111 protein-coding genes, 4 tRNA genes and 1 pseudogene (1 of these 116 only partly in view) are annotated in these 112,366 nt (G+C 71.2%); 86 read left to right on the top strand and 30 right to left on the bottom strand.

From position 1 onward, the window contains the following. Positions 1–1,655: the 3' portion of an NADH-quinone oxidoreductase subunit NuoN gene (gene nuoN, locus AC0VX6_RS02875; RefSeq protein ID WP_475467336.1), read on the top strand. 7 nt of this gene lie to the left of the window's left edge; 1,655 of the gene's 1,662 nt are visible here — the last part of the coding sequence; its start codon lies off the left edge, out of view; the stop codon is at positions 1,653–1,655. 267 nt (positions 1,656–1,922) lie between these two features. Continuing rightward, positions 1,923–2,927, top strand: coding sequence for a polyprenyl synthetase family protein (locus AC0VX6_RS02880; RefSeq protein WP_274976097.1), 1,005 nt, complete (start codon positions 1,923–1,925; stop codon positions 2,925–2,927). A 161-nt stretch (positions 2,928–3,088) separates the two neighbouring features. Here the strand turns inward: AC0VX6_RS02880 and AC0VX6_RS02885 are convergent, their stop codons facing one another. From AC0VX6_RS02885 to rarD, 4 genes are all read right to left on the bottom strand, one after another. Next, positions 3,089–4,006 carry a phosphotransferase gene (locus AC0VX6_RS02885; protein ID WP_274976098.1) on the bottom strand — a complete coding sequence of 306 codons (918 nt, stop codon included), beginning with the start codon at positions 4,004–4,006 and terminating at the stop codon, positions 3,089–3,091. Positions 4,007–4,299: 293 nt separating this feature from the next. Continuing rightward, the gene (locus AC0VX6_RS02890; RefSeq protein WP_475467337.1) at positions 4,300–5,628 is read right to left on the bottom strand and encodes a hypothetical protein; all 1,329 of its coding nucleotides are present in this window, start codon (positions 5,626–5,628) and stop codon (positions 4,300–4,302) included. A gap of 209 nt (positions 5,629–5,837) precedes the next feature. Further along, positions 5,838–6,827 (bottom strand): flagellar associated protein, encoded by a 990-nt coding sequence (locus AC0VX6_RS02895; RefSeq protein WP_475467338.1) that lies wholly within the window; start codon positions 6,825–6,827, stop codon positions 5,838–5,840. A 120-nt stretch (positions 6,828–6,947) separates the two neighbouring features. Beyond that, on the bottom strand, positions 6,948–8,009 hold the full coding sequence (gene rarD, locus AC0VX6_RS02900) for an EamA family transporter RarD (protein ID WP_475467339.1): 1,062 nt from the start codon (positions 8,007–8,009) through the stop codon (positions 6,948–6,950). A 262-nt stretch (positions 8,010–8,271) separates the two neighbouring features. On the opposite strand from rarD, the gene msrA reads away from it, so the two are divergent. Further along, on the top strand, positions 8,272–8,934 hold the full coding sequence (msrA, locus tag AC0VX6_RS02905) for a peptide-methionine (S)-S-oxide reductase MsrA (protein WP_274976102.1): 663 nt from the start codon (positions 8,272–8,274) through the stop codon (positions 8,932–8,934). Positions 8,935–9,077: 143 nt separating this feature from the next. On the opposite strand, the gene AC0VX6_RS02910 is transcribed toward msrA, so the two are convergent. From AC0VX6_RS02910 to AC0VX6_RS02925, 4 genes are all read right to left on the bottom strand, one after another. Next, a complete protein-coding gene (locus AC0VX6_RS02910; RefSeq protein ID WP_248773408.1) occupies positions 9,078–9,917 on the bottom strand; it encodes a carbohydrate ABC transporter permease in 840 nt (279 codons plus the stop codon). Continuing rightward, positions 9,910–10,902 carry a carbohydrate ABC transporter permease gene (locus AC0VX6_RS02915; RefSeq protein ID WP_274976103.1) on the bottom strand — a complete coding sequence of 331 codons (993 nt, stop codon included), beginning with the start codon at positions 10,900–10,902 and terminating at the stop codon, positions 9,910–9,912. Before AC0VX6_RS02915 ends, AC0VX6_RS02910 begins: the two co-directional genes overlap by 8 nt. A 60-nt stretch (positions 10,903–10,962) precedes the next feature. Further along, positions 10,963–12,279 carry an extracellular solute-binding protein gene (locus AC0VX6_RS02920; RefSeq protein WP_475467340.1) on the bottom strand — a complete coding sequence of 439 codons (1,317 nt, stop codon included), beginning with the start codon at positions 12,277–12,279 and terminating at the stop codon, positions 10,963–10,965. A gap of 216 nt (positions 12,280–12,495) precedes the next feature. Continuing rightward, on the bottom strand, positions 12,496–13,548 hold the full coding sequence (locus AC0VX6_RS02925; protein ID WP_274976105.1) for a LacI family DNA-binding transcriptional regulator: 1,053 nt from the start codon (positions 13,546–13,548) through the stop codon (positions 12,496–12,498). A 209-nt stretch (positions 13,549–13,757) separates the two neighbouring features. On the opposite strand from AC0VX6_RS02925, the gene AC0VX6_RS02930 reads away from it, so the two are divergent. The 3 genes from AC0VX6_RS02930 (at position 13,758) to AC0VX6_RS02940 (ending at position 17,192) form a co-directional block, all read left to right on the top strand. After that, the gene (locus AC0VX6_RS02930) at positions 13,758–14,630 is read left to right on the top strand and encodes a phosphorothioated DNA-binding restriction endonuclease (RefSeq protein WP_274976106.1); all 873 of its coding nucleotides are present in this window, start codon (positions 13,758–13,760) and stop codon (positions 14,628–14,630) included. A gap of 202 nt (positions 14,631–14,832) precedes the next feature. After that, a complete protein-coding gene (locus AC0VX6_RS02935) occupies positions 14,833–16,509 on the top strand; it encodes an ATP-binding protein (protein ID WP_274976107.1) in 1,677 nt (558 codons plus the stop codon). Beyond that, a complete protein-coding gene (locus tag AC0VX6_RS02940; protein WP_274976108.1) occupies positions 16,506–17,192 on the top strand; it encodes a response regulator in 687 nt (228 codons plus the stop codon). Before AC0VX6_RS02935 ends, AC0VX6_RS02940 begins: the two co-directional genes overlap by 4 nt. On the opposite strand, the gene AC0VX6_RS02945 is transcribed toward AC0VX6_RS02940, so the two are convergent. After that, positions 17,174–17,620 carry a Uma2 family endonuclease gene (locus AC0VX6_RS02945; RefSeq protein WP_368045813.1) on the bottom strand — a complete coding sequence of 149 codons (447 nt, stop codon included), beginning with the start codon at positions 17,618–17,620 and terminating at the stop codon, positions 17,174–17,176. The genes AC0VX6_RS02940 and AC0VX6_RS02945 overlap by 19 nt on opposite strands. 314 nt (positions 17,621–17,934) lie before the next feature. Here AC0VX6_RS02945 and AC0VX6_RS02950 point away from each other — a divergent pair, with 314 nt between their 5' ends. Next, positions 17,935–18,303, top strand: a complete 369-nt coding sequence (locus AC0VX6_RS02950; RefSeq protein ID WP_274976109.1) for a VOC family protein — start codon at positions 17,935–17,937, stop codon at positions 18,301–18,303. 178 nt (positions 18,304–18,481) lie between these two features. Here the strand turns inward: AC0VX6_RS02950 and AC0VX6_RS02955 are convergent, their stop codons facing one another. After that, on the bottom strand, positions 18,482–19,627 hold the full coding sequence (locus tag AC0VX6_RS02955; protein WP_475467341.1) for an FAD-dependent oxidoreductase: 1,146 nt from the start codon (positions 19,625–19,627) through the stop codon (positions 18,482–18,484). Positions 19,628–19,631: 4 nt separating this feature from the next. Beyond that, positions 19,632–20,537: an RNA polymerase sigma factor SigJ gene (gene sigJ, locus AC0VX6_RS02960; RefSeq protein ID WP_274976111.1), complete on the bottom strand. Its 906-nt coding sequence runs from the start codon at positions 20,535–20,537 to the stop codon at positions 19,632–19,634. Positions 20,538–20,726: 189 nt separating this feature from the next. Here sigJ and AC0VX6_RS02965 point away from each other — a divergent pair, with 189 nt between their 5' ends. Continuing rightward, positions 20,727–21,263: a GNAT family N-acetyltransferase gene (locus AC0VX6_RS02965; RefSeq protein WP_475467342.1), complete on the top strand. Its 537-nt coding sequence runs from the start codon at positions 20,727–20,729 to the stop codon at positions 21,261–21,263. A gap of 110 nt (positions 21,264–21,373) precedes the next feature. On the opposite strand, the gene AC0VX6_RS02970 is transcribed toward AC0VX6_RS02965, so the two are convergent. From AC0VX6_RS02970 to AC0VX6_RS02995, 6 genes are all read right to left on the bottom strand, one after another. Further along, complete coding sequence (locus AC0VX6_RS02970; protein ID WP_274976113.1) at positions 21,374–21,589, bottom strand: hypothetical protein; 216 nt, start codon at positions 21,587–21,589, stop codon at positions 21,374–21,376. Positions 21,590–21,683: 94 nt separating this feature from the next. Continuing rightward, on the bottom strand, positions 21,684–21,896 hold the full coding sequence (locus tag AC0VX6_RS02975) for a hypothetical protein (protein ID WP_274976114.1): 213 nt from the start codon (positions 21,894–21,896) through the stop codon (positions 21,684–21,686). Between the two features lie 301 nt (positions 21,897–22,197). Beyond that, positions 22,198–22,716: a hypothetical protein gene (locus AC0VX6_RS02980; RefSeq protein ID WP_274976115.1), complete on the bottom strand. Its 519-nt coding sequence runs from the start codon at positions 22,714–22,716 to the stop codon at positions 22,198–22,200. A 154-nt stretch (positions 22,717–22,870) separates the two neighbouring features. After that, positions 22,871–23,539 (bottom strand): SDR family oxidoreductase, encoded by a 669-nt coding sequence (locus AC0VX6_RS02985; protein ID WP_475467343.1) that lies wholly within the window; start codon positions 23,537–23,539, stop codon positions 22,871–22,873. Positions 23,540–23,655: 116 nt separating this feature from the next. Beyond that, positions 23,656–24,747, bottom strand: coding sequence for a 2-oxoacid:ferredoxin oxidoreductase subunit beta (locus AC0VX6_RS02990; protein ID WP_274976117.1), 1,092 nt, complete (start codon positions 24,745–24,747; stop codon positions 23,656–23,658). Then, positions 24,740–26,590 (bottom strand): 2-oxoacid:acceptor oxidoreductase subunit alpha, encoded by a 1,851-nt coding sequence (locus AC0VX6_RS02995; RefSeq protein ID WP_274976118.1) that lies wholly within the window; start codon positions 26,588–26,590, stop codon positions 24,740–24,742. The genes AC0VX6_RS02990 and AC0VX6_RS02995 overlap by 8 nt, the downstream gene beginning before the upstream one ends. 526 nt (positions 26,591–27,116) lie before the next feature. On the opposite strand from AC0VX6_RS02995, the gene AC0VX6_RS03000 reads away from it, so the two are divergent. Then, entirely contained in the window at positions 27,117–27,980 is an 864-nt protein-coding gene (locus AC0VX6_RS03000) for a M48 family metalloprotease (protein ID WP_274976119.1), read from the top strand. A gap of 131 nt (positions 27,981–28,111) precedes the next feature. Here AC0VX6_RS03000 and AC0VX6_RS03005 read toward each other — a convergent pair whose 3' ends face one another. After that, the gene (locus tag AC0VX6_RS03005; RefSeq protein WP_475467344.1) at positions 28,112–28,609 is read right to left on the bottom strand and encodes a YajQ family cyclic di-GMP-binding protein; all 498 of its coding nucleotides are present in this window, start codon (positions 28,607–28,609) and stop codon (positions 28,112–28,114) included. 231 nt (positions 28,610–28,840) lie between these two features. On the opposite strand from AC0VX6_RS03005, the gene AC0VX6_RS03010 reads away from it, so the two are divergent. The 17 genes from AC0VX6_RS03010 to AC0VX6_RS03090 all read left to right on the top strand — a co-directional run bounded on the left by AC0VX6_RS03010 (position 28,841) and on the right by AC0VX6_RS03090 (position 45,513). Beyond that, positions 28,841–28,922 (top strand) — tRNA-Tyr (locus AC0VX6_RS03010). 804 nt (positions 28,923–29,726) lie between these two features. Beyond that, positions 29,727–29,978: a hypothetical protein gene (locus AC0VX6_RS03015; protein WP_047870990.1), complete on the top strand. Its 252-nt coding sequence runs from the start codon at positions 29,727–29,729 to the stop codon at positions 29,976–29,978. 56 nt (positions 29,979–30,034) lie between these two features. Then, positions 30,035–30,286: a hypothetical protein gene (locus AC0VX6_RS03020; protein ID WP_274976121.1), complete on the top strand. Its 252-nt coding sequence runs from the start codon at positions 30,035–30,037 to the stop codon at positions 30,284–30,286. An 11-nt stretch (positions 30,287–30,297) separates the two neighbouring features. Then, positions 30,298–30,561 carry a hypothetical protein gene (locus AC0VX6_RS03025; RefSeq protein ID WP_274976122.1) on the top strand — a complete coding sequence of 88 codons (264 nt, stop codon included), beginning with the start codon at positions 30,298–30,300 and terminating at the stop codon, positions 30,559–30,561. A 10-nt stretch (positions 30,562–30,571) separates the two neighbouring features. Continuing rightward, positions 30,572–30,898: a hypothetical protein gene (locus tag AC0VX6_RS03030; RefSeq protein WP_274976123.1), complete on the top strand. Its 327-nt coding sequence runs from the start codon at positions 30,572–30,574 to the stop codon at positions 30,896–30,898. Between the two features lie 137 nt (positions 30,899–31,035). Continuing rightward, entirely contained in the window at positions 31,036–31,590 is a 555-nt protein-coding gene (locus AC0VX6_RS03035; protein ID WP_475467345.1) for a hypothetical protein, read from the top strand. A gap of 191 nt (positions 31,591–31,781) precedes the next feature. Next, on the top strand, positions 31,782–33,593 hold the full coding sequence (locus tag AC0VX6_RS03040) for a DUF2397 family protein (protein ID WP_475467346.1): 1,812 nt from the start codon (positions 31,782–31,784) through the stop codon (positions 33,591–33,593). Then, positions 33,593–34,993 (top strand): TIGR02678 family protein, encoded by a 1,401-nt coding sequence (locus AC0VX6_RS03045; RefSeq protein WP_475469247.1) that lies wholly within the window; start codon positions 33,593–33,595, stop codon positions 34,991–34,993. The genes AC0VX6_RS03040 and AC0VX6_RS03045 overlap by 1 nt, the downstream gene beginning before the upstream one ends. Beyond that, positions 34,938–39,692 (top strand): TIGR02680 family protein, encoded by a 4,755-nt coding sequence (locus AC0VX6_RS03050; RefSeq protein ID WP_475467347.1) that lies wholly within the window; start codon positions 34,938–34,940, stop codon positions 39,690–39,692. The genes AC0VX6_RS03045 and AC0VX6_RS03050 overlap by 56 nt, the downstream gene beginning before the upstream one ends. A 127-nt stretch (positions 39,693–39,819) precedes the next feature. After that, positions 39,820–41,850 carry an AAA family ATPase gene (locus tag AC0VX6_RS03055; protein WP_274976127.1) on the top strand — a complete coding sequence of 677 codons (2,031 nt, stop codon included), beginning with the start codon at positions 39,820–39,822 and terminating at the stop codon, positions 41,848–41,850. Positions 41,851–42,012: 162 nt separating this feature from the next. Beyond that, a tRNA-Thr gene (locus tag AC0VX6_RS03060) sits at positions 42,013–42,088 on the top strand. 102 nt (positions 42,089–42,190) lie between these two features. Next, positions 42,191–42,266, top strand: a tRNA-Met gene (locus AC0VX6_RS03065). A gap of 79 nt (positions 42,267–42,345) precedes the next feature. Further along, a complete protein-coding gene (gene rpmG / locus AC0VX6_RS03070; protein WP_013156089.1) occupies positions 42,346–42,510 on the top strand; it encodes a 50S ribosomal protein L33 in 165 nt (54 codons plus the stop codon). Between the two features lie 140 nt (positions 42,511–42,650). Continuing rightward, a complete protein-coding gene (locus AC0VX6_RS03075) occupies positions 42,651–43,100 on the top strand; it encodes a MaoC family dehydratase N-terminal domain-containing protein (protein WP_274976128.1) in 450 nt (149 codons plus the stop codon). Beyond that, on the top strand, positions 43,097–43,525 hold the full coding sequence (locus tag AC0VX6_RS03080; RefSeq protein WP_097636072.1) for a MaoC family dehydratase: 429 nt from the start codon (positions 43,097–43,099) through the stop codon (positions 43,523–43,525). Before AC0VX6_RS03075 ends, AC0VX6_RS03080 begins: the two co-directional genes overlap by 4 nt. Positions 43,526–43,527: 2 nt before the next feature. Next, positions 43,528–44,592 carry a UDP-N-acetylmuramate dehydrogenase gene (locus AC0VX6_RS03085; RefSeq protein ID WP_274976129.1) on the top strand — a complete coding sequence of 355 codons (1,065 nt, stop codon included), beginning with the start codon at positions 43,528–43,530 and terminating at the stop codon, positions 44,590–44,592. Positions 44,593–44,919: 327 nt separating this feature from the next. Then, positions 44,920–45,513 carry a TMEM165/GDT1 family protein gene (locus AC0VX6_RS03090; RefSeq protein ID WP_212641604.1) on the top strand — a complete coding sequence of 198 codons (594 nt, stop codon included), beginning with the start codon at positions 44,920–44,922 and terminating at the stop codon, positions 45,511–45,513. 75 nt (positions 45,514–45,588) lie between these two features. On the opposite strand, the gene AC0VX6_RS03095 is transcribed toward AC0VX6_RS03090, so the two are convergent. Beyond that, entirely contained in the window at positions 45,589–46,638 is a 1,050-nt protein-coding gene (locus tag AC0VX6_RS03095) for an adenosine deaminase (RefSeq protein WP_274976130.1), read from the bottom strand. Between the two features lie 161 nt (positions 46,639–46,799). Then, on the bottom strand, positions 46,800–48,008 hold the full coding sequence (locus AC0VX6_RS03100; protein WP_174547194.1) for a pyridoxal phosphate-dependent aminotransferase: 1,209 nt from the start codon (positions 48,006–48,008) through the stop codon (positions 46,800–46,802). A gap of 222 nt (positions 48,009–48,230) precedes the next feature. Between AC0VX6_RS03100 and AC0VX6_RS03105 the strand changes: the two genes are divergently transcribed. The 5 genes from AC0VX6_RS03105 (at position 48,231) to rplA (ending at position 51,198) form a co-directional block, all read left to right on the top strand. Then, positions 48,231–48,303, top strand: a tRNA-Trp gene (locus tag AC0VX6_RS03105). A 100-nt stretch (positions 48,304–48,403) separates the two neighbouring features. Further along, the gene (gene secE / locus AC0VX6_RS03110; RefSeq protein WP_013156096.1) at positions 48,404–48,658 is read left to right on the top strand and encodes a preprotein translocase subunit SecE; all 255 of its coding nucleotides are present in this window, start codon (positions 48,404–48,406) and stop codon (positions 48,656–48,658) included. A gap of 171 nt (positions 48,659–48,829) precedes the next feature. After that, a complete protein-coding gene (gene nusG, locus AC0VX6_RS03115) occupies positions 48,830–49,675 on the top strand; it encodes a transcription termination/antitermination protein NusG (protein ID WP_274976131.1) in 846 nt (281 codons plus the stop codon). Between the two features lie 295 nt (positions 49,676–49,970). Beyond that, positions 49,971–50,399 carry a 50S ribosomal protein L11 gene (gene rplK / locus AC0VX6_RS03120; RefSeq protein ID WP_013156098.1) on the top strand — a complete coding sequence of 143 codons (429 nt, stop codon included), beginning with the start codon at positions 49,971–49,973 and terminating at the stop codon, positions 50,397–50,399. A gap of 121 nt (positions 50,400–50,520) precedes the next feature. Continuing rightward, the gene (gene rplA, locus AC0VX6_RS03125) at positions 50,521–51,198 is read left to right on the top strand and encodes a 50S ribosomal protein L1 (RefSeq protein WP_274976132.1); all 678 of its coding nucleotides are present in this window, start codon (positions 50,521–50,523) and stop codon (positions 51,196–51,198) included. Between the two features lie 136 nt (positions 51,199–51,334). Here rplA and AC0VX6_RS03130 read toward each other — a convergent pair whose 3' ends face one another. After that, complete coding sequence (locus AC0VX6_RS03130; RefSeq protein WP_274976133.1) at positions 51,335–52,189, bottom strand: SCO4651 family lipoprotein; 855 nt, start codon at positions 52,187–52,189, stop codon at positions 51,335–51,337. Positions 52,190–52,654: 465 nt separating this feature from the next. On the opposite strand from AC0VX6_RS03130, the gene rplJ reads away from it, so the two are divergent. The 41 genes from rplJ (at position 52,655) to truA (ending at position 87,885) form a co-directional block, all read left to right on the top strand. After that, entirely contained in the window at positions 52,655–53,182 is a 528-nt protein-coding gene (gene rplJ / locus AC0VX6_RS03135; protein WP_013156102.1) for a 50S ribosomal protein L10, read from the top strand. Between the two features lie 97 nt (positions 53,183–53,279). Next, positions 53,280–53,666, top strand: a complete 387-nt coding sequence (rplL, locus tag AC0VX6_RS03140; RefSeq protein WP_274976134.1) for a 50S ribosomal protein L7/L12 — start codon at positions 53,280–53,282, stop codon at positions 53,664–53,666. An 891-nt stretch (positions 53,667–54,557) separates the two neighbouring features. After that, on the top strand, positions 54,558–58,025 hold the full coding sequence (rpoB, locus tag AC0VX6_RS03145; RefSeq protein ID WP_212641600.1) for a DNA-directed RNA polymerase subunit beta: 3,468 nt from the start codon (positions 54,558–54,560) through the stop codon (positions 58,023–58,025). Positions 58,026–58,059: 34 nt separating this feature from the next. After that, the gene (locus AC0VX6_RS03150; RefSeq protein WP_274976135.1) at positions 58,060–61,938 is read left to right on the top strand and encodes a DNA-directed RNA polymerase subunit beta'; all 3,879 of its coding nucleotides are present in this window, start codon (positions 58,060–58,062) and stop codon (positions 61,936–61,938) included. A gap of 129 nt (positions 61,939–62,067) precedes the next feature. Further along, positions 62,068–65,010: a hypothetical protein gene (locus AC0VX6_RS03155; RefSeq protein WP_475483711.1), complete on the top strand. Its 2,943-nt coding sequence runs from the start codon at positions 62,068–62,070 to the stop codon at positions 65,008–65,010. A 458-nt stretch (positions 65,011–65,468) separates the two neighbouring features. Continuing rightward, positions 65,469–65,840: a 30S ribosomal protein S12 gene (rpsL, locus tag AC0VX6_RS03160; protein ID WP_013156106.1), complete on the top strand. Its 372-nt coding sequence runs from the start codon at positions 65,469–65,471 to the stop codon at positions 65,838–65,840. Between the two features lie 2 nt (positions 65,841–65,842). Continuing rightward, the gene (gene rpsG, locus AC0VX6_RS03165) at positions 65,843–66,313 is read left to right on the top strand and encodes a 30S ribosomal protein S7 (protein WP_013156107.1); all 471 of its coding nucleotides are present in this window, start codon (positions 65,843–65,845) and stop codon (positions 66,311–66,313) included. Positions 66,314–66,353: 40 nt separating this feature from the next. Beyond that, a complete protein-coding gene (gene fusA / locus AC0VX6_RS03170; RefSeq protein WP_274976137.1) occupies positions 66,354–68,468 on the top strand; it encodes an elongation factor G in 2,115 nt (704 codons plus the stop codon). A gap of 80 nt (positions 68,469–68,548) precedes the next feature. Beyond that, complete coding sequence (gene tuf / locus AC0VX6_RS03175) at positions 68,549–69,742, top strand: elongation factor Tu (protein ID WP_212641596.1); 1,194 nt, start codon at positions 68,549–68,551, stop codon at positions 69,740–69,742. A 252-nt stretch (positions 69,743–69,994) separates the two neighbouring features. Then, positions 69,995–70,303, top strand: coding sequence for a 30S ribosomal protein S10 (rpsJ, locus tag AC0VX6_RS03180; protein WP_013156110.1), 309 nt, complete (start codon positions 69,995–69,997; stop codon positions 70,301–70,303). A gap of 12 nt (positions 70,304–70,315) precedes the next feature. After that, entirely contained in the window at positions 70,316–70,966 is a 651-nt protein-coding gene (rplC, locus tag AC0VX6_RS03185) for a 50S ribosomal protein L3 (protein WP_019610094.1), read from the top strand. A gap of 3 nt (positions 70,967–70,969) precedes the next feature. Beyond that, positions 70,970–71,641 (top strand): 50S ribosomal protein L4, encoded by a 672-nt coding sequence (rplD, locus tag AC0VX6_RS03190; protein WP_047869959.1) that lies wholly within the window; start codon positions 70,970–70,972, stop codon positions 71,639–71,641. Then, on the top strand, positions 71,638–71,928 hold the full coding sequence (gene rplW / locus AC0VX6_RS03195; protein ID WP_013156113.1) for a 50S ribosomal protein L23: 291 nt from the start codon (positions 71,638–71,640) through the stop codon (positions 71,926–71,928). The genes rplD and rplW overlap by 4 nt, the downstream gene beginning before the upstream one ends. A 58-nt stretch (positions 71,929–71,986) precedes the next feature. Continuing rightward, entirely contained in the window at positions 71,987–72,826 is an 840-nt protein-coding gene (gene rplB, locus AC0VX6_RS03200) for a 50S ribosomal protein L2 (RefSeq protein ID WP_013156114.1), read from the top strand. Positions 72,827–72,838: 12 nt separating this feature from the next. Beyond that, positions 72,839–73,117 carry a 30S ribosomal protein S19 gene (gene rpsS, locus AC0VX6_RS03205; RefSeq protein ID WP_013156115.1) on the top strand — a complete coding sequence of 93 codons (279 nt, stop codon included), beginning with the start codon at positions 72,839–72,841 and terminating at the stop codon, positions 73,115–73,117. Between the two features lie 72 nt (positions 73,118–73,189). Further along, a complete protein-coding gene (gene rplV, locus AC0VX6_RS03210; protein WP_017567302.1) occupies positions 73,190–73,558 on the top strand; it encodes a 50S ribosomal protein L22 in 369 nt (122 codons plus the stop codon). Continuing rightward, positions 73,558–74,361 (top strand): 30S ribosomal protein S3, encoded by an 804-nt coding sequence (gene rpsC, locus AC0VX6_RS03215; RefSeq protein WP_047869961.1) that lies wholly within the window; start codon positions 73,558–73,560, stop codon positions 74,359–74,361. The genes rplV and rpsC overlap by 1 nt, the downstream gene beginning before the upstream one ends. A 3-nt stretch (positions 74,362–74,364) precedes the next feature. Beyond that, positions 74,365–74,778, top strand: coding sequence for a 50S ribosomal protein L16 (rplP, locus tag AC0VX6_RS03220; RefSeq protein ID WP_013156118.1), 414 nt, complete (start codon positions 74,365–74,367; stop codon positions 74,776–74,778). Next, the gene (gene rpmC, locus AC0VX6_RS03225; protein WP_013156119.1) at positions 74,778–75,029 is read left to right on the top strand and encodes a 50S ribosomal protein L29; all 252 of its coding nucleotides are present in this window, start codon (positions 74,778–74,780) and stop codon (positions 75,027–75,029) included. Before rplP ends, rpmC begins: the two co-directional genes overlap by 1 nt. After that, entirely contained in the window at positions 75,026–75,298 is a 273-nt protein-coding gene (gene rpsQ / locus AC0VX6_RS03230) for a 30S ribosomal protein S17 (protein WP_013156120.1), read from the top strand. The genes rpmC and rpsQ overlap by 4 nt, the downstream gene beginning before the upstream one ends. A 103-nt stretch (positions 75,299–75,401) precedes the next feature. After that, on the top strand, positions 75,402–75,770 hold the full coding sequence (gene rplN / locus AC0VX6_RS03235) for a 50S ribosomal protein L14 (RefSeq protein ID WP_013156121.1): 369 nt from the start codon (positions 75,402–75,404) through the stop codon (positions 75,768–75,770). Between the two features lie 3 nt (positions 75,771–75,773). Continuing rightward, positions 75,774–76,079 (top strand): 50S ribosomal protein L24, encoded by a 306-nt coding sequence (gene rplX / locus AC0VX6_RS03240; RefSeq protein WP_013156122.1) that lies wholly within the window; start codon positions 75,774–75,776, stop codon positions 76,077–76,079. After that, the gene (rplE, locus tag AC0VX6_RS03245; protein WP_047869962.1) at positions 76,079–76,654 is read left to right on the top strand and encodes a 50S ribosomal protein L5; all 576 of its coding nucleotides are present in this window, start codon (positions 76,079–76,081) and stop codon (positions 76,652–76,654) included. The genes rplX and rplE overlap by 1 nt, the downstream gene beginning before the upstream one ends. Before the next feature lie 13 nt (positions 76,655–76,667). Next, positions 76,668–76,853 (top strand): type Z 30S ribosomal protein S14, encoded by a 186-nt coding sequence (locus AC0VX6_RS03250; RefSeq protein ID WP_013156124.1) that lies wholly within the window; start codon positions 76,668–76,670, stop codon positions 76,851–76,853. 270 nt (positions 76,854–77,123) lie between these two features. After that, entirely contained in the window at positions 77,124–77,522 is a 399-nt protein-coding gene (gene rpsH / locus AC0VX6_RS03255) for a 30S ribosomal protein S8 (protein ID WP_013156125.1), read from the top strand. A gap of 17 nt (positions 77,523–77,539) precedes the next feature. After that, the gene (gene rplF, locus AC0VX6_RS03260) at positions 77,540–78,076 is read left to right on the top strand and encodes a 50S ribosomal protein L6 (protein ID WP_274976138.1); all 537 of its coding nucleotides are present in this window, start codon (positions 77,540–77,542) and stop codon (positions 78,074–78,076) included. Between the two features lie 2 nt (positions 78,077–78,078). Continuing rightward, the gene (gene rplR / locus AC0VX6_RS03265) at positions 78,079–78,459 is read left to right on the top strand and encodes a 50S ribosomal protein L18 (RefSeq protein WP_047869964.1); all 381 of its coding nucleotides are present in this window, start codon (positions 78,079–78,081) and stop codon (positions 78,457–78,459) included. 49 nt (positions 78,460–78,508) lie between these two features. Beyond that, positions 78,509–79,111, top strand: coding sequence for a 30S ribosomal protein S5 (rpsE, locus tag AC0VX6_RS03270; RefSeq protein ID WP_013156128.1), 603 nt, complete (start codon positions 78,509–78,511; stop codon positions 79,109–79,111). A 2-nt stretch (positions 79,112–79,113) separates the two neighbouring features. Next, entirely contained in the window at positions 79,114–79,299 is a 186-nt protein-coding gene (gene rpmD, locus AC0VX6_RS03275; RefSeq protein ID WP_013156129.1) for a 50S ribosomal protein L30, read from the top strand. Continuing rightward, on the top strand, positions 79,296–79,760 hold the full coding sequence (rplO, locus tag AC0VX6_RS03280; RefSeq protein WP_274976139.1) for a 50S ribosomal protein L15: 465 nt from the start codon (positions 79,296–79,298) through the stop codon (positions 79,758–79,760). Before rpmD ends, rplO begins: the two co-directional genes overlap by 4 nt. A gap of 279 nt (positions 79,761–80,039) precedes the next feature. Beyond that, on the top strand, positions 80,040–81,353 hold the full coding sequence (gene secY / locus AC0VX6_RS03285) for a preprotein translocase subunit SecY (protein WP_013156131.1): 1,314 nt from the start codon (positions 80,040–80,042) through the stop codon (positions 81,351–81,353). After that, complete coding sequence (locus tag AC0VX6_RS03290) at positions 81,354–82,013, top strand: adenylate kinase (protein WP_475467349.1); 660 nt, start codon at positions 81,354–81,356, stop codon at positions 82,011–82,013. Next, on the top strand, positions 82,013–82,837 hold the full coding sequence (gene map / locus AC0VX6_RS03295) for a type I methionyl aminopeptidase (protein ID WP_274976141.1): 825 nt from the start codon (positions 82,013–82,015) through the stop codon (positions 82,835–82,837). Before AC0VX6_RS03290 ends, map begins: the two co-directional genes overlap by 1 nt. 60 nt (positions 82,838–82,897) lie before the next feature. Further along, on the top strand, positions 82,898–83,362 hold the full coding sequence (locus tag AC0VX6_RS03300) for a DUF1707 domain-containing protein (RefSeq protein WP_274976142.1): 465 nt from the start codon (positions 82,898–82,900) through the stop codon (positions 83,360–83,362). Positions 83,363–83,662: 300 nt separating this feature from the next. Continuing rightward, positions 83,663–83,884 (top strand): translation initiation factor IF-1, encoded by a 222-nt coding sequence (gene infA / locus AC0VX6_RS03305; RefSeq protein WP_013156135.1) that lies wholly within the window; start codon positions 83,663–83,665, stop codon positions 83,882–83,884. 47 nt (positions 83,885–83,931) lie between these two features. Beyond that, positions 83,932–84,045 carry a 50S ribosomal protein L36 gene (gene rpmJ / locus AC0VX6_RS03310; RefSeq protein ID WP_013156136.1) on the top strand — a complete coding sequence of 38 codons (114 nt, stop codon included), beginning with the start codon at positions 83,932–83,934 and terminating at the stop codon, positions 84,043–84,045. Positions 84,046–84,265: 220 nt separating this feature from the next. Next, positions 84,266–84,646, top strand: a complete 381-nt coding sequence (gene rpsM / locus AC0VX6_RS03315) for a 30S ribosomal protein S13 (RefSeq protein ID WP_013156137.1) — start codon at positions 84,266–84,268, stop codon at positions 84,644–84,646. Positions 84,647–84,717: 71 nt separating this feature from the next. Continuing rightward, positions 84,718–85,122, top strand: coding sequence for a 30S ribosomal protein S11 (rpsK, locus tag AC0VX6_RS03320; RefSeq protein WP_013156138.1), 405 nt, complete (start codon positions 84,718–84,720; stop codon positions 85,120–85,122). Between the two features lie 173 nt (positions 85,123–85,295). Beyond that, a complete protein-coding gene (locus tag AC0VX6_RS03325) occupies positions 85,296–86,318 on the top strand; it encodes a DNA-directed RNA polymerase subunit alpha (RefSeq protein ID WP_013156139.1) in 1,023 nt (340 codons plus the stop codon). 70 nt (positions 86,319–86,388) lie between these two features. Beyond that, complete coding sequence (gene rplQ, locus AC0VX6_RS03330; RefSeq protein ID WP_274976143.1) at positions 86,389–86,931, top strand: 50S ribosomal protein L17; 543 nt, start codon at positions 86,389–86,391, stop codon at positions 86,929–86,931. Positions 86,932–87,045: 114 nt separating this feature from the next. Next, complete coding sequence (gene truA / locus AC0VX6_RS03335; protein ID WP_475467350.1) at positions 87,046–87,885, top strand: tRNA pseudouridine(38-40) synthase TruA; 840 nt, start codon at positions 87,046–87,048, stop codon at positions 87,883–87,885. Positions 87,886–88,051: 166 nt separating this feature from the next. Here the strand turns inward: truA and AC0VX6_RS03340 are convergent, their stop codons facing one another. Continuing rightward, positions 88,052–88,750, bottom strand: a complete 699-nt coding sequence (locus AC0VX6_RS03340; protein WP_475467351.1) for an NUDIX hydrolase N-terminal domain-containing protein — start codon at positions 88,748–88,750, stop codon at positions 88,052–88,054. A gap of 136 nt (positions 88,751–88,886) precedes the next feature. Beyond that, complete coding sequence (locus AC0VX6_RS03345) at positions 88,887–89,843, bottom strand: hypothetical protein (protein WP_475467352.1); 957 nt, start codon at positions 89,841–89,843, stop codon at positions 88,887–88,889. A 357-nt stretch (positions 89,844–90,200) separates the two neighbouring features. Here AC0VX6_RS03345 and AC0VX6_RS03350 point away from each other — a divergent pair, with 357 nt between their 5' ends. The 5 genes from AC0VX6_RS03350 (at position 90,201) to AC0VX6_RS03370 (ending at position 94,921) form a co-directional block, all read left to right on the top strand. Further along, on the top strand, positions 90,201–90,644 hold the full coding sequence (locus AC0VX6_RS03350) for a hypothetical protein (protein ID WP_475467353.1): 444 nt from the start codon (positions 90,201–90,203) through the stop codon (positions 90,642–90,644). Between the two features lie 636 nt (positions 90,645–91,280). Beyond that, the gene (gene rplM, locus AC0VX6_RS03355; protein WP_019610106.1) at positions 91,281–91,730 is read left to right on the top strand and encodes a 50S ribosomal protein L13; all 450 of its coding nucleotides are present in this window, start codon (positions 91,281–91,283) and stop codon (positions 91,728–91,730) included. 37 nt (positions 91,731–91,767) lie between these two features. Beyond that, complete coding sequence (gene rpsI / locus AC0VX6_RS03360) at positions 91,768–92,277, top strand: 30S ribosomal protein S9 (protein WP_017567323.1); 510 nt, start codon at positions 91,768–91,770, stop codon at positions 92,275–92,277. A 164-nt stretch (positions 92,278–92,441) separates the two neighbouring features. Beyond that, positions 92,442–93,779, top strand: a complete 1,338-nt coding sequence (gene glmM / locus AC0VX6_RS03365; protein ID WP_013156147.1) for a phosphoglucosamine mutase — start codon at positions 92,442–92,444, stop codon at positions 93,777–93,779. 107 nt (positions 93,780–93,886) lie between these two features. Continuing rightward, positions 93,887–94,921, top strand: a complete 1,035-nt coding sequence (locus AC0VX6_RS03370) for an ROK family glucokinase (protein ID WP_475467354.1) — start codon at positions 93,887–93,889, stop codon at positions 94,919–94,921. A 62-nt stretch (positions 94,922–94,983) separates the two neighbouring features. Here the strand turns inward: AC0VX6_RS03370 and AC0VX6_RS03375 are convergent, their stop codons facing one another. Continuing rightward, on the bottom strand, positions 94,984–95,568 hold the full coding sequence (locus AC0VX6_RS03375) for a Uma2 family endonuclease (protein WP_475467355.1): 585 nt from the start codon (positions 95,566–95,568) through the stop codon (positions 94,984–94,986). Between the two features lie 202 nt (positions 95,569–95,770). Between AC0VX6_RS03375 and AC0VX6_RS03380 the strand changes: the two genes are divergently transcribed. From AC0VX6_RS03380 to AC0VX6_RS03400, 5 genes are all read left to right on the top strand, one after another. After that, complete coding sequence (locus AC0VX6_RS03380; protein ID WP_274976149.1) at positions 95,771–96,544, top strand: SDR family NAD(P)-dependent oxidoreductase; 774 nt, start codon at positions 95,771–95,773, stop codon at positions 96,542–96,544. Positions 96,545–96,554: 10 nt separating this feature from the next. Beyond that, positions 96,555–97,319 (top strand): crotonase/enoyl-CoA hydratase family protein, encoded by a 765-nt coding sequence (locus AC0VX6_RS03385; RefSeq protein ID WP_475467356.1) that lies wholly within the window; start codon positions 96,555–96,557, stop codon positions 97,317–97,319. Positions 97,320–97,921: 602 nt separating this feature from the next. Further along, positions 97,922–101,416, top strand: a complete 3,495-nt coding sequence (locus AC0VX6_RS03390) for a bifunctional glycosyltransferase/CDP-glycerol:glycerophosphate glycerophosphotransferase (protein ID WP_475467357.1) — start codon at positions 97,922–97,924, stop codon at positions 101,414–101,416. 74 nt (positions 101,417–101,490) lie between these two features. Then, complete coding sequence (gene galE, locus AC0VX6_RS03395) at positions 101,491–102,501, top strand: UDP-glucose 4-epimerase GalE (RefSeq protein WP_274976152.1); 1,011 nt, start codon at positions 101,491–101,493, stop codon at positions 102,499–102,501. A 127-nt stretch (positions 102,502–102,628) separates the two neighbouring features. Continuing rightward, entirely contained in the window at positions 102,629–102,766 is a 138-nt protein-coding gene (locus AC0VX6_RS03400) for a hypothetical protein (RefSeq protein WP_274976153.1), read from the top strand. Positions 102,767–102,794: 28 nt separating this feature from the next. On the opposite strand, the gene AC0VX6_RS03405 is transcribed toward AC0VX6_RS03400, so the two are convergent. The 5 genes from AC0VX6_RS03405 to AC0VX6_RS03425 all read right to left on the bottom strand — a co-directional run bounded on the left by AC0VX6_RS03405 (position 102,795) and on the right by AC0VX6_RS03425 (position 108,700). Continuing rightward, positions 102,795–104,369 (bottom strand): NCS1 family nucleobase:cation symporter-1, encoded by a 1,575-nt coding sequence (locus AC0VX6_RS03405; RefSeq protein ID WP_475467358.1) that lies wholly within the window; start codon positions 104,367–104,369, stop codon positions 102,795–102,797. A gap of 371 nt (positions 104,370–104,740) precedes the next feature. Further along, positions 104,741–105,751, bottom strand: a complete 1,011-nt coding sequence (locus AC0VX6_RS03410; protein WP_274976155.1) for a TIGR03842 family LLM class F420-dependent oxidoreductase — start codon at positions 105,749–105,751, stop codon at positions 104,741–104,743. Positions 105,752–105,766: 15 nt separating this feature from the next. Next, the gene (gene hydA / locus AC0VX6_RS03415) at positions 105,767–107,176 is read right to left on the bottom strand and encodes a dihydropyrimidinase (protein WP_274976156.1); all 1,410 of its coding nucleotides are present in this window, start codon (positions 107,174–107,176) and stop codon (positions 105,767–105,769) included. 11 nt (positions 107,177–107,187) lie between these two features. After that, positions 107,188–108,030, bottom strand: coding sequence for a nitrilase-related carbon-nitrogen hydrolase (locus AC0VX6_RS03420; RefSeq protein ID WP_274976157.1), 843 nt, complete (start codon positions 108,028–108,030; stop codon positions 107,188–107,190). A 316-nt stretch (positions 108,031–108,346) separates the two neighbouring features. Further along, on the bottom strand, positions 108,347–108,700 hold the full coding sequence (locus AC0VX6_RS03425) for a hypothetical protein (RefSeq protein ID WP_274976158.1): 354 nt from the start codon (positions 108,698–108,700) through the stop codon (positions 108,347–108,349). A gap of 104 nt (positions 108,701–108,804) precedes the next feature. Here AC0VX6_RS03425 and AC0VX6_RS03430 point away from each other — a divergent pair, with 104 nt between their 5' ends. The 3 genes and pseudogenes from AC0VX6_RS03430 to AC0VX6_RS03440 form a co-directional block, all read left to right on the top strand. Continuing rightward, on the top strand, positions 108,805–109,263 hold the full coding sequence (locus tag AC0VX6_RS03430; protein ID WP_274976159.1) for a flavodoxin family protein: 459 nt from the start codon (positions 108,805–108,807) through the stop codon (positions 109,261–109,263). 271 nt (positions 109,264–109,534) lie between these two features. After that, positions 109,535–110,065 (top strand): PH domain-containing protein, encoded by a 531-nt coding sequence (locus tag AC0VX6_RS03435; RefSeq protein WP_475467359.1) that lies wholly within the window; start codon positions 109,535–109,537, stop codon positions 110,063–110,065. 67 nt (positions 110,066–110,132) lie between these two features. Beyond that, positions 110,133–110,228: pseudogene (locus tag AC0VX6_RS03440) on the top strand (flavodoxin); the annotation flags it as partial. A gap of 60 nt (positions 110,229–110,288) precedes the next feature. On the opposite strand, the gene AC0VX6_RS03445 reads toward AC0VX6_RS03440, so the two are convergent. Further along, positions 110,289–111,104 (bottom strand): GntR family transcriptional regulator, encoded by an 816-nt coding sequence (locus AC0VX6_RS03445; RefSeq protein ID WP_475467360.1) that lies wholly within the window; start codon positions 111,102–111,104, stop codon positions 110,289–110,291. Between the two features lie 649 nt (positions 111,105–111,753). Here AC0VX6_RS03445 and AC0VX6_RS03450 point away from each other — a divergent pair. Further along, on the top strand, positions 111,754–111,993 hold the full coding sequence (locus AC0VX6_RS03450) for a hypothetical protein (protein WP_274976163.1): 240 nt from the start codon (positions 111,754–111,756) through the stop codon (positions 111,991–111,993). Positions 111,994–112,366 lie beyond the last annotated feature (373 nt).

Raw genomic sequence — 112,366 nt, forward strand, 5'->3', positions numbered from 1 at the left:
CCCACATGGACCTTCCCGTCATCACCGAGGCGGCGCCGCAGATGGACTGGTGGCTGCTCGCGCCGCTGCTCACGGTGTTCGCCGCCGGTGTGCTGGGCGTGCTGTTCGAGGCGTTCGTCCCCCAGGGGCGGCGCCGCGCCGTCCAGATCGGGCTCGCGGCGCTCGCGCTGCTGGCCGCGTTCGTCCTGCTGGTGCTCCAGGTGGGCTCGCTGCCCGATGACGCGCCGGGGGTGACGGTCGGCGCCGGGGCGCTGGCGGTGGACCGGACGGTGATCTTCTTCCAGGGCACCATCACCGTGCTCGCGCTGGTGAGCCTGCTGCTGATCTCCGAGCGCCGGGACGGGCGCGACGCGTTCGCCGCGCAGGCGGCGACGGTGCCCGGGAGCGAGGAGGAGCGCGCGCACATCCTGGCGGGCTCCCAGCACACCGAGGTGTACCCGCTGGTGATGTTCGCGGTGCTGGGGATGCTGATGTTCCCGGCCTCGAACGACTTCCTGACGATGTTCATCGCGCTGGAGGTCATGAGCCTTCCGCTGTACCTGCTGTGCGGGCTGGCCCGGCGCCGCCGACTGTTCTCGCAGGAGGCCGCGGTCAAGTACTTCCTGCTGGGCGCGTTCTCGTCGGCGTTCTTCCTGTTCGGCGCCGCCATGGTCTACGGCTACGCGGGCTCGGTGAACTTCGGCGAGATCCGCGTGGCCGTCGAGGCGGGCGGCGCGGACGTCTTCCAGGGCGGAGACGGCGAGCCGCTGCTGCTCATGGGCATCGGCCTGGTGGCGGTCGGCCTGCTGTTCAAGGTCGGCGCGGTGCCCTTCCACAACTGGAAGCCGGACGTGTACCAGGGCGCGCCGACCCCGATCACGGCGCTGATGGCCTCCTGCACGCTGGTCGCCGCGTTCGGCGCCCTGCTGCGGGTGTTCTTCGTGCCCTTCGGGGGCTCGGCCCAGAGCTGGGAGCCGATGCTGTGGGCGGTGGCCGTCCTGACGATGGTCGTGGCCGCGGTCATCGCGGTGACCCAGCGCGACGTCAAGCGGCTGCTGGCCTACTCGTCGGTCGTGCACGCCGGGTTCATCCTGACCGCGGTCGTGGCGGGCAGCACGGACGGGCTCGCGGGAGCCATGTTCTACCTGGCGGCCTACGGGTTCACCACGCTGGGCGCGTTCGCCGTGGTGACGCTGGTGCGGACCAAGGACGGCGGCCAGGAGCTGGGCGACCTGGACCGGTGGGCGGGGCTGGGCCGCCGCTCGCCCGCGCTGGCCGGGGCGCTGGCGCTGTTCCTGCTGGCGTTCGCCGGGATCCCGCTCACGAGCGGCTTCATCGGCAAGTTCGCGGTGTTCGAGGCCGCGGTGGCGGCCGGGGCCGTCCCGCTGGTCGTGGTGGGTGTGCTGAGCAGCGCGGTGACCGCGTTCTTCTACGTGCGGATCATCGTGGTGATGTTCTTCCGGGACCCGGAGGGCGAGGGCCCCACGGTGGTGCGCGCCGGAGCGGCCACGGGCGGGGTCATCGCGATCGGGGTGGCGGCGACGCTGCTGCTCGGCGTGTACCCGGGAGCGGTGCTCGACAACCTGCTGCCCCCGTCCGACGCCGACCAGGCCCCGACCTCGGTGATGGTCGAGCAGGCGTCGACGCAGGCCGGAAGCGCCGGAGGCACGGAGTGACCGGCGGCCGTGAACGCACGGTGACCGGCGGGTACGGGCTCCGGGTTCCGGTCGGACGCGAGCGCTGACCGCGGGTGACCGGCAGAGTGACCAATTACCAGGTCTGACCTGGGATTCGTCACCTGCCGGTTCCGTACCCGGGTGTGGCTTTGGCTGTTCATTCCGGGTCGGATACCGTGGCAAGTCGGATCATGTTCATGTGCTGAGCACGCGGTGGCCCCCTCACCCGGGGTCACCTCCGTGCCGTTCGACAGGTGGAGCTGTACGGTGAGCGGTGCTGTCCCGAGCGGGTTTCTCGCTCTGCCGAGAGTCGACGATGCCCTTGCCCGGGAGGTCCAGGACAACCTGGAGAAGGTCGAGGACCTGCTGCGGGAGTCGGTCGCGTCGAGCGACCCCCTGCTGACCGAGGCGGCGTCCCACCTGCTGGCCGCCGGGGGCAAGCGCTTCCGCGCGACCCTGGTCCTGCTGGCCGCCCACTTCGGCGACCCGACCGTGCCCGACCTCATCCCGGCCGCGGCCGTGGTGGAGCTCACCCACGTGGCCACCCTCTACCACGACGACGTCATGGACGAGGCGGAGCTGCGGCGCGGCGAGCCCAGCGCCAACCAGCGCTGGGGCAACAGCGTCGCGATCCTGACCGGCGACTACGTGTTCGCCCGCGCCTCGGAGATGCTCGCAGACCTGGGCACCGAGGCGGTCCGGCTCCAGGCGACCACGTTCGGGCGCCTGGTGCAGGGGCAGATCCTGGAGACCTCCGGCCCGCAGGAGGGCACCGACCCGCTGGACCACTACCTGCGGGTGATCAGCGACAAGACGGCGTCCCTCATCGCGTCGTCGGCGGAGTTCGGCGGCATGTTCGGCAAGGTCGACCCCGAGACGATCGGGACGGTCACGCGGGCGTGCGACGCGCTGGGGATGGCCTTCCAGCTCGCCGACGACCTGCTGGACGTGGCGAGCGAGAGCACGGACTCGGGCAAGACCCCGGGGACCGACCTGCGCGAGGGCGTGCTGACCCTGCCGATGTTCTACGCGCTGCGCTCCCGGGACGCGGCGGACGAGCGGCTCAAGTCGCTGCTGGGCCGCCCGCTGGACGACGAGGAGGCCGAGGAGGCGCTGGCGCTGCTGCGGGTGCACCCGGCGATGGCCGAGGCCGAGGCCACGCTGCGCGGCTGGTCCGACAAGGCGCGCGCGGAGCTGGCGACCCTGCCCGAGAGCCCGGCCAGGGGCGCCTTCGAGGCGCTGTGCGACTACGTGGTCGAGCGCTCGGGCTGACCTTCGGCGGGTGTCCGTGAGGACGCCCGCGGCGGCCGAGGGGACCGAAGACGGCGCCGTCCGGTGGGGCGGCGCCGTTTCGCTGTCCTCGGGGACGGTCACCGACCACCCGGCTTATCCGGCGTATCCGGCGGAACGCGCGGGCTGAGCGCGCCGACGACCTACCCGTGGAACCGGGCCGGACGCCCGTCCAGGACCCGGTCGAGCGCCGCCCGCCCCGCCGGGCCCCACGCCGGCTTGCCGCCGGGCAGGCCGCGGTCCCCGTTCTGGCCCATCAGCATCAGGAAGAGGCTCTTCAGCGCGGCCAGCCCGCGGGCGCGCCGGACCGTCGCCTCGTCGGCCTCCGCGTACGCGGCGAAGAAGCGTGCCGCCGCGCCCGTCGGCAGCAGCACCCAGGCGGCCGCCAGGTCCGCCGCCGGGTCTCCGGCGGACAGGTCGCCGAAGTCGACGACGCCCGCCAGCGTCCCGTCCGCGACCACGACGTTCGCGGGGTGCAGGTCGCCGTGCACCCACACCGGCGGGCCCTCCCACGCGGGGGCCGCGACGGCGTCGTCCCACACGGCCCGGACGCCGGCGGCGTCGGCGCCGATCGCGTCGGCGTCGAGGGCACCGAGGAACCGGTCGAAGCCCTCCGTGCAGCCCCCGGGGCGGGCACCGCGGTCCGTGTCGACCGGCGCGTCGGCGGGCGCCGGCACGTGCAGGGCCCGCAGGAACGCCGCCAGGGTGTCGGCCGCGTGCCCGCCGCGGGTGATCGACCCGCGGTCCAGCGGCAGGCCCGGCACCCACGTCATGACCGTCCACATCTTGGGGAACCGCTCGCAGGGGGTACCGCCGCGTACCGGCACGGGGACGGGCAGCGGCAGGAGCGGGGCGAGCAGCGGCAGCCAGCGGCGCTCCTTGAGCTGGTCGTCGGGGTCGGTGTCCATGCGCTGGATCCGCACGGCCAGTTCGTCCCCGAGGCGCCACATCTGGTTGCCCCAGCCGCCGTCCACCTCGCGCAGGGGCAGCCCGGCCAGGTCCGGGTGCTGGTCGCGCAGCAGGTCGCGGACGAGACCCGCGGTGATCTCGATCTCGGTCATGCGGAGCACCCTACGGGGTTCGGCCACGACGGCGCCGTCATGCCCCGGGCGGTGGCCGCGCCGCGACCCCTGCGCGAACCCGGAGGCGGACGGCCTCGGCCGTCGTGCCGGTGACGTGACGACGGCGCCGCCCGGTGGGGCGGCGCCGTCGCCGTGTCTCTCAGTCCCGCCGTGCGGGGAGGCCGTGCCGGTGTCGCGGTGGGATTCCGTTCAGGTGCCCGGCGGACCGCCCCGGGACCGGCGGACGCGGCGGGGGAGAGCCGTCGCGCCCGCCGGCTGTGCGGGGTCGCGCCCTAGCTGATGACGGGCAGGGCCTCGGAACCGGGCAGGTCCATGAAGGTCGGGTGCTGCGTCATGCCCGCGGGGGTCTCCTGCGGGACGGTGCCGCCCTCGACGGACAGCAGGTCGCTGGTGTCCACGTCGTTCAGCAGGTCGGTGCCGCGGCTCAGCGCGGCCACCAGGTCCTCGGCGGTCTCGGTGTTGATGCCCTCGGCGACCCCGGGCACCCGGGCGTCGGCGAGCTGCGGCACGACGGAGTCCACCGCGTCGTCGACCACGGGCACGCCGGTGCCGGACAGGCGGGGCACCTCGGACTCGGCCAGGGGGCCCTCCACGTTCAGGGGCCGGAGCTCGGCGGCCCTGAGGTCGCCGTTCTCGGCGCCGCTCGCGAGGGCGTCGGTCAGGTCTCCCAGGCCGGGCGACGCGGGCGCCGACTGGTGGACGGTGGTGAGGGGCTGGTCGAGGTTGCGCTGGCCGATCATGCCGAGCACCCTCTCCTCGCCGAGGCTGACGTCGCTGCCCTCGGTCAGGGGGGTGGCCCCCATGAGGTCCTGCACGCTGCCCGGCGTCTCCAGACCGAAGACGTAGGCGATGTCCCACATGTTCGGGACGGGGGGCGCGGCCGCGCTCTGGCGCACGGTGGGGGAGCCGCCCAGACCCAGGGCCTCCTCCAGGACGGGCGCCTCGGCGCCGTCCAGCGACAGGCTGTTGCCGCCGGTCACCGAGGACAGGTCGGAGGTGTCGGGCAGCTGGGCGGCGTCGCGGAGCCGGGAGGTGTCCGGCAGTTGGGCGACCTGGCCGACCCGGGGCAGGTCCACCTGCTCGCGCAGCCCGTAGACCGACTCCAGGGTGTGCGGCAGCACCGTGACCGCGGTCTCCTCCACGGCCTCGCCCGCACGGTGGCCGCCGTGCTCCAGGGCGCGCCCGGCGTCGTGGCCGATGGTGTCGTAGGGGTCGCCGTCCAGGCCGGTGGCGTCCTGGACCCCGGAGACGGTGTCGGCCAGCTCGGAGGTCGGGTTGGGCACCTCGCCCAGCGGGGTCCGGATGTCCTGGCCCTCGGGCAGCGGGGCGGCCAGGTCGGGAGCGGGCTTCTCGGGGTTGTGCGCCGTCTCCTGGAGCTCGCTCAGGGCGCTGTCGGCGATCGGCCCGACACCCTCGGGCGCCACGCTGTTCACGGTGGGGGCGACGCCCTCCACCAGGGCGCGCTCGACGAGCGGCGCGATCTCGTGGACGGGCGAGGAGAGGGACTCGGCGCCGGAGACCCCGGCGCCGAGGGCGACGAAGCCCGCCGTTCCGGCGGCGAGGAGGACGGCCCTGGCTGATATGCGCTTGACCTGCGTCATGGGTTTCCCTTCGGAGGTTGTGCTCTGGATCAGTGGATACGGGGACCGAACGCGTGGGGCGCGTCCGGCCGGAGCCGGGGCGGACCACCGGCTGGCGTGAATTCCGTGAACGGGGCACGGGACTCAGGTCAGCTCCCAGAGAGCGCACAGAGGGCCTGGCTGGGACGGGTCCGTGCGCGGGTGTGCGTCCGCGCGGAAGGGGACGCGTCCTAGTCGGGGGAGACCGTGGGGTCGTCGCTGGGGCCGCCGGGCACCGTGAGCAGGGCGCGGGCGGCGAGCAGGACGGCGTCGGCGGAGGGCACGGTGACGGGCGCCGCGGTGAGGTATCCCGCGACGGCGGGAACGGGGACGCCGCCCCCGGCGGGCGCGGTCGAACCGGCGGTGAGCTGGTGGGCGGAGGAACCGTGGGCCGGGGCCGCGGTGTCCGGGCGCTCGCCCGCGTCCGCGCCGACTGAGGCCACGGCGGCGCGGATCGGGATGACGGAGCCGTGCCCGTAGACGGTGCCGTGCCCGGCCCCGGGAACGGTGTCCTCGCCCTTCGCCCGCTCGCGCGGCCCGGCCGCGGAGTCGTCGCCGTCCCGCTCCGGGGCGGGTTCGTGGACCGAGGGGGCCACGGGGGCCAGGAGCCCCGCGTCGGAGCGGCCGTCGCGGTCGAGCCCGCCGACCAGGCTCCATGCTCCCTCGCCCATCCCGGTGACCGGCCACGCGGCCTCGGGCAGGACGGCGGCGGTCTCGGCCGCGGTGCGCTCGGCCCCGTGTTCGAGGCGCTGGTGCACCGTGCCCAGGGTGGAGGCGACCGGCTCGGCCACCTTGCCTACGCCCTCGGGGACGACCTCGCCGAGGCGTCCGGAGCCCTCCAGCCCGAGGGAGGAGGCGTCCAGGGCCGTCCGGCCGGAGGAGACGCGGTCCCGGAGGCCGTGGTGCGGTGCGGTGCTCTCCGCGGAGGCGTGTTCGGGGTTCCCTGAGGTTCCGGAGAAGCCGTCCGACAGCCGGCCGCCGGTGAGCGGACCCCCGTCGAGCAGGGACCGTGAGCCGCCGACATCAGTGCCGGAGTCGGCGGCGGCCGGGGCCGCGCCGAGCAGCCACAGGCCGACCAGCAGAGCCCCGACGACCAGCGGCAGCAGGAGCAGGGAGGGCGCCTCGGGGCACACGGCCGCGACGGCGCGCGTGGCGCGTGCCGTTCGGCTGGTGCGAGGCATGGAAGGGCCCTCCGGGACGTGCGGCCTGGTCCGGGCCGGAGGCTGCCCCCGACCCGCGACCTGACGTTAGCACAGAGTCACAGAGGGTAGTTTGGGTTTTCCGAAACAGGGAAGACCGGATCACTCCGCGGACTCGGGCCGGGAGGGCCCCTCCGGGAGCGGCTTCCCGGGCTGTCCGAGTTCGCGTCTCCGCTGTTCGTCGGGGGTTCCGGCCTCTTGCCCGGCGTCTTCCCCGGCCTGCTCCCCGACCTGCGTCCCGACCCCTGCCCCGGCCTGCTCCCCGGCCCGGGCGGAGGCGCGTGACCGGGAACGGGCGTCGCGGACCTGGTCGACGACGAACGCGCACAGCGCCAGCCACACCAGCGCGAAGCCCAGCCAGCGGGCGGGCGGCATCTCCTCGCCCTGCACCAGCCAGCCGACGAAGAACATGATGACCGGGGCGATGTACTGGAGGATGCCGATGACGCTCAGGGGTACCTGGCGCGCGGCCACGCCGAACAGCAGCAGCGGCAGGGCGGTCACGAAACCGCTGCCGACCAGCAGGGCGGTGTGGCCCGGGGACACCGAGAACACGGTTCCCGCGCCGGTCGCCTCCAGGTGGACCACGAAGCCCAGCGCGGGCAGGAACATCACCATGGTCTCGACGGTCAGGCTCCGCACGCCGTCCAGGTCCACGTACTTCTTCACCGCGCCGTAGGCGGCGAAGGTGGCGGCCATGAGCAGCGCCAGCCACGGGGTCACGCCGTAGGCGACGGTCATCACGGCCACGGCCAGGACGCCCAGGCCGACCGCCACCCACTGGAGGGCCCGCAGCCGTTCGGAGAACAGCAGCACCCCCAGGCACACCGACATCAGCGGGTTGATGAAGTACGCGAGCGAGGCCTGGAGGGTCTGCTCGGTGGAGACCGCGTAGATGAACCCCCACCAGTTGACGGAGATCAGCACCGCCGCGGCGGCCACCGGCAGCAGGCGGCGGGGGCTGCGCAGCACCGAGGGGAACCAGGACCAGCCCCGGCGGGTGACGAGGATGACGACGCACATCGCGAGCAGGGCCCACACCATGCGGTGGGCGAGGATCTCGCTGGGTTCGGAGGAGGAGAGGAGCGGCCAGTACAGGGCCGCCACGCCCCACAGGAGGAAGGCGGTCGCCCCGAGGACGACACCACGCTTGGATTCCGGCACGTCAGCAATCGTAGGACGAATCGTCCGGGGTGTCCTCATTGCGCGGGCGGGCGAGCGCCGCCACGGAGGCGGGTGAGCACCGCCTCCTTGCCGCGGGCCGGAGGCGCGGAGGCGGGAGGGAGCGCGGAAGGACCGGTGAGGGGGGGGGAACGGGGGCGCGTCCCGCGTCGGCGGGCGCTCCGGCGACGGCCGCCGACCGCGTCCGTCCACAGGTTCGATCGCGTCCGTGCGCCGGACCGGGCCCGTGGATACCCTGGGAAGCATGTTCGGGAGAAAGACGACCATGGTCGATCCAGCACGCGCCCTGCCCGGTCGGGACACCCCGATGGACGTGCCCTTCGGGCACACGGTGCTGGGCACCGGCCTCACCCCGCCCTACCCCGCGGGCAGCCGGATCGCCGATGTGGCGATGGGCTGCTTCTGGGGAGCCGAGCGCATGTTCTGGCGCCTGGGCGCGGAGCGGGGGATCATCACGACCGCGGTGGGCTACGCGGGCGGCTACACGCCCAACCCGACCTACGAGGAGGTCTGCTCGGGTCTGACCGGGCACACCGAGGCGGTGCGGGTGGTGTTCGACCCCGAGCGCATCTCGTACGAGGAGATCCTCAAGGTGTTCTGGGAGGGCCACGACCCGACCCAGGGCATGCGCCAGGGCAACGACGTCGGCACCCAGTACCGGTCGGCGATCCTGTACCACGACGACGCCCAGCGGATCGCGGCCGAGACCAGCCGCGACGCGTTCCAGCCGGTGCTCACCCGCGCGGGATACGGGCCGATCACCACCGAGATCGCGCCGCTGCGGGAGTTCTACTTCGCCGAGGACTACCACCAGCAGTACCTGTCCGACGCCAAGAACCCCAACGGGTACTGCGGGATCGGCGGAACCGGTGCCAGCTGCCCGATCGGTGTGGCGCCCGCGGAGTGAGCGGGGGCCCTCTCCGGCCGGGGCCGCGTCGACCCAGGGGAGCCGTCGGGGACCTCCGGGCAGCCCGCGCGCCTGGTGGAGTGGGGCCCCGGCCGTCCCGGCCCCGCCGACAGCGGGTGCGCGGGACGGCCGGGGACCCGCCCCTACTTCACCGCGCCCGCCGACAGCCCGGACACGAGGTAGCGCTGGACCAGCATGAAGGCCACGACCACTGGCAGGGAGACGGTCACCGACGCGGCCAGCAGCTCGTTCCACAGGGTGTCGGTCTGGCTGGTGTAGAGCTCCAGCCCAATGGAGAGGGTGCGGGTCTCGGTGTCGGTGAGCACCGAGGCGAACAGCACCTCTCCCCAGGCGGTGATGAACGCGAACACCCCCACGGCGAGGATGCCCGGGCGGGCCACGGGGAGGATGACCCGCACCAGGGCGCCGATCCTGCTGGTGCCGTCGATCATCGCCGCCTCCTCCAGGCCCTCGGGGATGGCGCTGAAGTACCCGGCCAGCATCCAGATCGAGAACGGCAGGGCGAAGGTCAGGTAGGTGATGATCAGCCCGGTGTAGGAGCCGGTGAACTCGATGCCGGTGAGGTCCTCCAGCCGCACGAAGATCAGGAAGAGCGGCAGCAGGAACAGGATGCCGGGAAACATCTGCGTCGAGAGCACCGTCATGCTGAACAGCCGCCTGCCGCGGAAGCGCAGCCGTGACAGCGGATAGGCGGCCAGCACCGCCACCACCAGCGCCAGGGCCGTCGCCGTGGTCGTGACGATCAGGCTGTTGGTGAGGTAGCGGGCCAACGGGATCGTCGTCCACATGTCCACGTACGGCTGGAGGGTGACGCGGTCCGGCAGCCAGGTGAACATCCCCCGGACGTTCTCCAGCGGCTTCACCGAGGTCACCACCAGCACGTACAGGGGCAGCACCGTGAACACGGTGAGGAAGGTCAGGACGATCCGCCGGAACCAGCGGAATCCCCGTGTCTCACGCATTGTCCCTCCCCTTGGGCAGTACCAGTCGGACGTAGACCGCCGACGCGATGACCAGCGCGACGAGCAGCAGAACGCTCATCGCGGCGCCCAGGCCGAAGTTCCAGTTGACGAAGGAGTGCTCGTAGATCAGCGGTGAGATCAGCCGCGCGCTCTCGGGTGAGGTGTCGCCGAAGAGCAGGAAGGGGATGTTGAACTCGTTGAACGTCCACAAGGTCATGACGAGCAGGACGACCGCGTTCGCCGGGCGCACCATGGGCAGCGTGATGCCGGTGAACCTCCTCCAGGTCGAGGCGCCGTCGATGGCCGCGGCCTCGTACATGTCCTCGGGGACGCTCTGCAGCGCCGCCAGGAGCATCAGGAACGCGAACGGCCACAGCCGCCACACCGACACGACCACCAGCACCCAGAAGGCGTTCTCTCCGATGAGCCAGAACGGGCGCTCGTCCAGCAGCCCCAGGTCCTCCACGAGCAGCCGGTTGACCATGCCGTCGCGCTGGTTGAACATGAACGCCCAGATGATCGCGGCGACGTAGACCGGCAGGGCGTAGGGCACGAGGAACAGCGTGCGCAGCACGCCGCGTCCCCGGAACTTCGTGTTCAACGCGACCGCGGCGGCCATCCCCAGCACCCACGACACCCCCACCACCAGCACGGTGTAGACAGTGGTGCGGAACAGGCTCTCGAAGAGGGCGCTGCCCAGGGCGTTCCCGGGGTCGAGACCGCGGACGAAGTTCTCCAGGCCGACCAGCGGCGCCGTCGTCCAGCGCCGGATGGTCAGCTGCGTCAGCGAGGTGAACGCGATGTAGATCCCCAGGGCCATGGGGATGATATGGACCAGCAGCTCCAGCACCGCCGCGGGCAGCACCATGCCGTAGGGCAGGAACCACCCCGGGCGGCGCGGACGCCGCCCGCCCGGTTTCTCCGCGGGGCCGGTCCGGGGCGGGGCCTCGACGGTGCCGGGCCCCTGTTCTTCCGTAGTCGACATCTAGCGCCTCCATCAGACGGCCGCCCCGCCGCGGGGGCGGGGCGGCCAGGGACACACTCCCTAGTTCGCGGCGTCCATCTGGGTCTCGGCCGCCTCCATGGCCTGGCGGACGTCGGCTTCGGTGACCTCGCCTCCGGTCGCCACCTGGGCGAAGAGCCCGCCGATCGCCTCGCCGAGCACCGTCTCCATCTGGCCCTCCTCCGGGATCAGCGGCATCGGCGCGGAGTGCTCGGTCAGGATCGTGCGGAAGGTCTCCATGGACTCGCTCCGCAGCTCCTCGCTGTCGTAGGCCTCGGTGGCCACGGGCAGCGTCTGGAACGCCTGGGACAGGTACACCTGCTCCTCCGGGCTGGTCAGGTGCTCGACCAGCTGCAGAGCGCCCTCCTTGTCGTCGGTGTCGTTGAAGACGCTGATGTTGATCCCGGCCGCGTGGCTCTGGATGGGCTCGCCCGGCAGCGGGTCGAGCATCGGCACCTGGGCGACCTCGTAGTCCTCGAAACCGCGGGCGGCCATGCTGGTGCGGGCGCTGCCCTGCACGATGATCATGGCCGCGCGCCCGTCGACGAAGTCGCTGATGCCCTGGGTGCCGTCGCTGAACTCGGCGCTGCTGGGGTCGACGACCTCTTCCACGGCCATCAGGTCCACCCACTGCTTGACCGCGGCGACCTGCTCGTCGGAGGAGAAGGAGGGCCCGTCCCCGCCCCACAGCTGTCCGCCCTGCTGCTGGCCGAGGATGAAGGCCATGTGGGAGTTCTGCCGCTCGTTGCCGCCCTCCAGCACGAAGCCGTACTGGTCGATCTCGCCGTCGTCGTCGGTGTCCCTGGTCAGCTCGTCCGCGGTGTCGACGAACTCGTCCCAGGTCGCGGGCGGTTCCTCGATGCCCGCCTCCTCGAACATGGTGGGGTTGTAGAACAGCGCGTAGGACAGCCCGTAGAGCGGCACCGACGTCGGCGTCTGGCCCTCGGCTCCGCCGGTGGCGAAGCTGGTGCCGACGAAGCGCCCCTCGCCGCCCACCGCCTCCAGGTCCGCGCCCTCGTAGGGCACGAAGGCGCCGGTCTCCTGGAGGCTGGCCGCCCAGGTGTTGCCGATGTTCAGCACGTCGGGGCCGTCGCCGCTGCTGACCGCGGTGAGGATGCGGTTGTACAGCTCGCTCCAGGGAATGACCTCCAGCTCGACCTCCACCCCGGTCTCCTCGGTGAAGCGGTCCAGCACGGGCTGGAGGACCTCCCGGTCCTCCTCCACGCTCGCTCCCTGGTTGCTGGCCCAGTAGGTCAGCGTCTGGTCCCCGGAATCCTCGCCGGAACCGCAGCCGGTCAGCGCGGCGGCCAGTACCAGCGCCGTCGAGGCGGACAGGAGTGCTGTGGGGGGTGTCTTCACGGCCGTCTCCGTTTCTCTGTAGGCCATGTGAGCCCGTCGTCAGCGTCGGCGGTGACGGAGCGGGCGGGTCGGACGCGCCCGTCGGTCCGTGGGCAGGAGCGTCGAGAACCGTGGGCCACGCCTGTCGCTCCGCGTGACCCGATGATCAGGTAAACCGGTTTACCTCGGCAGTGTAGGCGAGATCACAGAAAGGCAGGAGGGGCAGTTGTGGAACCGTTACAAGCAGTGCGCCGGCTGTCCGGACGACTTCCTCCGGCGGAGCTCGCCGACCAGCACGGTCGACAGCGGCGGCTCCTGGCCCTTGAGCATGTCCAGCAGGATGCGGGCCCCGACACTGCCCAGCGCGCGGTGCCTGTTGCGCACGGTCGTCAGCGGCGGCGTGACGAACGAGGCCAGGGGGATGTCGTCGAAACCGGCCACCGCCACGTCGTCGGGGACGGTCAGGCCCGCCTCCCCCAGCACGGAGTAGCCGCCTATGGCCATGAGGTCGCTGCCGTAGAAGACGGCGGTGGGGCGCTCGGCGGCGGGTCTGGCGAGGATGCGCTCCGTGGCCCGGGCCCCGCCCTCGATGGTGTAGCCGCCGTGCTCCTCCACGGGCCCCGGCTCCAGCCCGAACTCGCGCACGGCCTCCTCCCAGTGGCGCCGGCGCTGGTGTGCGTGCAGCATGTGGGGGTCGCCCTGCACGTGGGCGATGCGCTCGTGCCCCGCCTCGACGAAGCAGCGGACCAGGCCGCGGATGGCCTCCCCGGAGTCGTTGGTGACGGTGGGGAAGTCGGAGGAGCCCTCGGGCGCGCCCACCACCACGGCGGGCGCGCCCAGGCGGCGCAGCATCGCGGGACGGCCGTCGTCCGTCCGCAGGTCGGTGACCAGGAAGCCGTCGACGAAGTGGTCGTTGAACAGCCGCTCGTAGGTGGCGGCCTCGGTCCGCTCGTCGGGCACGAAGCGGATGACGGTGGCGTGCTCCTCGCCGGAGAGCACCGACTCGATACCGGACAGGAACGAGGGGAAGAACGCGTCGAAGTCGAGTATCTCGGGGGAGCGGCGCACGATCAGGCCGATGGTGCCCAGCGACTTGCCGTTGAGCGCGCGCGCTGCGTAACTCGGGCTCCAGCCCAGTTCGACCGCCGCCTGGCGGATGCGTTCCCGGGTGCTGGCGCTGGTGCCGGTACCGGTGTTCAACGCCCGGGACACGGCGCCCTTGCTCACGCCCGCCCGGCGGGCGACGTCGCTGATCGTGGGGCGCTTGCGACCCGTGTTCCCGGTTGCCATGGTGAAGATGGTAGTCCGCCGGGCCCCGGGACCCGCGCCGAAAGCGCCTGCTGCCGCGGCCGTCGAGCGTCCCGGTGCCGGGGCGTGTCCCGCGGCGCGGTGCGGCTCCGCGACCGCGCCGAACGTCCCGGTCCGCCCGGCGCACGACATCCCCGGGGAGGAGCACCTCCCGGAAGCCGCCGAAAGCCCCCGTACTAGGGTGTGGCGGTATGGACTGGACCCAGCGGCTCGGATCCGTCAAACGATGGTCCCGTGCCGGGGTCCGCGCCCCCCACAAGCCCCTCCTGCTGCTGTACGCGCTCGCGCACCACCAGCGGCACGGCAACGCGCCCATCGTCTACAGCGAGGCCGAGGCCCGGCTCGCGCGGCTCCTGCGGGAGTTCGGCCCGACGAGATCCACCCACCCCGGCTACCCCTTCCACCACCTGGAGACCGACGGGTTCTGGCGGGTCACCACGGTGGACGGCGAGGGCTCTCCGGGCTCGGGGGTGACCCTGCTGCGGGAGAAGGAGGCGCGGGGCAGGCTGGCCCCCGACCTGGACGCGGCCCTGAGCGACGACCCCGGTCTGGCCGCCCGCATCGGCCGCCGCCTGCTCGATGAGAACTTCGCCCCCTCGCTGCACGAGGGCATCATCGCCCTCACCGGACTCCGCGTGGGCCAGGGGCCGGTCCCCGCGCCGGGGGAGGGCGGCGTCCGCGACCCCCGGTTCCGGGAGACCGTGCTGACCGCCTACGAGCACCGGTGCGCGTTCTGCGGTTACGAGGGGCGACTGGACGGCGTGTCGGTCGGGCTGGAGGCCGCCCACATCCGCTGGTGGTCGTACGACGGCCCCAACGACCTGGACAACGGCCTGTGCCTGTGCCCGACGCACCACCTGCTGTTCGACCGCGGCGTCCTCGGGCTCACCGGCGAACTCACCGTCGCGGTGTCCCCGCACTTCGAGGCGCGCTCCCCCGCGGCCGAGACGGTCGTGCTCTCCCTCGCCGGACGCGACCTCGTCCGCCCGGTTCCGGGCAGTCCCGCCGTCGAACCCGCCCATGTCGCCTGGCACTCCGCGCAGGTCTTCCGCGACGCCGCCTGAGGGCCGCCATCGGCGGATCCCGCCCCCCGCGGACCCCCTCTCCGGGCGCCGCCGGACAGGCTGGAACGTGACCCGGGTCACGCGCGTGTCAGGATCGTGTTAACACCCGCGTCACGTTCGGTCGTATTGTTCGTGCAACGCCCACCTGCGCGTTCGCCCGGCCGGGGCTTCCGCGTCCCCCGCCACGGCGCCTGGAGAACACATGATCACGTACCCCGCGCGCTTTCGACTATCGCTCACCGGCTCCCTGTTCATCGGCTACGTGCTCCTGCTGGCACTGGCCCTGGCCGCCGTGGGCGCGCTGTGGGCCGTCCACATGGACCGGGCCACCGACCGCCACTACGCCGAGCGGGTCCTGAGCCTGGCCCGGTCGGTGGCCGTGATGCCCGAGGTCGTCACGGGCCTCCAGGCCGCCGACCCGGCGGCCGAACTCGCACCCCTGGCCGACCGGATCGACTCCGCCACCAGCACCGAGTTCGTGGTCATCGCCTCCCCGGAGGGGATCCGCTACTCGCACCCCGACGACGAACTCATCGGCCACACCGTGTCCACCCCGCCCGGACCCGCCGCGGAGGGACGGGAGTGGACCGGCGTGCAGGAGGGGACGCGGGGACGCACCGTGCGCGCCAAGGTCCCGGTGTTCTCCGAAGGCGGCTCGGTCAACGGCGGCGACGCGCGCGGCGAGGTGGTCGGCTACGTCTCCCTGGGCATCCTCGCCTCCAGCGCCGCCACCGAGGCCAGGGAGGCGGTCCCCGCCATACTGGGCACGGTGGCCGTGGTGCTGGTCCTGGGCGTGGCCGGTGCGTGGGCCCTCTCCCGCCAGGTCCGCACCAAGACCCACGGGCTCGAACCCGCCGACATCACCTCCCTGCTGGAGAGCCGGGAGGCCCTGCTGTACGCGGTCCGCGAGGGCGTGCTCGCCGTGGACGGCTCGGGCCGCCTCGTCCTGGCCAACCCGCCCGTCCGGGAGATGCTCGGCCTGCCCGAGGACGCCGAGGGCCGGGGCCTGGACGAACTCGGCCTGTCCGAACGCGTCCGCGACATCGTCTCCGGCGACGACCCCGGCGACGACCGCCTCCTCCTGGCGGGGCACCGCATCCTGGTCGCCAACCGGATGCCGGTCCACCTGCGCGGCCAGGACGCGGGTGCGGTCGTCACCTTCCGCGACCGCACCGAGCTGGACCGGCTCACCGGCGAGCTCGACGGCGCGCGCACGGTCACCCGCGGCCTGCGCGCCCAGACCCACGAGTTCGCCAACCGGGTGCACACCATCGCCGGAATGCTCGAACTCGGCGCCCACGAGGAGGCCCGCGCCTACCTCGCCGACCTGTCCGCCACGCACAGCCGCACCAGCGCGGACATCTCCCGGCACGTCGGCGACTCCGCGCTGGCCGCGCTGACCATCGCCAAGTCCGCGCAGGCCTCCGAACTGGGTGTGGAACTGCGGCTGTCCCCCCTCACCAGCGTCCCCGCGCTGGACCGGGAGGTGCGCTCCGACGCGCTGCTCGTCCTCGGCAACCTGGTCGACAACGCGCTCGACGCGGTGGCCTCGACCCCGCACGGCTGGGTGGAGCTGATGGTGCGGCTGCACCGGGCCGAGGGCACCGACCTGCCCCACGACCTGCTGGAGATCCGGGTGACCGACTCCGGGCACGGTGTGGCCGACGACGTTGCGGAGGAGATCTTCCGGCTCGGGTTCACCACCAAGGCGTCCCGGGACGGCGGCACGCGCGGGCTGGGCCTGGCGCTGGTCAAGCAGGTCTGCGAGGGAAGAGGGGGAAGCGTGGAGATGGAGGCGCCCGACGCCGACGAGGGAGCGGTGTTCACCGCCTGCCTGCCCCTGGCGGGGGCCGAGGCGCCGCGGGGGGCGGCCCGATGATCCGCGTGCTGGTCGTGGACGACGACGTGCGGGTGGCGCGCAACCACCAGGAGCTGGTGGAGTCGCTGCCGGGGTTCACCGTGGCGGGGGTGGCGCACACGGCCGCCGCCGCCCTCACCCAGATCCGGGGGCACCAGCCCGACCTGGTGCTGCTCGACCTGCACCTGCCCGACGCCTCGGGGATCTCGGTGATGCGCGCCCTGCGCGCCGCCGCCACCAGCGCCGCGCCCCAGCGGACGGACTTCCTGATGATCACCGCCGTGCGCGACATCGGCCAGGTGCGCTCGGCCATGCACGGCGGGGCGGTCCACTACCTGCTCAAGCCGTTCCCGCTCAGCGTGCTGCGCGACCAGCTGGAGCGCTACGCCGTGGCGCGCCGGAGGATGGACGCCGACGGGGAGGCCACCCAGCAGGAGGTGGACCGGCTGTTCGGGCTGCTGCGCCCGGCCGGGGGCCGGTCGCTGCCCAAGGGGCTGACCGCGACCACGGTGGACCTGGTGGCGGGGGTGCTGCGGGAGGCGGAAGGGGACGTGTCGGCCTCGGAGGTGGCCGAGCGCGCCGGGGTGTCGCGGGTGACCGCGCGGCGCTACCTGGAGCACCTGTGCGCGGTCGGCCGGGCCGAGCTGCGCATGCGCTACGGCTCGACGGGCCGTCCCGAACACCTCTACCGCTGGACGCCCTGAGCCTCCTCGGGTCCGCCGCCGATGCGCCTCTTCCACGGGCCGCTCGCGACGAGCCAGTGCGGCACGAGCTTCACGGGGAAGGGGAGGTCGGTCTCGAAGACGTCGGTGCCGTCGACCTTGCGGACCGGTCGGTATCCGTCGTTCTCCAGGCGGAACTCGATGACGCTCGGCGCCCACCGGCAGGGAGTGACGATCCAGTACGAGGGGATGCCGAAGGCGGCGTACTCACGCAACTTGGCATGGTGGTCGCGGAGCACACTCTCCGCCGTGGTGACCTCGACCGCGAGCAGTGGAGGGTCCGTCGGGTAGTCCTCCAGCTCCTTGTCCGTGGAACGCACCGACACGTCGGGCGCCCGGAAGCACGTACGCCGCGCGTCCATGACGAACGACACCCGGGGGAGGGTCTCGTAGCCCTCGGGCTCGTTCATGGTCAGCTGGAAGCCCAACCGTGTCGCGGCGAAGAGTGCATGGCGGTACCGGCGTAGAAGACCTCCAGCCTGCCGTCGGCCAGTTCGTACCGCCGGCCGTCGTCCGGCAGGGGTTCCAGGTCCTCCACGGTCAGGGGACGGTCGGGCAGTGCCGGGAGGTCGTGTCACGGGTCGTGCATGGCAGCCAGTATTCTGACGCACGCTCGGTCACCGGCGGGTTTCGCGGAGAAAGCCTCGCAAGGGTGTCCGAAAACCGCCCGGACACCTGGTCTCTTACCCCCTGAAATGTCAGTGTCCCGTGTCACACTCGGCCCATGTTGGACCACCTCGGAATCCAGGTCAGCGACCCCGCGGCCAGCGCCGCCTTCTACGACGCCGTCCTCGCCCCGCTGGGCGCCCGCCGCATCCTCGACTACGGCGAGAACGTCGGCTACGGCACGTCCGGACCCGACTTCTGGATCGGGCCCGCGCCCGCGTCCGGCGGGGCGCGCGAGTCGCACATCGCCTTCACCGCGCCCGACCGGGCGGCGGTGGACGCCTTCTTCGCCGCGGCCGTCGAGGCGGGCGCGGAGGTGCTCCACGAGCCGAAGGTCTGGCCGGAGTACCACGAGCACTACTACGGCGCGTTCGTCCGCGACCCGGACGGCAACAACGTCGAGGCCGTCTCGCACGCGCCCGCCTGACCGGTCCGGCCCGGAACACGCCAAGGCGCGGGCGGACGCGAACCGGTTCGCGTCCGCCCGGCCGAGCACGCCGCCGGAAACCCGGGCCACGGGAACGGCGGAGGACCCCACGGGCCTTCCGCCGCCCCGGCCGCCCCATCGGACGCCCCGCGGATCGCCCCGCCCGTCCCCCGGTCGGCTAGACGGCGCGGACGACGCGCCCGCCCGTGGCCGCCTCCGCCGCCGCGACCGCGCTGTTGAGCGACACCTCGCCCAGGAGGCCGGGCGCCGCCACCGCGTCACCCGCCAGGTAGACGCCGTCGCCCCGGTCCACGGCCGGGCGGTCCCGCCACGTGTACCCCGGCAGGTCCAGCGCGCCCGTGCGCCCGCGTGCCACCTGGTCGCGCCGCCACGTCACCCGCTCCCGCCACCCCGGCAGGGACAGGTCCAGGAACCGCTCCAGCCGCTCGGTGACCCGCGCCCGGGACTCGCCCGGCCGCACCGGCAGCTGCGCCTGGACCAGCTCCTCGCCCCCGGGGGCGAGCGTGCGGTCCACCAGCGAGTAGCGCTCCAGGAAGCCGCACTCGTCGGCGTCGAAGACGATGAAGGGGTCCCGGCCGCGCCGCAGCCCCAGGTCCACCATGAGGGCGTGCCCGCTCTCCCACTCCAGCGAGTCGTCGCCGAGCAGCGCACGGGCCGAGGCCAGCGATGTCGCGACGATGACCGGGGTGCCCGGGAGCGCGTCCACCCGCTCGCCGGTCCCCACGCGCACCCCCATCTCCCGGGCCCGTCCGGCCAACTTCTCCACCAGCGAGGACCAGCCGCCGACCAGGTACTTCGGTGAGGGCCAGCCGGGGTCGGTGACCCGCAGGAACCGCTCCCAGACGAACGCGGCCGACAACCGCGACGGGTCGGAGTCGAACAGCGCCACGCCCATCATGTTCGCGGCCACGCGCGCGGGCTCCGCGCCGAGCGCCTCCCGCGCCCACGAACCGAAGTCCCGGTCGTGCGGCGCGCGCAGCCGCCGCCGCGGGGCGGCCCGGAGCAGGGAGACCGGCGGCGCTCCCACACGCCCCCGGTCGCGCACGCGCACCCGGGGCACGGCGCGCGCGGGGAAGGGCAGGTACGGCGGGAGCAGGTCGCGCCCGGCCAGCCACGCGAACAGCGGGCCGTCGCCGTAGAGCACGTGCGGCCCCTCGTTGGCGGTGTACGGCGGTTCGGTGGAGCGCGCCCGCCCGCCCAGGGTCCGGTGCGCCTCCAACAGGGTGACGTTCGCGCCCCTCTCGGCGCTGGCGACGGCCGCGGTCAGTCCGGCGAGCCCACCGCCCACAACGGTGATGTCCATACCGCTAGGACGGTTCGGGCGACCGCAGACGTGACATCTTGTCGGGGTTGGCCACCAGGTACACGTGCCGCACACGGCCCTCGGCGATGTCCAGGGACAGCAGCGCGACCACCCTGTCCCCGACGGAGACGACCGCCGCCGGACCGCCGTTGACCTCGGTGACCGCCGAACTCAGCTCCTCCGCGCCGTCCAGGCCCGCGGAGACGAGGAAGCGCTCCGCGTTGCGCGGCCGCGCCAGCACGGACAGGAACCGGCCGACCTTCGCCGCGCCCTCCAGGATCCGATGGGGCGCCCTGGTCCGGCCGCCGCTGTCGCTGACCAGCGTGACGTCGTCGGCCAGCAGACCGGTCAGCCCCTCCAGGTCGCCCTCCAGACAGGCTCCCAGGAAGCGCTCGGTGATCCGCCGCCGCACGGCCCGATCGGCCTCGAACCGGGGGCGCCTGTCGCGTACGTGGTCGCGCGCCCGCCGGGCGAGCTGGCGGGTGGCGGCCTCCTCCCGGCTGATCACCGCGCCGATCTCGGCATAGGGCATCTGGAAGGCCTCGCGCAGCACGAAGACGGCGCGCTCCAGCGGGCTGAGCGTCTCCAGGACCACCAGCAGCGCGAACTCCACCGAGTCCGCGAGTTCGGCCTGCTCGGCCCCGCCGGGGATGTCGCTGACCGGCTCGGGCAGCCAGTCGCCCACGTAGGACTCCCGCCGGGACCGGGCGCTGCGCAGCCGGTCGATGGCCAGCCGGGAGGTGACGGTGACCAGGTAGGCGCGCGGGTCCTCCACTGCGGCCGGGTCGACGGAGGACCAGCGCAGCCAGGCCTCCTGGACGGCGTCCTCCGCGTCGGAGGCGCTGCCGAGGATGCGGTAGGCGACACCGGTCAGCAGGGGGCGGTGCTCTTCGAAGACGTCGGTGGTCATGGAAGGCAGACGTACCAGCTCCGGCCGTACGTGACATCCTCCGGGCGCGGAACGGACCCTCCCTCCCGGCGGGCGCGGCGGCCGGGCCGGCGCGGGGAGGTTTCGCGGGCACACCCTCCCCGAGGGCGCGGAGGAGCGGTGGTTGTAGCGTGGCGCGGTCAGAGCGCGCAAGAGGAGGAGGCAGCGGCCGTGTACCGACTGCGTGAGTGGGAGCCGGGGGACGCCGACCGGGTGCTGGAGGCCTTCTCCGAGCCGGAGCTGGCCTGGCAGTCGCCCGAGGTCCCCCGCACCCCGGAACTGGCCGCCGCGTGGATCGACCGGCAGCGCGTCCGTGCGGAGGAGGGCGCGGCCTTCGGTTTCGCGGTCGTCGGGGACGACGGGCCGGTGCTGGGACACGTCCAGGTCACCGTGACCAGCAGAGCCCACGACACCGGCTGGGTGTCCTACTGGACCCTGGCCGAGGCGCGGGGCCGGGGCGTGGCCACGGCCGGGACGCTGCTGGTGAGCGAGTACGCCTTCGCCGAGGCGGGCCTGTTCCGGCTGGAGCTGGGGCACCGGCTGAACAACCCGGGGTCGTGCCTGGTGGCCCGCCGGTCCGGGTTCCGTCCCGAGGGGATCGAACGGGGCAAGCTGCGCTACGGCGCGGAGCGCTTCGACACTGGCGCGCACGCCCGGCTGGTCACCGATCCGGTGGAGGGCGTCGATCCGCGGCCCTGCGCTTCCTGAGCACCGCGTCCACGCCCCGGACACAGGAACGCGGGGCGCGGCGTGCGCCGTGCCCCGCGTCCACCCCCACAGAAGGTCGTACGCAAGAGGTTCGTCGGGTCGACAGGTTGTTAGTCCTCGACGGAGATGCCGGAGGTGCTGTCGCCGGAGAGCACGTTGCAGTCGCCGCCCAGCTCGACGCCGTCGAAGGCCAGCACGTCGGCGCAGATCGGCACGGTGACGTTCTGGATCTCGGCGTTGTTGTCGGCGGCGGCGGTGCCGGACATGGCGCCCAGGGCGAGGCCGGTGGCGAGGATGAGGCCGGAGACGGAGGCGAAGCGCTTCATGGTGTTGGTCCTTTTCGGTTCGTGGTGTGATCGTTGGTGCTGACGGGACCCGCAGGTTCCGCGGTGAGGAGCCGGGCGCGAGGGCGGGCCGGTCCTAGTCCTCGACCGAGATGCCGCTCGTGGAGTCCCAGTTGACGACGTTGCAGTCGCTGCCGCTGAAGCCGGAGGCCGCGAGGACGTCCAGGCAGACCGGGATCGTGATGTTCTGGATCTCGGCGTTGTTGTCCGCGGCGGCGGTCCCGGTGAAGGCACCGAACGCGAGGCCGGTGGCGAGGACGAATCCGGAAACCTTGGCAATACGGGACATGCTTCTTACCTTTCGGAAGTTCAAAACAGGGTGGCTGCATCCGCCGGAATTAACTTAGCGTAGTCACGGACGTGCTCGGAGTACTTTCAGGGAAGAATCCAGAGTTTCCCTGGAGTTTCTTCGGCTTCGGGGTAGACATGCCGGACATATCGCCGCTTCGCCAGGTGAAGGTTTTACCCAACCGAAAGCAGGGCCAGCGGCGATGTCCGTCGAATGCATCGGAACCCGTATTTGTCCGACATCGGGCGTAGGAAAAGGGTCCGCACGGCTGACCGTGCGGACCCTTTTCCCGGCTGCGGGACTACCAGCCCTGCTGCTGCCCGTAACCCGGGTACTGCTGCCCGTACCCGGGCTGCTGGCCGTACCCCGGCTGCTGCCCGTACCCGGGGTACTGCTGCTGGTCGTAGCCCGGGTACTGCTGCTGCTGGCCGTAGCCGGGCTGCTGGCCGTACCCCGCGTACGGGTCCTGCGGCTGCGCGCCCGTCGGCGGGTGCGGGTATGCGTGCTGCTGGCCCGAGGGCTCCTGATGGTGCTGCGGCTCGGCCTTGGCGGCGTCGTCCTTCTTGCCGTCGGGGTCCGGACGGAAGATGAACAGGCGGGCGGGCTTGTCACCCTCGTCGCCCGGGGTGATCAGGTCCAGCCGCCACCCGGCCTCCTCGATCCCCTCCAGGATGCGCGTCAGCCCGGGGCGCAGCTTGCTGGAGGCCTCGTCGTAGGCGTTCACCTCCAACTGGATGATGAACATCCGGCGCTTCTGCTGCGCGGCGACCTTGGCGTGCTCGACGACCGTGCTGTCCCTCACGACCTGCGTGACGCTCATGAATAACCGTACCCATCTGCTCTGCGTGGAGCTTGCCGTACTCGTCGGGCTGACACCCGGTCATCCGCGTCCACCGTGGCGGGACTCCGCCGGGCTCCGCAACCATCATGCCCCCTGGAGGAGCATCTGGCCACAGAGAGCCGGAGGCACCCCCTCAGGAGGAGGCGGCAGCGGCGCGCACGGCCTCGGCGACGGGTGTCTCCCCGTTCACCAGGTTGAGAACCCTGCCGACCGTTCCCGGTTCGTCCAGAAGGGCGACGATCACCGAGGCCACGTCGTCACGGGACACCGTGGCGCGCTCGACCTCCCCGCCCAGCTCCACCCGGCCGGTGCCCGGGTCGTCGGTCAGCCCGCCCGGGCGCAGGATCGTCCAGTCCAGCTCCAGGTCGCGCTCGCGCAGGTCGGCGTCGGCGGCCCGCTTGGCCTCCACGTACGCCGCCCACACGTCGTCCGTGCCCTCCGGCACGGGTTCGTCCACGCCGATGGCCGACACCTGGACCAGGCGGCGCGCGCCCGCCAGGGAGGCCGCGTCGGCGGTCAGCACGGCGGCCTTGTGGTCGACGGTCGCCTTGCGGGCGGCGCCGCTGCCCGGGCCCGCGCCCGCGGCGAACACGACGGCGTCCGCGTTCATGAGCTTCTCCGCCAGCTCGGTGACGGTGGCCTTCTCCAGGTCGATCACGACCGGTTCGGCACCGGCGTCGCGGACGTCCTGGGCGTGGTCGGGGTTGCGGACGAGGGAGACGGGCTCATCACCTCGGTCGGCCAGCTGCCTGGCCAGCCGCAGCGCGATCTTCCCGTGTCCTCCGGCGATGACGATACGCATGGGGCAGAGCGTACGCCCCCGCTGCGCGGTCGGCGGGCCAGCGTCCCTGTCCGCCGTGTCACACCCGGCCGCCGGATGCGCCCGGGCCCCGCACCCGGCGGGGCCCGGGCACGGCCCTACTCCACCCTCCAGGTGTCCCCGCTGGCCAGCAGGGCGGCCAGCTCGCCGTCGCCGCGCTCGGCCCGCGCGTCGGCCACCTGCTCGTTCACCAGCTCGTCGTAGGCCGGGCGGCGCACGTCCCGCAGCACCCCGATCGGCACGTGCTCGAACGCGGGCTGGTCCAGGCGCGACAGCGCGAACGCGTACCCCGGGTCCTCCCGGTGCGCGTCGTGCCGCAGCAGCCGGTCCTCTCCCACCGAGTCCACGTCCACGACCTCCAGGCCGCCGAACCCCCCGGCAACCACGCCCCGGTCCGGGCCCAGCCGCAGCGGCTCGCCGTGCTCCAGGCGCAGCAGCCGCACGTCCCGCGCCGCCGGGTCCTTCAGCGGCTCGAACGCGTCGTCGTTGAAGATCGGGCAGTTCTGGTAGATCTCCACGAACGACGCGCCGGGGTGGTCGGCCGCCGCCCGCAGCACCGACGTGAGGTGCTTGCGGTCGGAGTCGATCGTGCGGGCCACGAACGTGGCCTCCGCGCCCAGCGCCAGCGACAGCGGGTTGAACGGGTGGTCCAGCGACCCCACCGGCGAGGACTTGGTGATCTTGCCCGGCTCGGAGGTGGGGGAGTACTGGCCCTTGGTCAGCCCGTAGATCCGGTTGTTGAACAGCAGGATGTTGATGTTGACGTTGCGGCGCAGCGCGTGGACGAGGTGGTTGCCGCCGATGGACAGCCCGTCGCCGTCACCGGTCACCACCCACACCGACAGGTCCGGGCGGCTCGTGGCCAGCCCGGTCGCGATCGCCGGGGCGCGCCCGTGGATCGAGTGCATACCGTACGTGCTCAGGTAGTACGGGAACCGCGAGGAGCAGCCGATGCCCGACACCATCACCACGTTCTCGCGCGGCACGCCCAGCTCGGGCAGGAAGGACTGGAAGGCGGCCAGGATCGCGTAGTCGCCGCAGCCCGGGCACCAGCGCACCTCCTGGTCGGACTTGAAGTCCTTCATCCTGTACTCGGTGTCGGTCCTGGGCACCAGGCGCAGCCCGCCCAGGGCCTCCGGGGCCCCGTGGACGTGGCCGTTCGCGCCGGCACCCGTCACGTTCTCAGTCACGGTCGATGACCTCCTGAAGCACGCCCGCGAGCTCCTCGGCCTTGAAGGGCAGGCCGCGGACCTTGTTGTAGCCGATGACGTCGACCAGGTACCTGCCGCGCAGCAGCAGGGACAGCTGGCCCAGGTTGATCTCGGGGACCACCACCCGCTCGTACCGGTGGAGCACCGTGCCGAGGTTGGCCGGGAACGGGTTGAGGTGGCGCAGGTGCGCCTGGGCCACCCGGCCGCCCGCGCGGCGCACGCGGCGCACCGCCGCGGTGATCGACCCGTACGTGCCGCCCCAGCCCAGGACCAGCACGTCCGCCTCCCCGCCGGGGTCGTCCACCGCCAGCTCGGGGACGTCGCGGGCGATCGCGTCGATCTTGGCCTGGCGCGTGCGCACCATCAGGTCGTGGTTGGCCGGCGTGTACGAGATGTCGCCGCTCTGCGCGTGCTTCTCGATACCGCCGATCCGGTGCTCCAGCCCCGCCGTGCCCGGCACCGCCCACGGGCGGGCCAGCGTCTCCTCGTCGCGCAGGTAGGGCAGGAAGGTCCCGCCCGGCCCGTTGGGCCCGGTCGCGAACGCCGGGTCGATCCGCGGCAGCTCCGAGACCTCCGGCAGCCGCCACGGCTCCGAACCGTTGGCCAGGTACCCGTCGGAGAGCACCACCACCGGCGTGCGGTAGCGCACCGCGATCCGCACGGCCTCCAGCGCGGCGTCGAAGCAGTCCGCGGGGGAGGCGGGCGCCACCACGGGCACCGGCGACTCGCCGTTGCGCCCGTACAGCGCCATGAGCAGGTCGGTCTGCTCGGTCTTGGTGGGCATGCCGGTGCTCGGACCGGCCCGCTGCACGTCCACGATGACCAGCGGCAGCTCGGTCATCACCGCCAGCCCCACCGTCTCCTGCTTGAGCACCATGCCCGGACCCGAGGTGGTGGTCACGCCCAGGGAGCCGCCGAAGGCCGCGCCCAGGGCGGCGCCCACGCCGGAGATCTCGTCCTCGGCCTGGAACGTGCGCACCCCGAACCGCTTGTGCCGCGACAGCTCGTGCAGGATGTCCGACGCCGGGGTGATCGGGTACGAGCCCAGGAACAGGGGCAGCCCCGACCGCTCGGACCCGGCGATCAGCCCGTAGGCGGTGGCCAGGTTGCCGGTGATGTTGCGGTAGGTGCCCGCCGGGAGCCGCGCGGGCTTGATCTCGTAGGAGACCGCGAAGTCCTCGGTGGTCTCGCCGAAGTTCCACCCCGCCTGGAACGCGGTCAGGTTCGCGGCCAGGATGTCGGGCTTGGCGGCGAACTTCGACTTCAGGAACGAGGTCGTCCCCTCCGTCGGCCGGTTGTACATCCACGACAGCAGGCCCAGGGCGAACATGTTCTTGGCCCGCTGCGCGTCCTTCTTGGAGATGTCGGCGCCGGAGAGCGCCTCCACCGTCATGGAGGTCAGCGGCACCGCGCTCACCTTGAACCCGTCCAGCGTCCCGTCCGTCAGCGGGTCGGCCGTGTACCCGACCTTGGCCAGGCTGCGCTTGGTGAACTCGTCGGTGTTGACGATCACGGTGGCGCCCCGGGGCAGGTCGCCCAGGTTGGCCTTGAGGGCCGCGGGGTTCATCGCCACCAGCACGTCCGGTGCGTCCCCCGGGGTCATGATGTCGTGGTCGGCGAAGTGCAGCTGGAAGCTGGACACCCCGGGCAGGGTTCCGGCGGGAGCGCGGATCTCCGCGGGGAAGTTCGGCAGCGTGGACAGGTCGTTGCCGAACGACGCCGTCTCCTGTGTGAAGCGGTCACCGGTCAGCTGCATGCCGTCGCCGGAGTCCCCGGCGAAGCGGATGATGACGCGGTCGAGCTGTTCGATCTGTTTGGCCACTGAGATCGACGACCTCCTTGGTGAGCCGCCGGTCGTGACGGGCGGCGGCGCTCGGGTGTCGCCCCCGACCGGACCGCACCGTCGCGGGCCGGGTGCCTGGTTCGGGGACGTGGGGACAGCGTTCGCGGCCCTCGCGATCGCCGGATGCGCCAACCCGGTCTCGCGCGGTGCGGCCGCGCCGCGACGGCCGGGTCGTGAAGGGGCCAGCCTTCAACGACACGGCCGCCCGCGCGCCGGACCGAGGGGGTGGAGTCCCGACGGCCTGGTACGCGCAGTGATGAGGGCCACGTTCGCACTATAAGTCGTCGGGGGCGCCGAGACCGCGGGCGGGTGGCCATTGTCACACGGAGGGGATTCGGAGGGGTGTGGCCGTGGACGAAGGTGCGGATGGTGCGGGGGAGACAGCAGGTGAGAGGGAGATCAGTGATGCCTCGGACGTTCGTCCCGTAACGGGAACGCGAAGCGGCGACCCGCACGTTTGCCACCATGTACGCATTCATCGTCGGCTGAGCGAGGAGGTGGTGGCGTGCACGCCAGCGTGGCCCGCGCGGCCGGTCTGTTCGTCGGCGCCGCGGTGCTCGTCGTCCTCGTCGGCTGGCTGTGCGGAGCGGAGAAGGGCGTCCAGTTCTCGGTGGCCCTGGTGCTGTGCGCCGGGGTCCTGGTCTACCTCTTCGGGGAGTCCCTGGCGCTGCGCGCGATGCGTGCGCGGCCGGTGAGCGAGATCGAGCGCCCCGAGCTGTACCGGATCGTCCGCGAGCTGGCCACGGCCGCCCGGCAGCCGATGCCCCGCCTCTACCTGTCGCCGGTGCGCTCGCCCAACGCCTTCGCCACCGGCAGCAGCCCGCGCCGCGCCTCCCTGTGCTGCACCACGGGGCTGCTGCGCACGCTGGACGAGCGCGAGCTGCGCGGCGTGATCGCCCACGAGCTGGCGCACATCCGGGCCAACGACACGCTGATCAGCTCGGTGGCCGCCACCCTGACCGCGGTGATCACGGCGACGACCGCCATCGCCCTCCTGGTCCCGCTGGGGGACTCCGAGGAGAGCGACATGCCCACCCTGCTGGGCGGCCTGATGACGGTGCTGCTGGCGCCGCTCGCGGCCATGGTCGTCTACTGCGGGGTGGGGCGCCGGCGCGAGTTCCGGGCCGACGAGCAGGCCGCGCGGCTGACCGGCGACCCGCTAGCGCTGGCCGACGCCCTGCGCAAGCTGGAGGTGGGCGCGCTCCGGTACCCGCTGCCCCGGGAGCGCAGCCTGCTGGCCTCGGCGCACCTGATGACCACCAACCCGTTCCCGAACGGTGTGGGCCGCCTGTTCGCCGCGCACCCGCCGACGGCGGAGCGCGTCCGGCGCCTGCGGGAGCTGCGCCGCAGCTGGGACCTGGGCCACTGAGGCCGTCCCGGCGGACCCGCGGGGCGGCCCCGACCGCGCCGGTGCGGTGGGACGGCGACGGCCGCCCTCCCCCTCGGGGACGGGCGGCCGTCGTGTCCTCGCCGTCGGCTACGCCTGCCGGTCCGCCACCGCTAGCGGTAGTTGACGAACTGGAGCGCCAGGTCGAATTCCTTCTCCTTGATGAGGTTCTGGACGTTCTGGAGGTCGTCCTTCTTCTTGGAGCTGACGCGCAGCTCGTCGCCCTGGATCTGGGCCTTGACGCCCTTGGGGCCCTCGTCGCGGATCAGCTTGGAGATCTTCTTGGCGTCCTCGGAGGTGATGCCCTCCTTGAGGCCGACGGGAAGGCGGTACTCCTTGCCCGAGAGCCGGGGCTCGTCGGCGGGGTCCAGGATCTTCAGGGAGAGCTTGCGCTTGACCAGCTTCTCCTTGAAGACGTCCAGGGCGGCGTTGACCCGCTCCTCGGAGTTGCCCCGGACCTCGATCCCTTCCTCGCCCTGCCAGGCGATGGTGGTCCCGGTGCCCTTGAAGTCGAACCGCTGGGCCAGCTCCTTGGCGGTCTGGTTCAGCGCGTTGTCGACCTCCTGACGGTCGAGTTTGGACACGACGTCGAAACTGGATTCGGCGGCCACGTTCGCTCACACCCCGCTAGGTCTTCATGGGTCGCGGGCGCCCGTGGACGCCCGCGTGGGTTCTCGTCGGCGCGCGGTTACCCCGCGCGGACGGTCCTCAGAGCTTAGCCGCGCGCCGATCGGACGCCCGACGTGCCCGGTCGGGGCGCGCCCGAACAACCGATTTCAGGTTCGGGCGGATCATCCGCTATTCTCGGTGATGCGCCGCGACGAACACGTCGCCGCAGCCCAGGCAGGTTGCCCGAGCGGCCAATGGGAGCGGACTGTAAATCCGTCGGCTTAGCCTTCCAAGGTTCGAATCCTTGACCTGCCACACTGGGGAAACGCCCCGGTGACCAGCACGAACACTGGTCACCGGGGCGTTTCGCGTTCCCGGTCCCTCACGGCTGTTCACGGAACAGTCCCGGAACGCTCTCAGGCCGCGATTCCGGGTGTGCCGCCGCTCACCCGGGTAACCCGCTCGTCCCCGTGCCCGTCCCGACGGCCCGTGCCCGTCCCGGCACCCGCGCGGCCGTCGTCCGCCGGGGCCGTCCGGGTTCCTCGCGCGGTGCCCCTGGCGCGCCTCCGTCCCGACGCGGGCGCGTCGCCCCACAGTGGGGGAGACGCGGGTCACATTCCCGTCGCTCCTCCGGTGCTCGGAGGGTGTTCCGGGCCCCGTGCGGCGCTGTTTTCCGGATTCGGCCGATCGCGGATCCATCGCGTTCGGGACACGGGCGGATAACGCGGATGTTCGCTCTCCCGTCAGGGGCGTCGCGAGCGCGCCTCGTGCCCGGGTGGGCGCTGACCTGCGGTTTCGCTGTCGGTCTCGGAGGGCTGGCGCGGGGAACCCGTCCCGTCTGCGCGGATGGCGGGTGGTGTGTCCGCTTCGCCGGTCTGGACCCGTCTTGGCACGGCGTCGGCCCTTTGGGCGTGTCGAGCGGAAAGAAAGCCAATGCGGCCATTCGCGGTCAGTGCGAAAAGAATGGTCGCGACAATCTGGACAAAATGCTTCGCGAGTTTCGGCGTTGACAAAAACCGGGGGCCGGATGATGATTGCCCCAGTCCACCGCGACACAGGTGCAACAAGCGCCTGAGTCTTTTTCTGTCAATACCTCGTAACCGATTCTCGGGGGAAGTCATGTTCAAGAAGATGGCCGCTGCTGGCCTGGTCGCCGGTGCCGCGATGGGCGCGCTCCTCATGGGAGCCCCGGCTCACGCCAGTGGTTCGCACGGTGGTGACCAGCAGTTCAACCAGAACCTCCAGCTGGTCCCGATCCAGTCCTGCAACCTGGAGGCCAGCGTCGGCCTCGTTGCGGTGAACATCCCGATCCTGTCGCCGCAGACCACGGGCGACTGCACCAACGGCCCCGTCGGCACCAACATCAGCTAGTTCCGGCAATACGTCTGCACAAGACGCTATCTCAAACTTTCTCGAAGGGTAATTCAATGCTGCGTAAGCTCGGTATTGCCGGCCTCGTCGCTGGTGCCGCATTCGGTGTCGTCCTCGCCGGTTCCCCGGCCTCCGCCAGCGGCTCGCACGGCGGCGACCAGCAGTACAACCAGAACCTGCAGGCCATCCCGGTCTCGCTGTGCAACACCGAGGCCGTCGTCGGCCTGGTCGCGGTGAACATCCCCGTCCTGTCGCCGCAGACCACGGGTGACTGCACCAACGGTCCCGTCAGCACCAACATCGACTAGGAGGTCCCGACATGCTGCGCAAGCTCACCACGGCCACTGCCGTCGCCGGGATCGCCCTGGGCGCCATCCTGGCCGCCTCGCCCGCCTCCGCGGGTGCCGCGCACGGTTCGCACGGCGGCGACCAGCAGTACAACCAGAACCTCCAGCTGGTTCCGGTCCAGCTCTGCAACACCGAGCTGGTCGTCGGCCTCCTGGCCGGCGTCAACGTGCCGGTCCTGTCGCCGCAGACCACGGGTGACTGCATCAACGGCCCGGTCAGCACCAACATCGATTAGGGGACGGCCCATGCTGCGCAAGTTCACGGCGGCCACCGCCATCGCCGGTGTCGCCCTGGGCGCGCTGCTCGCCTCCTCGCCCGTGTTCGCCAGCTCCCACGGCGGCGGCCAGCAGTTCAACCAGAACCTCCAGTTGGTTCCGGTCCAGATCTGCAACGCCGAACTGTCCGTGGGAGTGGCCGGGGTCAACGTGCCCATCCTGTCGCCACAGACGACGGGTGACTGCATCAACGGCCCCGCCACCACCAACGTCCAGCACGACAGCTCCGAGAGCCACGACAGCGGCGACTCGGAGGGTCACAAGGACGAGGGTGAGAACGGGCGCGACGGGTACTAGCCACCTTCGGGTGGCGGGGTCCCCGATCCCGCAGTGACGGAAAACGCGAGTGGTTCGTCGAGGCCCTCCGGCAGCCTGCCGGAGGGCCTTGTCGCAGGTAGGACATCCGAGGGAACCGACGTGGGGGGAGATGCCTGATGAGGCGCACGGTCCTGACGGGAGCGGTACTGCTGTTGGCCGCCACCGGCTGCGGGGAGCAGTTGAGCGTGCCGGACCCTCCCGCGGCCACGAGTGCTCCGGAGACGGAGCAGAGCCCGCAGGGGGAGACCGCCGGACCGCAGGAGCAGGCCAGTCCGCGGGAGACGCAGCCCACTCCGCAGGAGGACAGCAACCAGAGCAGCGGGACCTTCGTCCTCAACCGGTACGGGAACGAGAACGGGTTCGACGACCAGACCCCCACCGAGTACGTGGCCACGGAGTTCACCACCTTCACCGACATGGAGTGGGGCACGTGGGCGGACGAGGTCGCGCGCGGCGAGGGAGGGGTCAAGGGGACCTGGTGCATGCAGGAGGGGTGCCAGGACGACCCCTACGAGGTCGAGGTCGAGCTGGGCGACCCGGTGGACGTCGACGGCACCATGTACTTCTCCACGTACACGATCACCGACTTCGGCGAGGAGATGTCGGAGGAGATGATCGGGAAGCTGCAGGAGGTCGACAGAGGAACCCTGACGCTGCCCGCATCCGAGTGATCCGGACCGGGCGCCGGGAACAGGCCGCCGCGTCCGGTGGAGGTGAGCTTCGCCTCCCTCCGCAGAATCATGCCAAAGTTCCTCAAAAGTACATAACTCCTGCTCAAAACGGGTGACGCGGCCCTCTTCCCGGGACCGGAGGGGGCCGAAACGGGCGTGGCGCGCCCGCGAGGTCTCTAGTCTGCTGAGTTGTGGGACTCAACCAGTGGACGGACAACCACGCGGACGACGGACGCGGCGCCGACGGGCGGCCGACGCCACGGCACGGCCGCGCCTCTCTGCTGCGCCTGGCCGCCTGGTTCGAGGAGGCCGACCCGGACCGCGCCGACGCCCTCGCCGCCGCCTCGTACGCCCTCCACCCGGCGCTCCACCTGGAGGGGAGGGTGGACGAGGGTGTCGCCGCCACCACCAGTTGGTGGCAGGCCGACGCCGACCGCAGCACCGTCACCGAGCACCCGGGCGCCCGGCCGCCCGAGCCGGTGAGCGACCACCGCGCCCAGCAGGCGCGCCTGCGCGACGCCGCCGAGTCCTCCGCCCACTGGCGCCGCGCCGGTGCCGCGCAGATCCGCTCCCTGCTCACCGAGCCCACGGGCCGCCGCGCCCGCCTGGACCTGTCCGGCGCCGGGATGGAGGTCCTGATGGAGCTCCTCACCGCGGCCCTGGGCTCCGGCGACGCCAGCAGGCGCCCCACCTCCGCCGGGGACCTGGAGTTCGCACTGCGCCTGCACGTCGTCGCCGCGCCGGGCGCCGACGTCACCATCCGGGGCGAGGGCGGGGAGCTGACCCTGGAGGGCCTGCGCCTGCTGGTGACCCCCTACGAGCAGCACGGCCCCGGTGACCTCGAACCGCTCCCCGGGGAGCCGGAGGAGGGCGGGGCGGACCCCCTCGCCGTCGGCGCCCCCGAGGGGGAGGACCCCTCCGCCGCTTCCCGGGCCCACGCTGACCCCGACGCCTCCGCGAGCCCGGGCGCTCCTGCTGCCCCTTCCACCTCTCGGCCCCCGGGCGCCTCCGAGGACTCGGAGTTCCCGGACGGCGCCGCTGACACCGAGGCATCGACGGTTCCCTCGGCCCCGACGGACACGGAGGGCCCCGAGGCCCCGGCCGCCCCGTCCGCACCCGACATCCCTGAGGCCCCCTTCGACCCTCGGCTTCCCGTCACACCCGGAAGCGCGGAGTCCCCGGACGACCCACTGGCCCCCGCCGACTCCGCCGACTCCGCCGCCACCGTGAGCCCGGACGCCCTTGGCGGCACCCAGTCCTCGGCCGCCCCGTCTGTTTCCGACGGCCCTGAGGCGCTCTTCGACCCTCGGGTTCCCGTCGCATCCGGGAGTGCCGAGTCCTCAGACGATCCGCTGGGCCCCGCCGTCTCCGGACACCCTGCCGCCCCGGACCGCTCGACCAGCCCGGAAGCTCCTGCTGGCGCCGAGGCCCCGACGGCTTCCTCCGTTCCGCCAGGTCCCGAGGGCCCCGAGGGCCCGTCCGTTTCCGACGGCCCTGAGGCGCTCTTCGACCCTCGGGTTCCCGTCGCATCCGAGAGTGCCGAGTCCTCAGACGATCCGCTGGGCCCCGCCGTCTCCGGATACCCCGCCGCCGCGGACCGCTCGGCGGGCCCGGGCACCCCGTCCGCGCCCCGCAACCCCTTCGCCCAGCCCGCCTCCGAGGACCCGAAGGCCCCACCGTCCCCGGCCGCACCCCGTACCCCCCGGACACCGGCAGGGTCGACGGAACCCCTCTCCCCCCAGTCCCCGGCGGTCCCGCCCTACTCCGCGCACCCCCGCGCCCCGTCCGTCCCGGAGATCCCCGGGACGCCCACCGCCCCGTCCTACGCGGACATCCTGGGGATTCCGGCCCCCTCAGCGCCCCCGCGGCCCTCCCCGGACCCCGACTCGGCGCCCCGCCCCGAGGACACCGAACCCACCGGTAGCCTCCCTGGACCGGACCCGCGTCCCACCGGTCCGGACGACCTGTCCGCGAACCCGCCCGAGAAGCGATCGTGGGAGTGATGGAGACGGACACCTACAGCGAGGACGCCGCGCTCATCGGCGAACGCCAGGCCGCGGCCCGCGCCCTCCTGGCCCACCCCCTGCTCACCGAGCGCACCCACCCCGCCGAGTTCGCCCTCGTGCGCTCCCACACCGAGTGGCTCGTCCAACGGTTCCAACGCGTGCTCGGCTACCGCCTGACCGTCGCCGAGGACCACGCCCGGCTGGTCAAACGCGGCCTCGTCACCGAGGTCGCGCGCCCCCTCGCACGCGGGACCGGCGCCCCCTTCACCCCGCGCACGCACACCTACCTGGCGCTGTCCCTGGCCGTCCTGGTCGAGGAGCACGGCCCCACCACCGTCCGCGGCCTGGCCGCGCGGGTCCGCTCCGCCGCGCACGAGGCCGGGGTCGACGCCGACCCCGCGCGCGGCCTCGCCGAGCGCCGCGCCTTCTGCGCCGCCCTGCTCCACCTGGTCTCGCTCGGCGCCCTCACCGAGGACTTCGGCGCCATCGCCGACCACCGTGAGGACCCCTCCGCCGACGCGGAGCTGATCCCGCACACGCAGGTCCTGCGCTCGGTCGCCGTCCACCTGCCCCGTGCCTCCGACGACCCCGACTCCTTCCTCGCCGCCGCACGCGACACCGACCCCGAGGGCGACCACCAGGGCGAGACCGCCCTGCGCAGGCTCCTCGCCGAGACCGCCGTCGTCTACCGCGAGGAGCTCCCCGACCGCCAGCGCGACCGCCTCGCCGCACACCAGTGGCGGGCCGCCGCGGCGCTCGGCAACCTCCTGGGCTGCGACACCGAGGTCCGCGCCGAGGGCGTCGCCCTCGTGATGCCCGACGAGGCGGGCGCCCGCCCGGTCTTCCCCTCCGACGACCCCGTCGGACAGGTCGCCCTGGCACTGGTCCGCCACCTCTCCGGCCGCCTGCACCCCGGCCGCCCCGCCACCTCCGCCCCGGTTCCGGAGGAGGAGATGAACACCGCGCTGGAGGCCCTCTGCGGCGACGACGCGCCCGCGCGGGCCGAGTGGGCCCGCACCGCGGGACCCGAGATCCCCGACCCCGGACGGCTCCGCGAGCGGGTCCTGGTCCTGCTGGCCGACCTCGGACTGCTGCGGGGCGCCCCCGGGCGGTGGCGGCTCACCGCCGCGGCCGCCCGCTACGGGGCCGAAACGGACATCCGCGTCCCCCCGATCCAGGACAATGACGAAGACAGCCGGACACACCCCGATCCGGTGCGCGCCCCCGGCGACGACGAGGGTGGACCCGACGCCCCCGACGCTCCCGCCGACCCCCGCGGCGACCTGGGCCGGGTGGCGTCCGTGCTGCAAGCGGTGGCGAACGAGAAGGTGAGCGCGACCAGTGGTGACTCAGGAGACCAGCCAGGCCCCGGAAGCGGCGGCGACGGGTCCGGCTGATTCCGCCGGTACCGGCGCCTCCGACGGCGTCCCCCGCTACCGGCTCGAACGCGCGGGCATCCGCAACGTCTGGCAGTACGACGACCACGTCATGGACTTCGCGGAGGGGCGGCTGCTGCTGCGCGGCCGCAACGGCGCGGGCAAGTCCAAGGCGCTGGAGATGCTGCTCCCCTTCCTGCTCGACGGCGACGTGCGCCGCCTGGACACCACGGGCACCAACCGCACCAGCCTGCGCTGGCTCATGGCCGAGGACACGCGGCCCGGCCGCCTCCACGGAGCCGGGGAGGACGGCCCCGACCTGCTCGGCGGCCCCGGCGCGGAGGGCGAACCCGCCGACGGCCCGCACGGCGCCGACGCCCCCGGCGGCCCCGCCGGGGAGGAGTCCGGCCCCGCCACCCGGCTCGGCTACCTGTGGGTGGAGTTCACCACCGAGCGCGGCGACCGCGGACTCGACGCCGCGGCCCGCTCCGGAACCGGCCGGGGGGCCTCCGCGCTGCTCTCCGGTACCGGCGCCAGCAGCGCCTCCGCCCTCCTCGCCGCCAGCGCGGCGGCCAGCGCCGCCGAGTCCGACGCGGCGGCGCGCGAACCCGAACCCGATCCCCGCGACCCCGACGCCCCGCCCAGCCACCTGACCCTGGGCGCCGCCGTCATGGCGGTCGGCGACTCCGACCCGCGGTGCGTGTTCTTCGTCACCGACCGCCGGGTCGGCCACGACCTCGAACTCGTCACCGACGGCCGCCCCAAGCCCGTCGACCGCCTCCGCTCGGAGATCGGCGCCGACAACTGCTTCACCAGCCCCGTCCCCTACCGGGCCCGCGTGATGCACGACCTGTTCGGCATCGACGACTCCGTCCGCTACCGCAACCTCATCCACCTGCTCTACCGGCTGCGCCGCCCCACCATCGGCGACCGCCTGGAGGCCGGTGAACTCGTCGGCGTCCTGTCCGAGGCGCTGCCGCCCATGGACGAGACCATCCTGGACGAGGTCGCCCGCAACATCGCCGACCTGGAGCGGGCCCGCTCCGACAAGGACGCCCTCACCGAGGCCGGGGCGGGCGTCACCGCCTTCCTGGAGGACTACCGGGGCTACCTCGTCCACACTCTGCGCGCCCGGGCCGCCGAGGTGCGCGAGCAGATCGACGCCGCCGCGGACCGCACCGAGGAGACCGAGCGGCTGCGCGCCGAACTCGACGGCCTCATCACGGCGGAGAGCCAGATCTCCGAGGAACGCGACCAGGCCCGCCGCACCCGCGACACCGCCCGGTCCGACGACACGACCCTCGCCGCCGCCCAGGGCGGCGCCGCCACCGCCACGGACGGCGAGCGCCGCGCCTACGACGCCGCCGTGGGCGCCTACATCCGCGCGGCCGAGGCCGCCTGGGTGGCCGCCGAGCACGCCGAACGGGTCGAACACCACACCGTCGAGCGCATCGGCGAGGACACCGCCACGATCGAGCGCGCGCTCGACGTCCTGCGCCAGACCCACGCCGAGGCCGCGCGCGCCGCCTCCGCAGCGGGCATGGACCCCGGAGTCCTCGGCACCGTCCCCGACCCGGTCGCCGCCGTCCACGCCCCCCGCGAGAGCACCACCCGGGTCGACCTGCGCGGACTCGAACAGGCCGTCGAACGCGAACCCGTCGAGGGCGTTGACCTGGACGGCCTTCGCGAACGCCTGGGCCGCCTCCACGACCGCCTCACCGGAGCCGCCGACCGCGCCGCCGACCGCGCCGACCTGGCCGCCCGCCTGACCGGGCTCACCGCCGCCGAGGCCGCTGCCGACCGCCGCCTCGTCGCGCTGACCAGCGAGGCCGAGTCCGCCGACGCCGTGCTCGAACGCGCCCACCAGCGCGAGCAGGACGCCGTCGGCCTCGTACGGCGCCAGAGCGCCGCCTACGCCGAGGGCGTGCGGGAGTGGTCCGCCCGGCTGCGCGACTCCAGCCACGCGCACGCCCTGGGCGGGGCCATCCACGAGCTGGAGGGCAGCGTCGAACTGCCCATCGACGACGCGCTGCGCGTCCTGGACCCCGCGGTCCCCGGCAGGGTGGCCCGCCTGGCGCACGCCGCCGTGGACCCCCTCCTGGAGGAACTGCGCGCACGCCGCGACGTGGCCGTCGGGGAGGAGGGCCAGCTCTCCGGCGAACTCGCGGAACTGGCGGACCGGCGCACCAAGAACGCCGAGCACGCCCCCGAGCGCCCCGGATGGGCCACCTACCCGCGCCCTGAGGGGGACGGCCTCCCCCTCTACCTGGCCGTCGACTTCGCGGACGGGCTCAGCACGCGCGAGCAGGCCGGCCTGGAGGCCGCCCTGGAGGCCAGCGGACTGCTGGCGGGCTGGGTCCGCGCCGACGGGGCCCTGCACGACCCGACCACGCGCGACCTCATGGTCTCCCCGGTGCCGGTCCCCGCGCTGTCGCGCCCCGTCCGCGGCCGGACGCTGCTCGACGTGCTCGTCCCGGCCGCCGGTCCCACCGCCGGCCGCGGCGTCGCCCCCGACACCCTGCGCGCCCTGCTCTCCTCCATCTCCCTGGACTCCGAGGCGGAGCGGGCCCGCGACCCCGAGGACGCCGAGGCCGAACCCCGCCACCGCAAGGACAGCCCCGGAGCCGTCGCCCTCTCCAGCGCCATGTCCCTCTCCGGCGGCTGGCGCCTGGGAGTGGCCTCCGGCGCCCACTACAAGAGCGAACCCGAGTACATCGGCGAGGCCGCCCGCAAACGGGCCCGCGACCGCACCACCGCCAACACCGACCGGCGCATGGCGATCGCCGAGGCCCTGCTCGCCGAGGCGGGCGAGCGCCGCTGGGCCGTCGAGCACTCCTACGCCGAACTCCTGGAGGTCTCCCGCGACCTGCCCGACGCCGCGCCCCTGATCCGCGCCTGGGCCGCCCTGGAGACCGCCCGGGACGACGTGGCCGCCGCGCGCCGCGCCCACGACGTGGCCCGCGACGCGGCCGAGGACTGCCGGGCCGAACTGCTCGACGTCCGCGAGAGCCTGCGCCGCGCCTCCGCGGTGGAGGGCACCCAGGAGGGCGGACCCGCCGCGGGGGAGAGGGACCTGCCCACCGCGCGCGCCGACCTGGACAGCGCCCTGCGCGCCCTGGACCACCTGCGCGTCCTCATCGCCTCCGCGCTGCGCGACCTGGACGTCCTGGCCTGGGAGCTCGCCGACCACGAGCACCACGTCGCCGCCTGGCGGGCCGTCCGGGCCGACCGGGTGCTGGCCGAGGACGCCAGAGCCGCGGCGATCGACGACATGATCACCGTCCGCCGCCAGATCGAACTCGGGGACCGGGCGCGGGGCGTGGCCGACGAACAGCTCGACGCCGCACGCGAGCAGGTCGGGGCCAGAGCCGAGGAGGCCGCCCAGCGGCTGCCCGAACTCGAACGCGACGCCCAGCGCGCCCGGGACGAACGGGTCAGCGCCGAGGCGCGCCTGGCCGCGGCCACGCGCCAGCGCGCCGAGCAGGTGAGCCGCGCGCTCGCGGCCGGGGACGGCCTGGTCGCCTCGGTCAGCGGGACCGACGAGTCCGGGGCCGAGGCACCCGACGCCGTGCTGCTGCGCGCCGCGGGACTGGGCGCGTGCGCCGAGGACGACGCACCCCTGGCCGCCTACCTGGCCGCCCGCGCCGAGACCGCGCCCCCCGGGCCCGACGCCCGCCTCGCCCTGCTGGAGGCCTTCGTCATCGCGATGGAGGAGGGCCTGGCCGCCCCGGAGGGCGACGAGGAGGCGGACGCGCCCCGGGTCGACGACAGCACGGTCCTGGCCAGCCGCGAGGACCTGGACCGGGTGCTCGCCTCGGCGGGCTGGGCGCAGGTCCGCACCGAGATGAGCGAACCCCGGGGCGTCAAGCGCCTCACGGTCCACGACGAGGACGGCGCGCACGACGTCACCGCCTACGCCGAACGGATCGCCGCCGCGGTCGCCGGGGCCGAGGAGAGCGTCGCGATCGCGGAGGAGGAGGCCTTCGAACGGCACCTGCTCGGGGAGCTGGCCGGCCACCTGGCACGCCAGGTCGAGGAGGCCAGGGCCCTCATCGCCACCATGAACCACGTCCTCAAGGACGTCACCACCTCGGCCGGTCTGGGCGTGCGCCTGGACTGGCGGCTGGCCCCCGACGCCGGCGCGGACATCGAGGCGGTCGTGCCGCTCCTGGCCACCCCGGCCCGGGAGCGGACCCGCGTGCAGACGACCCGGCTGCGCGACGCGCTCCGGCGCTGCATCGAGGCCATCCGCCGCCTGGACCCCACCGCCACGGGGGGCGCGCAGCTGCGCGCGGCCCTGGACTACCGGTCCTGGTTCACCTTCACCGTGTACGTGACCGACGGCGCGGGCGACGAGCGGCGCCTGGGGCACCGCACGGCGCTCAGCCAGGGCGAGCAGCGCGTGGTGGCCTACCTGGTGCTGTTCGCGGCCGCCGCCGCGCACTTCGACGCCCTGGCGGCCCGCGCGCCGTGGGCGCCGAGGCTGATCCTGCTCGACGACGCCTTCGCCAAGGTCGACGAGCCCACGCACGGGCGCCTGCTGGGCCTGCTGGTCGAACTGGACCTGGACTTCGTCCTGACCTCGGAACGGGTGTGGGGCTGCTTCGCCAGCGTCCCCAGCCTCAACATCTACGAGTGCCTGCGGGACCCGAACGTGCCCGGGATCGCCACCCTGCACTTCACGTGGGACGGCAGCAGGAGGCGCCTGGTGGGGGTGTAGGGGAGACCGAGGCGGGGGAGGAGGCCAGTCGGCCCCTCCCGCGACGGAGACCGGCGTTCGGCGAGTGCTTCCTCCCGTCCTGTCCTAGTCTGCTTGTGCGGAGACGACACGTGAACGGGGTGACGTAGTGACTCGGGTACCCGAGACGTTCGAGGGTGGGACGGCGCTCCTGGACGCTCTGGCGCGCTCCGGGCTGCCCCGGGAGGTCAGCTCCTGGGTCGGCGCCGCCCTGTGGGGCGAGGACGCCCTGGAGGCCCGCCTGAGGGGCGAGCGCGTCCCCGAGCCGGAGCCCGTCGCCGAGCCGCCCGCGGGCAGGGTCCGGCGGACCTACCTCACCGGGATCAGGGTCCAGGGCTTCCGGGGCATCGGCCGCCCCGCCGAGCTCGCCTTCGACGCGGGTCCCGGGCTCACCGTGATCGTCGGGCGCAACGGCTCGGGCAAGTCCAGCTTCGCCGAGGCCGCCGAGGCCGCCCTCACCGGACGCAACCCCCGGTGGGACGCCATGCCCACCGGCTGGCGCGACGGCTGGCGCAACCTCCACTACGACGAGCGCACCGAGGCGACCGTGGACGTGCGCGTCGCCGGGGACGAGGGCTCCACCCGCATCAGCCGCAGGTGGACGGGCGAGAGCGTCCGCTCCGCGCGCGGCGAGGTCGTCCGCCCCGACGGCGAGGTCTCCCCCCTCCGGACCATGGACTGGGGCGACAACCTCGTGCGCTACCGCCCCTTCCTGTCCTACGACGAACTCGGCCGCACGGTCACCGGGCGCTCGGCCGAGCTGTACGACACGCTCACCGGCCTGCTCGGGCTCAGCGGCCTGACGGAGGCCGAGCGCCGCCTGGCCAAGGTGTGCGACGGGCTCGCCAAGCGCCGCGACCGGCCCTCGCGGGAGCTGCGGTACCTGCTCGACGCGCTCCGGGCCTCCGACGACCCCAGGGCCGCCCAGGCCGTCCAGCTCCTCACCGCCTCCTACTTCGACATGGACGCCCTGCGCAGGCTCGCCTCCGACACCGGGCCCAGCGACCCCGAGCTGCACACGGTCCTGCGCCGCCTGCGGCGGCTGGCCGTGCCCGAGCGGGCGCTGATGTCCGACGTGGTCAACGAGCTGCGGGGCGCGTCCATGGAGCTGGCCATGGCCGCGGGCAGCAAGGGCGACCGCGCGCACGGGGTGGTCAGGCTCCTGGAACAGGCGCTCGAACACCACCAGCGCCACCCCTCCGAGACCGAGTGCCCCACGTGCTCCTCGCCGCTGGGCGCCGACTGGACGCGCCGGGCCAACGCCCAGCTGCGCGCCCTCAAGCCGCAGGCGGCCGTGGTCTCGGCCGCCTACGAGCGCGCCGACGCGGCCAGGGACCAGGCCCGCTTCCTGATGTCCCCGGCGCCGGGCTGGCTGCCACCGGAGAGCGAACTGGGCCAGGTGTGGTCGCTGTGGGAGTCCGGCGCGGACATCGAGGATCTGGCCGAGCTGGCCGAGCACGTCGAAGCGGTCGGCCGCAGGCTGCGGGCGGCCGCGGTGAGCGCCCGCCGGGACGCGAGCGAGCGGCTGGAGGACCCGACCGGCGGCTGGTCGGAGCTGGCCGAGCAGCTCTCGGGGTGGCTGGACGACGCCCAGGACGCCCTCACCGCGCGCGAGGTCCTCAACGGGGCCGAGGCCGCGCTGAACTGGCTGTCGGAGCAGGCGAGGATCCTGCGCGAGGAGCGGCTGGGGCCGGTCGCCGCGCAGGCCGAACAGGTCTGGTACCGGCTGCGCCAGGAGCGGCACATCGACCTCCAGGGCATGCGGCTGATCGGCCGGGGCGCCCGGCGCCGGGTCGAGGTGGACGTGTCGGTCGACGGCGTCGGGGACCAGACCAGCGCGCCCGGGCTCCTGAGCCAGGGCGAGTTCCAGGCGCTGGCGCTGTCCATCTGCCTGCCGCGCACCCTGGTGGAGGGCAACCCCTTCGGCTTCCTGGTCCTGGACGACCCGGTCCAGGCGATGGACACCGAGACCGTGGAGGGCCTGTCCGCGGTGCTGGCGGAGGTGGGCAGGCACCGGCAGCTGATCGTGTTCACCCACGACACACGCCTGTCCGACGCCCTGCGCAGACTGGGCCTGCCCGCCGACATCCGCAGGATCAACCGGGACGCGATGTCCAACGTGTGGGTCGAGGCGCTCTGAGTCACAGTCGGGGCGCCGGAACCGCTGTGAGCAGGGGTTTCGGCGCCCGGGTGCGGCCCGGAGGCGTTCGATTTGGCAGACCACCCCCGAATCCCTGTATAGTCATGACCAGCGCAAGGGGGCAACGCCCCCGGGGCGGACGAGAGAAAGCCCCACCAGCGCGCCCCTTTAGCTCAGTCGGCAGAGCGTCTCCATGGTAAGGAGAAGGTCTACGGTTCGATTCCGTAAAGGGGCTCCACCACTTGACGGGGTACGGTCCACTCAGGTGGGTGGCCGGAGGGAGCATCCGCCGGCCTGCACCGGGTCGCAGCCCTGGTAGGGTTGTGGTCCCGTTGATCGGGGCGGGGTAGCTCAGTCGGTAGAGCAAGCGGCTCATAATCGCTGTGTCGTCGGTTCAAGTCCGGCCCCCGCTACCAACCCGCTGACCCCTGAGCCCACATCTCAGGGGTCGTCGCGGGCGCTTACTACTGTTTCCAGCGAGAAAGGCACTCCGAAGTGGCTGCCACCGACGTGAGGCCGAAGATCACCCTGGCCTGCCAGGAGTGCAATCACCGGAACTACATCACCCGCAAGAACCGTCGGAACACCCCCGACCGTCTCGCGATCAAGAAGTTCTGCCCGAACTGCCGCAAGCACAACGAGCACCGCGAGACCCGTTAGGTCCCGCGCGAGCGTCCCTGTCGAGCGCGATCGTCTCCGCCGCGACGTCGCAGAGGCAGTTCTCGAAGGCTTCCAGCCCGGTGAGCGATCCGCTCACCGGGCTGTTCGCGTGTCCGGGCCCCTTCACGACAGGAGAGAGCGTGGCGATCAACCCTGACTACCTCGGCCGGGAGTACCCCGCGCCGGAGGCCTACGAGGTCACCCGGGGCAAGATCCGTGAGTTCGCCGAGGCGGTCAACGACCCCAACCCGGTCTACACCGACCAGGCCTCGGCCCGGGCGGCCGGACACCCCGACGTGGTCGCCCCGCCCACCTTCCCGGTCATCCTGGGGATGGCGGGCTCGGCCCAGGCCATCGCCGACCCCGACCTCGGCCTGGACTTCTCCCGGGTCGTGCACGGCGACCAGAGCTTCCGCTACAGCCGTCCGCTGTGCGCCGGTGACGTCCTGAGCAGCGTCACCCGCATCACGGCCATCCGGGCCCTGGGCGGCAATGAGCTGCTCACACTGGAGACCGCGGCACACGACGCCGACGGCGAGCACGTGGTCACCGCCACGATGATGCTGGTCGCGCGAGGAGGAGAGGCATGAGCAGGCTGCGCCACGCCGACGTCGAGGTCGGCACCGAGCTCCCCGAGCGCACCTTCCCGGTCCGCCGCCTGGACCTGGTCCGCTACGCGGGCGCCTCGGGCGACTTCAACCCGATCCACTGGAACGAGCGCTTCGCCAAGTCGGTGGGGCTGCCCGACGTCATCGCGCACGGCATGTTCACCATGGCCGAGGCCGCGCGGGTGCTCACCGACTGGGCGGGCGACCCCGGCTGCGTCGTCGACTACTCGGTGCGCTTCTCCGCGCCCGTGGTCGTCCCCGACGACGACGAGGGCGCCGAGATCACCGTCGGCGGCAAGGTCAAGACCAAGAACGACGACGGCACCGTCACGGTGCTGCTGACCGCGCGGTCGGGCGGCGCCAAGGTCCTGGTGCAGTCCAAGGCCACCGTGCGCCTGGCGAGGTAGACGTGACCGCACTCTCCGAGTACACCACCCTGCGCCTGGGCGGCCCGGCGCGGACCTTCCTGGTCGCGGGCACCACCGACGAGCTGGTCGCCGCCGTGGCCCGCGCCGACGCCGCCGGCGAGCCCGTCCTCGTCCTGGGCGGGGGCAGCAACCTCGTGGTCTCCGACGACGGCTTCCCCGGGACCGTGGTCCTCGTGGACTCCAGGGGAGTCTCCTTCGAGGAGGCGGGCACCGACGAGGAGGGCGAACCGGTCGTGCTGCTGCGCGCCGAGGCGGGCGTGGAGTGGGACCCGCTGGTGGAGCGCGTCGTGGCCGAGGGCCTCAGCGGGCTGGAGTTCCTGTCGGGCATCCCCGGCCGGGTCGGCTCCACGCCCATCCAGAACGTGGGCGCCTACGGCCAGGACGTCAGCCAGACCATCCGCGAGGTGCTCGTCCACGACCGGCGCACCGGTGAGCGGCGCCGGATGACCAACGCCGAGTGCGGCTTCAGCTACCGGGACAGCGTCTTCAAGGGCGACGACCGCCACGTGGTGTGCGAGGTGGTCTTCGCGCTGCGCCGCTCCGAGCTCAGCCGTCCGATCGCCTACGCCGAGGTGGCCCGCACTCTGGGTGCCGAGGCGGGCGCCCGGGTGCCGCTGGAGCGGGCGCGGGAGACCGTCCTCGGGCTGCGCAGGGGCAAGGGCATGGTCCTGGACCCCGCCGACCCCGACACCCGCAGCGCCGGGTCCTTCTTCACCAACCCGGTGGTCACCGCCGAGGAGTTCGCGGCCGTGCGCGAACGGGCGGCCGCCCGCCTGGGCGCCGACGCGCAGGTGCCCGGGCACCCCGACGCGCGGGGGGACGTCAAGCTCTCCGCGGCCTGGCTGATCGACCGCGCCGGGTTCACCAAGGGGTACGGCGACGGTCCCGCGCGCATCTCCGGCAAGCACAGCCTCGCCCTGACCAACCCCGGCGGCGCCACCACGAAGGACCTGCTGGAGCTGGCCCGCGAGGTGCGGGCGGGCGTGGAGGAGGCCTTCGGGGTCCGCCTGGTCAACGAGCCGGTGATGGTCGGCGTCTCCCTCTGAACCGGTGCCCCGCGCTCCGGTCCCAGCCGCGCCCAATTTCGGAGTTGGGCGCGGCCAACTTGTTTTTCAGGGCGGGCTGATAAAACAATTCAGTAAAGCCATGAATTGCATTACCCTTCTGTTCTGCCATAAAGTCGGAGGCGTCGAAGGGGAGTAGTCCCCAATGCGTGCGATCGACACACTGGCCGCCCCGCGGCCCGGTCGTACGAGCCCGGCCAGGCCAGACAAGCCGAGCCAGGAGCGGACGAGACCTTTGACCCGGAAAAGACCGGGTTGAAGTGGTGTCCGCCTCCTTCTGCCCAGACAACGTCGGACGGAAGGGGAGGCATGACGGGGTTCGCCGCCGGACTGGCATTCAGCGCCTTCGCCATCTTCATCGCCGAAATGGGCGACAAGACCCAACTCGTGGCCATGTCCCTGGCCACCCGCTACCGGGCCCTCACGGTCATCCTCGGCATCACCGCGGCCACCGCGGTCGTGCACGCGGGCAGCGTCCTGCTGGCCGAGGTCCTGGGCGCGACGCTGCCCACCGACTGGCTCACCCTCGCCGCCGGTGTCGCGTTCCTGTTCTTCGGCGCGTGGACCCTGCGCGGCGACGAGATGAGCGACAAGGACGAGGCCCGCGCCGCCTCCCGGCGCATCCGCTCCGCGTTCGCGACCGTCTTCGTCGTCTTCCTCGTCGCCGAACTCGGCGACAAGACCATGCTCGCCACGATCACCGTCGGCACCCAGCACCACTGGCTGCCCGTGTGGATCGGCTCCACCGTGGGCATGGTCGCGGCCGACGCCATCGCCATCGCGCTGGGCGCCGTGCTCGGCAAGAAGCTGCCCGAGCGCGCCATCCAGATCGGCGCGGCCACCCTGTTCTTCGTCGCGGGCGCCGCCATGCTGGGCCAGGGCGCCTGGATGCTCCTAGCCTGAGCCCTGAGCCCTGAGCCCTGAGCCCTGAGCCCTGAGCCCTGAGCCCTGAGCCCTGAGCCCCGAGCCGGTGGCGGCTCAGTCCCCGGCGGGTTCCGGGTCGGCGGCCAGCCACGCGTCCACCCCGGCCAGCAGCTCCTTGCGCAGCGACTCCGGCGCGCCCGAGCCGCGGACCGACATCCGCGCCAGCTCGGCCAGCTCCGGATCGGAGAACCCGAGCACCTCGCGGGCGATCCGGTACTGCTCCACCAGGCGCGGCCCGAACAGCAGCGGGTCGTCGGTGCCCAGCGCGACCGGCACCCCGGCGTCGAAGAGCGTGCGCAGCGGCAGCTGCCCCAGGTCCTCGTACACCCCCAGACCCACGTTGGAGGTCGGGCAGACCTCCAGCGTCACCCCGCGTTCGGCGATCCGCTCCACCAGCCGCGGGTCCTCCACGGCCCGCACGCCGTGCCCGATCCGGTCGGCGTCCAGCACGTCCAGGCACTCGCGCACGCTGCGGGGCCCCTGGAGCTCGCCGCCGTGCGGCGCGGAGAGCAGCCCGGCCCGCCGCGCGATCCGGAACGCCCCCTCGAACTCCAGGGCGCGGCCGCGCCGCTCGTCGTTGTTCAGGCCGAACGACACCACGCCCCTGCCCGCGTACTGGCGGGCCAGGCGGGCCAGCACCTTGGCGTCCAGCGGGTGCCTGGTGCGGTTGGCCGCCACCATCAGGCCGACGGGCACGCCGGTCTCGCGCTCGGCGGCGCGGGCCGCGTCCAGGAACAGCTCCAGGGTGGCGGTGAGCCCGTCGAAGAGCGACGCGTAACCGCTCGGGTCCACCTGGATCTCCAGCCAGCCGGACCCGGCCGCGCGCTCGTCCTCGGCCGCCTCGCGCAGCAGCCGGTAGACGTCCTCGGGTCTGCGCAGCACCGACCGGGCGATGTCGTACAGGCGCTGGAAGCGGAACCAGCCGCGCTCGTCCGTGGCGCGGAGCTTGGGCGGCCACTCCTCGACCAGGGCCTGGGGGAGGTGGATGCCGTGCTCGGCGGCCAGCTCCACCAGGGTGGGATGGCGCATCGATCCGGTGAAGTGCAGGTGCAGGTGTGCCTTGGGCAGCCGGTCCAACCGGCGGGCGCTGGTCGGTGTCTCCATGACGTAAGCCTGCCGTATGCGGGGCGCCTCCGGTGCCAGGACGCCCCATCCGGCCGCGCCGGGACCGGCCCCGTACACGCCGACGCGCCCCGGGGGACCGGTCCCCCGGGGCGCGTCGGCGTGTACGGGGCGAAGCGCGGCGGAGCCCCGAAGAGGCGCTGCTACTTGGCCTCGGCCAGCAGCTTCTGGATGCGGCTCACGCCCTCGGCGAGGTCCTCGTCGCTGAGCGCGTAGGACAGGCGCAGGTAGCCGGGGGTGCCGAAGGCCTCACCGGGCACCACGGCGACCTCGGCCTGCTCCAGGATGAGCTCGGCCAGCTCGGTGGAGGTCTGCGGCGTCCGGCCGCGGATCTCCTTGCCCAGCACGCCCTTGACCGAGGGGTAGGCGTAGAACGCGCCCTGCGGCTCGGGGCAGACCACGCCGTCGATCTCGTTGAGCATGCGCACGATCGTCTTGCGGCGGCGGTCGAAGGCCTCGCGCATCGTCGCCACGGCGTCCAAGTCGCCGGAGACCGCGGCCAGGGCGGCGGCCTGCGAGACGTTGGCGACGTTGGAGGTGGCGTGCGACTGGAGGTTGCCCGCGGCCTTGACCACGTCCTTGGGGCCGATGATCCACCCCACGCGCCAGCCGGTCATGGCGTAGGTCTTGGCCACGCCGTTGACGATGACGGTGCGGTCGGCGATCTCGGGCACCTCGACGGGCAGCGAGGAGAACTCGGCGTCCCCGTAGACCAGGTGCTCGTAGATCTCGTCGGACAGCACCCACAGGCCGTGCTCGTTCGCCCAGCGGCCGATCTCGCGGACCTGCTCGCGCGGGTACACGGCGCCGGTCGGGTTGGACGGGGAGACGAACACCAGGACCTTGGTGCGCTCGCTGCGCGCCGCCTCCAGCTGCTCCACGCTGGCCAGGTAGCCGGTGCTCTCGTCGGTGACGACGAAGACCGGGACGCCGCCCGCGAGCTTGATCGACTCGGGGTAGGTGGTCCAGTACGGGGCGATGACGATGACCTCGTCGCCCGGGTCCAGCATGGCGGCGAAGGCCTCGTAGATGGCCTGCTTGCCGCCGTTGGTCACCAGGACCTGGGCGGGGTCGACCTCGTAGCCGGAGTCGCGCAGGGTCTTCTCGGCGATCGCCTTCTTGAGCTCGGGCAGGCCGCCGGCGGGCGTGTAGCGGTGGAACCGGGGCTCACGGGCGGCCTCGACGGCGGCCTCGACGATGTAGTCGGGGGTCGGGAAGTCGGGCTCTCCCGCGCCGAAGCCGATGACGGCACGGCCCTCCGCCTTCATGGCCTTGGCCTTGGCGTCCACGGCCAGGGTGGCGGACTCGGAGATCGCGCTGATACGTGCAGAGAGACGGGGTCGATCAGTCATGTGACCCATGTTGTCATGCGCCCCTGGTCCGGGCGCGGGCGGGAAGGAGGGCGCAACCGGACGAAGGGGCCGTTCACGCCCCTCGGCGGGACGAACGGTTTGGTCACGGGGCCCCGAGCGCATACACTCTTTCCGGTCGGCCGTTCGTGGCCCAGGTGTTACCTGGCGCACGGTGTGCGTAGCGCACCGGAACCGGCTATGGTGGGATCGCAGTTTCCGCTAAGGGCAGTGGCTCAATTGGCAGAGCACCGGTCTCCAAAACCGGCGGTTGGGGGTTCGAGTCCCTCCTGCCCTGCACCTTCGCGCGTGCGGTGCGGCGCCCCTGCGGGCGTCGCGCCGCGCGGGCATCCGGAACTACGGGGACAAGTAGCAGCCCGCGACCCTAAGGACCCCAGGTGACTCAGACTGACGCCGACGCCAAGCCCGACAAGGAGCCCAAGCGTCGTACCGGTCCGGTGACGTTCACCAAGCAGGTCGCCGGAGAGCTGCGCAAGGTCCGCTGGCCCACGCGCCGCGAGCTGGTGACCTACACCATCGTGGTCCTCGTCTTCGTGCTGGTCGTCCTGGGATACGTCTCCCTCGTGGACTGGGGCTTCGGCGAGGCGGTCACCTGGCTGTACGGCACGTTCGGCACCCCGCAGGGCGTCTGACCACCCCTTCCGCGCCGCGTCCTCCGGCAGAAGCCGGGACGCGGCCTCCTCGTCCGCGCGTTGGTCCCGGTCCGCCCGGAGAGACCGTAAGCTGGCAGAACCGGGTTCGACGTACAGCGCTGCCTCGTGTGCGTCGCCCCGAGAGCGAATCCGACGAGAGAAAGAGCAGCCGTGTCCGAGTCCCCACTGACCTCTGACGACTTCCCCGAAGAGGAGCCGGTTCAGTCGTCGGCGGAAGAGACCGGCCTGGCGGGCGAGCTGCCGGAGGACGCGACCGACGCGGTCGACACCGACAGCCCGGAGCTGACCGGTGACGCCGACGCGTCCGAGGCCGCCGACGACCACGAGGGCGTCGTGGAGGAGGACGAGGAGCAGGGCGAGGCCGCCGAGGAGGAGGCCCCCCGCCTGGACCCCGTCGAGGAGTTCAAGAACGAGCTCGTCCTGCTGCCCGGCGACTGGTACGTCGTGCACACCTACGCCGGTTACGAGAAGCGGGTCAAGGCCAACGTCGAGAGCCGCACCCAGTCCCTCAACATGGAGGAGTACATCTTCCAGGTCGAGGTGCCCGAGCACGAGGTCACCGAGGTCAAGAGCGGCAAGCGCCAGCAGGTCACCGAGAAGGTCCTGCCCGGCTACGTGCTCGTCCGCATGGACCTGACCGACGAGTCCTGGTCGGCCATCCGCAACACCCCCGGCGTCACCGGCTTCGTGGGCCTCTCCAACAAGCCCGCGCCGCTGAGCCTGACCGAGGTGGCCAAGCTCCTCGCCCCCGAGCCGGAGGTGGAGCCGGAGCAGGCGCAGCAGGCCCGGAGCGCGGGCGGCGGCGTCGGAGAGGCCCGCATGGACGTGGCCTACGAGGTCGGCGAGTCCGTCACCGTCATGGAGGGCCCGTTCGCGACCCTGCCCGCGACGGTCAGCGAGATCAACCCCGACACCCAGAAGCTCAAGGTGCTGGTGTCGATCTTCGGCCGCGAGACCCCGGTCGAGCTGTCGTTCAACCAGGTCGCCAAGATCTAGCCCGTCCGCTCCCGCCGCTCGGGCCGGGGCCCTGCGATCGCGAAGCGCCTGTCAGGGCACTCAGAAGAGCGGCATAGACTTGGTGGGTCCGCCCCGTGGCGGACCCACTCGCGTGTTCCGCCCCGGCGGGACCCGCGCCCGGTCCGCCCGGTCCCGGCGGACCGGCGCCCCGCGCCCGTCGCGCGCGGGGTCCCCCGCCTCCTTCGGCAGCGGTTCCCCGGCCCCCGCGGCCGCGCGGAGCCGTCAGGGAGGCAACGGGACCAGAACACAACGCAGATCAGGCAAAGGACCCGATATGCCTCCGAAGAAGAAACTGGCCGCACTGGTCAAGGTGCAGCTCCCCGCCGGTCAGGCCACCCCGGCGCCGCCCGTCGGTACCGCGCTCGGTCCGCACGGCGTCAACATCATGGACTTCTGCAAGCAGTACAACGCTGCCACGGAGTCCCAGCGCGGCAACGTCATCCCCGTCGAGATCTCCATCTACGAGGACCGTTCCTTCAGCTTCGTCACCAAGACGCCTCCGGCGCCGAAGCTGATCCTGAAGGCCGCCGGCCTGGACAAGGCCGCCACCGACCCGGGTCGCAGCACCGCCGGTTCCATCACCGCCGAGCAGGTCCGCGAGATCGCGCAGACCAAGCTGCCCGACCTCAACACCGAGGACATCGAGGCCGCCGCCAAGATCGTCGCCGGTACCGCCCGCTCGATGGGCATCGAGGTCAAGTAGTCCCCCGCACGGTGGCGCCGGTCCGCGGAGACCGGAGCGACCGGGGACGCTCGACGTTCAAGAACCACCGTGGCAGGGCCAGGCGCTGGCCCGGTGACCACACGTTCCACAGGAGAACAGAGTGAAGCGCAGCAAGAACCACCGCAAAGCCAGCCAGCAGGTGGACCGTGACAAGCTCTACGGCCCCGCCGAGGCCGTGAAGCTCGCCAAGGAGACCTCCACCGTCAAGTTCGACGCGACCGTCGAGGTCGCCCTGCGCCTGGGCGTCGACCCGCGCAAGGCCGACCAGATGGTCCGCGGCACCGTGAACCTGCCGAACGGCACCGGCAAGACCGCTCGGGTCCTGGTCTTCGCGACCGGTGAGCGTGCCGAGCAGGCTCTCGCGGCTGGCGCCGACATCATCGGCGACGACGAGATGATCGAGAAGGTCTCGAAGGGCTTCACCGACTTCGACGCCGTCGTGGCCACCCCGGACCTCATGGGCAAGGTCGGCCGCCTCGGCCGCGTGCTCGGTCCGCGCGGCCTGATGCCGAACCCGAAGACCGGCACCGTCACGCCCGACGTCGCCAAGGCCGTCACCGACATCAAGGGCGGCAAGATCGAGTTCCGCGTGGACCGCCACGGGAACCTGCACTTCATCATCGGCAAGGCCTCCTTCGACGACCAGAAGCTCCTGGAGAACTACCAGGCAGCGATCGACGAGGTGAACCGCCTCAAGCCGTCCGCCGCCAAGGGCCGCTACATCAAGAAGGCCGTGGTCTCCACGTCCATGGGCCCGAGCATCCCGCTCGAGGCCTAGCCTTCGCGGCTGTCCAGCGCAGACGAGAGCGGCCCCCGCAGTCCGAGAGGACGGCGGGGGCCGCTCCGCTTCTCCGGGGCTTGTCCGTCCGCCGCACGGCGGACGGACAAGCCCCGGAGAGCCGTGACACGTGGACCTACATGGTGCCGATCTCGTCCTCGGCGGGGATCTCGACGGCGGTCTCGTTGAGCGCGGAGAACTCCATGGACACGTCGGACACCTCGTCCGCGAACTCCATGCGCAGCGGGAAGCCGGCGTCGTCGATCCAGACACCGATGTCGAGGGTGCCGCTGAAGTCGGAGCCGAGCACCTGGAGGAGCGCGGCCGACTGCTCCTCGGACAGGGCCTCGTACTCCTCGCTGGTCATCGTGCCCTCGATGACCGTCGTCTCCACGCCGTTGATCTCCTCGGTACCCGCCTCGGAGACGTTCTCCAGGGAGGCGATGGCGCTGGCGACCTGGGGCAGGGCCTCCACGTCGAAGACGTCCGCGGAAACGTCCCCGAGCGCCTCACCACCGGCAGTCACCCAGGGAGTGTCCCCGTACTGTCCCAGGCTGTTGGAGATCAGGGGGTCCTGGCCCTCCGGGTAGAGCATGACGCTGGTGCCGGCCTCCTCGGCGGTGAGGCCGCTCACGTCCGCGCCGGTCATCTCCATCAGGGCCAGCGTGCTCTCGCCGAGGAACGGCATGACCGCGGTGACCTGGAGGGCCGAGGGGTCGTCGCTCACCTCGTAGACGATGGACATCTCGACCTCCCCCTCGCTCAGCGGCGACTCGGTGGTGAGGATGTCCATCGTGAGGGTGTAGTTGTCGACGCTCTGGGTGCTCTCGCCGAGACCGGCGACCAGGTCCAGGACACTGCCACCACCGCCCGCCTCGGGCGACTCGGCCGCCGCCTCGGCGGGCTCCTCCTCCGCGGCGCCTCCGCCGCAGGCGGTGAGGGACAGGGCGAGGGTGCCGGCGGAGATCAGGACCGGCATACGGGTCTTCACGGGGTGTTCGCCTTCTTCTTTTGTGCGGGGGACACGGGCACGACTGGGAGCGGGGGTGCCCGGTAGCGTCATGCTGCCACGTCGGAGGGACATTCCGGTCCCTGCCGGCTCCTCCGCGCGGCCACCGATCCGACGCCCGCCACGTCGCCGCGGTTCCGTGCCCGCGCGGGAGTGAGCGCGATCACGGTTTCTGCCCCCCGGTGCGGAACGGGGGCTCCCGCGCGTGCGGTACGATGGGTTCTTGCCGAAGACCGCTGGTCGTCACCCGAACGGGTGACCTAAGGGCCCATCCGCGATGGGCGCCCGCGCAGGTGTCACAAGAGCTTCCCGTTCCACGCCGTGCTCCGCGCGGCCGCCGGAACGCGGTCATGCCCCGTGCGCCTCGCGCCCGGGGCTTTTTCTCGTGCTGACGCCGATCGCCCGGGCCCTTGGAGTCAACCAGCGTTCAATGTTGGAAGGAGTCCCATGGCGAGGCCGGACAAGGCAGCCGCGGTCGCCGAACTCACGGGCGAGTTCCGTGAGTCGAACGGCGCCGTGCTGACCGAATACCGGGGGCTCACTGTCGCGCAGATCACTGAACTGCGTCGCAGCCTCGGCCAGAGCGCGCGTTTTCGCATCGTCAAGAACACGCTGACCAAGATCGCGGTCACGGAGGCCGGTGTCGACGAGCAGGTCAAGGACCTGCTCGAGGGCCCGTCCGCCATCGCCTTCGTCCACGGTGACGTGGTCGAGGCCGCCAAGGGTCTGCGTGACTTCGCGAAGGCGAACTCGCCCCTGGTGATCAAGGGCGGTGTCATCGACGGCAAGTCGATGAGCGCCGACGACATCACCAAGCTGGCCGATCTGGAGTCCCGCGAGGTCATCCTCGCGAAGCTGGCGGGTGCGCTCAAGGCCAAGCAGGGCCAGGCCGCCGCCGTCTTCCAGGCGCTGCCCTCCAAGACTGTGCGTCTCGCGCAGGCCCTGGCGGACAAGCGCTCCCAGGAAGCCGCCTGACCTTTTTGAACCCCGCCGGGCGCCGAGGGCGCTCGGACACTGACTCGCACGCGGGCCCGACAGGACCGCGTGTCCGCAGAGAAAGAGAGATCGCACCATGGCGAAGCTCAGCAACGAGGACCTGCTTGCCGCGTTCGAGGAGATGACCCTTCTCGAGCTGGCCGACTTCGTGAAGCTCTTCGAGGACAAGTTCGACGTCACCGCCGCCGCTCCGGCCGCCGTGGCCGTCGCCGGCCCCGCCCAGGGTGGCGGCGCCGCCGAGGCCGAGGAGCAGACCGAGTTCGACGTCATCCTCGAGGGCGCTGGCGACAAGAAGATCCAGGTCATCAAGGAGGTCCGCGGCCTCACGAGCCTGGGCCTCAAGGAGGCCAAGGACCTGGTCGACAACGCTCCCAAGCCGCTGCTGGAGGGCGTCAACAAGGAGACGGCCGAGAAGGCCAAGGCCGCTCTCGAGGGCGCTGGCGCCTCCGTCACCCTCAAGTAGTCCCATGCGGGCCGCTGAGCGCCCGCTGGCCTGCTTCCGGCGGCCGTCCCTCCTTCCGGGGAGGGGCGGCCGCCTTCGTGCGTCCTGGAACCCCTCACCGCCTCCGGGCGGTCCTCCCGCGCGCCTCCCGTCCGGCCCGCGCTCCTTCGCGCTCCGGCCCGCGACCGCCGCGCCCCCGCCTCCGCGGCCCCCGCTCCTCCCGCGCCCCGGGCCGGTGTCCGCCGTGTCCCGCGCTCCGTCGAGCCCTCCGCCCCGCCGCCCGGGCCCGGGCGGCGCCTCCGGCGGCGCGCTGACCTGCGGCGGGTCAGGAGTCCTTTGCCCGCGCCCCGCCGTGTCCGTCACCGCTCGTCCCGTCCCCTGTGCGAAGCTGAGGGGGATCCGGCAGGTTCCGGAACCGGGGGCGCGTGTGCGAACTGTCCCCCGGACGCGCTAATCTCCCGTCCCGGGAAACCCGCTGAGGCCCGGAGGACGTGTTTACCCGCCTGAGGCGGGGGAATCCTTCGGATGTCGTTGGCTCCCGACCCCCGGGCCAGGGCAGGCGCACCAGTCCACCGACGAGGTCGTCGGACCGTTCCGGGCAGCCGGAATCCGGGCCCCTCCGCCGGGAGCGGGCTTGACGGATCGCCCTCCAGGGGTGATCCTGCCGGTGTCGTGAGTGGCGCTGTGGACCGTGAGTGGACAGCGGTGTGGTGTTCGGCTACACTGCTCTTTTGCGCTGCCCTTTGGTGATCCCTGTGCCGGTGAAGGCTACCGCCACTCCATTTTTCCGGACATTCCGGTGGCCCGCTCCCGCTCGATGTGACCGTCTCAACCGCGTTGCGGCGGTCCTTCTCGTGACGGATCGTCTGGCGTGCGCGCTTCAACCGCCACAAGCCTTCGGAAGGACCCCTGTTGGCAGCCTCGCGCAACGCCTCCGCTAACGCCCTTGGTCCGCACCGCGTTTCCTTCGCCCGTATCCAGGAACCACTGGAGGTCCCGAACCTCCTCGCCCTTCAGACCGAGTCGTTCGACTGGCTGCTGGGCAACGACAGGTGGAAGACCCGGGTTGAGACGGCCCGAAACGCTGGCCGCAAGGACGTTCCGGAGCAGTCCGGTCTCGAAGAGATCTTCGAGGAGATCAGCCCGATCGAGGACTTCTCGGGCACGATGTCCCTGTCGTTCCGCGACCACCGGTTCGAGCCGCCCAAGTACTCAGAGGATGAGTGCAAGGACAGGGACATGACCTACTCCGCCCCGATGTTCGTCACGGCGGAGTTCATCAACAACGACACCGGTGAGATCAAGAGCCAGACGGTGTTCATGGGCGACTTCCCGCTCATGACCGAGACCGGCACCTTCATCATCAACGGCACCGAGCGCGTCGTCGTGTCCCAGCTGGTGCGCTCCCCGGGCGTGTACTTCGACAAGTCCGTCGACAAGACCTCGGACAAGGACCTCTACGGCTGCAAGGTCATCCCGTCCCGCGGCGCCTGGCTGGAGTTCGAGGTCGACAAGCGCGACTTCGTCGGCGTCCGCATCGACCGCAAGCGCAAGCAGGGCGTCACCGTCCTGCTCAAGGCGCTGGGCTGGACCACCGACCAGATCCTGGAGCGCTTCGGCCAGTACGAGTCCATCCGCAACACGCTGGAGAAGGACCCCACCGCGGGCACCGACGACGCGCTGCTGGACATCTACCGCAAGCTGCGCCCCGGCGAGCCGCCCACGAAGGAGTCGGCCCAGGCGCTGCTGGAGAACCTGTACTTCAACCCCAAGCGCTACGACCTGGCCAAGGTCGGCCGTTACAAGATCAACAAGAAGCTCGGGCTGGACACCGACTACCGGCAGGGCACCCTCACCGAAGAGGACATCGTCGCCACGATCGACTACCTCGTCCGCCTGCACGCGGGTGAGGTCGAGAAGGAGACCGTCAACGGTCCCCGTCCGATCGAGACCGACGACATCGACCACTTCGGCAACCGCCGCCTGCGCACCGTCGGCGAGCTCATCCAGAACCAGGTCCGCCTGGGCCTGGCCCGCATGGAGCGCGTCGTCCGCGAGCGGATGACCACCCAGGACGTCGAGGCGATCACGCCGCAGACCCTGATCAACATCCGTCCGGTCGTGGCCTCCATCAAGGAGTTCTTCGGCACCTCGCAGCTGTCGCAGTTCATGGGCCAGACCAACCCGCTGGAGGGCCTGACGCACAAGCGCCGCCTCTCCGCGCTGGGCCCGGGCGGCCTGTCCCGCGAGCGCGCGGGCTTCGAGGTCCGCGACGTGCACCCCTCGCACTACGGCCGCATGTGCCCGATCGAGACGCCCGAGGGACCGAACATCGGTCTGATCGGCTCGCTCGCCGCCTACGGCCGGGTCAACTCCTTCGGCTTCGTGGAGACCCCGTACCGCCGCATCATCGACGGCAAGGTCTCCGACCAGGTCGACTACCTGACCGCGGACGAGGAGGACCTCCACGTCATCGCGCAGGCCAACACGCCGATGAACCCCGACGGCTCCTTCGCCGAGGCCGGTGTGCTCGTGCGCCGCAAGGGCGGTGAGTTCGAGCAGGTCAGCACGGACGAGGTCGACTACATGGACGTGTCGCCGCGCCAGATGGTGTCGGTCGCCACCGCCATGATCCCGTTCCTGGAGCACGACGACGCCAACCGAGCCCTCATGGGCTCGAACATGCAGCGCCAGGCCGTGCCGCTGCTGATGGCCGAGTCGCCGTTCGTCGGCACCGGCATGGAGTACCGCGCCGCCACCGACGCCGGCGAGGTCGTCCTGGCGCAGAAGGCCGGTGTCGTCGAGGACGTCACCGCCGACTACGTCACCGTCATGGCCGACGACGGCACGCGCAAGACGTACCGCATGGGCAAGTTCCAGCGCTCCAACCAGGGCACCTGCTTCAACCAGCGGCCGATCGTGGCCGAGGGCCAGCGGGTCGAGGAGCGCCAGGTCCTCGCGGACGGCCCCTCCACCGACCAGGGTGAGATGTCGCTGGGCAAGAACCTGCTCGTGGCGTACATGTCCTGGGAGGGCCACAACTACGAGGACGCGATCATCCTCTCCCAGCGCCTGGTGCAGGACGACGTCCTCTCCTCGATCCACATCGAGGAGCACGAGGTCGACGCCCGTGACACCAAGCTGGGCCCGGAGGAGATCACCCGCGAGATCCCCAACGTCAGCGAGGAGGTCCTGGCCGACCTCGACGACCGGGGCATCATCCGCATCGGCGCCGAGGTCGTGGACGGCGACATCCTCGTCGGCAAGGTCACGCCCAAGGGCGAGACCGAGCTGACCCCGGAGGAGCGCCTGCTGCGCGCGATCTTCGGCGAGAAGGCGCGCGAGGTCCGCGACACCTCGCTGAAGGTGCCGCACGGCGAGACCGGCAAGGTCATCGGCGTCCGCGTGTTCAGCCGCGAGGAGGGCGACGAGCTCGCCCCCGGCGTCAACGAGATGGTCCGCGTCTACGTGGCCCAGAAGCGCAAGATCACCGACGGTGACAAGCTCGCGGGCCGCCACGGCAACAAGGGCGTCATCTCCAAGATCCTGCCCCAGGAGGACATGCCCTTCCTGGAGGACGGGACGCCGGTCGACATCATCCTCAACCCGCTGGGCGTGCCCGGCCGCATGAACGTCGGCCAGGTCCTGGAGGTCCACCTGGGCTGGCTGGCCAAGAACGGCTGGCTGGTCGAGGGGGTCGAGGAGGAGTGGCAGAAGTCGCTGGAGGCCATCGGCGCCACCGACGTGCCGCCGGACTCCCGCGTGGCCACGCCGGTCTTCGACGGCCTGCACGGCGACGAGCTCAGCGGCCTGATCAAGTCGGTGCGCCCCAACGCGGACGGCAACCGCCTGATCAACGAGGACGGCAAGGCGCGTCTGTTCGACGGCCGCACCGGCGAGCCCTTCGCCGAGCCGATCTCCGTCGGCTACAAGTACATCCTCAAGCTCCACCACCTCGTGGACGACAAGATCCACGCGCGCTCCACCGGCCCGTACTCCATGATCACCCAGCAGCCGCTGGGCGGTAAGGCGCAGTTCGGCGGCCAGCGCTTCGGTGAGATGGAGGTGTGGGCGCTGGAGGCCTACGGCGCCGCCTACGCCCTCCAGGAGCTGCTCACCATCAAGTCCGACGACGTGGTGGGCCGGGTCAAGGTCTACGAGGCCATCGTCAAGGGCGAGAACATCCCCGAGCCGGGCATCCCTGAGTCCTTCAAGGTGCTCATCAAGGAGATGCAGTCGCTCTGTCTGAACGTGGAGGTGCTGTCCAGTGACGGTATGTCCATCGAGATGCGGGACAGCGACGAGGACGTCTTCCGCGCGGCGGAAGAACTGGGAATCGACCTGGGTCGGCGGGAGCCGAGCAGTGTCGAAGAGGTCTAACTTCCGCATTCTTCGAGAGCAGGGGACGAATTAAGTGCTCGACGTCAACTTCTTCGACGAGCTGCGCATCGGCCTGGCCACGGCCGACGACATCCGCCAGTGGTCGCACGGCGAGGTCAAGAAGCCCGAGACCATCAACTACCGCACCCTCAAGCCCGAGAAGGACGGACTCTTCTGCGAGAAGATCTTCGGTCCGACCCGCGACTGGGAGTGCTACTGCGGCAAGTACAAGCGCGTCCGCTTCAAGGGCATCATCTGTGAGCGCTGCGGCGTCGAGGTGACCCGCGCCAAGGTGCGCCGTGAGCGGATGGGCCACATCGAGCTGGCCGCTCCCGTCACGCACATCTGGTACTTCAAGGGCGTGCCCTCCCGCCTGGGCTACCTGCTGGACCTGGCGCCGAAGGATCTCGAGAAGATCATCTACTTCGCCGCCTACATGGTCACGTGGGTGGACACCGAGGCCCGTGAGCGTGACCTCCAGTCCCTGGAGGCGCGGATCTCGGTCGAGAAGCAGCACCTGGAGCAGCGCCGCGACTCCACCGTCGAGGACCGCCACCGCAAGCTGGAGGCCGACCTCGCCGAGCTGGAGGAGCAGGGGGCCAAGGGCGACGCCCGCCGCAAGGTGCGCGAGGGCGCCGAGCGCGAGATGCGCCAGCTGCGCGACCGCGCCCAGCGCGAGATCGACCGCCTCGACGAGGTCTGGAACCGGTTCAAGAACCTCAAGGTCCAGGACCTCGAGGGCGACGAGATGCTCTACCGCGAGATGCGGGACCGCTTCGGCAAGTACTTCCGCGGCGGCATGGGCGCCCAGGCCATCCAGGACCGGCTGGCCAACTTCGAGCTGGACGTGGAGGCCGAGAGGCTCCGGGAGATCATCCGCACCGGTAAGGGCCAGAAGAAGGCCCGCGCCCTGAAGCGGCTCAAGGTCGTCTCGGCGTTCCTCAACACCACCAACAGCCCCATGGGCATGGTGCTGGACTGCATCCCGGTCATCCCGCCGGACCTGCGTCCGATGGTGCAGCTGGACGGTGGCCGCTTCGCGACCTCCGACCTCAACGACCTGTACCGCCGTGTCATCAACCGCAACAACCGCCTCAAGCGGCTGCTCGACCTCGGCGCGCCCGAGATCATCGTCAACAACGAGAAGCGGATGCTCCAGGAGGCCGTCGACGCGCTGTTCGACAACGGCCGCCGTGGCCGCCCGGTCACCGGGCCGGGCAACCGTCCGCTCAAGTCGCTGTCCGACATGCTCAAGGGCAAGCAGGGCCGCTTCCGCCAGAACCTGCTGGGCAAGCGAGTCGACTACTCCGGCCGTTCGGTCATCGTCGTCGGCCCGCAGCTCAAGCTGCACCAGTGCGGCCTGCCCAAGCAGATGGCGCTGGAGCTGTTCAAGCCCTTCGTGATGAAGCGCCTGGTGGACCTGAACCACGCGCAGAACATCAAGAGCGCCAAGCGCATGGTCGAGCGGTCCCGCCCGGTCGTGTGGGACGTCCTCGAAGAGGTCATCACCGAGCACCCGGTTCTGCTCAACCGCGCCCCGACGCTGCACCGCCTGGGCATCCAGGCATTCGAGCCGCAGCTGGTCGAGGGCAAGGCCATCCAGATCCACCCGCTCGTGTGCACGGCGTTCAACGCCGACTTCGACGGCGACCAGATGGCCGTCCACCTGCCGCTGTCCGCCGAGGCCCAGGCCGAGGCGCGGCTGCTGATGCTGGCCACCAACAACATCCTCAAGCCGTCCGACGGCAAGCCCGTGACCATGCCCACCCAGGACATGATCATCGGCCTGTTCTACCTGACGACGGAGAAGGCCGGAGCCAAGGGCGAGGGGCGCTCGTTCCTCTCCCCGGCCGAGGGCATCATGGCCTACGACCTGGGGGACCTCGACCTCCAGGCCAGGATCAAGCTCCGGATCGCCGACGGCGCCCCCGGTCCCAAGGACTGGACGCCGCCGGAGGGCTGGACGCCGGGGGAGCCGTACACCCTGGAGACGACCCTGGGGCGGTACCTGTTCAACGAGACCACCCCGGTCGACTACCCGTACGTCAACTTCCAGGTGGGCAAGAAGCAGGTCTCGACGCTGGTCAACGACCTCGCCGAGAACTACCCCAAGGTCCAGGTCGCCACGACGCTGGACGCCCTCAAGGACGCCGGTTACCACTGGGCCACCCGGTCCGGTCTGACCATCGGCATCGAGGACGTCGTCGCGCCGCCGCGCAAGACCGAGATCCTGGAGGGGTACGAGCGCAAGGCGGACAAGATCCAGCGCGAGTACGACCGCGGTCTCATCACCGACGACGAGCGCCGTCAGGAGCTCACCGAGGTGTGGACGCAGGCCACCACCGAGGTCGCCCAGGACATGGAGAGCAACTTCCCCGCCGACAACCCGGTGTGGATGATGGTCCAGTCCGGCGCCCGAGGCAACCCGATGCAGGTGCGCCAGATCGCGGGTATCCGCGGCCTGGTCTCCAACACCAAGGGTGAGACGATCCCGCGTCCGATCAAGTCCTCCTACCGCGAGGGCCTGTCCGTGCTGGAGTACTTCATCTCCACGCACGGCCAGCGCAAGGGTCTGGCCGACACCGCCCTGCGTACCGCCGACTCGGGTTACCTGACCCGTCGTCTGGTGGACGTCGCGCAGGACGTCATCGTCCGCGAGATCGACTGCGGCACGGAGCGCTCGCTCTGGCACGAGATCGGCGAGAAGAACGCCGCCGGCGTCGTCGTGCGCAAGCACAACGTCGAGAACACCGGTTTCGGCCGGACCATCGCCGAGGAGGCGGTGGACGCGGAGGGCAACGTCGTCCTCCCCGCCCTGAGCGACACCTCCGAGCAGAACATCGACAAGCTCATCGAGGCCGGGATCACCCGCGTCCGCGTGCGCTCGTCGCTGGTCTGCGAGGCCAAGATCGGCGTCTGCACCACCTGCTACGGCCGCTCCATGGCGACCGGCAAGCCGGTGGACGTCGGTGAGGCGATCGGCATCATCGCGGCCCAGTCCATCGGTGAGCCCGGCACCCAGCTGACCATGCGTACCTTCCACATGGGCGGTTCGGCCGGTCAGGACATCACCCACGGTCTGCCCCGTGTCCAGGAGCTCTTCGAGGCCCGCATCCCCAAGGGTGTGGCCCCGATCTCCGAGATGGAGGGCCGGATCCGGATCGACGACACCGAGAAGAGCCGCAAGATCGTCGTCATCCCCGACGACGGCACGGACGAGATCGCCTACCCGGTCCCGATGCGCGCCCAGCTGCTCGTCACCGACGGCGACCACGTCAAGGTCGGCCAGCAGCTGATCCAGGGTGCGATCAACCCGCACGAGGTCCTGCGCATCCAGGGCCCGCGCGCGGTGCAGCAGCACCTGGTGTCCGAGGTCCAGGAGGTGTACAAGTCGCAGGGTGTGTCCATCCACGACAAGCACATCGAGATCATCGTCCGCCAGATGCTCAAGCGGGTGAACATCCTGGAGTCGGGCGACACCGAGCTGCTGCCCGGTGAGATGGTCGAGCGGCCGAAGTTCGAGCGGATCAACCGCCGCGTCGTGTCCGAGGGCGGCCAGCCCGCGGCCGGGCGCCCGGTGCTGCTGGGGATCACCAAGGCCTCGCTGGCCACGGAGTCCTGGCTGTCCGCGGCCTCCTTCCAGGAGACCACCCGGGTGCTCACCGAGAACGCGATCCACGGCAAGAGCGACCCGCTCCTCGGCCTCAAGGAGAACGTCATCATCGGTAAGCTCATCCCGGCCGGTACCGGCATTCCGCAGTACCGCAACATCCGGGTGGAGCCGACCGAGGAGGCCAAGGCCTCGATGTACTCGGTCTCCGGGTACGAGGAGCCGAGCGAGTACACCTTCGGACAGGGTTCGGGCGAGGCCGTTCCGCTGGAGGAGTACGACTTCGGACCGTACAACCGGTAGAAGCGGTTTGCTTGACTGACGGCGGCGGTATGCCACTCCTCGCGGGGGGTGGTACCGCCGCCGTTCCGCGCACAGGGTCCGCTGACGCGGACGGAAGACGGCGCTACTGCGCTGGCGGGAGAGGCACAGGTGACTGACAACGGGGGCGAACGGCGGGACTCCGACGCGGAGGACTCGTGGTTCAAGCCGAGCGAGAACCGCTATCGCACACAGTCGGACTACCAGGACCCGCTCGAATCGGAGGGGACCGCTGACACGGTCTTCCCGGACAGCGGGGGGTACGCGGGGCTGAGCTCGTCCCGCCCGGCGATGGTGGAGCCCTACCCGGAGGCGCTGGGCGGACCGCCGCCCCCCGCCTCCCACGGCATCTCCTACCCGGGCGCCGGGTCCGCGGCCTACCAGCCGCTGACCAGGGTTCCGGGAGAGGCCGAGGAGCCCTCCCTGCCGAGCGTCGCGGCCAGCGCCCAGGTGCCGCTCCCGTCGGAGCGGGACACCGACCGGCCCGAGGCATGGTCCGACGGTCCCCGGACCCAGGAGTTCCCCGCGCTGGACGACCGGGACGCCCCGGACGCCGGGCAGCTCCGGGACGAGCCCTCCTCCGCGCCCGGCTCCGCCGCCGAACAGCCGTGGGCTCCCGGCGCACCGGTGGACGAGGACCGGGGCGCGCCGTCCTGGGACGCCCCGTCCCCCGGCGCGTCCGGTCAGCCGTGGGACGAGGCACCCTCTTCCGGTGTGTCCGGTGGTCAGCCGTGGAACGAGGCTCCTTCCTCCGGCGCGTCCGGTCAGCCGTGGGACGATGCTCCCCCTTCCGCCGCGTCCGGTGGTCAGCCGTGGGAGGACGCTCCGGTCGCCGACCGGCGCGATCCGCTCGACGACGGCCTCGGCACGGCCTCGTGGGACGTCCCGGCCCCCGCCGCCCGTCCCTGGGAGGACGACACGCGCTCTCCCTCATCCTGGGACGCCGAAGTCCCCGCCGGCGGGGACGACCTCGGTGCGTCGGCCCCGTGGTCGGACTCCCCCGGAACCGGTGGTTCCGTTGAGAGCGGTTCGGCCGACGGGTCCCGGCCCTGGGACACCCCGTCCTCGTCCGCCCCCGGCCAGCCGTGGGACGACGCCCCGGCCCGTGCCCGGGACACCTCCGACGACGGCCTGGGCCCCGCGTCGTGGGAGACTCCCTCCTCCGCCGCGTCCGGTGGTCAGCCGTGGGACGAGGCGCCCTCCTCCGGTGTGTCCGGTGGTCAGCCGTGGGAGGACGCTCCGGTCGCCGACCGGCGCGATCCGCTCGACGACGGCCTCGGCACGGCCTCGTGGGACGTCCCGGCCCCCGCCGCCCGTCCCTGGGAGGACGAAACCCGTTCCCCCTCCTCCTGGGACGCCGACGCCTCCGGCAGCGGCGGTCCGGTGGAGGACGCCCGGCCCTGGGACACCGGCTCCGCCGACGCCCCCGGCGCCTGGAACGCCGACCGGGGCGCCCAGCCCTGGGAAGACGCCCCCGCGGGCGGTACGCGCGACCCGCTCGACGACGGTCTGGGCCCCGCGTCGTGGGAGTCCCCGGCTGTCGGCGCGTCCGGCCAGCCGTGGGACGACAACGCTCCGGGCCGCGGACGTGACGCGGCCGACGACGGCCTGGGCCCCGCGTCGTGGGAGACGCGGCCCTCCTCCGCCACCGACCAGCCCTGGGGCCCCGACCCCGTGGGCGGCCGGGGTCCGTGGACCGCTGACCGGGGCGGCCGGCCCTGGGAGGACGACACCCGCGCCTCCTCCGGCTGGGACGACGACGCTCCCGACCGGGAGCGCGGCCAGGCCTCCTGGACCGACGTGCCCGGACCCGACGGCGGTTCCTGGGACGACGGAGCCCCGGCGGACCGGCTCCTGGACGACCGCGCCCCCCGGCACGGGACCGGCGAGCGCGCCGCCGAAGCCTGGGACGACCGCCCCTACGGCGACGACCCCCTCGGGGGAGACCGCGCACGCGGCCGCTCCTGGGACGACGACGAACTCGGCGGCGACTTCGGGGGCGCCGACAGCGCCCCCGCGGGCGCCGACGCCCCGGACGCCTGGGCGCCCTCCGGCCGCACCGACGACCGGCCCGGCGCGGGCTCCGGCGGCTCGTGGGGCGACGGGTACGGCGACGAACTCTCGCCCTCCGGGCTGGGCAGCGGCAGCGGCAACACGTGGGCGTTCGACCGCAACGACCCCCGGCTGCCGGACGTGGTCCGCGAGGCGGAGCAGCGCCGCAGGGAGTCCTCGTCCGGACGGGCCGAGACCGTCGACTGGGGAGGGCCCGACACCGGTGAGCTCTCCGCGGCGGTCCCCGGCGCGGACGACCCGCTGGGTGCGATCGCCGACATGCAGTCGCGCGCCCGCTCCAGAGAGCAGGACCCGCTGGAGGACCCCGGCGGGGCCACCCAGATGTTCGACGCCCGCGCCCTGGCCGGAGAGGGGGGCTGGGCGGACGACGACGAGTACCGGCGCGACGACCGCCGCGGGGACGGCGAAGCGGACTACGACCGCTACGACGACGACCCCGACGGGCCGGAGTACGACCAGGAGGGGCCGGAGTACGGCCGCGACGGGGACGCGGACCTGCCGGAGCCGGAGTACGGCTACGACGACGACCCCGAGCCACACGGTGACGAGCGTCGCGACCGGGACGACTCCGAGTACGAGGACGGGTTCACCCCGGCCGACTACGGCATGCCCGCCGCCCCGGCGGGACGCAGCAGGCGCCGCAAGGACCCGATCGCCGAGGAGTTCCCCGGCTTCGGCGACCGCCCCCTGGGCGGCGAGGCCGGTGACGCCTACCCCGGCTACGACAGCATCGACTTCCTCGCCGACACCGAGCGGGGAGCGACGCTCACCCTGTGGCTGGGCGTGGCCTCGCTGCTGCCCGGCGTGGGACTGGTCACGGCCGTCCTGGCCCTGCTGGTCACCGGGCCCAAGGCCAAGAGGGCGATCCGCGGGTCCCGCGGACAGCTCGACGGCCTCGGCCTGATCACGACCGGAACGGTCTTCGCCGTCGTGGGCATCCTGGTGACGGTGATCTCCGTCGCCCTCTGGCTGGTCCTGTAGCGCGACGGCCGCCTCTCGGGGACAATCGTCCCGGGGAGGCGGCCGTCAGCCTTCGGCCGCGCTCTCGCAGAAGCGGGGCCGAGCAGCCGCAGGACCGCGTAGAATGGTGGCGACCCACGGCTGAGCGAGGATCCGTCCCGACGGTTCCCGTCATGTCGCACACCGTTTTGACCGTCCTGACGGCAAGCGGTAGCCTGTGTGATTGTGCCCGTGAGTCGACGGGTCGCACATGCGAGTGCGGCGCCCGGTTCCGCAGACGAGGACCTACGGTGCGCGGCGCATGTGAACCCCCTCCCATGATTCGGCCTCTCGGCCGGGTGTGAACTCGTTTTCGCCATGCGCGGGAACGAACGCGACACGCCCGACATCGGGGGTCGGGGAGGTTCGGGAAATCCAGCAGGTCAATAGCGATATCGGCTACGAGAACCGGCGTAGGTCACGAGGAAGACGGAGACGCGGTGCCCACCATCCAGCAGCTGGTCCGCAAGGGCCGACAGGACAAGGTCGCAAAGAACAAGACCCCGGCGCTGAAGGGGAGTCCGCAGCGTCGTGGTGTGTGCACTCGTGTCTACACCACCACGCCCAAGAAGCCGAACTCCGCTCTGCGCAAGGTCGCCCGAGTCAAGCTGAGCAGCCAGATCGAGGTCACGGCCTACATCCCCGGCATCGGCCACAACCTCCAGGAGCACAGCATCGTGCTCGTGCGCGGTGGCCGTGTGAAGGACCTGCCGGGTGTCCGTTACCGCATCGTGCGCGGCTCGCTCGACACGCAGGGTGTCCGTAACCGCAAGCAGGCGCGTAGCCGTTACGGCGCCAAGAAGGAGAAGTAAGCATGCCGCGCAAGGGCCCGGCGCCGAAGCGCCAGCTCATCACCGACCCGGTCTACGGCTCGCCGCTCGTCACCGCACTGATCAACAAGGTGCTGCTCGACGGCAAGCGCTCCATCGCCCAGAGCGTCGTCTACGACGCCCTGGAGGGCGCTCGCGAGAAGACCGGCCAGGACCCGCTCGTCGTCCTGAAGCGGGGACTGGACAACGTCAAGCCCGCGCTCGAGGTCCGCAGCCGCCGCGTCGGCGGCGCGACCTACCAGGTGCCGGTCGAGGTTCGCGCCTCCCGGTCCACCACGCTGGCCCTGCGCTGGCTGGTCTCCTACGCGCGCCAGCGCCGTGAGAAGACCATGACCGAGCGTCTGATGAACGAGCTGGTCGACGCCAGCAACGGTCTCGGCGCGGCTGTCAAGAAGCGTGAGGACACGCACAAGATGGCCGAGTCGAACAAGGCCTTCGCGCACTACCGCTGGTAATTCCGGCGGGTTCGAAACAGACCGAGGGACGACGAGCCTCATGGCTGCCAAAACTGTTCTTGACCTGGCCAAGGTCCGCAACATCGGGATCATGGCTCACATCGACGCTGGTAAGACCACGACGACTGAGCGGATCCTCTACTACACCGGTGTGACCCACAAGGTGGGCGAGGTCCACGATGGCGCTGCCACGATGGACTGGATGAAGGAGGAGCAGGAGCGGGGTATCACCATTACCTCGGCTGCTACCACCACCCACTGGGACGACCACACCATCAACATCATCGACACGCCCGGCCACGTCGACTTCACGGTCGAGGTCGAGCGGTCGCTGCGTGTGCTCGACGGTGCCGTCGCGGTCTTCGACGCCAAGGAGGGCGTTGAGCCCCAGTCGGAGCAGGTCTGGCGCCAGGCGGACCGCTACGGCGTCCCGCGTATCTGCTTCGTCAACAAGATGGACAAGATCGGCGCCGAGTTCCAGCGCTGTGTCGACATGTTCCGTGAGCGCCTCGGCGCCAACGCCATGCCGATCCAGCTCAACATCGGCGCCGAGAGCGACTTCAAGGGCGTCATCGACCTCGTCCGCATGAAGGCCTACGTCTGGAACGACGAGGCCGCGCTCGGCGAGATGTACGACACCGTCGACATCCCCGAGAGCCACGCCGACGCCGCCCGCGAGGCCCGCGACCAGTTCATCGAGACGCTGGCCGAGGCCGACGACGAGATCATGGAGATGTACCTGGAGGGCCAGGAGCCCACCGTGGAGCAGCTCGTCCCCGCGATCCGCCGCGCGACCATCGCCGGTACGGCCGTCCCGGTCGTGTGCGGCACCGCGTTCAAGAACAAGGGCGTGCAGCCCCTGCTCGACGCGGTCACCGCCTACCTCCCCTCGCCGCTGGACGTCGAGGGCGTCGAGGGCCACGACCCCAAGGACGAGACCGAGGAGACCAAGCTCGTCCGCAAGCCGAGCAACGACGAGCCGCTGTCGGCTCTGGTCTTCAAGATCATGAGCGACCCGCACCTGGGCAAGCTGACCTACGTGCGTGTCTACTCCGGCGTTCTCCAGGCGGGCACCCAGGTGCTCAACAGCCTCAAGGGCCGCAAGGAGCGCATCGGCAAGATCTACCGCATGCACTCCAACAAGCGCGAGGAGATCTCCGAGGTCGGCGCCGGCGACATCGTCGCCGTCATGGGCCTCAAGGACACCACGACCGGTGAGACCCTGTGCGACCAGGCGAACCCGATCGTCCTGGAGTCCATGACCTTCCCGGCTCCGGTCATCGAGGTGGCCATCGAGCCCAAGACCAAGAGCGACCAGGAGAAGCTGGGCATCGCGATCCAGCGCCTCGCGGACGAGGACCCCTCGTTCCAGGTCGCCACGGACGACCAGACCGGTCAGACCGTGATCTCGGGCATGGGCGAGCTGCACCTCGAGGTGCTCGTCAACCGCATGCGCGACGAGTTCAAGGTCGAGGCGAACATCGGCAAGCCGCAGGTGGCCTACCGCGAGACCATTCGCAAGAAGGTCGAGGGGCACGTCTACACCCACAAGAAGCAGACCGGTGGGTCGGGCCAGTTCGCCAAGGTCAAGATCGACGTCGAGCCCCTGGAGACCGAGAGCGGCGACGCCTCGGGCTACGAGTTCGTCAACGCCGTCACCGGTGGCCGCATCCCGAGGGAGTACATCCCCTCGGTCGACGCCGGCTGCCAGGAGGCCGCCGAGCTGGGCGTGCTCGCGCACTACCCGCTCGTCGGCGTCAAGGTGACGCTCCAGGACGGCCAGTACCACGAGGTCGACTCCTCCGAGATGGCCTTCAAGACCGCCGGTTCGATCGCCTTCAAGGAGGCGGTCAAGCTGGCCAAGCCGACTCTCCTGGAGCCGGTCATGGCTGTCGAGGTCACCACTCCCGAGGAGTACATGGGTGACGTGATCGGCGACCTGAACTCCCGCCGTGGACAGATCCAGTCCATGGACGAGCGTTCCGGTGTCCGTATCGTCAAGGCCCAGGTGCCCCTCTCCGAAATGTTCGGCTACGTGGGTGACCTGCGCAGCCGCACGCAGGGTCGAGCCAACTACTCGATGGTGTTCGACTCCTACGCGGAGGTTCCGTCCGCTGTCGCCCAAGAAATTGTGGCGAAGGTCCGCGGCGAATAGTCGCGAACACGTAACCAGCCCGCTCCCCGTCCACGCGGGGAGCGAGCACCAGACAGCTCTGTACGTCTAGGAGACATCCAGTGGCGAAAGCAAAGTTCGAGCGGACTAAGCCGCACGTCAACATCGGCACCATCGGTCACATCGACCACGGCAAGACCACGCTGACCGCGGCCATCACCAAGGTGCTGCACGACGCGTACCCGGAGCTGAACCCGTTCACTCCGTTCGAGGACATCGACAACGCTCCTGAGGAGCGCGAGCGCGGTATCACCATCTCCGTCGCCCACGTCGAGTACCAGACCGAGGCGCGTCACTACGCCCACGTCGACTGCCCCGGTCACGCGGACTACGTGAAGAACATGATCACCGGTGCGGCGCAGATGGACGGCGCCATCCTGGTCGTGGCCGCCACCGACGGCCCGATGCCGCAGACCAAGGAGCACGTGCTCCTGGCCCGCCAGGTCGGCGTGCCCTACATCGTGGTGGCCCTGAACAAGGCCGACATGGTGGACGACGAGGAGATCTTCGAGCTCGTCGAGCTCGAGGTCCGTGAGCTCCTCAGCGAGTACGAGTTCCCCGGCGACGACGTCCCCGTCACCAAGGTCTCCGCGCTCAAGGCGCTGGAGGGCGACGAGGAGTGGGGCAAGTCCGTCCTGGAGCTCATGGGCACCGTGGACCAGTTCATCCCCGAGCCCGAGCGTGACACCGACAAGCCCTTCCTCATGCCGATCGAGGACGTCTTCTCGATCACCGGTCGCGGCACCGTCGTCACCGGCCGCATCGAGCGCGGCATCGTCAACGTCAACGAGACCGTCGACATCGTCGGTATCAAGGACGAGAAGCAGACCACCACGGTCACCGGTGTCGAGATGTTCCGCAAGCTGCTCGACCAGGGCCAGGCCGGCGACAACGTCGGTCTGCTCCTGCGCGGCATCAAGCGCGAGGACGTCGAGCGCGGCCAGGTCGTCATCAAGCCCGGCACGACCACCCCGCACACCGAGTTCGAGGCCCAGGTCGTCATCCTGTCCAAGGACGAGGGTGGCCGCCACACGCCGTTCTTCAACAACTACCGCCCGCAGTTCTACTTCCGCACCACGGACGTCACCGGCGTCGTGACGCTGCCGGAGGGCACCGAGATGGTCATGCCCGGTGACAACACCGAGATGACCGTCCAGCTCATCCAGCCCGTCGCGATGGAGGACGGCCTGAAGTTCGCCATCCGCGAGGGTGGCCGGACCGTGGGCGCGGGTCGCGTCACGAAGATCCTCAAGTAGTACCCGTGCGGGGGCGGCCCCTTCGGAGCCGTCCCCGCCGTGGTGGGCGGGCCGTGGGTCCACGGCCCGCCCACCAGCACACAAGACGTCATCGGGCTCTGTGACGGTGACGCACCGCAGGGGCAAGCCCTGTTGCGGTTTCTCAAGGGAATAGGGGCTCACGGCTACAACGGCGGATCCGCCGGGCCTGGGCGTCTGTGACCGGGAACAGCTCACCGTTACGGACACTGAAGCGAAGGACGAACAGGCCACATGGCGGGACAGAAGATCCGCATTCGGCTAAAGGCCTATGACCACGAGGTCATCGACAGCTCGGCTCGCAAGATCGTCGAGACTGTGACGCGAACTGGCGCACAGGTCGCGGGCCCGGTGCCGCTGCCGACGGAGAAGAACGTTTACTGCGTCATCCGATCGCCGCACAAGTACAAGGACTCGCGCGAGCACTTCGAGATGCGCACGCACAAGCGGCTGATCGACATCATCGACCCCACGCCGAAGACGGTCGACTCGCTCATGCGACTCGACCTCCCGGCGGGCGTTGACATCGAGATCAAGCTTTAAGGACGCACAGACATGGCCACCAAGCAGATCAAGGGAGTTCTGGGCGAAAAGCTCGGCATGACCCAGGTCTTCGACGACGCGGGCAAGATGGTGCCCGTGACGGTTCTGAAGGCCGGTCCGTGCGTCGTGAGCCGCATCCGGACTCCGGACACCGATGGCTACTCCGCCATCCAGCTCGGCTACGGGCAGATCAACCCGCGCAAGGTCAACAAGCCGCTCGGCGACTACCTGCGCAGCCACGACCTGACCCCGCGCCGCCACTACGTCGAGGTCCGCACGACCGACGCCACCGAGTACACGCTCGGCCAGGAGGTCACCGCGGACAGCTTCGAGACCGGCCAGAAGGTCGACGTCACGGGCAAGAGCAAGGGCAAGGGCTTCGCGGGTGTGATGAAGCGCCACGGTTTCCGCGGCCTCTCCGCCTCGCACGGTACCCAGCGCAAGCACCGCTCGCCCGGTTCCATCGGCGGCTGCGCCACGCCCGGCCGCGTGTTCAAGGGCATGCGGATGGCCGGTCGCATGGGCAACGTGCGCAAGACCGTCCAGAACCTGACCGTTCACTCCGTCGACGCGGAGAAGGGGCTCATCCTGGTCAAGGGTGCCGTCCCCGGTCCCAACGGCGGTCTGGTGCTCGTCCGCACCGCTGTGAAGGGGGACAAGTAAGCCATGGCCCAGATCGAGGTCAAGAACCTTGAGGGCGGCGCCAAGGGCAGCGTCGAGCTGCCGGACAGCGTCTTCGCCCAGCAGGTCAGCATCCCGCTGATCCACCAGGTCGTGAACGCCCAGCTCGCCGCTGGCCGTCAGGGCACGCACGCCACCAAGACCCGCGGCGACGTCCGCGGCGGTGGCAAGAAGCCCTACCGCCAGAAGGGCACGGGCCGGGCCCGCCAGGGTTCCATCCGCGCCCCGCAGTACACCGGCGGCGGCACGGTCCACGGACCCCAGCCGCGCGACTACAGCCAGCGCACCCCCAAGAAGATGAAGGCCGCCGCCCTGCGCGGAGCCCTCTCGGACCGGGCGCGCCACGGCCGCATCCACGTCGTCAGCCAGTTCGTGGCCGAGGACCTGGAGAGCAAGTTCACCAAGACCGCTCTGAAGGCGCTGCGCCAGGTCACCGAGTCCGACAAGGTCCTGGTGGTGCTGGCCCGCGACGACGAGCACAACCGGCGCGCCCTGCGCAACGTCGAAGAGGTGCACATCCTCGACGCGGACCAGGTGAACACCTACGACGTCCTCTACTCGGACGACGTGGTCTTCACCGAGGCGGGCTACGCCGAGTTCCTGGCCCACGCGGCCGGTGCCTCCAAGGCCGCGCAGTCCGAGGAGGACGACCAGTGAGGATCGCCGACCACCGGGACATCATCGTCGAGCCGGTGATCTCCGAGAAGAGCTACGGGCTCATGGACGAGAACAAGTACACGTTCATCGTCCGCCCGGACGCCAACAAGACCCAGATCAAGATCGCGATCGAGAAGATCTTCGAGGTGAAGGTCACGAGCGTGAACACGATCAACCGCAAGGGCAAGCGCAAGCGCACCCGCTTCGGTTACGGGAAGCGTCCCGACACCAAGCGCGCGATCGTCAGTGTCGCCGAGGGCGACCGGATCGACATCTTCGGTGTCTGACCTCTCCCGGGTCTGACCGCTACACACCAAGCAACACGTAAAGGAATGCGCGAAGAAGATGGGCATTCGTAAGTACAAGCCGACGACACCGGGTCGTCGCGGCTCCAGCGTGAGCGACTTCGTCGAGATCACGCGCTCGGAGCCCGAGAAGTCCCTGGTGCGTCCGCTCCACTCCAAGGGCGGTCGCAACGGCCACGGCCGCATCACCGCCCGCCACCAGGGCGGTGGCCACAAGCGCGCCTACCGCGTGATCGACTTCCGTCGTCACGACAAGGACGGCGTGCCGGCCAAGGTCGCCCACATCGAGTACGACCCGAACCGCACCGCGCGCATCGCGCTGCTCCACTACGTGGACGGCGAGAAGCGCTACATCCTGGCTCCGGCCGGCCTCAAGCAGGGCGACCGGGTCGAGAACGGTCCGCAGTCCGACATCAAGCCCGGCAACTGCCTCCCGCTGCGCAACATCCCCACGGGTACGTTCGTGCACGCGGTCGAGCTGAAGCCGGGCGGCGGCGCCAAGCTGGGCCGCTCCGCGGGCTCGCAGATCCAGCTCCTGGCCAAGGAGGGCAAGTACGCCACGCTGCGTATGCCCTCCGGTGAGATGCGCATGGTGGAGATCACCTGCCGCGCCACCGTCGGCCAGGTGGGCAACGCCGAGCAGTCCAACATCAACTGGGGCAAGGCCGGCCGCTCCCGCTGGAAGGGCAAGCGCCCGACCGTCCGCGGTGTCGTGATGAACCCGGTCGACCACCCCCACGGTGGTGGTGAGGGCAAGACCTCCGGTGGCCGCCACCCGGTCAGCCCCTGGGGTAAGAAGGAAGGCCGGACCCGGGCCAAGAACAAGGCCAGCGACAAGCTCATCGTGCGGCGTCGGCGTAGCGGTAAGAAGAAGCGGTAAGGAGCACGTCTGATGCCACGTAGCCTTAAGAAGGGTCCCTTCGTCGACGACCACCTCATCAAGAAGGTGGAGTCGCAGAACGAGAAGGGGACCAAGAACGTCATCAAGACGTGGTCCCGGCGGTCCATGATCGTTCCGGAGATGATCGGTCACACGATCGCCGTCCACGACGGCCGCAAGCACGTCCCCGTGTTCGTGTCCGAGTCGATGGTCGGCCACAAGCTCGGTGAGTTCGCTCCCACGCGTACTTTCCGCAGCCACGTCAAGGAAGACCGCCGTAGCCGCCGTTAGCGGTTGCAGCAGCAGAAAGAACCATTTCTCCACGGTGAGTGGAGATGAATTTCCGTGAGCGAGGGAAAAGCGATGGGAACGAGGGCACAGGCACGGTTCGTCCGTGTTACGCCCCGAAAGGCCCGCCGGGTGGTGGACCTTATTCGCGGGTTGCCCGCTGACGAGGCACAGGCGGTGCTCCGGTTCGCGCCCCAGTCGGCGAGCGAGCCCGTTGGCAAGGTGCTGGCTAGCGCCATCGCCAACGCCGAGCACAACGACAAGCTGGACCGCGGGACGCTGGTGGTCGAAGGCGCGTGGGTGGACGAGGGTCCGACCCTGAAGCGCATTCGTCCGCGAGGCTTCGGCCGCGCCTTCCGGGTGACCAAGCGCACGAGCCACATCACCGTGGTCGTCGCTGAGCGCTCGGGCGCCTCGTCCAAGACGAAGGAAAGGACCCGATAGTGGGGCAGAAGGTAAACCCGCACGGGTTCCGCCTCGGAGTCACCACCGACTTCAAGAGCCGTTGGTACGCCGACAAGTCCTACAAGGACTACGTCAAGGAAGACGTCGCGATCCGTCGGATGCTGACCCGCGGCATGGAGCGCGCGGGCATCTCCAAGGTGGAGATCGAGCGCACCCGTGACCGCGTCCGCGTCGACGTCTACACCGCCCGGCCGGGCATCGTCATCGGCCGCCGCGGCGTCGAGGCCGACCGCATCCGGACCGACCTGGAGAAGCTGACCGGCAAGCAGGTCCAGCTGAACGTCTTCGAGGTCAAGAACCCCGAGATCGACGCGCAGCTCGTCGCCCAGGGCGTCGCCGAGCAGCTGAGCAGCCGCGTGGCCTTCCGCCGCGCGATGCGCAAGGCCATGCAGACCGCCATGAAGAGCGGTGCCAAGGGCATCCGCATCCAGTGCGGTGGCCGCCTGGGCGGGGCTGAGATGTCGCGCTCGGAGTTCTACCGCGAGGGCCGTGTGCCCCTGCACACCCTGCGCGCCGACATCGACTACGGCTTCTTCGAGGCCCGTACGACCTTCGGCCGCATCGGTGTGAAGGTCTGGATCTACAAGGGTGACGCGCCCGCCACCCGCGCCGAGCGCGAGGCGGCCCAGGCCGCGCAGCGCTCCGCCGGCGGCGGTGGCGGTGGCGGCGGTCAGCGCCGCGAACGCCCCCAGCGTCGTCGTCGCGGCGGTGCCGGTGGCGGCCAGCCGCAGAACGCCGAGGCCAAGGCCCCGGCCGAGTCCGCGAAGTCCGAGGGGAGCTGACCAGTGCTTATTCCTCGTAAGGTCAAGTACCGCAAGCAGCACCACCCGGATCTGCGCGGCAAGGCCAAGGGCGGCACGACGGTCACTTTCGGTGAGTTCGGCATCCAGGCCCTGGAGTCGGCCTACGTGACGAACCGTCAGATCGAGTCCGCTCGTATCGCCATGACGCGTCACATCAAGCGTGGCGGCAAGGTGTGGATCAACATCTTCCCGGACCGCCCGCTGACCAAGAAGCCCGCCGAGGTCCGCATGGGTTCCGGTAAGGGTTCCCCGGAGTGGTGGGTCGCGCCGGTCAAGCCCGGTCGCGTGATGTTCGAGCTGTCGGGCGTGCCCGAGGCCATCGCCAAGGAGGCGATGCGCCGTGCGATGCACAAGCTCCCGATGAAGTGCAAGTTCGTTACGCGGGAGGGGGAGTGATGGCCAAGTCCGTGACTGCCCATGAGCTCCGTGACCAGTCCGTCGAGGACCTGGTCGCCAAGCTCAAGGAAGCCAAGGAAGAGCTGTTCAACCTCCGCTTCCAGGCCGCCACCGGCCAGCTCGACAACCACAGCCGACTGCGTACCGTCAAGCGCGAGATCGCCCGGATCTACACGATCCTGCGTGAGCACGAGCTGGGTATCGCCCCGCTGTCTGGTGAGTCGGCGCAGGAGAAGGAAGCAGCCGAATGAGTGAGAACCAGACCGCGACCCGCAACTACCGCAAGGTGCGCGAGGGCTACGTCGTCAGCGACAAGATGGACAAGACCGTCGTCGTCGAGGTCGAGGACCGCATCACGCACGCCAGGTACGGCAAGGTCATCCGTCGCACGTCCAAGTACAAGGCGCACGACGAGGCGAACTCCTGTGGCGTGGGCGACCTGGTCCGTCTGATGGAGACCAGGCCGCTCTCCGCGACCAAGCGCTGGCGCGTCGTGGAGATCCTGGAGAAGGCTAAGTAACCCCAGCCTGTCGGCGGCCGGCACCCGTGCCGGCCGCCGATCCCGGGGGTGAGACCACCTAGCCGTGCGGCAGTGGACCGCACGCATCACATCAGGAGCAGACGTGATTCAGCAGGAGTCGCGACTCAAGGTCGCCGACAACACGGGTGCCAAGGAGATCCTTACCATCCGTGTTCTCGGTGGCTCGGGTCGGCGCTACGCCGGGATCGGCGACACCATCGTCGCCACGGTGAAGGACGCCCTGCCTGGCGCTGGAGTCAAGAAGGGCGACGTCGTCAAGGCCGTTGTCGTGCGCACCGTCAAGGAGCGCCGCCGGCCCGACGGCTCCTACATCCGCTTCGATGAGAACGCTGCCGTGCTCATCAAGGACGGTGGGGACCCGCGAGGCACCCGCATCTTCGGCCCGGTCGGCCGCGAGCTGCGTGACAAGAAGTACATGCGCATCATTTCGCTGGCGCCGGAGGTGCTCTAAGCGATGAAGATCAAATCTGGCGACGAGGTCATCGTTCTCGCCGGCAAGAACCGGGGTGCCACCGGCAAGGTCGTCAAGGCCCTGCCGAAGGAAGACCGTGTCGTTGTCGAGGGCGTCAACCTGGTCAAGAAGCACAGGAAGGCCAACCCGGCGGGCGGCCAGCAGGGCGAGGTCGTCACCAAGGAGGCCCCGATCCACGTGAGCAACGTCGCGCTCGTGGAGGACGGCAAGGCCACCCGGGTCGGCTACCGCTTCGAGGAAGACGGAACCAAGGTTCGCGTCTCCCGCCGCACCGGTAAGGACATCTGATGACGGTTACCAACGACATCACCGCCCCTCCGATGCCGCGGCTCAAGGAGAAGTACCGCAACGAGATCGTTGCCGCCCTCAAGGAGGAGCACGGCATCGGCAACATCATGCAGGTCCCCGGTCTGACGAAGATCGTGGTCAACATGGGTGTTGGCGAGGCGGCTCGTGACGCGAAGCTGATCCAGGGCGCGGTCGCCGACCTGTCGGCGATCACCGGCCAGAAGCCGCGGATCAACCGGGCCAAGAACTCCATCGCGCAGTTCAAGCTGCGCGAGGGACAGCCGATCGGCGCCAGCGTCACGCTGCGCGGCGACCGGATGTGGGAGTTCCTCGACCGGCTGCTCTCCCTGGCCCTGCCCCGTATCCGGGACTTCCGTGGCCTGTCCCCGAAGCAGTTCGACGGGAACGGCAACTACACCTTCGGGCTGACCGAGCAGGTCATGTTCCACGAGGTGGACCCGGACAAGGTCGACCGGCAGCGTGGGATGGACATCACGGTCGTCACCACCGCCACGACCGACGAACAGGGCCGCAGCCTGCTCAAGCGGCTCGGTTTCCCGTTCAAGGAAGCCTGAGGGGTAAGCACACATGGCCAAGAAGTCCCTGATCGCGAAGTCGCAGCGGAAGCCGAAGTTCGGCGTTCGCGCGTATACTCGATGCTCGCGGTGCGGCCGCCCGCGCGCCGTCTTCCGGAAGTTCGGCCTGTGCCGTATCTGCTTCCGTGAGATGGCCCACCGGGGCGAGCTGCCCGGTATCACCAAGTCGAGCTGGTAGTTTCCGGCGGGGCCGACCGTTCGCCCACCCCTGGGTGCACGGAGTCGGCCCCCCGAAGCGCCACCCTCGGCGCGAACAGCGTCCGTGACCGCACGATGCGGCACGGTCCGGCAACATCCAACCACCAGGGCACGGCAGTCCCGAAGGGGACCGCGGTGCCCACGACCACGCCGTAGGTCCGTTTGTGCACCTTCGCGGGAGTACCCGCGCAAGGGCAGGCTCTGGGAAAGCCCGCACTCGGAAACCGCGGTGAGGAAGGGCCAGTCGGCCATGACGATGACCGACCCGATCGCAGACATGCTCACGCGTCTGCGCAACGCGAATTCGGCTTACCACGACACCGTGGCGATGCCGTATTCCAAGATCAAGGCGCACATCGCCGAGATCCTCCAGCAGGAGGGCTTCATTCAGGGCTGGCGGACCGAGGAGGCCCCCGTGGGCCAGAACCTCGTCCTGGACCTGAAGTACGGCCCCACCCGGGAGCGTTCCATCGCGGGCATCCGCCGGGTCTCCAAGCCCGGTCTGCGGGTGTACGCCAAGAAGGAGAACCTGCCGCGGGTGCTGGGTGGCCTCGGCGTGGCGATCATTTCGACGTCCGGCGGCCTGATGACCGAAAAGCAGGCCAAGAAGCGTGGCGTGGGCGGCGAAGTCCTCGCCTACGTCTGGTAACAGGGAGAGATTGAAGCATGTCGCGAATCGGTCGACTGCCGCTCTCGGTCCCCAAGGGCGTCGAAGTCACGATTAACGGGCAGGACGTCACCGTCAAGGGTCCGAAGGGCGAGCTGAAGCACACCGTCGCCGAGCCGATCACCGTGTCCCTGGAGGACGGGGTCTTCACGGTGGCGCGTCCGGACGACAAGCCGGAGAACCGCTCGCTGCACGGTCTGACCCGTGCGCTCATCGCCAACCTCGTCGAGGGCGTGGCCAAGGGCTACACCAAGACGCTGGAGATCCACGGTGTGGGTTACCGCGTCCAGGCCCGCGGCTCCAACCTGGAGTTCTCGCTGGGCTACAGCCACCCCGTCGTGGTCGAGCCCCCCGCGGGCATCAGCTTCCGCGTGGAGAAGCCGACCATCCTCCACGTCGAGGGCATCGACAAGCAGCTGGTGGGCCAGGTCGCCGCGAACATCCGCGGTCTGCGCAAGCCTGACCCGTACAAGGCCAAGGGCGTGCGGTACCAGGGTGAGCACATCCGCCGCAAGGCCGGAAAGGCTGGTAAGTAGGCATGGGTAGCACCGTGAGCCGCAAGCGGACCACCAAGCGCGCCACCTCCCGTGCGCGCCGCCAGTTCCGCGTCCGCAAGAAGGTCGTGGGTACCGCCGAGCGTCCGCGCCTGGCCGTGTTCCGCTCCTCCAAGCACATCGTCGCGCAGGTCATCGACGACACCAGGGGTCACACCCTGGCCGCCGCCTCCAGCGTCGAGGCCGACCTGCGCGTTGACGAGGGCACCAAGTCCGACAAGTCCGTCAAGGTCGGTCAGCTCATCGCCGAGCGCGCCAAGGCCGCCGGTGTCTCCTCGGTCGTCTTCGACCGCGGTGGCAACCAGTACGCCGGTCGTATCGCCAAGCTCGCCGACGCGGCGCGCGAGGGCGGGCTGGAGTTCTAGCGATGACCTCTGCAACGGCCAAGATCAACCACGAGAAGAGGAACCACTGATGGCTGCAGCACCGCGGCGCGGCGCCGGTGGCGAGCGGCGTGATCGCCGTGACGATCGCCGCGGCGGCGCCGCAGACAAGGGTGTCTCCTACATCGAGAAGGTCGTGACCATCAACAGGGTCGCGAAGGTCGTCAAGGGCGGCCGTCGCTTCTCCTTCACCGCCCTGGTCGTCGTCGGCGACGGCAACGGCATGGTCGGTGTCGGTTACGGCAAGGCCAAGGAGGTCCCGGCCGCGATCGCCAAGGGTGTCGAGGAGGCGAAGAAGAACTTCTTCCGCGTCCCCCGCATCCAGGGCACGATCGTGCACCGGGTCCAGGGCGAGGACGCGGCCGGCGTCGTCCTGCTCCGTCCGGCCGCCCCGGGTACCGGCGTCATCGCCGGTGGTCCCGTGCGCGCCGTGCTGGAGTGCGCCGGCATCCACGACGTGCTGAGCAAGTCGCTCGGCTCGTCCAACCCGCTCAACATCGTGCACGCCACCGTGGCGGCTCTGAAGGGCATCAACCAGCCCGAGGAGATCGCCGCCCGCCGTGGCCTGCCGATCGAGGACGTCGCCCCGGCTGCCATGCTGCGTGCTCGCGCTGAGGCGAAGGCAGGAGCCTGACCATGGCCAAGCTCAAGATCACGCAGACCCGCTCCAAGATCGGCGGCAAGGTGAAGCAGCACGCTGCTCTCCAGTCGCTCGGTCTGGGCCGGATCGGCAAGTCCACCGTCCGTGAGGACCGCCCTGAGGTTCGCGGGCAGATCACGATCGTCGCGCACCTCGTCTCTGTCGAGGAGGTTGCCGAATGAGCGACTACAACCCCGACGAGCTGCTCAAGCTGCACCACCTGCGTCCCGCCCCGGGCTCCAACAAGGCCAAGATCCGCAAGGGTCGCGGCGAGGCGTCCAAGGGCAAGACCGCCGGTCGCGGCACCAAGGGCACGAAGGCTCGTAACACCGTCCGCCCCGGCTTCGAGGGCGGGCAGATGCCCCTCATCCGCCGGGTGCCCAAGCTCAAGGGCTTCAGCAACGCCCGGTTCAAGACGACCTACCAGGTCGTCAACCTGGACCGGCTGAGCGAGCTCTACCCCGAGGGTGGCGAGGTCACCGTCGAGAGCCTGGTCGCCAAGGGCGCGGTTCGCAAGAACCAGCCCGTCAAGGTGCTGGGCACGGGTGAGATCTCCGTCGCCGTGCAGGTGAGCGCGCACGCGTTCTCCTCCTCGGCGAAGGAGAAGATCTCCGCCGCCGGTGGCTCCACCACCGAGGTGTAGGGGTCTTCCCCGCGATGAAGCGACTGGGGGCGTCCGCCCGGCAGGTCTAGGACCGGCTGGCGGACGCCCCCGCGTGTTGTGAGCGGTGATCGTTATGACTCACGAACTCAACTGCGGAGTGATCACTGTTACAGTGCCATCTGTTTGAGTTCACCGCTTGACGTACTGTGAATACTTCCGAGCAACGGGCGACCGCCCGGAGCTGACGTTCTACGACGATTCAGGATCGGCCGCGATGTCTGGAACCCGTTCCGCCGCCGAAGCTGCGCAGGAGGAGACGTGCTAGGTGCGTTCGTTCGTGCATTCCGCACGCCCGACCTGCGCAACAAGCTGCTGTTCACACTGTTCATCCTGACGATCTTCCGTCTGGGCTCGGTGATCCCGGCGCCGGGTATCAACTCCGCGGCGATCAGGGACCAGATGGAGGCGATCACCTCCTCGGACCAGTCCGGTGTGTACGCGCTCGTCAACCTGTTCAGCGGCGGTGCCCTGCTGCAACTGGCGGTGTTCGCGCTCGGGGTCATGCCGTACATCACCGCGAGCATCATCATCAACCTGCTCACGGTGGTGATCCCCCGTCTGGAGGCCCTCAAGAAGGAGGGCCAGTCCGGGCAGAGCAAGATCACCCAGTACACCCGCTACCTGACGCTCATGCTCGGTGTCCTCCAGGCCACCAGCATCGTCGCCATGGCCCGGACGGGCGCCCTGTTCCAGGGGGCCATCCCGGTCAGCTCCTACATGCCCAACCAGGACATCCTGACCCTGGTGACCATCGTGTTCACGATGACCGCCGGTACCGCCATCATCATGTGGTTCGGCGAGCTCATCACCGAGCGCGGCGTGGGCAACGGCATGTCGCTGCTGATCTTCACCCAGGTCATCGCGATGTTCCCCTCCTCCATGGTCGCGCTGTTCCAGGAGCGCTCGATCTGGGTCTTCTCCCTCATCTGCATCGCCGGCCTGGTGCTCATCACCGCGGTGGTCTTCATGGAGCAGGCCCAGCGCCGCATCCCGGTGCAGTACGCCAAGCGCATGGTCGGCCGCCGCATGTACGGCGGCAGCTCGACCTACATCCCGCTGAAGGTGAACCAGGCGGGCATCATCCCCGTGATCTTCGCCTCCTCGCTGCTGTACCTGCCGCAGCTGCTCGTGGGCCTCATGGGACAGGACTCCACGCACCCCGTGGTGACCTTCGTGCAGGACTACTTCCTCACCGGCACCCACCCCGTGTACATGGCGACGTTCTTCGTCATGATCATCGGCTTCGCGTTCTTCTACGTGGCGATTACCTTCAACCCCGCTGAGGTCGCCGACAACATGAAGAAGTACGGTGGGTTCATCCCGGGTATCCGACCAGGGCGTCCGACCGCCGAGTACCTCGACTACGTGCTGACGAGGCTGACGACCCCCGGATCCCTGTACCTGGGTGTGATCGCTCTCCTGCCGATGGTCGCCCTCGGCGCCACCGGCGCCAGCGCGAACTTCCCCTTCGGAGGGACGAGCATCCTGATCATGGTCGGCGTCGGGCTGGACACGGTGAAGCAGATCGAGAGTCACCTCCAGCAGAGGAACTACGAAGGTTTTCTGCGATAAATGCGAGCAGTATTGGTGGGGCCGCCTGGGGCCGGCAAGGGCACCCAGGCCCAGATCCTCGCGTCCGAGCTGTCGATCCCCAAGGTGTCCACGGGTGACATCTTCCGGGCCAACGTCAGCGGCAAGACGGACCTCGGCAAGAAGGCCAAGGAGTACATGGACCGCGGTGACCTCGTCCCCGACGAGGTCACGAACGCCATGGTCAAGGACCGACTGGCGCAGGAGGACGCCGCCGAGGGGTTCCTGCTCGACGGCTTCCCGCGCAACGTCCCGCAGGCCGAGACGCTCAAGGGCATCCTCGCCGACCTCGACACCACCCTGGACGTCGTCCTGGAGCTGAGGGTCGACGAGGAGGAGGTCGTCAAACGCCTCTCGGGCCGCCGCTCGTGCCCCGAGTGCGGCCAGGTGTACCACGTGGAGTACGACGCCCCGAAGATCGCGGGCAGGTGCGACAACGAGGGCGCCGAGCTGTACCAGCGCGACGACGACCGCGAGGAGACCATCCGGCACCGCCTGGAGGTCTACCGCGAGCAGACCGCTCCGCTGGTGCAGTTCTACGAGGCGGAGGGCCTGCTGGCCACCATCGCGGCCACGGGGACCGTGGACGAGGTGACGGCCCGTGCCAAGGCCGCCATCGACAAGGTCGGGGCCGGCTCCTGATGTTCCGCAAGGCCGATCCGGACGTGCAGATCAAGACTCCGGAGCAGATCGCCATGATGAGGGCGGCGGGCCAGGTCGTGGCCCGCGCCCTGGACACGCTCCGGGCCGCGGTGCGGCCCGGAGCGTCGACCCTGGAGCTGGACTCCCTCGCGGAGAAGGTCATCCGCGACGCGGGCGCCGTCCCCTCCTTCAAGGGCTACCACGGCTTCACGGGCTCCATCTGCGCCTCGGTGAACGAGGAGGTCGTCCACGGCATCCCCAGCGCGCAGCGGGTGCTGGCCGAGGGCGACATCATCTCCATCGACTGCGGGGCCGTCCTGGAGGGCTGGCACGGCGACTCGGCGATCACCGTCGCGGTCGGCGAGGGCCGCCCCGAGGACCTGCGCATGATGGAGGTCTGCGAGGAGTCCATGTGGCAGGGGATCGCCGAACTGCGTCCGGGCAGGCGCCTGGGTGACATCGGTTACGCGATCGGCGGCCACATCTCCCGCAACGGCGGCTACGGCAACGTCCGCGAGTACGGCGGCCACGGCATCGGCACCGAGATGCACATGGACCCGCACGTGCTCAACTACGGCAAGCGCGGCAAGGGCATGAGGCTGGTCGAGGGCATGTGCCTGGCGATCGAGCCGATGACCACCCTGGGCCGCCACGACGTGGTGCAGCTCGACGACGGCTGGACCGTGGTGACCCGCGACGGCGGGCGCGCCGCGCACTTCGAGCACACGGTCGCGGTGACCGCGGACGGGCCCGTGGTGCTGACCGCGCGCGAGTCCGATCGGGATAAAATCGCCGACATGGGGTTCGTCCAGCCGACCTGGTAGGGGTCTCCTCCCGTGCGGAGCGCGGGGGCCGCTTCCGGGTGAAGATGCGAGGTGCGCGCAGTGTCCGACCCGGTGCCGTCGATACGAACGTCCGACGCGGAACGCGACCGCGTGGCCCAGCTCCTCCAGGAGCACTTCGCCCAGGGGCGGCTGGACCACGAGGAGTTCACCGACCGCCTCGGCCGCGTCTACAAGGCCAGGACCACGGGTGAGCTGGCCACGGTCACCAACGACCTCCCCGAGCGCGACCTCGCCGACATCCGCGGTGCCGCCTCCCGGGACGAGGATTTCGCGGTGACCCCTGCGATCAGCATGCGCGACCCGGTTCTGATGGTGCCGTGGGCCCTCTACGCGGGGGTCAACATCCTGTGCTTCGTCATCTGGCTGATCCTGTTCCTCACCACCGACTACGACTACCCGTGGTTCCTGTGGGTCATGGGGCCGTGGGGCATCGTGATGGGCATGGTGACCGTGGGGGTCCTGGCCGGGCAGAAGCACCACTCCGACGGCGACGGGACGCCCTAGGTCCGGGGTCCGTGCCCGCCCTCGTTCCGGTGCGGTAGGGTGCTCCGTTCGGCGGTCAGGAGCACTTGCCGGAAGGGGATAGACTGTCCATGCCCATACGCGGGCTGTTGGGTCAGTCTGCCTTCTTCGCGCCACGTCCTCCAACCGACGTTCGCCTTTTGCAGTTGGCCTGAACTTCCAGTGTCCCTCGGCGTCGGTGACGGCCATCCGCCGTTGCCGGGGCCGTAGCGTCATGCGGGGCCACTGGGGTCGCGTCGGGTTGTCCTGATCAACCAAACGATGAGCGAGGCGTGGAAGGACATGGCCAAGAAAGACGGCGCCATCGAGATCGAGGGTTCCGTTGTCGAGTCCCTACCCAACGCTATGTTCAAGGTAGAGCTCGACAACGGGCACCAGGTCCTTGCCCACATCAGCGGCAAGATGCGGATGAACTACATCCGTATTCTCCCCGACGACCGCGTCGTCGTGGAGCTGAGCCCGTACGACCTCACGCGCGGGCGCATCGTTTACCGCTACAAGTAGCCCCTCACGGGCCTCGCGGCCCGGGAGAGTATGAGTTCGGAGTCACCATGAAGGTCAAGCCGAGCGTGAAGAAGATCTGCGCGAAGTGCCGCGTGATCCGCCGTAACGGCCGGATCATGGTCATTTGCTCGGACCCGCGGCACAAGCAGCGCCAGGGTTAGTCACCCCCGCTCCGCTCGCCGCGGCTTCACACACCGCGATCGGCCCGGCCGGTGCGCCAGCACCGCACCGGGCGCACGACACAACGAAAACCTGTTCCGACTCCCGCCGCCAGTGCGGCGCGGGAGCCACCCCCGGTCGGAGGCCGGGGCCTCGTCGATTGGGCGACGAGAGGGTGGAACGGGCCAGACCTCCGCATAGGGCATTAGGAGTCTCGCCCACATGGCACGTATCGAAGGCGTTGACCTTCCCCGCGACAAGCGGGTGGAGATCGCTCTCACGTACATCTTCGGGATCGGGCGCACCCGCGCCCTGGAGACCCTGAAGAGCACCGGCGTCGACGGCAACACGCGCGTCTACGAGCTGACCGAGGAAGACCTCGTCAAGCTGCGCGAGTGGATCGGCTCCAACTACCAGGTCGAGGGTGACCTGCGCCGTGAGGTGCAGGGCGACATCCGCCGCAAGATGGAGATCGGTAGCTACCAGGGCATCCGCCACCGCCGTGGGCTCCCGGTCCGCGGTCAGCGCACGCAGACCAACGCGCGCACCCGCAAGGGCAAGAAGAAGACCGTGGCCGGTAAGAAGAAGGCCGGTAAGAAGTAGTCCGCTCGGACTGGACTGTAAACACGCGTCCGGGAACGACAACGGACCGATGATCTCTGGGAGTTTCGCTCATGCCGCCTAAGGGCCGTCAGGGTGCCGCGCGCAAGGTGCGCCGCAAGGAAAAGAAGAACATTGTCCACGGGCACGCTCACATCAAGAGCACGTTCAACAACACGATCGTGAGCATCACCGACCCGACCGGTGCCGTGATCTCGTGGGCCAGCTCCGGCCAGGTGGGCTTCAAGGGTTCGCGCAAGTCGACCCCCTACGCCGCGCAGATGGCCGCCGAGGCCGCTGCCCGCCGCGCCCAGGAGCACGGCGTCCGCAAGGTGGACGTCTTCGTGAAGGGCCCGGGCTCGGGCCGGGAGACCGCCATCCGCTCGCTCCAGGCGACCGGGCTGGAGGTCGGCTCCATCCAGGACGTGACGCCGGTTCCGCACAACGGCTGCCGTCCGCCCAAGCGCCGCCGGGTCTGATCCCGCACCGGCGCCCGCGCACCTACCCGCGCGGGCGCCGCGCCTGGTTCCGCGCGCTCCCCTGAGAGGGGCCCGCGCGGACGGGGTAGGAATCCGAGTAGCGGACACCGATGTGGTGTCCGCCGGGTGGCCGTCAAATAGCGGGCGGCCATGTGGAAGGGAAGACACGGACCATGTTGATCGCACAGCGTCCCACGCTCACCGAGGAAGCCTCCTCGGACCTGCGCTCGAAGTTCGTCATCGAGCCGCTGGAGCCGGGCTTCGGCTACACCATCGGCAACTCGCTTCGGCGCACCCTGCTGTCCTCCATCCCCGGCGCGGCTGTCACGAGCATCCGCATCGAGGGCGTCGAGCACGAGTTCACCACCGTGCCCGGTGTCAAGGAGGACGTCACCGAGATGATCCTCAACCTCAAGGGCCTGGTCGTCAGCTCCGAGCACGACGAGCCGGTGCTGATGTACCTGCGCAAGCAGGGCCCCGGTGTGGTGACCGCCGCGGACATCGCTCCGCCGGCCGGTGTCGAGGTGCACAACCCCGACCTGCACATCGCCACGCTCAACGGCAAGGGCAAGCTGGAGATGGAGCTGACGGTCGAGCGCGGCCGCGGTTACGTCTCGGCGACGCAGAACAAGCAGGCGGGACAGGAGATCGGCCGCATTCCGATCGACTCCATCTACTCCCCGGTCCTGCGTGTGACCTACAAGGTCGAGGCCACCCGTGTCGAGCAGCGCACCGACTTCGACCGCCTGATCGTCGACATCGAGACCAAGCCGGCCATCCGTCCCCGGGACGCGGTCGCCAGCGCGGGCAAGACCCTGGTCGAGCTGTTCGGTCTGGCGCGTGAGCTCAACGTCGACGCCGAGGGCATCGACATGGGCCCGTCGCCCACGGACGCCGCCCTGGCGGCGGACCTGGCGCTGCCGATCGAGGACCTCAACCTCACGGTCCGGTCCTACAACTGCCTCAAGCGTGAGGGCATCCACAGCGTCGGTGAGCTGGTTGCCCGCTCCGAGCAGGACCTGTTGGACATCCGCAACTTCGGTGCCAAGTCCATCGACGAGGTCAAGCAGAAGCTCGTCGACATGGGCCTGTCGCTGAAGGACTCCCCGCCCGGATTCGACCCCAGCTCGGCGGCCGACTCCTACAGCTCCGAGGACGACGAGGGCGAGTCCTTCGTCGAGACGGAGCAGTACTAACCGACCTTCGTCGCCCACATGGTCCCCGGCCGAGTGCGGCCGCGGACCGCATCACTAGGAGAACGACACCATGCCCACGCCTACCAAGGGCGCCCGTCTGGGTTCCGGGCCCGCTCACGAGCGGCACATCCTGGCGAACCTCGCCACCTCGCTGTTCCAGCACGGCCGCATCCGCACCACCGAGGCCAAGGCCAAGCGCCTGCGCCCGTACGCGGAGAAGCTGATCACCCTCGGCAAGCGCGGTGACCTGCACGCCCGCCGCCAGGTCCTGACCAAGATCACGGACAAGGCCGTCGTGCACGAGCTCTTCACCGAGATCGGCCCGCGCTACGAGAACCGTCCCGGTGGCTACACCCGGATCACCAAGATCGGTCCGCGCAAGGGCGACAACGCCCCGATGGCCGTGATCGAGCTGGTCGAGGCCCTGAGCGCCCAGGCCGCGGCCCCGGCCGCCCAGCCCGCCGCGCAGGAGCCCGAGGCCGAGGAGCCCAAGGCCGACGCGACCGCCGTGGCGGACGAGGCCGGCGACCAGCCGGCGGAGGACACCACCTCCGACCAGACCGCCAAGGCCGGCGAGACGGCCCAGGCGGAGGGCCCGGCTGACGACAAGTAGCGTGCGGGGCGCGGGGGCGCCGACGCGTCCCGCGCACGCACCGCTCGGCGAGTGCCCGATCCCCGCGGGGGTCGGGCACTCGTCTTTTTCGTGGACGCGGAGGAGTGGCGGGTAATGGACGAGACGACGGTCCGGGTGCGGTTGGACGTGGCCTACGACGGCACGGACTTCTCCGGGTGGGCCGCGCAGCCGGGCCGGCGCACGGTGCAGGGCGAGCTGGAGGCGGCGCTGGCGCGTGTGCTGCGCCTGCCGGAGGTGTCGCTGACGTGCGCGGGGCGCACGGACGCCGGTGTGCACGCGCGGGGGCAGGTGGCGCAGGCCGACATCCCAGCGCGCACGTGGGAGAGCGAGGGTGAGCGCGTGCTCCGGCGCCTGGCCGGGGTGCTGCCCAAGGACGTGCGGGTGCGCGCGGCGCGGCTGGCGCCGCCCGGGTTCGACGCCCGGTTCTCGCCGCTGTTCCGGCGGTACCTGTACCGGGTGAGCGACGGGCCCTACGGGGTGGACCCGCTGCTGCGGCGGGACGTGCTGTGGCACCGCGGCCCGCTGGACGTGGACCGGATGAACGCGGCGGCGGAGCGCCTGGTGGGCGAGCACGACTTCGCGGCGTTCTGCAAGAAGCGCGAGGGCGCGACGACCATCCGGGAGCTGCTGCGCCTGGAGTGGGCCCGGGTGGACGAGCACCTGCTGCACGGGACGATCCAGGCGGACGCGTTCTGCCACAACATGGTGCGCGCGCTCGTGGGCGCGCTCCTGGCGGTGGGCGACGGGCGCAGGGACGTGGACTGGCCGGGGAAGGTGCTCGGCGCCGGTACGCGGGACTCGTCGGTGCACGTGGTGGGGCCGCAGGGACTCAGCCTGGAGGAGGTGCGCTACCCGGCCGACGAGGAGCTGGCCGTGCGCGCCTCGGCGACCCGCCGCGTGCGGGAGCTGCCGTGCCGGGGCCACTCGGCCTGAGGAGGCCGCGGCCCCGGGGCCGCGGGAGTTTCGAGGGTGCGGGCAGCACGAGGCGCCGGGGGTGGGACCCCCCCTTTTTTACCAGGCTAGAGCCGCGCCGGGCCCCGCGGGAGCGCGGAATCCGGCCTGTGGACGGGGGAGGGGCGTCCGACACCCATCGCGCCCTTCAGTCGACGTGTGCCGGTCCCGGGTCGGCCCAGTGCCGGTGCAGCAGTGCGATCTGCTCGGGCAGCACCCGCGACACCGACAGCTCTGGCAGGTCGTCCACGTCGAACCATGCTCTGGCACTGGTCTCGGCGCTGCTGAAGGCGCGGTCGCCCGTCCCGTCGCTGCCGAAGGCGGGACCGCCGGTCCCGGTGCCGCCGGAGGCGGGGGCGTGGTCGGCCAGCGGCGCGCACACGAACAGGAGCTTGTAGATGTGGCGGTCGTAGACCGGCACGTGGGGCCACAGGTGCCGGTCGAGGGCCCCGGCCAGGTGGATCGCCCGCACGGCCAGCCCCGCCTCCTCGCGGACCTCGCGTTCGATCGCCTCCCTGGGGCTCTCCAGGACGTCGCACCACCCGCCGGGCAGGGTCCAGCGGTGGCCGTCGGAGATCTCGCGGACGAGCAGGACCCGGCCGGAGGGGTCGAAGACGCCGCCGCGTACGTCGAGCTTGGGAGTGGTGTAACCGGCGGCCGAGGCCACTTCGGGCTCGTACCCGGGGAGCTCCCCGGCGGCCACCATCTGCATCAGGTCGCGGGCCAGGGCGCCGACGCGGTGGAACCGCCCGATGTCGAACTCGTTGGTGCTGTACGCCAGCCCCGACTCCGACTGCGCCGTCAGCTCCATCGCGATGCGCCGGATCCGTTCGGCGGGTTCCGTCATCGTCACGCCCTCCTCCGGGGCTCGCGGACCGGCCCGCAGGGACTCCTGCCCGCCGCGGGCGCCGACGGAACCCGCCCGCGGACACGAAGAGGGGGCACCCGGTCGCCGGGTGCCCCCCACTGGTGCTGACGACCGCTCAGCCGCGGTTCTCACTGAGGCCGGTGTGGGCCTCCTGCAGGAAGCCCTCGCTGACGGCGCGCAGCTCGGTGGCGGACTCGCTCTCGCCGCCCTCTTCGGTGCCGTCGCTGTTGGCCGCCAGGGAGAAGAGCAGGTAACGGCCCCACTGGCCGCTGCTGCCGTGGCCGCCGGAGTGGCCCAGGCGCTCGGCGGGGCTGCCCTCCTCGCCGGGCAGACCGGCGAACCACTGCGCGGCCACCAGGTCCTGGGCCTCCATCGCGGTGGTCGCCTCCTCGCCGGTGGGCATGGCGGCCACGCCCACGGTCACCGCGTGGCCCTCGTCCTCGCTGAGGTAGGAGGCGCGCACCATCTGGCGGCACTCGTTGTCGGCGAGCACCTGGCCGTAGTCGCCGTGGGCCCCGGCGGCGCAGTCCTCGGTGTCCTCGACGGCCACGCGGGTGAACGTGCCCTGGCCCTCGACCTCCATGCTCTCGGGGAAGAGGGCCTCCGCGTCGAGCGCGCCCGGGTCGTCGGCCTCGTCGGCGACGGTCGCGGCGTTCGCGCCCCCCGAGCCCATGCTGGTGGCGAGGAAGAACGTCCCGCCGCCCGCGAGGACGAGCAGCGCGGCGAAACCGGCGATCATCATGATCCGGCGCTTGCGGGCGCGCGCGTCCGCGCCGCCGTCACCGTACCGGTCGTCGTCGTAGCCGTCGTAGTCGTCGTAGTCGTTGATCCCCTGGGCGTCGAACTGCGCGGTGTCCACACCGGCGTCGTCGGGGACCTCGTCCCGGAACAGGGGACGGCCGCCGGGCGAGGCGGGGACGGAGCCGGGGACGGGGCTGATGTGCTGCGTGGCGCCCATCGCGTCCGGGGGGAACACGGGCTCCTCCCGGCCGGGCGCCGGGAGCGCGGCGGGGGGCTGCGGCGGGCCCTGGAAGGCCTGCTGGGCGGTCGGGGGCGCCGAACCGGGGGGCATGCCGGGGGGAGGGCCGACGGGCGCTCCGGGGTGGCCGGGAGCGCCGGGACGGCCCTGTGGCACGCCCTGCGCGCCGGGGGGGAACCCGGGGACGGGGCCCTGGGGTCCGGGGTGCTGGCCGGGGGCGTGCGGCGGCACGGGGGCGCCGGGAGGGAGCGCTCCGGGCGGAAGGGGCGGCCCGGGGCGGCCCGGGGCGGCGTTCTGTCCGGGGGGCGCGTGCGGGCCCGGCTGCTGGCCCATGCCCGGGTGGCCGCCGGTGGGAGCCTGGTGCGACTGGTGGCCGCCGGTAGGGGCCTGGTGCGAGGGGTATCCGCCGGTGGGCGCCTGCATCGGCGCTTGGCCGCCGGTGGGGGCCCCGTGCGGCGGGAACTGGCCGCCGGTGCCCTGAGGAGGCTGTCCGGGGTGCACGGGCGCCTGCTGGCCGCCGGTGCCCTGCTGGGGCTGCCCCGGACGATGAGGGGCCTGGCCGCCGGTGGGCGCGCCCGCCTGGCCGCCGGGGTAGCCGGGCACGCCCTGGGGCAGCCCGCCCTGGCCGTACTGCGGGTTCTGGGGACTCTGCGGGCCGCTCGGGGGCTGGGGCGGGGCCTGCGGGCCGCTCGGTCCGCCGTGGAGGTCCTGACGGACGCCGCCGGGGTAGCCGTGCTGCTGCCCGCCCTGGCCGTACGGCGGTATCTGGGGGCCGCTCGGCTGCGTGGGAGAGTGGTGCTGCTGGTACGGGGGATGCTGGTCGGGCGGGGGCGCGCCATGTGTCTGCTGTGGCCCCGATGTGGGATGCTGGCCCTCGGCATGGGAGGGCGCTGACCCGAGCAGGTCCTGGCCGTCACCGGCCTCCGGCCCGACGGGTCTGCCGTCGGGACCGTACTGTGGCTGGTTCGGATGGGTACTGATGGGAGTCTCCGAGGGCTCTGGGGGTGGGACTGGGCCGCGGTCCACCGGCACGTGGCCTGGGCCGCGCGGTGCCGTCCGTTCCGGGTTCCCGTGGTTTCGGCGACCGTGACGGGCGTCTCCAAGGCCGTGTCGGTGCCCGTCATAACGGGAGCAGACCGGCCTTTCGGTGCAAGCGTAGCCAACGCAGGGGCGGGAACAGGACGAAGCACTCCCGGCAACGGGCATAATAAAAGACGGAGAGGTCACGGATGTGACCCCGTGCCGGTGTTTTCCCCGCCGAGCGCGGTCCGGCCGGTCCGCCCCGCCGCTGGCTTTGACCTGCGCGGCGGTGGCCAGGTAGGATATTCCGTCGTTGTGCGTTGAGTTGCCGTGGGCCCCGATCGCCGGGCGCCGATCCACGCACCATCGTCTGCGCACTCACCATTCGGAGAGTCCTGTGACATGGCACGGGATATCCGGCCAGACGCCCCCGCAACCGCGGGTGTGTATACGAGTCCCCCATCCCCGCACGGGATGGGGCAGCCGACTGAAGAGCGAAGGCAAACGATCGTGCGCACATACAGCCCCAAACCAAACGATGTCCAGCGTCAGTGGCACGTTGTCGACGCTACCGATCTCGTGCTCGGGCGTATGGCGAGCCAGGTTGCCACGCTGCTTCGGGGCAAGCACAAGCCGTACTACGCGCCCCACATCGACACCGGCGACTTCGTGATCGTCGTGAACGCCGACAAGGTCGCCCTGACCGGCAAGAAGCTGGAGCAGAAGCGCGCCTACCGCCACTCCGGCTACCCGGGCGGCCTGCGCTCCGTCTCCTACGCCGACCTGCTGGAGAAGAACCCCGAGCGGGCCATCGAGAAGGCCGTCAAGGGCATGCTCCCCAAGGGCTCCCTGGGCCGCCAGATGGCCAAGAAGCTCAAGGTGTACGCCGGTCCGGAGCACCCGCACCAGGCCCAGCAGCCGGTTGCGTTCGAAATCACCAAGATCGAGCAGCCCGCCTAGGCGTTCGCAGACTTTTACAGAGAGCACGAGGAGAACCGTGGTCGAGCCCACCGGCATCGAAGACGTCGAGCAGGAGTACGTGGAGAACCCGGAGGAGTTCCCCTCCGAGTACACCAGCGAGTCCGACGAGAACGCCGCCGCCTACGTCCCCACCGCGTCCGGCCCCAGCGCCGGCACCGGTCGACGCAAGCAGGCCGTCGCCCGTGTCCGCATCGCCCCCGGCGCGGGCGAGTGGAAGGTCAACGGCAAGTCGCTTGAGGCGTACTTCCCGGACAAGGTCCACCAGCAGACCATCAAGGAGCCGTTCGTCTCCCTCGGGTTCGACGGCGCCTACGACGTCTTCGCCCGTCTCGACGGCGGCGGCACCAGCGGCCAGGCCGGCGCCCTGCGCCACGGCATCGCCCGTGCGCTGGCGTCCCTGGACCCGGAGAACAACCGCCCGACCCTCAAGAAGGCCGGTTTCCTGACCCGCGACGCCCGCGAGGTGGAGCGCAAGAAGGCCGGTCTCAAGAAGGCGCGCAAGGCTCCCCAGTTCTCCAAGCGCTAGTGCTCATGCGCCGGCACCCGCTCGGCTGAGCTTCGGCCCGTACGCCGTTCCCACCACCGGGACGGCGTACGGGCCTTCGGTTTTCCCGGTGGCTTGTCTGGGCCACCCTCGCTACTCCACCGGCGCCACGACCCGGCGCCGTCTTCGAAAGGGGCTGTCCGCCTGTGGCTCGGCTGTTCGGAACAGATGGTGTACGCGGTGTCGCCGGTCGGGACCTGACCGCCGCCCTCGCGCTGGAGCTGTCCGTCGCGGCGGCGCGGGTGCTGACCCGCGGCGGTGACGGGGCGCGGCCCAAGGCCGTGGTCGGTCGCGACCCGCGCGCCTCCGGCGAGTTCCTCGAGGCCGCCGTCGTCGCGGGCCTGGCCAGCACCGGCGTGGACGTGGTGCGCGTGGGCGTGCTGCCCACCCCTGCCGTGGCCTACCTGACCGGCGCGCTCGGCGCCGACTTCGGCGTGATGCTCTCCGCCAGCCACAACCCGGCCCCCGACAACGGCATCAAGTTCTTCGCGCGGGGCGGCCAGAAGCTGGAGGACGCCCTGGAGGAGGAGATCGAGGGCATGCTCGGCGTGCCCTCCACCCCCGCCGTGGGCGACCTCGTCGGCCGGGTCACAGACGCCGACGACGGCGCCGAGCGCTACGTCGAGCACGTGCTGGCCTCGGTGCCCCACAGCCTCAAGGGCCTCAAGGTCGTGGTGGACTGCGCCAACGGCGCCTCCGCCCTGGTCGCGCCCGAGGCCCTGCGCCGCGCGGGCGCGGAGGTCGTGGCGATCGGCGACCAGCCGGACGGCCACAACATCAACGACGGGTGCGGCTCCACCCACCTGGAGGTGCTCCAGGAGGCGGTCCGCCTGCACGGCGCGGACGCCGGTATCGCCAACGACGGCGACGCCGACCGCTGCCTGGCCGTGGACGCCGAGGGTCGCGTGGTGGACGGCGACCAGATCCTGGCGATCCTGGCCACCGAGGCCAAGGAGGAGGGCAGGCTCGCCCAGGACACGCTCGTGGTCACGGTCATGTCCAACCTGGGCCTGAAGCTGGCGATGGAGCGCGAGGGCATCACCGTGGTGGAGACCGCGGTGGGCGACCGCTACGTGCTGGAGGAGATGAAGCGCGGCGGGTTCGGCCTGGGCGGCGAGCAGTCCGGGCACGTGATCCTGCTGGAGCACGCCACCACCGGCGACGGCGTCCTGACCGGCCTGCACCTGCTGGCCGCGATGGCCCACCGCGAGCAGGGCCTGGCGGAGCTGGCCAAGGTGATGACCCGCCTGCCGCAGGTGCTCGTCAACGTGCCCGACGTGGACAAGGCCCGCGCCAAGGACTCCGCGGAGCTCGCGGCGGCCGTGCGCGAGGCCGAGGAGGAGCTGGGCGAGACCGGCCGGGTGCTGATCCGGCCCAGCGGGACCGAGCCCAAGGTCAGGGTCATGGTCGAGGCGCCGGAGCAGGAGCAGGCCACCGCGGTGGCCGAGCGGCTGGCCGCCGTGGTGCGCTCCGCGCTCGGCTGAGGGCAGGACTCCTTCCACGCGCACCCGGGCACGCGGACGGCCGGGTGCGCGTTCTCATGTGTGGCTGACCCGCGGAGCGCGGGTCCGAGGCGGTGGAGTTGGTCACGGTGGCGGACACGCGGTACGGGCACGCCCTGACGATCGGGGTGGACATCGGAGGGACGAAGGTGGCCGCCGGTGTGGTGACGCCCGGCGGGCGCATCCTGGCCCGGCTGCGCACGGAGACCCCCGAGCGCAGCAAGAGTCCCGCGGTCGTGGAGGACACGATCGTCTCGGTGGTGCGGGAGCTGCGCCGGGAGTTCCGGGTGCGCGCCGTGGGCGTGGGCGCCGCCGGTTTCGTCGACGAGCGGCGGGCCAACGTGCTGTTCGCCCCGCACCTGTCCTGGCGCCGGGAGCCGCTGCGCGACGCCCTGGCCCTGCGGCTGGGGCTGCCCGTGGTGGTGGAGAACGACGCGAACGCCTCCGCCTGGGCCGAGGTGCGCGCCGGGGCGGGCCGGGGCGTGGACAACGTCGTGGTGGTGAACCTGGGTACGGGCATCGGCGGCGCGGTCGTGCTCGACGGGAGCCTGCACCGGGGCCGGTACGGACTGGCCGGGGAGTTCGGGCACATGACGGTGGTGCCGGGCGGCCACCGCTGCGAGTGCGGGAACCGGGGCTGCTGGGAGCAGTACGCGAGCGGCAACGCGCTGACGAGGGAGGCGCGGGAGCTGGTGGCCTCGCAGTCGCCGGTGGCGGAGGCCCTGCACCAGGCGGTGGGCGGCGACGCCGCCCAGATCACCGGGCCGCTGGTCAGCGAGCTGGCGCGCAAGGGCGACCGCGCGTGCGTGGAGCTGATGCGCGAGGCGGGGGGATGGCTGGGCTCGGGCCTGGCCAACCTGGCCGCGGCGTTCGACCCGGAGCTGTTCATCGTGGGCGGCGGCGTGTCCGAGGCGGGGGAGCTGCTGCTGGAGCCCGCGAGGGAGGCGTTCGGGCGCAACCTCACGGGGCGCGGCTACCGTCCCGAGGCCCGGGTGGCGGCGGCCGAGCTGGGCAACGAGGCGGGCCTCATCGGCGCCGCGGACCTGGCCCGGGAGGCGCTGCCCCGGTGGCACCAGCGGCGTCGACAGCGCCGCCTGGGGCGTTTCGGCAGGAGTCAGGGCTGACCGGTTCCGTCGGGGGCGGCGGCGCGCGGCCGGAGGGTGCCGCGCGCCGCGTTGCGCGGGACCTAGCGGGACAGCGCCCTCACGTCGATGTCGATCGGGAACGGCAGGTCCAGCTTGAGGCGTTCCCGAGCGACGGTGACAGGGATGTAGCGGGGTTCCTTCGTGCCGTCCAACTCGTAGACGTAGACGGCCGGGCCACCGTCCTCCCGCTCGATCCGCCAGAAGTGGGGGATGCCCGCCTGCGCGTACTTGAGGGGTTTGGTGGAGCGGTCACGGTCCTGGGACTCCTCGGACACGATCTCGACCGCGAGCAGGACTTCGTCCGGGGTGTAGTAGCTCCGGATGTCCCCTACCTCTGGGTCATCGGTGTCGCGGTAGACGAGGATGTCGGGTTCCGGGCGCTGGCGCTTACCCAGCTTGATCGTCATCTCCTCGTCCACGGCGAGCTCCGGGGGCAGCACGTCCTCCAGCACGGTGGAAAGACGTCGCTTGACCCGTGAATGAAAGCGGATCTGGGGGGAGAACACGATGAGCGCTCCGTCGATGAGTTCCATCCGGGGCGCTCCCGGGGGAAGGTCGTCCATGTCGTCGGCGGTCCAGCCGCCGGGCGGGGGCATGAACCAGTCGGGGAGCGGCTCAGCGGTCATCGAAACCTCCCGGGTCGATTCCTGAGCCCATGCTAATGCGGTCGTCATCGCCATGACAGGACGGTAGCGCTCCGTGACGACGGTGTGCGGAGGTTCCGCGAAGAACCCCGGTTCTCGGACGAAAGTCCTGTTCGGAGGGGCTACCCGCAATTAACCGAACCTGGTTCTAGTGCGGAGGCCGCATCCTCTGTAGAGTGCCGCCATGGATCTCAACGCAATCTCCGCCCTCGTCTCGGGCGGCGCGAGTGGCCTGGGCGAGGCCACCGCCAGGGAGCTCGCCTCCGCGGGCGCGACCGTCGTCGTCGCCGACCTCAACGCCGAGCGCGGGGAGGCGGTCGCCAAGGAGATCGGCGGTGTCTTCGTGCGCACCGACGTCTCCCGGGAGGACCAGGTCAAGGCTGCGGTCCAGGCCGCCGTCGACACCGGCAAACCCTTCCGGGCGGCCGTGTCCTGCGCGGGCATCGGCTGGGCCACCCGCACCGTCGACCGCAGCGGCAACCCCCACGACCTGGACAGCTACCAGAAGGTCATCCAGGTCAACCTCATCGGCACCTTCAACGTGCTGCGCCTGTCCGCGGCCGAGATCGCCAGAACCGAGCCGGTCAACGGGGACGGCGAGCGCGGCTCCATCGTCAACACCGCCTCCCTCGCGGGCATCGAGGGCCAGATCGGCCAGATCGCCTACTCCTCCTCCAAGGGCGGCGTCATCGGCATGACCCTCCCGGCCGCCCGCGACCTCGCGGCCGTCGGCATCACGGTCAACACCATCGCCCCCGGAATCCTGGAGACGCCCATCTACGGCGAGGGCGAGGCCGCCGAGGAGTTCAAGCAGCGCCTGGCCGCGCCGGTGCCCTTCCCCAAGCGCCTGGGCACCGCCGAGGAGTTCGGTCGGCTCGCCCGGGCCCTGCTGGAGATCAGCTACGTCAACGGCGAGGTCGTCCGCATCGACGGCGCGCTGCGCATGCCGCCGAAGTAGGGAGGGCACCGTGTCCGACGAGGTTCTCTACACCGCCGAGGACGGCGTCGCCGTCATCACCATCAACCGGCCCCAGGCCAGGAACGCGGTCAACGCCGCGGTCGCCGCACGCGTCGCCGAGGCGCTCGACGACCTCGACGCGCGCAAGGACCTGAGTGTCGGCATCATCACCGGCGCGGGCGGCACCTTCTGCGCCGGGATGGACCTCAAGGCCTTCATGCGCGGCGAGGTCCCGCTGGTGGAGGGACGCGGGTTCGGCGGCTTCGCCGAGCGCCCGCCCCGCAAGCCGCTGATCGCCGCCGTGGAGGGGTACGCCCTCGCGGGCGGGTTCGAGGCCGTGCTCGCCTGCGACCTGGTCGTGGCCGCCGAGGACGCCAGGTTCGGCATCCCCGAGGTCAAACGCGGCCTGGTCGCAGGTGCGGGCGGCCTGCTGCGCCTCCAGCACCGCATCCCGCGCAACATCGCGATGGAGTTCGCCCTGACCGGCGACTTCGTCGAGGCCCCGCGCCTGGCCGAGCTCGGACTGGTCAACCGGGTCACCGCCAGCGGCGGGGCCCTGGAGGGCGCACGCGAGCTGGCGGCCCGCATCACGGCCAACGGCCCGCTGGCGGTGCGGGTGTCCAAGGAGGTCATCACCTCCTCCGACGACTGGCCCACCGAGCGGATGTGGGAGAGGCAGAACGAGCTGACGGGTCCGGTGTTCGTCAGCCACGACGCCATGGAGGGCGCGGCGGCCTTCGCCGAGAAGCGCGCCCCCGTGTGGAGGGGCGAGTAGGCCCCGGACGCCCTGCGGCGGCCGTCCCCCCGCCCGGGGGCGGCCGCCGCGCGCTGTCGGGCGCGCCGCGGCGGGAGCCGGTGCGCGCACGTGCCCTGAGCTGCGGAGGGCCCCGGCCGCCGTGGAGTGTTGTGCGTCACGGACCGGCGTGACGGGATCCAAGGCGCGCCGTTCCCTTCGGCCCCACGGAACGGGGACCGCCGCGGCGGGTGCCCCGGCGGGTTCGCTGAGGGCGCCGCGGCCGGGCCCCCGCTCGGCCGACATGTCCGAGGTGGGGGTGCTTTCGCGGGAGCGCGCGTCCGCCCGCGCGCCCGCGTGCGAGGGGTTCCCCTCCCCGGCGCGGCCCCGGCGGCCCCCGGTGCGCGCCCTCCCGTCCGGGCGGGGAGGAAGTTCACGCAATTCCAGACGGTTTGAAGTCATGGGTTAACCTGGGTTCTACTTTGCCCACCTTGTCCTGTCCTGTCGGTCGTTCCGTCTCTGCGGGCTGACAGGAGCGGGAGCCTGATCCACCCTCCCCCCACACCCGGTAGACCGGGCGCGCGTTGGCGCGACCTCCGCTGTGCGACGGGTGTGTTCGGATCCGCGGAGCCTTGGAGTCATTTGTGGTCGCACTCAGTGTCGTCGTCCCCATCTACAACGTCGAGAGGTATCTCGACGAGTGCCTGCGCTCCCTGCAGGTGCAGACATGGGACGATCTCGAGGTCGTGATGGTGGACGACGGGTCCCCTGACGGCAGCGCGGCCATCGCGGCCCGGTACGCCGAGCAGGACCCCCGCTTCCGGCTGATCCAGCAGGAGAACGGCGGCCTGGGCGCCGCCCGCAACACCGGCATCGAGCACGCGCGCGGCGACTTCATCACCTTCGTGGACAGCGACGACGTGATCCCGTCCTACGCGTTCGGCTACCACCTGGAGAGCCTGCGCCGGAGCGGCTCGGACTTCTCCAGCGGCAACGTCCACCGCCTCAACGAGCTGGGCACGCGCCAGTCGCCCATGCACCGCAGGATCTTCCGCACCGCGAAGACCGGCACGCACATCACGCGCGAGGACACGCTCCTGGTGGACCGGCTGGCCACCAACAAGGTCTGGCGCCGCTCCTTCTGGGACAAGCACGGGATGACCTTCCCCGTCGGCGTCCTGCACGAGGACATCCCCGTGGCCATCCCCCTGCACTTCCTCGCCGAGTCGGTGGACGTGCTCTCCGCGCCCGTCTACCTCTGGCGCGAGCGCCCCAGCGACGACAAGTCCATCACCCAGGACCGGCTGCGCCCCCAGGCCCTGGAGGACCGCGTCAGCGCGGTCACCAAGGTCAGCGACTTCCTCAGGGAGAACCAGCCGCCCCTCCAGAAGCGCCGGTGGGACGCGGTCGCGCTCGGCAGCGACCTGCGCCTCTTCCTCCAGGTGCTGGACCGGGCCGACGCGGACTTCAAGCAGAGGCTCGTCGAGCTCGGCAACGCCTACCTGGACCAGGTGGACGACAAGGTGCTGCGCGACCTCCCCGCCATCGAGCGCCTCAAGTGGCACCTCGTCCGGCAGCGCAAGGTCGAGCAGCTGCGCGAGGTCATCGTCTTCAACAAGAGTGCCGAGCACAAGAAGGCCAAGATCGTCCGGCACGGGATCCGCTACTACGCGGACTACCCGTTCAAGGACGACCCCGCCCAGGGCGTGCCGCGCTCGGTCTACCGCGTGCGCTCGGAGCTCAAGCTCCGCCAGAAGGCCGAGGAACTCGCCTGGGTCGACGGCAAGCTGGTGGTCGGGGGCCGGGTCTGCCTGAAGTACCTGCGGCCCAACAAGCGCCTCCAGCAGCAGGTCCGCGCCTGGGCGGTCAACGCCGAGGACGGCAGGCGCGTGCGGCTGAACACGACCACGCACCAGGCCAACGAGTTCCGGCTCGCCCCGACGGTGGCCACCTCCCGCAAGGACTGGGGCGGCTACCGGATCGTCATCGACCCAGCCGAGCTGGGGGACGAGGGCGACTGGTACGTCGAGCTGGGCGTGGTCAACCGCGGCTTCCGCCGTGTGGACCGCCTCAAGAAGCCCGCCGCGGCCGACGTCCGGATGCTCGGCCCCGAGCAGGTCCGGCCGGGCGTGTGGGCCCGCCCGCACTGGGTGGACGACTTCGAGCTGCGCCTGACCGTCGAGCGCCCGGCGGTCGTCCTCGACGGCTCCGCCGTCGAGGGCTCCTCCCTGGTCCTGAGCGGCCGGGCGACGGGAACCCCGGCCGAGGGCCTGAGCGCCTACGTCCAGCGCTTCCCCGGCGACGTCGAGGTCCCCGCGAAGGTGGAGACCGACGGCGCGTCCGTGCGCGTGCTCGCCGACCTGGCCGCCCTCACCGACGGCTACCGGGAGCGGGACGCGGTCGCGGGCAGCGACCCCTACGAGGACTGGTCGGTCCACCTCAGGGACGGCTCCGGCCGCTCCCGGTGGATCCCCTTCGCCGAGGACGGCCCCGAGGGCCGCTACGCGCACTCCGGCCTGAGCGTGCGGGTGCTCCCCGACTTCGCCGGGCGGACCAGGGTCCGGGTGGAGCGGCCCCAGCCCCTGCTCACCGCCGTCTCCTGGGACGACGACGTCCTCGACCTGCGAGGCGACTTCCCCGAGACCTCCACGGGAGACCTCTCCCTGGTGGTCAAGGCCGTCGGCCGGATGGAGGAGCACCTGTTCCCGGTGGAGGCCGCGGACGGCAGGTTCTCGGCCTCGGTCCCGCCCACCGCGATCCCCAACTTCGGCACGAAGGTGCCCCTCACGCCCGGCAACTACCGCTTCCTGCTGCGCACCGCCACCGGCGACAACCAGTGGGACGACCGCCGGATCGGCTTCTCGCAGGAGCTGCGCACCGCCAAGTTCCCCGCCCCCGAGAAGGAGGGCGGCTTCGACCTGGAGCTCAAGCCGGACGGCCGCGGATGGCCCGTGCTGCGCCTGGGCTCGGTGCTGCGTCCGGAGGAGCAGGGGTCCTACGCGCAGCAGGTCCTGCGCGAGGAGGTCTACCCCAAGCTGCGCCGCAAGCCGGTGCAGCCGGGCATCGTCTTCGACAGCTACACCGGCAAGCAGTTCTCCGACAGCCCGCGTGACATGTACGAGGAGCTGCGGCGGCGCGGTGTGGAGACGCCGATGTCGTGGATGGTGCGCAACCGCCAGATCACGCTGCCCCCGGGGCTGACCGAGGTCCGGCACACGAGCCGCGAGTACTTCGAGGCGCTGGCGCGCTCGGAGTTCATCGTCTCCAACGCCCACCTGCCCATGTGGTTCGAGAAGCAGCCCGGGCAGAAGGTCGTGCAGACCTGGCACGGATCGATGCTCAAGCGCATCGGCTTCGACATCGAGCACGTCCAGTTCGCGGGCCGCAACTACCACGACCGGCTCCGGCACGAGACCAACCAGTGGGACTACCTGGTCTCCCCGAGCCCCTGGGCGACCCCGATCCTGCGCCGCGCCTTCGGCTTCGAGAACGAGATCCTGGAGACCGGCTACCCGCGCAACGACATCTTCCACCGCCCCGAGCGCGAGGCGGTGACGGAGACGGTCCGCGAGCGCCTGGGCCTGCCGGAGGGCAAGAAGGTCATCCTGTACGCGCCCACCTGGCGCGACGACAAGTTCTACTCCGCCGGCAAGTACAAGCTGGACCTGCACCTGGACCTGCGGCGGCTGTACGACGCCCTCGGCGACGACCACGTGCTGCTGTTCCGCAGGCACCCCAACATCGTCGACCGGGTGCCGAACGTGGGCAAGGACTTCGTCTTCGACGTCTCGGCCTACCCCGAGATCCAGGAGCTGTTCCTGGTCACGGACATCCTCATCACCGACTACTCGTCGCTGATGTTCGACTTCGCCAACACCGGCCGCCCGATGCTGTTCTTCACCTACGACCTGGAGGAGTACCGCGACAGCCTGCGCGGGTTCTACTTCGACTTCGCCGAGACCGCCCCGGGCCCGCTGCTGCGCACCTCCGACGAGGTCATCGACTCGATCCGCGACATCGACGGCGTCCAGGCGGCCCACAGGGAGCGGTACGAGGCCTTCGTGAACCAGTTCTGCCCCCTGGACGACGGCAAGGCCGCGGCCCGGGTAGTCGAGCAGGTCTTCGGCAAGCTCCTCTGAACCGGACGGGTTCGGGGGAAGGCAGGGGCCGTGCCGTCCGGCGCGGCCCCGCGACAGGGAGGGTGAAGAGGGCCTTGAGGATTCTGCTCACCGGAGGAGCCGGGTACATCGGCTCCCACACGGCGGTCGAGCTGGTCGCGCGCGGGCACCACGTGGTCGTCCTGGACAACCTGGTCAACAGCAGCGAGGAGGCGGTGCGCCGGGTCGAGAGGATCACCGGCGCGCGGATCCCGTTCGTGCGCGGCGACTGCACCGAGCGCGGCGTCGTCGAGCGCGTCCTGGCGGAGCACGGCATCGAGGCCGTGGTGCACTTCGCCGGGCTCAAGGCGGTGGGGGAGTCCGTCAGCCAGCCGCTGCGGTACTACCGCAACAACCTGGACGCCCTGTTCACGCTCGCCGAGGCGATGGACCGCGCCGGGGTGCGCGACCTGGTGTTCAGCTCCTCGGCCACCGTCTACGGCGACCCCGAGACGGTGCCGATCGCCGAGGGCAGCGCGCTGCGGGTGACCAACCCCTACGGCGCGACCAAGCTGTTCGGCGAGAGGATCCTGGAGGACCTCGCGGTGAGCGCGCCCGACTGGCGGATCACCGTGCTGCGGTACTTCAACCCGGTCGGCGCCCACCCCAGCGGCCTCATCGGGGAGGACCCCAACGACATCCCCAACAACCTCTTCCCCTACATCTCCAAGGTCGCCGCGGGCACGCTGCCCGAGCTGACGGTCTTCGGCGACGACTACGACACCGAGGACGGCACGGGGGTCCGGGACTACCTGCACGTGGTGGACCTGGCCCGGGGGCACGTCGCGGCGCTCGACCACCTGGCCTCGCAGAAGGGGCTCAGGGCCTTCAACCTGGGGACGGGGACGGGCACCTCCGTCATGGAGGCGATCCGCGCCTTCGAGGCGGCCTGCGGCCACACCATCCCCTTCCGGGTGGGGCCGCGCCGCGACGGCGACATCGCCACCTGCTTCGCCGATCCGGGACTGGCCAACCGCGAACTGGGCTGGAAGGCCGAGCACACGGTGGCCGAGGCCTGCGCCGACGCCTGGCGCTGGCAGTCGGCCAACCCCGACGGCTACAGGTGACGCCGCGGAGCGCGGAGTGAGGCCGTCCTCCGCGCTCCCCGGCCTCCGGTGCGCCCCGCCGCCGGGACGACCTTCTCCGAGCGCCGAGCGTCGACGAGACGATGTCGAAGGAAGGGCGGAACCGGGCATGGAACACGACTGGGACGAAGAGCTCGAAGAGTACGAGGAGGGCGAAGAGCACTTCTACGACGACGAGGGCGCCTTCGGCGTCGGGCTCCCGCCGACGGCCGGGCCCGCCCACGAGGAGTGGACCCGGCGGGACTGACCCCGAAGGGTCCGCCGCGAGGCCCCGGTCAGCCGGCGGAGGCCCCCTGCGCCCTCCTCGCGGCCCGCTCCCCGGCGTCGCGGTGGGGCAGGAGCACGCCCAGACCCCAGTGCAGCAGCAGGCCGCTGGCCAGCCCCACGAGCCACCCGTAGTCCGCCAGCGGGGCCAAGAACGGGATCAGGCCCTCGGCCGGGAAGGGTCCCGAACCCTCGGGGGAGTGCGAACCGCCCACGGCCAGCACCGAGCCGACGCCGAAGGCCACCAGGGCGCGCCAGTTCCACCCGTGCCGGTACCAGTACTCCGAGCCGCGCTCGTACAGCGCGGGCAGGTTCATCCGCGTGCGGCGCAGCAGCCAGTAGTCGGCGAGCAGGATGCCCGCCACGGTGCCCAGGAGGCCGCCCACCGTGCCCAGCCAGGTGAAGATGTAGACGCTCTCGTTCTCCAGCAGCCGCCACGGCATGATCAGCACGCTGAGCACGCAGGTGGTGATCGCCCCGGCGCGGAAGCTGATCAACTGCGGCCGGAGGTTGGACAGGTCGTAGGCCGGACCGACCAGGTTGGCCGCGATGTTGGTGGAGACCGTGGCCAGCAGCACGACGAAGACCGCGAAGAGCAGGCCGATCCCGCTGTCCATCCGCGCCACGACGTCGATCGGGTTCCACAGGGGTTCGCCGTAGACGGCCGCGGTGCCCGCCGTGACCATGACGGCCAGCAGCGAGAACAGCGTCATCGTGGTGGGCAGCCCCAGCGACTGGCCCACCACCTGGGCGCGCTGGGAGGACGAGAAGCGCGTGAAGTCGCTGATGTTGAGGGTCAGGGTCGCCCAGTAGCCGATCACGCCCATCAGCGACGGGAAGAACAGCGCCCAGAAGGAGGGCCCCCAGTCCAGGGGCTCGCCCGAGTCCAGGGACAGCATCGGGGCCAGCCCCCCGGCCTCCACGGCCATCCAGGCCAGCAGCGCGACGCCGCCGAGGATCATCAGCGGCGCGGCCCACACCTGGGTCCGGCGCACGCCCTCCATGCCCCACAGGATGATCGCGAGCTGGGCGACCCAGAACAGGCCGAAGGACAGCCACAGCGTCCACGGTTGGCCGCCCAGCGCCGCCGCCCCCGTCCACCCGTCGCCGAGCAGCCGCCCGAGCAGGACGTAGACCCCCTGGCCGCCGACCCAGGTCTGGATGCCGTACCAGCCGCAGGCGACCGCGCCGCGCAGCAGCGCGGGCAGGTTGGCGCCGCGCAGGCCGAAGGAGGCGCGCGCGAACACGGGGAAGGGGATGCCGTACCTGGCGCCCGCGTGGCCGGTCAGCACCATGGGCAGCAGGACGACGAGGTTGCCCAGGACCACGGCGAGCATGGCCTGGCGCCAGTCCATGCCCGCCGCGATCAGGCCGCTGGCCAGGGTCCAGGCCGGGATGCTGACCGACATGCTCACCCACAGGGCGCCGAAGCTGCCGGTGCCCCAGGTGCGCCGGGACATCGGGACGGGCTGGAGGTCGGCGTTGACGTAGGGGCCCTCGGGCAGGGCGGTCCCCTCGGCGAGGGACACCCGGCCGTCGGGGTGGGTGACGGTTGAGGGTTCCGGCGGGGTCGGGCTGTGGGTCACGGGTCACCTGGTCTCGGCGGGCGGACGGGGAGGGCGGGGGATGCGAAGCACTGCCGGGCCCACCGGGGGAACCCCTGGAAGCGCGGCGAAAAGTCCGGATTCGTTCCGGGCCGCCGAATATCCTCGCACGTCACGAGGCGCACAGGTGTCGTGGGCGGGTCGGGAGGGTTACCGCCGGACCGTCCGCCCCGAAGGGAGGCCCCCGTGCGGCGGGGGAGCGGGCCCGGACGCCGTCCCGTCCGGGCCGTCCCCGACCGGTGCGCCGGTCCCGGGCCGAGGCCTTCCGAGCCCCGGCCCCCTCCCGCCCTCCGCTCCGGGGACGGGGCCGCCACGGCGCGGTCGCCCGCGCCCCGGCGGCCCCGCGGCGCGGGTCAGGACACGGCAGGGACGACGTGGCGCCCGTAGGCGTCGATGACCCCGTCCACGTCGTCGTGCATCGCGTACACCGCGAACTGGTCCACGCCCGCCTCCCGGAGCCGCTCCAGCTTCCGCACGTGCTCCTCCACCGGCCCGACCAGGCAGAACCGGTCGACGATGCCGTCCGGGACGAACGCGGTGTCGGGGTTGTCCGCCCGGCCGTGGTGGCTGTAGTCGTAGCCTTGTCGGGTCCTGACGTAGTCGGTCAGCTCCCGCGGGACCGCGTCGGAGGAGTCGCCGTAGCGGGCGACCAGGTCGGCCACGTGGTTGCCCACCATGCCGCCGAACCAGCGGCACTGCTCCCGCGCGTGGGCCAGTTCCCGCTCGGAGCCGTCGGTGACGTAGGCGGGCGCCGCCACGCACACCGTCACCGCGTCGGGGTCGCGCCCGGCGTCGGCCGCGGCCGTGCGCACCGCCCTGACCATCCACTCGGTCAGGTAGGGGTCGGCCAGCTGGAGGATGAAACCGTCCGCCTGGCGGCCCGCCAGTTCCAGGGCCCGGGGCCCGTAGGCGCCCATCCACACGGGCAGGGAGCCGTCGCGCACCCACGGCAGGCGCAGGGCCGCGCCGTCCACGTCGGCATCCCGGCCCTCGGCCAGGTCCTTGATCGCGCGCATCGCCCGGGACAGGCGTTCCAGGGTGGCGGGACGGCGGCCCGCCACCCGCATGGCCGAGTCGCCCCGCCCGATCCCGCACACCGTGCGGTTGCCGAACATGTCGTTCAGGGTGGCGAACAGCGAGGCGGTCACCTCCCAGGCGCGCGTGCCCGGGTTGGTCACCATGGGCCCCACGACCAGGCCGCCGGTGCGTTCCAGGATCCGGCTGTAGACGACGAAGGGCTCCTGCCAGAGCACGACCGAGTCGAAGGTCCACCCGTGGGTGAAGCCGTACCCTTCCGCGCGGACCATCCGCTCGACCAGCAGGTCGGCGGGCGGGTCGGTCTGGAGGACGAGTCCGATGTCCATGTGCTGCCCTCTCGTTCAGACCAGGTACTGGCAGGTGGACCGGGGCACGTACCGGCCGTGCCCGGCCTCGCCCAGGTAGGAGCCGCGGTCCACCACGACCCGGCCGCGCGAGAGCACGGTGCGGGCCCGGCCGGTGACCCGTCTGCCCTCGTAGGCCGAGTAGTCCACGTTCATGTGGTGCGTCTCGGCCGACAGAACGTGCTCGGCGCCGGGGTCGTAGACCACGATGTCGGCGTCCGAACCCGGGCAGATCGTGCCCTTGGCCGGGTACAGGCCGAACATGCGGGCCGGGGTGGCGCAGGCGATCTCGATCCACCGGCGCCTGCCGATGCGGCCCTCCACCACGGCCTGGTGCAGCAGGTCCATGCGGTGCTCGACCCCCGGCATGCCGTTGGGGATCCTGGAGAAGTCGCCCCGGCCCAGGTCCTTCTGCCCGGTGAAGCAGAACGGGCAGTGGTCGGTGGAGACCACGGACAGGTCATTGGTGCGCAGCGCCCGCCACAGATGCTCCTGGTGCTCCCGGGGCCGCAGAGGTGTGGAGCACACGTACTTGGCGCCCTCGAAGCCGGGCTCGGCGAGGTTGTCGGCGGACAGGAACAGGTACTGGGGGCAGGTCTCGCCGAACACGTTGAGCCCCATTCCGCGCGCCCGGGCCAGCTCCTCCACAGCCTCCCGGGCCGAGACGTGCACCACGTACAGCGGCGCGCCCGCCACCCGGGCGAGCTGGACGGCGCGGTGGGTGGCCTCCGACTCCAGCAGGGCCCTGCGCACCTCACCGTGGTACCTCGGGTCGGTCCTGCCCTCGGCCAGGGCCTGCTCGACCAGCACGTCGATGGCGATGCCGTTCTCGGCGTGCACCATGGTCAGCGCGCCGTTGGCGGCGCCGCGCTGCATGGCTCGCAGGATCTGGCCGTCGTCGCTGTAGAACACGCCCGGGTAGGCCATGAACAGCTTGAACGAGGTCACACCCTCGTCGACGAGGGCGTCCATCTCCCCGAGCGAGGACGCGTTGACGTCGGAGAGGACGGCGTGGAAGGCGTAGTCCACCGCGCAGTTGCCCTCGGCCTTGGCCATCCACGCGTCCACGCCCGCGCGCACCGGCTCCCCGGGCCGCTGGATGGCGAAGTCGACGATCGTGGTGGTGCCGCCCCAGGCGGCGGCCCGGGTGCCCGTCTCGAAGGTGTCGGAGGAGGAGGTGCCGCCGAAGGGCATCTCCATGTGGGTGTGGCCGTCCACCCCGCCGGGAACGACGTAGTGCCCGGCGGCGTCGATGACCTCGGCGCCGCTGTCGGCCCAGGACCGGGCGGCGTCGCTGCCGCGCAGCGCGAGCGCGGCCACCCTCTCGCCCTCCACGAGGACGTCGGCCTCGGTCTCCTCGGCGGCGGTGACGACCAGGCCGCCGCGGATGACGGTGCGTCGTGCCATGGCGCGCCCCCTCAGCCCTGGACCAGCGGGCCGTAGGCGTCGGGCCTGCGGTCGCGGTAGAAGGCCCACTGCCGGCGGACCTCGTCGACCATGTCCAGGTCCAGGTCGCGCACGACCAGTTCGGCGGAGGTGTCGGAGGCGACGTCGCCGACGAACTGCCCGCGCGGGTCGGCGAAGTAGCTGGTGCCGTAGAAGTCGTTGTCGCCGTACTCCTCCACGCCCACGCGGTTGATCGCGGCGACGAAGTAGGCGTTGGCCACGGCCGCCGCGGTCTGCTCCAGCTTCCACAGGTGGGCGGACAGGCCGCGGCTGGTCGCGGACGGGTTGTACACCAGTTCGGCTCCGGCCAGCCCCAGGGCCCGCCAGCCCTCGGGGAAGTGGCGGTCGTAGCAGATGTAGACGCCGATGCGTCCGGCGGCGGTGTCGAAGACGGGCCAGCCGAGGTTGCCGGGGCGGAAGTAGTACTTCTCCCAGAAGCCGTGGACCTGGGGGATGTGGTGCTTGCGGTACTTGCCCAGGTAGCTGCCGTCGGCGTCGACGACCGCGGCGGTGTTGTAGTAGAAGCCGGGGGACTCCACCTCGAAGACCGGCAGGACCATGACGATGCCCAGCTCCCGGGCCAGCGCCCTGAACCGGGTGACGGTGGGGCCGTCGGGGACGGCCTCGGCCCAGCGGTGGTGCTCGGGGTCCTGCACCTGGCAGAAGTAGGGGGCGTTGAACACCTCCTGGAAACCGATCACCCGCGCGCCCTGTGCGGCGGCGTCGCGCGCGTGCTTCTCATGGACGGCGAGCATGGATTCGGTGTCGCCCGTCCATTCGGTCTGGACGAGTGCGGCACGGACGTTGTGCGGCATGTGTTCCTCGTTCCTGCGTGTGCGCCGCCGGGGCGGGCGAGAACGGTTGTTACGTCCGCGTGTGTCCTGCTGGCACGGTGGTGCGAGCGGGTGGTGCGCGTGCCGTCGCACCTTAGGTAACGTCGAATGGCCGGTCAATGTCCGACATCCGCGTTCTCCGCGCGCGGCCGGGTGAAGGAATTGCGCGATCGTGCCCTTGCGGGGTGTGATGTCCTTTCTGTGGCACGCGGAATTTCAGAGGAAATGACATGTTTTCCGGCTTTTTCCCGCTGAATTTCGGATGAGGACACACACTCCCCCCCCGGCCGCCGCGCGGTCAGGCGGCGGTGCGGTCCCCGGTGACGGACGCGCCGCCGACACCGAGGGGTCCGAACGCGCCCTCGCTCCGCTCGGCGCGGTCGTCGAAGACGAAGACGATGAGCAGGACCAGGCCGATCCCGATGAGGAACAGGGCGCCGCAGCCCAGGCTCAGGAACAGCCAGGGGGAGTGCTCCTTGGCGCCTCGGGGCTCCCCGGGGGAGGGAGGGCCCGGACGGGCGAAGCCGGGCGCGGGCGGCGGCCCCGGGGGAGGCTGCCAGCCGGTGGGCGGCATGCCTCCGGGGGGAGGGCCCATGGGCGGCTGGTCGCGGTCCGCGGATCCGTCACCGGGACCGTGCGGGGGCTGGCTCATGGCGGGGCCTGGCTTTCTGCTGCGGGCGTCGGCTGAGCGCCGGTGCCGGGTGGCGCCGTGCGGGAGGCGGCGGTGGCGCGCCGCCGCCTCCTAGTGTGGGGGACATGGCACGACTGCTCATCGTTCACCACACGGTCTCGCCCGCGACCCGGCAGTTGCTGGAGGCGGTCCTGGAGGGCGCCCGCGACGACGACATCGAGGGGGTCGAGGTGCGTGCGGAGGCGGCGCTGTCGGCCACGGCCAGCGACCTGCTCGGCGCCGACGCCGTCGTCCTGGGGACCCCGGCCAACATCGGGTACATGTCGGGCGCCCTCAAACACTTCTTCGACACCGTCTTCTACCCCGCCCAGGGGGCGACTGAGGGGCTTCCCTACGCGCTGTACGTGCACGGGGACGACGACGCCTCCGGCGCGGTCCGGGCGGTCGAGTCGATCGCCAAGGGCATGGGGTGGCGGCGGCACCGCCCGCCGGTCACCGTGACGGGCCGCCCGGAGGCACGGGACCGCGAGGCCTGCTGGGAACTGGGCGCCGTCACCGCGCTCGCCGCCCTGGAGCGTGCCTGAGCCGACCCGCACGGGTCACGGGCTCCGACGTACGCGGCTCGCGGGCCGCTCCGGCGAACCCGCCGCCACGGCGGCGGACGAGCGGGCGGGAAGCCGGAAAAGGGAGCTTTCACTTACATTTAGGGTAGTTTGTACATATTTAATCGCCCTTGGCGCTTCTTGGAGTGGCGCTCACGGTACGGAATGGACATCCCCCATGCAGGAATCCCCGACTTCCTGGGCGAGAACGCCTGAAGACAGAAGAACGGCTACCTTCCGCAGCGGAGGCTACGTGGCCCTGGGGGCCTTCGGTATGGCGATGGTTGTGCCGCTCCATCTTCCTCTGTCGTGGGAGGAGGCTGTTCGGCACGGTTTCTCCAGCAGCGACCTCTGGATCATGTGCCCGCTGCTCGGAGGGATGATCACCCTTTTCTACATGCTCAGTTTCTATCCCCGGGTGAGGCTATCCGCGGAGGGCGTTGAACTGAGGGACTTCGTATCGCGGCACTTCGTCCCCTGGAGGCATGTGGTGACGTTGGACGCTGAGGGGCGTGGCCGCTTTGTCATAGGTGCCAGTGATGGGACGACGGCCTCCAATCTCCAGTACGGAGGGTCTTTGGGAGGGGAGCTGATTCGCTACCGACACCACAGACGAGCGGTGCGCCGGGTCGAGCGCTGGCGGGCGCGGTATGCCGACGCGCCGGGCAGCACGCGCGGAATCGAGGAGGTGGAGGGCTTCCCGGGCCGTGTTTGCCTCGTTGTCCTCGCCATCACCCAGGTACACGTTTTCGTGGGAATCGCGATCCACTACCTCGGTGGCTGACAGAGCCGGGCGCGGAGTCTTTCATCGGAAGACGGTCAGCATCCCCTGCCGCCTACACGGAGAGGCGCCGGTCACCGTGACGGACCGACCGGGCGCACAGGACCGCGAGGCCTGCTGGGAGTTGGGCGCCGTCACCGCGCTCGCCGCCCTCGGTAAGGGGTGAGTCGTCCTCGGAACGTGGAACGGCCCCCGGATCGGCCGAGGGCCGTCTCGCGTAGGCCGTTCAGAACTGATCGCTGTCGACAGCTTGGCCGATCGGGAAGACATGCCGTGTCGCCGCGCAGATCGTCTCCAGCGCGTGGACGGGCACGTCCTCGGTGGAGTGGCTGACACGGAGCACCTGCACCACCCACTCGCCGGGAATGTCGAGCAGGTCCGCCTCGTACGGTGTCGCCGGGCGCGCGGTCAGCGTCTCGGTGGCGTGTCCGAACCGGTGCCCAAGATCCTCGATGGCGGCCTGGAGGGTCGGTAGAACGAATCCCTCACCGTCCAACCTGGTGTTCTCGCCGACGTCCACCCGGAAGTACGACGTGCTGATGCGCACGGGCACCTCATTGGCCCAGAACATCTTGCGTCGGGCGATGACCGGGTCCCCGGGTTCGAGGCGTAGTCCCAGGGCGACGTGTTCGTTCGCGGGCTCCTGCCCCACGAACAGCATCTTCCGCTCCGGAGTGAGCCCCTGCTGCTGTGCCTCGGTCAGGTAGAGCGACTTCGAACCGCGTGTGCTCGGAGGGGTCGGCAGCGCACGCTGGACGAGTACGCGCGGACGTGGCTCGACGGGACCGGTGGGCGCCTTGTGCGCGGATTCCTCCGCGCCCGCCTTCTTCATCTGGCTCACCCGGCCGGGCGACACGCCGAGGTGCCGAGCGATGTCCTCCTGACGCATCCCGGACTGCTGGGCCTCGATAATGGCTCCGCGCCGAATCCGGGACAGCTCAACGCTCTGCCCCTGGAGGCTCGTCATCGCGGCGGAAGCGGCGCGGGCTCTCTCCAGCGGGTCCGGCATAGCGGCGATGTCATGCAATGTCCGTGCGTCCAAGACGAATCCTCACTTCAGGTACTCCATCACCACGGACTTTAGCCCCCCTATTGCGTCGAGCGAAAGGTCGAGTTACTGTCATCACACGCGGAGGGTTTAGCCCCTATAAAGTCAGCGGCTCCGCGCTGACTCGTGGGTGTTGGAGCGTTTGGCGGTCACACTCCCAGTGTGCCTCAGGCGCCGGAACCCGAGCGTGGCACCGCGCGGCATGCGGCTTGGCGGTCACGGCTGCGCGGTGTCTCGTCCTGATGGCCCGCCGGGCTTCCCATCCGGTACCTTGCCCGAGGAGACGCCCCATGCGCTACCTGTCCCTGATCGCGTCCGCGCTGTGGCCAACGGCTCGCACGAGCGCACGCCACGCCCGTCGGCGCGGGCCCCGCGTCCGCCGGTACGCGTCCCGCCTGCCCGCTCCGCGCCCGCACGTCATCACGGGTCCGATTCCGCTCCTCACACTCCGGACAGCTCCAGGGGCGGAGATTCCTCCGCTCCCTCCCAGGCCCGTGCTCCCCTGGGAAGCCGAGTGGACCTTCGAGCCGGTGGACGTGCTCCAGCTCCGGAGCGCGGACCGCTACCAGCTCGGAGTCAGGATCCTGCCGGGGGTCTCATGCCAGGAGAAGCGTCCCGGACGTCACCGTCGGACGGTGGCCGCGTGAAGGCCCGCGTGTGCGTCTGCGACATCCGCGAGCTGCCGACCCTCCAGGGTCTGCGCGCCTGGGCCGCCGCCCACCGGTGCCGGGTGATCTACCTCGGCCCGACGCTGGAGGGACAACCCTTGTACGGCGCGACCAGGGGGACGGTCACCCGCGTGGCACGGGAGCACCGTCCAGACCCCCGCCCGCACAGGCTCGTCTGGGCATCGCCGCTGGAACACCTGGTGGTGGACCGGTGACCCCCCTGGACCATCTGCTCAACGATCTCATCCAGGGCCGGTGGGTGCTCACCCTGGAGGGTGACTAGGTCGTCGCGTACCGACCGCCGGGCTGGACCGGTCCGGGCGACCCGCACGAGCGGATCGCCGCCTCCTCCCACGAGGCCATGCGCGCCGCGTTGACGCGTCGGCAGAAGGAGAAGGACTGATGGACGGCTGTACGGTCTGGTCCTTGCCCTGGGCCCGTTGGTGGGTCTGGTGTTGTCCGGTCCACGAGTGGGTGGAGCACCGTTCCCACGTCGATGTGCCGCCCCCGCGTCCACTGGGGGACTGAGAACTCCATGCTCCCGGGGATGGGGTGCGAAGCGGCGAACCCGCCGCCACGGCGGCGGAC

The sequence above is a fragment of the Nocardiopsis sp. iso_25 genome (assembly GCF_056173305.1).

Coding starts and splice junctions, on each gene's coding strand:
- AC0VX6_RS02885 (WP_274976098.1), bottom strand. CDS start 4,006: ATGACCGAGATCGAGATCACCGCGGGTCTCGTCCGCGACCTGCTGCGC.
- AC0VX6_RS02890 (WP_475467337.1), bottom strand. CDS start 5,628: ATGACGCAGGTCAAGCGCATATCAGCCAGGGCCGTCCTCCTCGCCGCC.
- AC0VX6_RS02895 (WP_475467338.1), bottom strand. CDS start 6,827: ATGCCTCGCACCAGCCGAACGGCACGCGCCACGCGCGCCGTCGCGGCC.
- msrA (WP_274976102.1), top strand. CDS start 8,272: ATGTTCGGGAGAAAGACGACCATGGTCGATCCAGCACGCGCCCTGCCC.
- AC0VX6_RS02910 (WP_248773408.1), bottom strand. CDS start 9,917: ATGCGTGAGACACGGGGATTCCGCTGGTTCCGGCGGATCGTCCTGACC.
- AC0VX6_RS02915 (WP_274976103.1), bottom strand. CDS start 10,902: ATGTCGACTACGGAAGAACAGGGGCCCGGCACCGTCGAGGCCCCGCCC.
- AC0VX6_RS02925 (WP_274976105.1), bottom strand. CDS start 13,548: ATGGCAACCGGGAACACGGGTCGCAAGCGCCCCACGATCAGCGACGTC.
- AC0VX6_RS02930 (WP_274976106.1), top strand. CDS start 13,758: ATGGACTGGACCCAGCGGCTCGGATCCGTCAAACGATGGTCCCGTGCC.
- AC0VX6_RS02935 (WP_274976107.1), top strand. CDS start 14,833: ATGATCACGTACCCCGCGCGCTTTCGACTATCGCTCACCGGCTCCCTG.
- AC0VX6_RS02940 (WP_274976108.1), top strand. CDS start 16,506: ATGATCCGCGTGCTGGTCGTGGACGACGACGTGCGGGTGGCGCGCAAC.
- AC0VX6_RS02945 (WP_368045813.1), bottom strand. CDS start 17,620: ATGAACGAGCCCGAGGGCTACGAGACCCTCCCCCGGGTGTCGTTCGTC.
- AC0VX6_RS02950 (WP_274976109.1), top strand. CDS start 17,935: ATGTTGGACCACCTCGGAATCCAGGTCAGCGACCCCGCGGCCAGCGCC.
- AC0VX6_RS02955 (WP_475467341.1), bottom strand. CDS start 19,627: ATGGACATCACCGTTGTGGGCGGTGGGCTCGCCGGACTGACCGCGGCC.
- sigJ (WP_274976111.1), bottom strand. CDS start 20,537: ATGACCACCGACGTCTTCGAAGAGCACCGCCCCCTGCTGACCGGTGTC.
- AC0VX6_RS02970 (WP_274976113.1), bottom strand. CDS start 21,589: ATGAAGCGCTTCGCCTCCGTCTCCGGCCTCATCCTCGCCACCGGCCTC.
- AC0VX6_RS02975 (WP_274976114.1), bottom strand. CDS start 21,896: ATGTCCCGTATTGCCAAGGTTTCCGGATTCGTCCTCGCCACCGGCCTC.
- AC0VX6_RS02980 (WP_274976115.1), bottom strand. CDS start 22,716: ATGAGCGTCACGCAGGTCGTGAGGGACAGCACGGTCGTCGAGCACGCC.
- AC0VX6_RS02985 (WP_475467343.1), bottom strand. CDS start 23,539: ATGCGTATCGTCATCGCCGGAGGACACGGGAAGATCGCGCTGCGGCTG.
- AC0VX6_RS03015 (WP_047870990.1), top strand. CDS start 29,727: ATGTTCAAGAAGATGGCCGCTGCTGGCCTGGTCGCCGGTGCCGCGATG.
- AC0VX6_RS03020 (WP_274976121.1), top strand. CDS start 30,035: ATGCTGCGTAAGCTCGGTATTGCCGGCCTCGTCGCTGGTGCCGCATTC.
- AC0VX6_RS03025 (WP_274976122.1), top strand. CDS start 30,298: ATGCTGCGCAAGCTCACCACGGCCACTGCCGTCGCCGGGATCGCCCTG.
- AC0VX6_RS03030 (WP_274976123.1), top strand. CDS start 30,572: ATGCTGCGCAAGTTCACGGCGGCCACCGCCATCGCCGGTGTCGCCCTG.
- AC0VX6_RS03035 (WP_475467345.1), top strand. CDS start 31,036: ATGAGGCGCACGGTCCTGACGGGAGCGGTACTGCTGTTGGCCGCCACC.
- AC0VX6_RS03045 (WP_475469247.1), top strand. CDS start 33,593: ATGGAGACGGACACCTACAGCGAGGACGCCGCGCTCATCGGCGAACGC.
- AC0VX6_RS03080 (WP_097636072.1), top strand. CDS start 43,097: ATGAGCAGGCTGCGCCACGCCGACGTCGAGGTCGGCACCGAGCTCCCC.
- AC0VX6_RS03090 (WP_212641604.1), top strand. CDS start 44,920: ATGACGGGGTTCGCCGCCGGACTGGCATTCAGCGCCTTCGCCATCTTC.
- AC0VX6_RS03095 (WP_274976130.1), bottom strand. CDS start 46,638: ATGGAGACACCGACCAGCGCCCGCCGGTTGGACCGGCTGCCCAAGGCA.
- AC0VX6_RS03100 (WP_174547194.1), bottom strand. CDS start 48,008: ATGACTGATCGACCCCGTCTCTCTGCACGTATCAGCGCGATCTCCGAG.
- rplK (WP_013156098.1), top strand. CDS start 49,971: ATGCCTCCGAAGAAGAAACTGGCCGCACTGGTCAAGGTGCAGCTCCCC.
- rplJ (WP_013156102.1), top strand. CDS start 52,655: ATGGCGAGGCCGGACAAGGCAGCCGCGGTCGCCGAACTCACGGGCGAG.
- rplL (WP_274976134.1), top strand. CDS start 53,280: ATGGCGAAGCTCAGCAACGAGGACCTGCTTGCCGCGTTCGAGGAGATG.
- rpsG (WP_013156107.1), top strand. CDS start 65,843: ATGCCGCGCAAGGGCCCGGCGCCGAAGCGCCAGCTCATCACCGACCCG.
- fusA (WP_274976137.1), top strand. CDS start 66,354: ATGGCTGCCAAAACTGTTCTTGACCTGGCCAAGGTCCGCAACATCGGG.
- rpsJ (WP_013156110.1), top strand. CDS start 69,995: ATGGCGGGACAGAAGATCCGCATTCGGCTAAAGGCCTATGACCACGAG.
- rplC (WP_019610094.1), top strand. CDS start 70,316: ATGGCCACCAAGCAGATCAAGGGAGTTCTGGGCGAAAAGCTCGGCATG.
- rplD (WP_047869959.1), top strand. CDS start 70,970: ATGGCCCAGATCGAGGTCAAGAACCTTGAGGGCGGCGCCAAGGGCAGC.
- rplB (WP_013156114.1), top strand. CDS start 71,987: ATGGGCATTCGTAAGTACAAGCCGACGACACCGGGTCGTCGCGGCTCC.
- rpsS (WP_013156115.1), top strand. CDS start 72,839: ATGCCACGTAGCCTTAAGAAGGGTCCCTTCGTCGACGACCACCTCATC.
- rplV (WP_017567302.1), top strand. CDS start 73,190: ATGGGAACGAGGGCACAGGCACGGTTCGTCCGTGTTACGCCCCGAAAG.
- rpmC (WP_013156119.1), top strand. CDS start 74,778: ATGGCCAAGTCCGTGACTGCCCATGAGCTCCGTGACCAGTCCGTCGAG.
- rpsQ (WP_013156120.1), top strand. CDS start 75,026: ATGAGTGAGAACCAGACCGCGACCCGCAACTACCGCAAGGTGCGCGAG.
- rplX (WP_013156122.1), top strand. CDS start 75,774: ATGAAGATCAAATCTGGCGACGAGGTCATCGTTCTCGCCGGCAAGAAC.
- rplE (WP_047869962.1), top strand. CDS start 76,079: ATGACGGTTACCAACGACATCACCGCCCCTCCGATGCCGCGGCTCAAG.
- AC0VX6_RS03250 (WP_013156124.1), top strand. CDS start 76,668: ATGGCCAAGAAGTCCCTGATCGCGAAGTCGCAGCGGAAGCCGAAGTTC.
- rpsH (WP_013156125.1), top strand. CDS start 77,124: ATGACGATGACCGACCCGATCGCAGACATGCTCACGCGTCTGCGCAAC.
- rplF (WP_274976138.1), top strand. CDS start 77,540: ATGTCGCGAATCGGTCGACTGCCGCTCTCGGTCCCCAAGGGCGTCGAA.
- rplR (WP_047869964.1), top strand. CDS start 78,079: ATGGGTAGCACCGTGAGCCGCAAGCGGACCACCAAGCGCGCCACCTCC.
- rpsE (WP_013156128.1), top strand. CDS start 78,509: ATGGCTGCAGCACCGCGGCGCGGCGCCGGTGGCGAGCGGCGTGATCGC.
- rpmD (WP_013156129.1), top strand. CDS start 79,114: ATGGCCAAGCTCAAGATCACGCAGACCCGCTCCAAGATCGGCGGCAAG.
- rplO (WP_274976139.1), top strand. CDS start 79,296: ATGAGCGACTACAACCCCGACGAGCTGCTCAAGCTGCACCACCTGCGT.
- AC0VX6_RS03290 (WP_475467349.1), top strand. CDS start 81,354: ATGCGAGCAGTATTGGTGGGGCCGCCTGGGGCCGGCAAGGGCACCCAG.
- map (WP_274976141.1), top strand. CDS start 82,013: ATGTTCCGCAAGGCCGATCCGGACGTGCAGATCAAGACTCCGGAGCAG.
- infA (WP_013156135.1), top strand. CDS start 83,663: ATGGCCAAGAAAGACGGCGCCATCGAGATCGAGGGTTCCGTTGTCGAG.
- rpmJ (WP_013156136.1), top strand. CDS start 83,932: ATGAAGGTCAAGCCGAGCGTGAAGAAGATCTGCGCGAAGTGCCGCGTG.
- rpsM (WP_013156137.1), top strand. CDS start 84,266: ATGGCACGTATCGAAGGCGTTGACCTTCCCCGCGACAAGCGGGTGGAG.
- rpsK (WP_013156138.1), top strand. CDS start 84,718: ATGCCGCCTAAGGGCCGTCAGGGTGCCGCGCGCAAGGTGCGCCGCAAG.
- AC0VX6_RS03325 (WP_013156139.1), top strand. CDS start 85,296: ATGTTGATCGCACAGCGTCCCACGCTCACCGAGGAAGCCTCCTCGGAC.
- rplQ (WP_274976143.1), top strand. CDS start 86,389: ATGCCCACGCCTACCAAGGGCGCCCGTCTGGGTTCCGGGCCCGCTCAC.
- truA (WP_475467350.1), top strand. CDS start 87,046: ATGGACGAGACGACGGTCCGGGTGCGGTTGGACGTGGCCTACGACGGC.
- AC0VX6_RS03340 (WP_475467351.1), bottom strand. CDS start 88,750: ATGACGGAACCCGCCGAACGGATCCGGCGCATCGCGATGGAGCTGACG.
- AC0VX6_RS03345 (WP_475467352.1), bottom strand. CDS start 89,843: ATGCCCCCCGGTTCGGCGCCCCCGACCGCCCAGCAGGCCTTCCAGGGC.
- AC0VX6_RS03375 (WP_475467355.1), bottom strand. CDS start 95,568: ATGACCGCTGAGCCGCTCCCCGACTGGTTCATGCCCCCGCCCGGCGGC.
- AC0VX6_RS03380 (WP_274976149.1), top strand. CDS start 95,771: ATGGATCTCAACGCAATCTCCGCCCTCGTCTCGGGCGGCGCGAGTGGC.
- AC0VX6_RS03400 (WP_274976153.1), top strand. CDS start 102,629: ATGGAACACGACTGGGACGAAGAGCTCGAAGAGTACGAGGAGGGCGAA.
- AC0VX6_RS03410 (WP_274976155.1), bottom strand. CDS start 105,751: ATGGACATCGGACTCGTCCTCCAGACCGACCCGCCCGCCGACCTGCTG.
- hydA (WP_274976156.1), bottom strand. CDS start 107,176: ATGGCACGACGCACCGTCATCCGCGGCGGCCTGGTCGTCACCGCCGCC.
- AC0VX6_RS03420 (WP_274976157.1), bottom strand. CDS start 108,030: ATGCCGCACAACGTCCGTGCCGCACTCGTCCAGACCGAATGGACGGGC.
- AC0VX6_RS03425 (WP_274976158.1), bottom strand. CDS start 108,700: ATGAGCCAGCCCCCGCACGGTCCCGGTGACGGATCCGCGGACCGCGAC.
- AC0VX6_RS03430 (WP_274976159.1), top strand. CDS start 108,805: ATGGCACGACTGCTCATCGTTCACCACACGGTCTCGCCCGCGACCCGG.